The 100146-nt window shown below is 68.6% G+C and carries 106 protein-coding genes, 1 tRNA gene, 1 pseudogene and 1 riboswitch (1 of these 109 only partly in view); of the genes and pseudogenes, 43 read left to right on the forward strand and 65 right to left on the reverse strand.

Going from position 1 to position 100146, the window contains the following annotated elements; translation table 11 throughout:
- Positions 1–341 carry the beginning of a tRNA uridine-5-carboxymethylaminomethyl(34) synthesis GTPase MnmE gene (mnmE, locus tag J4O73_RS03750; protein ID WP_426214674.1) on the reverse strand. Its footprint begins 961 nt before the window's first position, so 341 of the gene's 1302 nt are visible here — the first part of the coding sequence; its start codon is at positions 339–341; its stop codon lies off the left edge, out of view.
- Positions 342–455: 114 nt separating this feature from the next.
- On the opposite strand from mnmE, the gene bla reads away from it, so the two are divergent.
- From bla to panC, 4 genes are all read left to right on the forward strand, one after another.
- The gene (gene bla / locus J4O73_RS03755; protein WP_426214676.1) at positions 456–1340 is read left to right on the forward strand and encodes a class A beta-lactamase; all 885 of its coding nucleotides are present in this window, start codon (positions 456–458) and stop codon (positions 1338–1340) included.
- 48 nt (positions 1341–1388) lie between these two features.
- On the forward strand, positions 1389–1868 hold the full coding sequence (locus J4O73_RS03760; RefSeq protein ID WP_426214678.1) for a YbaK/EbsC family protein: 480 nt from the start codon (positions 1389–1391) through the stop codon (positions 1866–1868).
- A gap of 96 nt (positions 1869–1964) precedes the next feature.
- Positions 1965–2285, forward strand: a complete 321-nt coding sequence (locus tag J4O73_RS03765; protein WP_426214680.1) for a hypothetical protein — start codon at positions 1965–1967, stop codon at positions 2283–2285.
- A gap of 66 nt (positions 2286–2351) precedes the next feature.
- On the forward strand, positions 2352–3200 hold the full coding sequence (panC, locus tag J4O73_RS03770; protein ID WP_426214682.1) for a pantoate--beta-alanine ligase: 849 nt from the start codon (positions 2352–2354) through the stop codon (positions 3198–3200).
- A gap of 115 nt (positions 3201–3315) precedes the next feature.
- On the opposite strand, the gene J4O73_RS03775 is transcribed toward panC, so the two are convergent.
- Entirely contained in the window at positions 3316–4758 is a 1443-nt protein-coding gene (locus J4O73_RS03775; RefSeq protein WP_426214684.1) for an EAL domain-containing protein, read from the reverse strand.
- Positions 4759–4943: 185 nt separating this feature from the next.
- A complete protein-coding gene (locus J4O73_RS03780; protein WP_426214686.1) occupies positions 4944–5093 on the reverse strand; it encodes a hypothetical protein in 150 nt (49 codons plus the stop codon).
- 361 nt (positions 5094–5454) lie between these two features.
- Between J4O73_RS03780 and mnmG the strand changes: the two genes are divergently transcribed.
- Genes mnmG through J4O73_RS03800 form a run of 4 tightly spaced genes read left to right on the forward strand, consistent with a single transcriptional unit; the run spans position 5455 to position 9746 of the window.
- On the forward strand, positions 5455–7341 hold the full coding sequence (mnmG, locus tag J4O73_RS03785) for a tRNA uridine-5-carboxymethylaminomethyl(34) synthesis enzyme MnmG (protein WP_426214688.1): 1887 nt from the start codon (positions 5455–5457) through the stop codon (positions 7339–7341).
- A complete protein-coding gene (rsmG, locus tag J4O73_RS03790; protein ID WP_426214690.1) occupies positions 7338–7973 on the forward strand; it encodes a 16S rRNA (guanine(527)-N(7))-methyltransferase RsmG in 636 nt (211 codons plus the stop codon). The genes mnmG and rsmG overlap by 4 nt, the downstream gene beginning before the upstream one ends.
- On the forward strand, positions 7970–8827 hold the full coding sequence (locus J4O73_RS03795) for a ParA family protein (RefSeq protein ID WP_426214692.1): 858 nt from the start codon (positions 7970–7972) through the stop codon (positions 8825–8827). Before rsmG ends, J4O73_RS03795 begins: the two co-directional genes overlap by 4 nt.
- Positions 8828–8849: 22 nt before the next feature.
- Positions 8850–9746 (forward strand): ParB/RepB/Spo0J family partition protein, encoded by an 897-nt coding sequence (locus J4O73_RS03800; RefSeq protein WP_426214694.1) that lies wholly within the window; start codon positions 8850–8852, stop codon positions 9744–9746.
- Positions 9747–9805: 59 nt separating this feature from the next.
- Here J4O73_RS03800 and holA read toward each other — a convergent pair whose 3' ends face one another.
- The 8 genes from holA to J4O73_RS03840 all read right to left on the reverse strand — a co-directional run bounded on the left by holA (position 9806) and on the right by J4O73_RS03840 (position 17818).
- The gene (gene holA, locus J4O73_RS03805) at positions 9806–10831 is read right to left on the reverse strand and encodes a DNA polymerase III subunit delta (RefSeq protein ID WP_426214696.1); all 1026 of its coding nucleotides are present in this window, start codon (positions 10829–10831) and stop codon (positions 9806–9808) included.
- 7 nt (positions 10832–10838) lie between these two features.
- Entirely contained in the window at positions 10839–11384 is a 546-nt protein-coding gene (gene lptE / locus J4O73_RS03810; RefSeq protein ID WP_426214698.1) for an LPS assembly lipoprotein LptE, read from the reverse strand.
- Positions 11385–11510: 126 nt separating this feature from the next.
- Entirely contained in the window at positions 11511–13712 is a 2202-nt protein-coding gene (locus J4O73_RS03815; protein WP_426214700.1) for a TonB-dependent siderophore receptor, read from the reverse strand.
- A 128-nt stretch (positions 13713–13840) separates the two neighbouring features.
- Positions 13841–14719 carry an acid phosphatase gene (locus tag J4O73_RS03820; protein WP_426214702.1) on the reverse strand — a complete coding sequence of 293 codons (879 nt, stop codon included), beginning with the start codon at positions 14717–14719 and terminating at the stop codon, positions 13841–13843.
- Positions 14720–14834: 115 nt separating this feature from the next.
- Positions 14835–15692, reverse strand: a complete 858-nt coding sequence (locus tag J4O73_RS03825) for an alpha/beta fold hydrolase (protein WP_426214704.1) — start codon at positions 15690–15692, stop codon at positions 14835–14837.
- 11 nt (positions 15693–15703) lie between these two features.
- On the reverse strand, positions 15704–16546 hold the full coding sequence (gene dapD / locus J4O73_RS03830; protein WP_378968105.1) for a 2,3,4,5-tetrahydropyridine-2,6-dicarboxylate N-succinyltransferase: 843 nt from the start codon (positions 16544–16546) through the stop codon (positions 15704–15706).
- A gap of 74 nt (positions 16547–16620) precedes the next feature.
- Positions 16621–17067 (reverse strand): cyclic nucleotide-binding domain-containing protein, encoded by a 447-nt coding sequence (locus tag J4O73_RS03835; RefSeq protein WP_426214706.1) that lies wholly within the window; start codon positions 17065–17067, stop codon positions 16621–16623.
- A 64-nt stretch (positions 17068–17131) separates the two neighbouring features.
- On the reverse strand, positions 17132–17818 hold the full coding sequence (locus J4O73_RS03840) for a response regulator transcription factor (protein ID WP_378968101.1): 687 nt from the start codon (positions 17816–17818) through the stop codon (positions 17132–17134).
- Between the two features lie 219 nt (positions 17819–18037).
- On the opposite strand from J4O73_RS03840, the gene J4O73_RS03845 reads away from it, so the two are divergent.
- Positions 18038–18559, forward strand: coding sequence for a L,D-transpeptidase family protein (locus J4O73_RS03845; RefSeq protein ID WP_426214709.1), 522 nt, complete (start codon positions 18038–18040; stop codon positions 18557–18559).
- Positions 18560–18574: 15 nt separating this feature from the next.
- On the opposite strand, the gene J4O73_RS03850 is transcribed toward J4O73_RS03845, so the two are convergent.
- Positions 18575–18799 (reverse strand): hypothetical protein, encoded by a 225-nt coding sequence (locus tag J4O73_RS03850; RefSeq protein ID WP_426214711.1) that lies wholly within the window; start codon positions 18797–18799, stop codon positions 18575–18577.
- A gap of 297 nt (positions 18800–19096) precedes the next feature.
- Here J4O73_RS03850 and J4O73_RS03855 point away from each other — a divergent pair, with 297 nt between their 5' ends.
- From J4O73_RS03855 to J4O73_RS03870, 4 genes are all read left to right on the forward strand, one after another.
- Positions 19097–20269 carry a zinc-dependent alcohol dehydrogenase gene (locus J4O73_RS03855; protein ID WP_426214713.1) on the forward strand — a complete coding sequence of 391 codons (1173 nt, stop codon included), beginning with the start codon at positions 19097–19099 and terminating at the stop codon, positions 20267–20269.
- 146 nt (positions 20270–20415) lie between these two features.
- Positions 20416–22302, forward strand: a complete 1887-nt coding sequence (locus J4O73_RS03860) for an MHYT domain-containing protein (protein WP_426214715.1) — start codon at positions 20416–20418, stop codon at positions 22300–22302.
- A gap of 14 nt (positions 22303–22316) precedes the next feature.
- Positions 22317–22751, forward strand: coding sequence for a response regulator (locus J4O73_RS03865; RefSeq protein ID WP_426214717.1), 435 nt, complete (start codon positions 22317–22319; stop codon positions 22749–22751).
- Positions 22748–23803, forward strand: a complete 1056-nt coding sequence (locus J4O73_RS03870) for a sensor histidine kinase (protein WP_426214719.1) — start codon at positions 22748–22750, stop codon at positions 23801–23803. Before J4O73_RS03865 ends, J4O73_RS03870 begins: the two co-directional genes overlap by 4 nt.
- 233 nt (positions 23804–24036) lie before the next feature.
- Here the strand turns inward: J4O73_RS03870 and J4O73_RS03875 are convergent, their stop codons facing one another.
- From J4O73_RS03875 to J4O73_RS03915, 9 genes are all read right to left on the reverse strand, one after another.
- The gene (locus J4O73_RS03875; protein ID WP_426214721.1) at positions 24037–24405 is read right to left on the reverse strand and encodes a hypothetical protein; all 369 of its coding nucleotides are present in this window, start codon (positions 24403–24405) and stop codon (positions 24037–24039) included.
- 12 nt (positions 24406–24417) lie between these two features.
- Complete coding sequence (locus J4O73_RS03880) at positions 24418–24756, reverse strand: hypothetical protein (protein WP_426214723.1); 339 nt, start codon at positions 24754–24756, stop codon at positions 24418–24420.
- A gap of 75 nt (positions 24757–24831) precedes the next feature.
- Positions 24832–25197: a response regulator gene (locus J4O73_RS03885; protein WP_243928550.1), complete on the reverse strand. Its 366-nt coding sequence runs from the start codon at positions 25195–25197 to the stop codon at positions 24832–24834.
- 139 nt (positions 25198–25336) lie between these two features.
- Positions 25337–25906, reverse strand: a complete 570-nt coding sequence (gene hpt, locus J4O73_RS03890) for a hypoxanthine phosphoribosyltransferase (RefSeq protein ID WP_426214725.1) — start codon at positions 25904–25906, stop codon at positions 25337–25339.
- 434 nt (positions 25907–26340) lie between these two features.
- Positions 26341–26417 (reverse strand) — tRNA-His (locus J4O73_RS03895).
- Positions 26418–26486: 69 nt separating this feature from the next.
- Positions 26487–27365, reverse strand: a complete 879-nt coding sequence (locus tag J4O73_RS03900) for an SDR family oxidoreductase (RefSeq protein WP_426214727.1) — start codon at positions 27363–27365, stop codon at positions 26487–26489.
- Between the two features lie 360 nt (positions 27366–27725).
- Positions 27726–28535: an exodeoxyribonuclease III gene (xth, locus tag J4O73_RS03905; protein ID WP_426214729.1), complete on the reverse strand. Its 810-nt coding sequence runs from the start codon at positions 28533–28535 to the stop codon at positions 27726–27728.
- Positions 28536–28547: 12 nt separating this feature from the next.
- On the reverse strand, positions 28548–29468 hold the full coding sequence (locus J4O73_RS03910; RefSeq protein WP_426214731.1) for an outer-membrane lipoprotein carrier protein LolA: 921 nt from the start codon (positions 29466–29468) through the stop codon (positions 28548–28550).
- A gap of 178 nt (positions 29469–29646) precedes the next feature.
- On the reverse strand, positions 29647–32832 hold the full coding sequence (locus J4O73_RS03915; RefSeq protein WP_426214916.1) for a DNA translocase FtsK: 3186 nt from the start codon (positions 32830–32832) through the stop codon (positions 29647–29649).
- Between the two features lie 243 nt (positions 32833–33075).
- On the opposite strand from J4O73_RS03915, the gene J4O73_RS03920 reads away from it, so the two are divergent.
- From J4O73_RS03920 to J4O73_RS03930, 3 genes are all read left to right on the forward strand, one after another.
- Entirely contained in the window at positions 33076–35160 is a 2085-nt protein-coding gene (locus J4O73_RS03920) for an NAD(+) synthase (protein ID WP_426214733.1), read from the forward strand.
- Positions 35161–35265: 105 nt separating this feature from the next.
- Positions 35266–35496, forward strand: coding sequence for a hypothetical protein (locus tag J4O73_RS03925; RefSeq protein WP_426214735.1), 231 nt, complete (start codon positions 35266–35268; stop codon positions 35494–35496).
- A gap of 80 nt (positions 35497–35576) precedes the next feature.
- The gene (locus tag J4O73_RS03930) at positions 35577–35966 is read left to right on the forward strand and encodes a PilZ domain-containing protein (RefSeq protein ID WP_426214737.1); all 390 of its coding nucleotides are present in this window, start codon (positions 35577–35579) and stop codon (positions 35964–35966) included.
- Between the two features lie 29 nt (positions 35967–35995).
- Here J4O73_RS03930 and J4O73_RS03935 read toward each other — a convergent pair whose 3' ends face one another.
- On the reverse strand, positions 35996–36427 hold the full coding sequence (locus tag J4O73_RS03935) for an HIT family protein (protein WP_426214739.1): 432 nt from the start codon (positions 36425–36427) through the stop codon (positions 35996–35998).
- Between the two features lie 123 nt (positions 36428–36550).
- Here J4O73_RS03935 and J4O73_RS03940 point away from each other — a divergent pair, with 123 nt between their 5' ends.
- Entirely contained in the window at positions 36551–37510 is a 960-nt protein-coding gene (locus J4O73_RS03940) for a cation diffusion facilitator family transporter (RefSeq protein WP_426214741.1), read from the forward strand.
- 65 nt (positions 37511–37575) lie between these two features.
- On the opposite strand, the gene J4O73_RS03945 is transcribed toward J4O73_RS03940, so the two are convergent.
- The 6 genes from J4O73_RS03945 to J4O73_RS03970 form a co-directional block, all read right to left on the reverse strand.
- The gene (locus tag J4O73_RS03945; RefSeq protein ID WP_426214743.1) at positions 37576–38430 is read right to left on the reverse strand and encodes an SDR family oxidoreductase; all 855 of its coding nucleotides are present in this window, start codon (positions 38428–38430) and stop codon (positions 37576–37578) included.
- Positions 38431–38435: 5 nt separating this feature from the next.
- On the reverse strand, positions 38436–38615 hold the full coding sequence (locus J4O73_RS03950) for a DUF1328 domain-containing protein (protein ID WP_378968067.1): 180 nt from the start codon (positions 38613–38615) through the stop codon (positions 38436–38438).
- Positions 38616–38725: 110 nt separating this feature from the next.
- Positions 38726–40006: a chloride channel protein gene (locus J4O73_RS03955; protein ID WP_426214918.1), complete on the reverse strand. Its 1281-nt coding sequence runs from the start codon at positions 40004–40006 to the stop codon at positions 38726–38728.
- A 154-nt stretch (positions 40007–40160) separates the two neighbouring features.
- Positions 40161–41549, reverse strand: a complete 1389-nt coding sequence (locus J4O73_RS03960; protein ID WP_426214746.1) for a deoxyribodipyrimidine photo-lyase — start codon at positions 41547–41549, stop codon at positions 40161–40163.
- 427 nt (positions 41550–41976) lie between these two features.
- Positions 41977–43392, reverse strand: a complete 1416-nt coding sequence (locus J4O73_RS03965) for a phosphatase PAP2 family protein (RefSeq protein WP_426214748.1) — start codon at positions 43390–43392, stop codon at positions 41977–41979.
- Between the two features lie 58 nt (positions 43393–43450).
- Positions 43451–44581, reverse strand: coding sequence for a TRAP transporter substrate-binding protein (locus tag J4O73_RS03970; protein ID WP_426214750.1), 1131 nt, complete (start codon positions 44579–44581; stop codon positions 43451–43453).
- Positions 44582–44779: 198 nt separating this feature from the next.
- On the opposite strand from J4O73_RS03970, the gene J4O73_RS03975 reads away from it, so the two are divergent.
- A complete protein-coding gene (locus tag J4O73_RS03975; protein ID WP_426214752.1) occupies positions 44780–45364 on the forward strand; it encodes a tyrosine phosphatase family protein in 585 nt (194 codons plus the stop codon).
- Between the two features lie 49 nt (positions 45365–45413).
- On the opposite strand, the gene J4O73_RS03980 is transcribed toward J4O73_RS03975, so the two are convergent.
- The 4 genes from J4O73_RS03980 to J4O73_RS03995 all read right to left on the reverse strand — a co-directional run bounded on the left by J4O73_RS03980 (position 45414) and on the right by J4O73_RS03995 (position 48568).
- Positions 45414–46538: a branched-chain amino acid ABC transporter substrate-binding protein gene (locus J4O73_RS03980; RefSeq protein WP_426214754.1), complete on the reverse strand. Its 1125-nt coding sequence runs from the start codon at positions 46536–46538 to the stop codon at positions 45414–45416.
- A 143-nt stretch (positions 46539–46681) separates the two neighbouring features.
- Positions 46682–47851: a polysaccharide biosynthesis/export family protein gene (locus tag J4O73_RS03985; RefSeq protein WP_426214756.1), complete on the reverse strand. Its 1170-nt coding sequence runs from the start codon at positions 47849–47851 to the stop codon at positions 46682–46684.
- Positions 47852–48009: 158 nt separating this feature from the next.
- Positions 48010–48237 (reverse strand): Flp family type IVb pilin, encoded by a 228-nt coding sequence (locus J4O73_RS03990; protein WP_426214757.1) that lies wholly within the window; start codon positions 48235–48237, stop codon positions 48010–48012.
- 88 nt (positions 48238–48325) lie between these two features.
- Positions 48326–48568 (reverse strand): DUF3072 domain-containing protein, encoded by a 243-nt coding sequence (locus J4O73_RS03995; protein WP_426214759.1) that lies wholly within the window; start codon positions 48566–48568, stop codon positions 48326–48328.
- A gap of 244 nt (positions 48569–48812) precedes the next feature.
- Between J4O73_RS03995 and J4O73_RS04000 the strand changes: the two genes are divergently transcribed.
- From J4O73_RS04000 to J4O73_RS04020, 5 genes are all read left to right on the forward strand, one after another.
- Entirely contained in the window at positions 48813–49754 is a 942-nt protein-coding gene (locus J4O73_RS04000; protein ID WP_426214760.1) for a lytic transglycosylase domain-containing protein, read from the forward strand.
- Between the two features lie 198 nt (positions 49755–49952).
- Positions 49953–50909 (forward strand): helix-turn-helix transcriptional regulator, encoded by a 957-nt coding sequence (locus J4O73_RS04005; RefSeq protein WP_426214920.1) that lies wholly within the window; start codon positions 49953–49955, stop codon positions 50907–50909.
- Positions 50910–51086: 177 nt separating this feature from the next.
- Positions 51087–51935 (forward strand): serine O-acetyltransferase, encoded by an 849-nt coding sequence (cysE, locus tag J4O73_RS04010; RefSeq protein ID WP_426214762.1) that lies wholly within the window; start codon positions 51087–51089, stop codon positions 51933–51935.
- A gap of 89 nt (positions 51936–52024) precedes the next feature.
- Positions 52025–52237, forward strand: coding sequence for a DUF3126 family protein (locus J4O73_RS04015; RefSeq protein ID WP_243957216.1), 213 nt, complete (start codon positions 52025–52027; stop codon positions 52235–52237).
- Positions 52238–52339: 102 nt separating this feature from the next.
- Entirely contained in the window at positions 52340–52669 is a 330-nt protein-coding gene (locus J4O73_RS04020; protein ID WP_426214764.1) for a DUF6949 family protein, read from the forward strand.
- A gap of 6 nt (positions 52670–52675) precedes the next feature.
- On the opposite strand, the gene J4O73_RS04025 is transcribed toward J4O73_RS04020, so the two are convergent.
- Positions 52676–53314 carry a transglutaminase-like cysteine peptidase gene (locus tag J4O73_RS04025; RefSeq protein WP_426214922.1) on the reverse strand — a complete coding sequence of 213 codons (639 nt, stop codon included), beginning with the start codon at positions 53312–53314 and terminating at the stop codon, positions 52676–52678.
- Positions 53315–53718: 404 nt separating this feature from the next.
- Here J4O73_RS04025 and J4O73_RS04030 point away from each other — a divergent pair, with 404 nt between their 5' ends.
- Positions 53719–53976 (forward strand): hypothetical protein, encoded by a 258-nt coding sequence (locus J4O73_RS04030; RefSeq protein ID WP_378968047.1) that lies wholly within the window; start codon positions 53719–53721, stop codon positions 53974–53976.
- Between the two features lie 5 nt (positions 53977–53981).
- Here J4O73_RS04030 and J4O73_RS04035 read toward each other — a convergent pair whose 3' ends face one another.
- The 7 genes from J4O73_RS04035 to J4O73_RS04065 all read right to left on the reverse strand — a co-directional run bounded on the left by J4O73_RS04035 (position 53982) and on the right by J4O73_RS04065 (position 62429).
- On the reverse strand, positions 53982–54590 hold the full coding sequence (locus tag J4O73_RS04035; RefSeq protein WP_426214924.1) for a transglutaminase-like cysteine peptidase: 609 nt from the start codon (positions 54588–54590) through the stop codon (positions 53982–53984).
- A 272-nt stretch (positions 54591–54862) separates the two neighbouring features.
- Entirely contained in the window at positions 54863–56593 is a 1731-nt protein-coding gene (locus J4O73_RS04040; protein WP_426214766.1) for an AMP-binding protein, read from the reverse strand.
- Positions 56594–56699: 106 nt separating this feature from the next.
- Complete coding sequence (locus tag J4O73_RS04045) at positions 56700–57473, reverse strand: enoyl-CoA hydratase (RefSeq protein WP_426214768.1); 774 nt, start codon at positions 57471–57473, stop codon at positions 56700–56702.
- A complete protein-coding gene (gene mmsB, locus J4O73_RS04050; protein ID WP_426214770.1) occupies positions 57473–58366 on the reverse strand; it encodes a 3-hydroxyisobutyrate dehydrogenase in 894 nt (297 codons plus the stop codon). The genes J4O73_RS04045 and mmsB overlap by 1 nt, the downstream gene beginning before the upstream one ends.
- Positions 58367–58541: 175 nt before the next feature.
- Positions 58542–59582 (reverse strand): enoyl-CoA hydratase/isomerase family protein, encoded by a 1041-nt coding sequence (locus J4O73_RS04055; RefSeq protein WP_426214772.1) that lies wholly within the window; start codon positions 59580–59582, stop codon positions 58542–58544.
- A complete protein-coding gene (locus J4O73_RS04060; RefSeq protein WP_426214774.1) occupies positions 59582–60724 on the reverse strand; it encodes an acyl-CoA dehydrogenase family protein in 1143 nt (380 codons plus the stop codon). Before J4O73_RS04060 ends, J4O73_RS04055 begins: the two co-directional genes overlap by 1 nt.
- A 208-nt stretch (positions 60725–60932) precedes the next feature.
- Positions 60933–62429, reverse strand: a complete 1497-nt coding sequence (locus tag J4O73_RS04065; protein WP_378968033.1) for a CoA-acylating methylmalonate-semialdehyde dehydrogenase — start codon at positions 62427–62429, stop codon at positions 60933–60935.
- Between the two features lie 133 nt (positions 62430–62562).
- Here J4O73_RS04065 and J4O73_RS04070 point away from each other — a divergent pair, with 133 nt between their 5' ends.
- From J4O73_RS04070 to J4O73_RS04095, 6 genes are all read left to right on the forward strand, one after another.
- Positions 62563–63471: a LysR family transcriptional regulator gene (locus J4O73_RS04070; protein WP_426214776.1), complete on the forward strand. Its 909-nt coding sequence runs from the start codon at positions 62563–62565 to the stop codon at positions 63469–63471.
- A gap of 257 nt (positions 63472–63728) precedes the next feature.
- Positions 63729–65048 carry a flavodoxin-dependent (E)-4-hydroxy-3-methylbut-2-enyl-diphosphate synthase gene (gene ispG, locus J4O73_RS04075; protein ID WP_378968029.1) on the forward strand — a complete coding sequence of 440 codons (1320 nt, stop codon included), beginning with the start codon at positions 63729–63731 and terminating at the stop codon, positions 65046–65048.
- 329 nt (positions 65049–65377) lie between these two features.
- Positions 65378–67345 (forward strand): potassium transporter Kup, encoded by a 1968-nt coding sequence (locus tag J4O73_RS04080; RefSeq protein ID WP_426214778.1) that lies wholly within the window; start codon positions 65378–65380, stop codon positions 67343–67345.
- Positions 67346–67876: 531 nt separating this feature from the next.
- Positions 67877–68353: a (2Fe-2S)-binding protein gene (locus J4O73_RS04085; RefSeq protein ID WP_426214780.1), complete on the forward strand. Its 477-nt coding sequence runs from the start codon at positions 67877–67879 to the stop codon at positions 68351–68353.
- A complete protein-coding gene (locus tag J4O73_RS04090) occupies positions 68350–70695 on the forward strand; it encodes a molybdopterin cofactor-binding domain-containing protein (protein WP_426214782.1) in 2346 nt (781 codons plus the stop codon). The genes J4O73_RS04085 and J4O73_RS04090 overlap by 4 nt, the downstream gene beginning before the upstream one ends.
- 73 nt (positions 70696–70768) lie before the next feature.
- Positions 70769–71167 carry a hypothetical protein gene (locus tag J4O73_RS04095; RefSeq protein WP_426214784.1) on the forward strand — a complete coding sequence of 133 codons (399 nt, stop codon included), beginning with the start codon at positions 70769–70771 and terminating at the stop codon, positions 71165–71167.
- A 118-nt stretch (positions 71168–71285) separates the two neighbouring features.
- Here the strand turns inward: J4O73_RS04095 and J4O73_RS04100 are convergent, their stop codons facing one another.
- The 8 genes from J4O73_RS04100 to J4O73_RS04135 all read right to left on the reverse strand — a co-directional run bounded on the left by J4O73_RS04100 (position 71286) and on the right by J4O73_RS04135 (position 76608).
- Complete coding sequence (locus J4O73_RS04100; RefSeq protein ID WP_426214926.1) at positions 71286–71846, reverse strand: hydrolase; 561 nt, start codon at positions 71844–71846, stop codon at positions 71286–71288.
- Between the two features lie 62 nt (positions 71847–71908).
- Positions 71909–72529 carry a DNA-3-methyladenine glycosylase I gene (locus tag J4O73_RS04105; protein ID WP_426214786.1) on the reverse strand — a complete coding sequence of 207 codons (621 nt, stop codon included), beginning with the start codon at positions 72527–72529 and terminating at the stop codon, positions 71909–71911.
- A gap of 2 nt (positions 72530–72531) precedes the next feature.
- Positions 72532–73386, reverse strand: a complete 855-nt coding sequence (locus J4O73_RS04110; RefSeq protein WP_426214788.1) for a YgfZ/GcvT domain-containing protein — start codon at positions 73384–73386, stop codon at positions 72532–72534.
- Positions 73387–73466: 80 nt separating this feature from the next.
- Positions 73467–73721 carry a hypothetical protein gene (locus J4O73_RS04115; RefSeq protein WP_378968011.1) on the reverse strand — a complete coding sequence of 85 codons (255 nt, stop codon included), beginning with the start codon at positions 73719–73721 and terminating at the stop codon, positions 73467–73469.
- Positions 73722–73888: 167 nt separating this feature from the next.
- The gene (locus J4O73_RS04120) at positions 73889–74344 is read right to left on the reverse strand and encodes a TIGR02301 family protein (protein ID WP_426214928.1); all 456 of its coding nucleotides are present in this window, start codon (positions 74342–74344) and stop codon (positions 73889–73891) included.
- A 2-nt stretch (positions 74345–74346) separates the two neighbouring features.
- Positions 74347–74802 (reverse strand): NUDIX hydrolase, encoded by a 456-nt coding sequence (locus J4O73_RS04125; protein WP_426214790.1) that lies wholly within the window; start codon positions 74800–74802, stop codon positions 74347–74349.
- A complete protein-coding gene (locus tag J4O73_RS04130) occupies positions 74799–75893 on the reverse strand; it encodes a hypothetical protein (RefSeq protein ID WP_426214792.1) in 1095 nt (364 codons plus the stop codon). The genes J4O73_RS04125 and J4O73_RS04130 overlap by 4 nt, the downstream gene beginning before the upstream one ends.
- Positions 75886–76608, reverse strand: a complete 723-nt coding sequence (locus tag J4O73_RS04135) for an SDR family NAD(P)-dependent oxidoreductase (RefSeq protein WP_426214930.1) — start codon at positions 76606–76608, stop codon at positions 75886–75888. The genes J4O73_RS04130 and J4O73_RS04135 overlap by 8 nt, the downstream gene beginning before the upstream one ends.
- A 272-nt stretch (positions 76609–76880) precedes the next feature.
- Here J4O73_RS04135 and J4O73_RS04140 point away from each other — a divergent pair, with 272 nt between their 5' ends.
- The 4 genes from J4O73_RS04140 to J4O73_RS04155 all read left to right on the forward strand — a co-directional run bounded on the left by J4O73_RS04140 (position 76881) and on the right by J4O73_RS04155 (position 79693).
- Positions 76881–78020, forward strand: a complete 1140-nt coding sequence (locus J4O73_RS04140) for an ATP phosphoribosyltransferase regulatory subunit (RefSeq protein ID WP_426214794.1) — start codon at positions 76881–76883, stop codon at positions 78018–78020.
- Positions 78017–78991 carry an ATP phosphoribosyltransferase gene (gene hisG / locus J4O73_RS04145; protein WP_426214796.1) on the forward strand — a complete coding sequence of 325 codons (975 nt, stop codon included), beginning with the start codon at positions 78017–78019 and terminating at the stop codon, positions 78989–78991. Before J4O73_RS04140 ends, hisG begins: the two co-directional genes overlap by 4 nt.
- A 61-nt stretch (positions 78992–79052) precedes the next feature.
- Positions 79053–79292, forward strand: coding sequence for a type II toxin-antitoxin system VapB family antitoxin (locus tag J4O73_RS04150; protein ID WP_426214798.1), 240 nt, complete (start codon positions 79053–79055; stop codon positions 79290–79292).
- Positions 79292–79693 carry a type II toxin-antitoxin system VapC family toxin gene (locus tag J4O73_RS04155; RefSeq protein WP_426214932.1) on the forward strand — a complete coding sequence of 134 codons (402 nt, stop codon included), beginning with the start codon at positions 79292–79294 and terminating at the stop codon, positions 79691–79693. Before J4O73_RS04150 ends, J4O73_RS04155 begins: the two co-directional genes overlap by 1 nt.
- Positions 79694–79785: 92 nt before the next feature.
- Here the strand turns inward: J4O73_RS04155 and J4O73_RS04160 are convergent, their stop codons facing one another.
- From J4O73_RS04160 to hemE, 3 genes are read right to left on the reverse strand one after another with little or no spacing between them, the layout of a single operon-like run.
- Entirely contained in the window at positions 79786–80130 is a 345-nt protein-coding gene (locus tag J4O73_RS04160) for a lysozyme inhibitor LprI family protein (protein WP_426214800.1), read from the reverse strand.
- A 36-nt stretch (positions 80131–80166) separates the two neighbouring features.
- Positions 80167–80598: a protoporphyrinogen oxidase HemJ gene (hemJ, locus tag J4O73_RS04165; protein WP_426214802.1), complete on the reverse strand. Its 432-nt coding sequence runs from the start codon at positions 80596–80598 to the stop codon at positions 80167–80169.
- Positions 80599–80602: 4 nt separating this feature from the next.
- Positions 80603–81664, reverse strand: coding sequence for a uroporphyrinogen decarboxylase (gene hemE / locus J4O73_RS04170; protein WP_426214804.1), 1062 nt, complete (start codon positions 81662–81664; stop codon positions 80603–80605).
- A gap of 429 nt (positions 81665–82093) precedes the next feature.
- Here hemE and J4O73_RS04175 point away from each other — a divergent pair, with 429 nt between their 5' ends.
- Positions 82094–82924 (forward strand): pyruvate, water dikinase regulatory protein, encoded by an 831-nt coding sequence (locus J4O73_RS04175; protein WP_426214934.1) that lies wholly within the window; start codon positions 82094–82096, stop codon positions 82922–82924.
- A 74-nt stretch (positions 82925–82998) separates the two neighbouring features.
- Here the strand turns inward: J4O73_RS04175 and crcB are convergent, their stop codons facing one another.
- From crcB to J4O73_RS04220, 9 genes are all read right to left on the reverse strand, one after another.
- The gene (crcB, locus tag J4O73_RS04180; protein WP_426214805.1) at positions 82999–83382 is read right to left on the reverse strand and encodes a fluoride efflux transporter CrcB; all 384 of its coding nucleotides are present in this window, start codon (positions 83380–83382) and stop codon (positions 82999–83001) included.
- 73 nt (positions 83383–83455) lie between these two features.
- A riboswitch (Fluoride riboswitch) is annotated at positions 83456–83531 on the reverse strand.
- A 69-nt stretch (positions 83532–83600) separates the two neighbouring features.
- Complete coding sequence (locus tag J4O73_RS04185) at positions 83601–84113, reverse strand: hypothetical protein (RefSeq protein ID WP_426214807.1); 513 nt, start codon at positions 84111–84113, stop codon at positions 83601–83603.
- A 162-nt stretch (positions 84114–84275) separates the two neighbouring features.
- Positions 84276–85571, reverse strand: coding sequence for a hypothetical protein (locus J4O73_RS04190; RefSeq protein ID WP_426214809.1), 1296 nt, complete (start codon positions 85569–85571; stop codon positions 84276–84278).
- A complete protein-coding gene (locus J4O73_RS04195) occupies positions 85565–86470 on the reverse strand; it encodes a tetratricopeptide repeat protein (protein WP_426214811.1) in 906 nt (301 codons plus the stop codon). The genes J4O73_RS04190 and J4O73_RS04195 overlap by 7 nt, the downstream gene beginning before the upstream one ends.
- Complete coding sequence (locus tag J4O73_RS04200) at positions 86470–87396, reverse strand: VWA domain-containing protein (protein ID WP_426214813.1); 927 nt, start codon at positions 87394–87396, stop codon at positions 86470–86472. The genes J4O73_RS04195 and J4O73_RS04200 overlap by 1 nt, the downstream gene beginning before the upstream one ends.
- Positions 87393–88412 carry a VWA domain-containing protein gene (locus tag J4O73_RS04205; RefSeq protein ID WP_426214815.1) on the reverse strand — a complete coding sequence of 340 codons (1020 nt, stop codon included), beginning with the start codon at positions 88410–88412 and terminating at the stop codon, positions 87393–87395. Before J4O73_RS04205 ends, J4O73_RS04200 begins: the two co-directional genes overlap by 4 nt.
- Entirely contained in the window at positions 88409–88873 is a 465-nt protein-coding gene (locus J4O73_RS04210; RefSeq protein WP_426214816.1) for a DUF4381 domain-containing protein, read from the reverse strand. The genes J4O73_RS04205 and J4O73_RS04210 overlap by 4 nt, the downstream gene beginning before the upstream one ends.
- Before the next feature lie 18 nt (positions 88874–88891).
- Positions 88892–89743 carry a DUF58 domain-containing protein gene (locus J4O73_RS04215; protein ID WP_426214936.1) on the reverse strand — a complete coding sequence of 284 codons (852 nt, stop codon included), beginning with the start codon at positions 89741–89743 and terminating at the stop codon, positions 88892–88894.
- A 40-nt stretch (positions 89744–89783) separates the two neighbouring features.
- On the reverse strand, positions 89784–90788 hold the full coding sequence (locus J4O73_RS04220; RefSeq protein WP_426214818.1) for an AAA family ATPase: 1005 nt from the start codon (positions 90786–90788) through the stop codon (positions 89784–89786).
- 199 nt (positions 90789–90987) lie between these two features.
- Here J4O73_RS04220 and J4O73_RS04225 point away from each other — a divergent pair, with 199 nt between their 5' ends.
- Positions 90988–91713 (forward strand): MgtC/SapB family protein, encoded by a 726-nt coding sequence (locus tag J4O73_RS04225; RefSeq protein ID WP_426214820.1) that lies wholly within the window; start codon positions 90988–90990, stop codon positions 91711–91713.
- 6 nt (positions 91714–91719) lie between these two features.
- Here J4O73_RS04225 and J4O73_RS04230 read toward each other — a convergent pair whose 3' ends face one another.
- The gene (locus J4O73_RS04230) at positions 91720–92052 is read right to left on the reverse strand and encodes a hypothetical protein (protein ID WP_426214822.1); all 333 of its coding nucleotides are present in this window, start codon (positions 92050–92052) and stop codon (positions 91720–91722) included.
- Between the two features lie 282 nt (positions 92053–92334).
- Here J4O73_RS04230 and J4O73_RS04235 point away from each other — a divergent pair, with 282 nt between their 5' ends.
- Both J4O73_RS04235 and J4O73_RS04240 read left to right on the forward strand, forming a co-directional pair.
- Positions 92335–93174 carry an NlpC/P60 family protein gene (locus J4O73_RS04235; RefSeq protein ID WP_426214824.1) on the forward strand — a complete coding sequence of 280 codons (840 nt, stop codon included), beginning with the start codon at positions 92335–92337 and terminating at the stop codon, positions 93172–93174.
- A gap of 110 nt (positions 93175–93284) precedes the next feature.
- On the forward strand, positions 93285–93548 hold the full coding sequence (locus J4O73_RS04240; protein ID WP_378975303.1) for a hypothetical protein: 264 nt from the start codon (positions 93285–93287) through the stop codon (positions 93546–93548).
- A 97-nt stretch (positions 93549–93645) separates the two neighbouring features.
- Here J4O73_RS04240 and J4O73_RS04245 read toward each other — a convergent pair.
- A pseudogene (locus J4O73_RS04245) lies at positions 93646–94119 on the reverse strand (RT0821/Lpp0805 family surface protein); the annotation flags it as partial.
- A 92-nt stretch (positions 94120–94211) separates the two neighbouring features.
- Here J4O73_RS04245 and pdxH point away from each other — a divergent pair.
- On the forward strand, positions 94212–94844 hold the full coding sequence (pdxH, locus tag J4O73_RS04250) for a pyridoxamine 5'-phosphate oxidase (RefSeq protein ID WP_426214826.1): 633 nt from the start codon (positions 94212–94214) through the stop codon (positions 94842–94844).
- 73 nt (positions 94845–94917) lie between these two features.
- Here the strand turns inward: pdxH and J4O73_RS04255 are convergent, their stop codons facing one another.
- The 3 genes from J4O73_RS04255 to J4O73_RS04265 form a co-directional block, all read right to left on the reverse strand.
- A complete protein-coding gene (locus J4O73_RS04255; RefSeq protein ID WP_426214828.1) occupies positions 94918–95616 on the reverse strand; it encodes a 50S ribosomal protein L25/general stress protein Ctc in 699 nt (232 codons plus the stop codon).
- Between the two features lie 235 nt (positions 95617–95851).
- A complete protein-coding gene (locus J4O73_RS04260) occupies positions 95852–97549 on the reverse strand; it encodes a methyl-accepting chemotaxis protein (RefSeq protein ID WP_426214830.1) in 1698 nt (565 codons plus the stop codon).
- A gap of 304 nt (positions 97550–97853) precedes the next feature.
- On the reverse strand, positions 97854–98411 hold the full coding sequence (locus J4O73_RS04265) for a metallophosphoesterase (RefSeq protein ID WP_426214832.1): 558 nt from the start codon (positions 98409–98411) through the stop codon (positions 97854–97856).
- 271 nt (positions 98412–98682) lie between these two features.
- On the opposite strand from J4O73_RS04265, the gene J4O73_RS04270 reads away from it, so the two are divergent.
- The 4 genes from J4O73_RS04270 to J4O73_RS04285 form a co-directional block, all read left to right on the forward strand.
- Positions 98683–98904 (forward strand): hypothetical protein, encoded by a 222-nt coding sequence (locus tag J4O73_RS04270; RefSeq protein ID WP_378967969.1) that lies wholly within the window; start codon positions 98683–98685, stop codon positions 98902–98904.
- Positions 98905–98980: 76 nt separating this feature from the next.
- Positions 98981–99493 (forward strand): tyrosine phosphatase family protein, encoded by a 513-nt coding sequence (locus tag J4O73_RS04275; protein ID WP_426214939.1) that lies wholly within the window; start codon positions 98981–98983, stop codon positions 99491–99493.
- A 135-nt stretch (positions 99494–99628) separates the two neighbouring features.
- On the forward strand, positions 99629–99889 hold the full coding sequence (locus tag J4O73_RS04280; protein WP_378967967.1) for an exodeoxyribonuclease VII small subunit: 261 nt from the start codon (positions 99629–99631) through the stop codon (positions 99887–99889).
- Between the two features lie 40 nt (positions 99890–99929).
- Positions 99930–100146, forward strand: a 217-nt coding sequence (locus J4O73_RS04285) for a 1-deoxy-D-xylulose-5-phosphate synthase N-terminal domain-containing protein (protein ID WP_426214941.1), incomplete at its 3' end; no start/stop codon positions are given.

The raw sequence follows: 100146 nt of genomic DNA on the forward strand, positions 1-100146 counted from the left end.
GCCCGGCGGGTGAACTCGCCCGGCCCCGCCGGACGACAACCGGGCTGGCGGGACAAAGCCGCCAGCACACGTGCCCGCACGGCCAGCCCGCCATGCAGGTGCAGCTCGGCCATGTCCTCGCCGCTATAGGTCTCGGGGCCGGGAAAGAAGGCGACCAGGGCACGGTCGAGCACCGTGCCGTCCGCCGGATCGCGCAGGGTGCGTAGCGACAGGCGCCGGGCGGGGGGCGGCGATCCGGCCAGGGCCGCCAGCACCGCGCCCGCCTCCGGTCCGCTGACGCGGAGCACCGCCACCGCCGCCCGGCCGAAACCGCTCGCCGGGGCGAATAGCGTTTCTGCCATTGGGGTCGAACCTCCGCCGCAACCGTCGCGGCCTCCTATCACGGGGAGTGCCACGGAACAGCCGCAAGGCCGCGCGAGGTCTGATGCGACACACCTCGGGGAGAGTATCGCTCCATGTCGCTAGTCACGCGTCGCGCGCTCTGCGGAAGCCTTCTCGCGACGGCCCTGCCGCTTTCCCTACCCCTGCCCGCCCACGCCGCCGATGAGACGGAGGCGCGCCTTCGCGCCCTTGAGACCGGGACGGGCGGGCGCCTGGGGATCAGCGTCGCGGGGGAGGGGATCGTACCGCTGGCGTACCGGGGGGACGAGGGTTTTCCGATGTGCAGCACCTTCAAGGCGTTGGCGACGGCTGCCGTTCTCGCCCGCGTCGATGCTGGCGCCGAGCGGCTTGAGCGATCGCTCACGGTGCAGGAAGCAGACCTCTTGAGCTACGCGCCTGTCTCCCGCAAAGCGCTGGTCGAGCGGGGCGGCCGGATGAGTGTCGCGGATCTCTGCGCCGCCTCCATGGAGTGGAGCGACAACACCGCCGCGAACCTGCAATTATCCCTCCTGGGCGGCCCGGCAGGACTGACGCAATGGGTGCGCGGCCTCGGCGATGCCGTCACGCGCCTCGACAGGACTGAGCCGACCCTCAACACCGCGATCCCCGACGATCCGCGCGACACCACCACTCCACTGGCGATGCGCGGCACGCTGGCGCGAATCCTCCTCGGCGCCGCCCTCACCCCGGTTTCGCGCCAGCGCCTGGAAGGCTGGATGGTCGGCGCGCAGACGGGCTTCAAGCGCCTGCGCGCGGGTCTGCCCCCTGACTGGATCGTCGGCGACAAGACCGGCAGCGGCGACAACGGCACATACAATACGGTGGCGATCCTGCGCCCACCGGGCCGCGCTCCCCTGGTGGCTGCGATCTATCTCACCGGCGCGCGCGCGCCGCAGGCCGCCTGCGAAGCCGCCCATGCGGAGGTTGGCCGCCTGATCGCCCGGCATGTCGGACTGTGAGCCGATCCGCATTGCCGTCAAAAACGGCCATGCTTTAGAACTCGCAGCATGGCCCCGAAGACGACCCGCGCGACACTTGCCCTCGACAAGGCAGGCCTCCGCTACAGCCTCCACACCTACGATTACGACGCGGATGCGCCGCGCATCGGCCTTCAGGCGGCCGAAGCGTTGGGCGTGCCGCCCTCACGTGTGCTGAAGACATTGATGGCGGCCGTCGATGGACGCACCGTGTGCCTGCTCGTCGCGTCGGACAAGGAAGTGTCAATGAAGCGTGTGGCCGCCGCCTTCGGAGGCAAGGCCGCCGCGATGCTGAAGCCCGCCGATGCCGAGCGACTCACCGGCTACCATGTCGGCGGCATCAGCCCCCTTGGCCAGAAACGCCCCTTCCCCACCGCTATTGATGCCGGGTCGCTCACCGCATCTACGGACGAGATCCATGTCAACGGGGGTGGCCGGGGGCTGCAGATCTGCCTGACCGAGGCCGACCTCGTGGCGGCACTTTCGGCGAAGGTCGTTGCGCTGGTCTGACGGGCAAGGCACGGCTAACCGATCGTTTACCATCCACCGCCAAGGTCGAAGGCTCTGCGGGGATGAGGGAGCGAGGCTGTGCGGCTGGGCGGAGGAATGGCGCTGGCGCTCGTGATGCTCGCTGGGCCTGCCGTCGCCGCCGACCTGTCCGAAACCTACGGCGATCCGGGCCCTGGCTCGGCCCCCCGCTACTTTCCCCGGGGTGACGGGACGGACGGCAGCACCGTCGCCGTCGTGAAGCGCCGGGTGAAGGTCGTGTGCACCCCGCGCCGCGTGCCGACGCCGACCAACGCGCCGGACGATCCGAGCTATGTCGGCTCGCCCTACGGCCTCGGCAAACCGAGCTACTACGGCTTCACTCCGCCGCTCGGCGTCGATGATCCGTATGGGCGCTCGCTGCTGCCCTATTGCCCATGAGGTAGCCCCGCCTCCCCTGAGCGGAAAAATCGGTTAGACCGGCGCCGAACCAACGAAGGTCCGGCCGTGACAGCCTCCACCCCGCTCCCCCTTTCCGACCTCCCGACCCTGCGCGAGACCGTGGCCGCGTGGCGGGCCGCGAGCGAAACCGTCGCTCTCGTCCCCACGATGGGCGCCCTGCACGAGGGCCATCTCACCCTCGTGGCCGAGGCGAAGCGCGCCGCGCGCCGCGTGGTGGTGAGCATCTTCGTGAACCCGACCCAGTTCGGCCCCACAGAGGATTTCTCGCGATACCCGCGCGACGTCGCGACCGACCTTTCGGCCCTTTCGGCTGCGGGGGCCGACGCCGCCTGGATGCCGGATGTCGCGACCATGTATCCGGCGGGCTTCGCCACGCGGATCGACGTCGCGGGTTTAACGGATGGGCTCTGCGGACCCCTGCGGCCGGGCCACTTCTCCGGCGTCGCGACCGTTGTGACCAAGCTCCTGAACCAGGTTCGGCCGGATCTCGCCTTGTTCGGCGAAAAGGATTTTCAGCAATTGCAGGTGATCCGCCGTGTCGTGGCGGACCTCGATATGGCTCCGGAGATCCGCGGCGTACCGACCATCAGGGAGGCGGACGGACTCGCCCTCTCCTCTCGCAACCGCTACCTGTCCGCCGAGGAGCGTAGCCGCGCGCCCCAACTTCACGCGGTCATCGCCGGCATTGCCGAGCAGGCCCGCCGGGGCGGCCCCGTCGCCGGGCCGGTGGCAGAGGGTATCGGTGCTTTGGAAGCAGCGGGCTTCAGCGTGCAGTACCTGTCGGTCTGCGATGCGGCGAGCCTCGCTCCGGTCGAGCGCGTGACCGGCCCGGCTCGCGTGCTCGTGGCAGCCTATCTCGGGCGGACCCGGCTGATCGACAACGTGCCGGTCTGACGCCAAGGGCAGTGGGACGCGTCAGAACGGTGCGCCTCCCTGGATTGCTTTGCTGCGCCAGCAAAGACGGCCGGGAATCATCGAGCAGGGCGGCCCAACTCAGTCGGATACGACTTTAGCCCGCTCGGCGCAGGAGCGAGCGGAAGGAGCGGCGCTCCGGCCCCGGATCGTCCTGAGGTGGCGGAGGTGTCGGCTCGGGTGGGAGAGACGCGAGGATATCGCCGCGCACCGGCCGGGCGGGGGCAAAGACCGCGCCCTGCGCATAGGGCACGTTGAGATCGATGAGATCCGGCACATCGGCTTCGGTGTTGACGTCCGTGACGACGAGACGGACGCGGGCGCGGGCTAAGGCCGGGGCCAGATCCTCTACGGCGATGTCGGTGAGCGCACCCCGTGCCACGGTCGGCCGCAGAAGCAGCTCGGCAGGCACCTTCACCTGGGCGATGCCGTGGTCGGCGAGATCCCGCGCATCGAATCGCAGATCCGTGGGACGGTCGAGGCTGAAGCCGACACGGCCACGTAGCGCCGAGAGCAGGCCGGTTTGGCCACTATCGAGGCCCCGCCAGCTTGCCTGCGACAGGGCGATATCCAGCCCGGCCAGCCCCTGCTCATCGCCCGCCATCCGGCCGATCTCCTTCAGGAAACCGAGCTCGAACAGGGAGAGCGGCGACAAGCCATAGGTGACCCGGGCATCGCTTCCGCGCCGGGCCAAGTGGCGGACGATGGTGCCCGTCCGCGCGAGCATGCGCCGGTCGAGTTCGGTGGTGCGGCCATGCCGCTCCAGCGCGGATAGGATCTGCCCGGCTTCGAGCGATTGATCGTCGACCCGCAACCGCGCCTGGGCCTCGTAGGCCACCACCTTGCGCTGGGGCAGGGTGACGACCGGTTGAAGATAAACCTCGATCTGATCCCTGTCGAACGCAGCAAGGATCGCCGTGTCGTCCGGTCCGCGTGGCGGATCCAGGGGACGGGGCGGGATCGGCCGGAGCACGGGCGAGACCGGAAGCTCGATGGCGGCAGGCTCAGACGACTCGACCGGGCGGGTAAGGGCCGGAGGTGTCCACGCCGTCTCGACCGGTGGAACCGAGATCGGGGGAGGAGTCACGACAGCAGGTGAGGGCGGAGGCGCGCTAGGTTTGGGCAAAGCGGCGGGGGTGACTGGCTTTGCCTTGAGGGCCGCGATCTCATCGTCCTGGCTGCGGATGACCGCGCTCAGATCGCGGACGATGCCGCTGAGGAGGCCGATCTCGACAGTGAGTTCATGCACCTCGCTGCGTAGATCTCCCGGCCCGGCCTCGACAGGAACAGGGCGTGGCGCTGGCGCGGCTTCGATCTTCAGCAGCCGCTGCGACAGAATGTCGACCTCCTTCGACAGCTTCTCGCAACGCGCGTTCAGCGTCGAGATCCGTGCCAGCGAAGTTCCGGCGGCGAGGCTTCCCACGACCGCCAGTGAGAGGGCGGCGGCGCTGGGCGAGAAGACGGCCACGGGGCCGATCGTGACGAGGCCGACCAATCCGGCAGTCCACAGCCCTATATTCCGGCCGAAGACCCGGGCCATCGTCACCATCATCCGTCGTGATCGAGAGCATCCGTGGCTCGATGAGCGCGCGGATGCTAAGCAAGATCAGTTGTTGCCGAGGCGTTCACCGGCGGCAAGCCCGTCATTGGCTCGGGCGTACGATTTTTTATCGGCTGTGGCTTGGCCAGGGCTGACGGTGTTTCACGTGAAACACCCATGCCGCGTCAGGCGCGGGTCAGGTACATCCCGATCATCAGGAATGTGAAACCTGCAAGCCCGAAGGCCCCCTCCTGCCGATGCGTCTTATCGAGGAAATGAGCAGCGGCCCCCGCCGCACAACAAGCCGTGCCCAGACCAATGACAACCGACGACATGACCGCCTCCCTCCCAAGGGATTGTTGCCCGGCATGAGGCTCGCAACGTCACATGGCCTGAGCCGGAAGTGCTGCGGATCTCACTCTCACCGCAGGCGATGCATTGATTCTTCACCTCACCTATACCGTGACAATGTTGTAACCGACGTGGGGCAATTCCCGCAAGATCTCGCCACATTCCCCTTTACGCCAATAGAACGCGCCGCTTTTCGCAGCATTATTCAGTACACCTGCACAATCCTCGCATCCTTTGCCGAGCTGGTGTGCAGCGGCGCTCCACCCCGGGGCTGCCCTCCATGGATCGAACAGCGAATCACTCGCCCGCGTTGACCCACACCCGCCCGCGCGCGTAAGCACGGGCATGCCCATTTCCCGCCCCACCCGCTTCGACGTGATCGTCGTCGGCGGTGGCCATGCCGGCGTCGAAGCCGCTGCGGCCGCTGCTCGCTGTGGCGCCGTCACGGCGCTCGTCACGCACGATCCGGCGACCATCGGCGCCATGTCCTGCAATCCCGCCATCGGGGGCTTGGGCAAGGGCCATCTGGTCCGCGAGGTCGATGCTCTGGACGGCTTGATGGGCCGTGTGGCCGATGCGGCAGGCATCCAGTTCCGTCTCCTGAACCGGCGAAAGGGACCGGCCGTGCGGGGGCCCCGAACGCAGGCCGACCGCAAGCTCTACGCAGCAGCGATGCAAGCCGCCGTCGCCGAAACCCGCAACCTTCACGTCGTGGCGGGTGCCTGTGAAGACCTCATGCGGGATCAAAGCGGACGTATCGCTGGCATCATGCTCGGCGACGGCACGGCCCTGTCGGCCGGGGCCGTGGTGATCACCACCGGTACCTTCCTGCGAGGCCTCATCCATATCGGAGAGGTCCAAATCCCGGCTGGCCGGGTGGGGGAGGCGCCCTCGATTGGGCTCGCGCGCGGCCTCGACGGGCTCGGCCTCCGCATGGGTCGGCTGAAGACGGGTACGCCCCCTCGCCTCGCCCGAGACAGCATCGCCTGGAATCAATTGGAGATGCAGGAAGCGGACGAGGATCCTGTCCCGTTCTCCACCCTCACCGAGCGGATCACCACACCGCAGATTGCCTGCGGCATCACACGAACGACGCAGGCGGTCCACGACATCATCCGCGCGAACCTGCACCGGTCGCCGATGTATTCCGGCGGCATCGCCAGCCGGGGGCCGCGCTATTGCCCGTCCATCGAGGATAAAGTGGTCCGGTTCGGGGATCGCGAGGGGCACCAGATCTTCCTCGAACCCGAAGGGCTCGACGATCCTGTGGTCTACCCCAACGGGATCTCGACCGCGCTGCCGGAAGAGGTGCAGCACGCCATCGTCCGCGCCATTCCCGGCTTGGAACGGGTCGAGATCGTGCGGCCCGGCTATGCCATCGAGTACGATTACGTCGACCCGCGGGAGCTCGATGCAGGACTTCAGGTGAAGCGGCAGCCGGGTTTGTTCCTGGCCGGACAGATCAACGGCACGACCGGCTACGAGGAGGCGGCGGGGCAGGGGCTCGTAGCCGGTCTCAACGCGGCGCGCGTGGCGGCCGGCCTGGAGATCGCGACCTTCGACCGGGCAGAATCCTATCTCGGCGTGATGATCGATGACCTCATGACCCACGGGGTCAGCGAGCCGTACCGGATGTTCACCTCACGCTCCGAGTACCGGCTGAGCCTACGCATCGACAATGCCGATGAACGGCTGACCCAGCGTGGCGTCGCGCTCGGTCTTGTCGGCTCCTACCGTGCGGGGCATTTCGCCCAGTCTCGCACCGCTCTCGATGCGGTTCGCGCCAAGCTCGATGCCTTGAGCCTCACCCCGAGCCAAGCGGCCATACACGGCATCGCCCTCAATCGGGACGGCATCCGTCGCAGCGGCTTCCAGCTTCTTTCCTATCCCGAGATCGATTGGTCGCGCCTCGCCGCCGTCTGGCCGGAACTGGCCGAGGTACCACCGCGCATCGCGGATCGACTGCGGACGGATGCCACCTACGCGGTCTATCTCGATCGGCAAAGCGCCGACATTGCCGCCTTTCGCCGGGATGAGGCCGTCCGCCTGCCGGAAGGGCTCGACTATGCCGGGATCAGCGGTCTGTCGAACGAGATGCGTTTGAAGCTTGAAAGCGTCCGGCCCGGCACTCTCGGTCAGGCCGCCCGGATCGAAGGCGTTACACCGGCAGCACTCACATTGCTGGCGGCCCATGCCAAGCGCAGTGAGCGATCCGCACGGCGGTCGGCATGAGCGGGGAGGGGCGTGCGCAGGTCCTATCGGCCTATGATGTTTCACGTGAAACAACGCAGGCGCTCGACACTTATGTCGCGCAACTCACGCGATGGCAGACGGTGAAGAATCTCGTCGGCCCCTCGACCCTCTCCGAGGTTTGGAGCCGCCATATCGCCGATGCGCTCCAGCTTCTCGCCCTCGCTCCTGACGCGAAACGATGGATCGACCTCGGCTCCGGGGCGGGCATTCCCGGCCTGATCCTCGCCATCGCGGGGAAGGAGAGGGGGATCCATGTCACGTTGGTTGAGAGCAACATGCGCAAATGCGCCTTCCTCTCCGAAGCCGTCCGTCTCACGGCTGCCCCGGCAACCGTGCGGAATGCCCGGATCGAGGCGGTGATTGCTGCCGAGGCGGGGGTGGACATCGTCTGCGCGCGGGCGCTCGCCGCGCTCGATCAACTCCTCGATTGGGCGGCTCCGCTGTTGAAATCAGGCACCACCGGCCTTTTTCCGAAGGGCCGAGATGTGCAGGCGGAATTGACCCAAGCCGCCGCGCGGTGGACATTCACCTACGATCTCGTGCCGAGTCGGACAGAGTCCGACGCCCGGATCGTGCGGGTCACAGCCCTAACCGAACCGAGCCCCCGATGAGCGACGCGACGACGGTCGACGCCTCCGAGCGCCCCGAGACCGGCCTTCCGGCGAGGCCCCTGCGGGTGCTGGCCCTGGCCAATCAAAAGGGTGGCGTCGGCAAAACGACCACGGCCATCAACCTCGGTACGGCGCTGGCCGCCATCGGCGAGGACGTGCTGGTGATCGATCTCGATCCGCAGGGCAACGCCTCGACCGGACTCGGTATCGAGAAGGCTCGCCGCCGGGTCTCGACCTACGAGTTGATGGCGGGGGAGGCGAGTCTTGCGCAGACCGTTATCCCGACCGCCGTGCCGCGCCTGTCCATCGCGCCCTCGACCATGGACCTGCTCGGCCTCGAAATGGAGATGGCGACCTCGCAGGACCGGGCACACCGCCTGCGCAACGCTCTGCGCAGCATGGCGCAATCGGAGAGCCTGAAGCGCATCAGCTACGTGCTGATCGATTGCCCGCCCTCGCTGAACCTCCTGACCATCAATGCCCTTGCAGCGGCGGATGCGGTGCTGGTGCCGCTTCAATGCGAATTCTTCGCGTTGGAGGGCCTGAGCCAGCTGCTGCGCACCGTCGAGCAGGTGCGCACGGCGCTGAACCCGCGCTTGACCATCCAGGGCATCGTGCTGACGATGTTCGACCCGCGGAACAACCTTTCGGCCCAGGTCGTGGCGGATGTACGCGGCTTCATGGGCGACAAGGTCTACGAGACCATGATCCCGCGGAACGTGCGTGTGTCGGAGGCGCCCTCGCACGGCAAGCCCGCCTTGCTGTACGATTTGAAATGCGCCGGCAGCCAGGCTTATCTGCGCCTCGCCTCCGAGGTCATTCAGCGGGAAGGTCGCGTACCAGCGGCCGCGTGAGTTTTTGAGGACAGGTGAGACGATGGCGGAAGAGGTCGCAAGGCCCCGGCTGGGGCGCGGACTCGCGGCCCTGATCGGCGATTTCGGGGATCCGGCAGCGCCGCCGCCCAAGCTCGAAGGTCAGCGCAAGGTCGCCGTCGAATTCCTGCGTCCGAACCCGCGCAATCCTCGCCGCCATTTCGGCGAAGAGGAATTGTCCGAACTCGCGGGCTCCATCAAGGCGCGCGGCCTGATTCAGCCCATCGTCGTGCGGCCCCTGGCGGATGTGCCCGGCGCCTTCGAGATCGTGGCGGGCGAGCGCCGGTGGCGGGCCGCGCAGCGCGCCGGGCTCGATGAGGTGCCGGTGGTGGTCGTCGAGATCGATGATCGCGCCTCGCTCGAATTCGCGATCCTCGAAAACGTCCAGCGGGCGGATCTCAATCCGATCGAGGAGGCATCGGGCTACGAGCGGCTAATGCGCGATTTCTCGTACACGCAGCGCGAACTGGCCGAGATCCTGGGCAAGAGCCGCAGCCACCTCGCGAACACGCTCCGCCTCCTCAACCTGCCGCAGCCGGTTCAGGACCGCCTGAGCGCGGGTGAGATTACGGCCGGACATGCCCGCGCGCTCCTGGCGCTGCGCGATCCCGAAGGCGTCGCCCGGCGCATCGTGGCGGAAGGCCTGTCGGTGCGTGAGGTCGAGGCTCTGGCCGCGGCCGAGGCCGAACCGTCGGAGACGCCGCGTCCCGGCCGTCCCCGGCTCGCCGCGGAGCGCCCCGCCCCGGTGCGCGCCCTCGAACTCCGCCTGCACCAAGCCCTCGGCGTAACGGTCAGCTACCGCCCGAAGGACGAGGACACGGGCGAGATCCGGCTGCGCTACGGCAGCCGCGCCGAACTCCAAAGCCTTCTTGATCGCCTCAAGGTTCAAGCGGACGACTGAAACCGGGTGTCCAGAGGGCAAGCCCTCTGGTGGGGCCCAGGGGCGAAGCCCTCGGGCTCCTAACGTCGACGCCCCGCCTCGGCGATTCGCAGCAGCGCCGCCGAGGCGAGCGCCTCGCTGAGAGCCGCATCGGCCCGGCGGCAGGCGAGGACGGCCTGCGAGAGGATGTCGATGGCCTGCCGCAGGCGGGCCGGTCCCCACAATCCGAGCTGACGCTCGATACTGCCCTTGCGCTTGAAGTGCAGGCCGCGCCATGCAGCAGCCATGGCGCCCGGTGTCTTGTCCGGGTTGTCGAGCCGCAGGGCGAGCATCGTCGTCGCGTGGCGTAGGGCCGAGCCAAGCACCTGCGCGGGGTCCAATCCTTCCTGCCGGAAGCGGCGCGAATCGCGCTCCACCACCTCGATGCGGCCGTCGAAGGCGGCATCGATCAGGGTGTTGAGAACGCTGGCGGCGACATCGCTCACCACCGCCTCGATATCGTCCAGAGTCACGGTCCCCTTACCCGCCGCATAGAGAGCGAGCTTCTCCAGTTCCATCAGGCTCGCCCGGCGGTCACCGCCAAGGCTGCGGACCAGCACCTCTCGGGCGTCCCGGTCGAGGCGCAGGTCATGCGCTCTCAAGGTCCGGTCCACGAGATCACCGAGTGCCCGCTCATCATCCGGGTAGCAGGGGATGGCGAGTGCCCGCTGCGACTTCTCGCAGAGGCCGCGCAGGGGATTACCCTTGGCGAGGTCGCCCGCCTCGACCACGATGCGCGTGTCGGTCACGGAGATGCCGAGCAACGCCTCGACGGCGGGGGCGATGTTGCGGGTGCTGGGCCGGACCCAGATCGCCCTCTTACCGCCGAACAGGCCGACCGTACCCGCCTCGTCGCAGAGGCGGCCGGGATCGGACGCGATCACGTCGCCATCGATCCGAACGAGGGCGAAGGGGTCGGACGTGTCGGGCACGAAGCCCTCGGCCAGCGCCTTGGCGCGTTCGGTGACGAGGCCGGTATCGGGCCCGTAGACGAGGATCACCGGGATGCGCGGATCGGGCCCGCGCCGGATCAGATCCTCGATATCCCCCGGACGGACAGCCGTCACCGGTGGCTCACGGCTTGGCCGCCAGCACCGAGGCAATCCGGGTCTTGATCTGGTCCGCCAGGGTGTCGGCGAGGCGGATTTCCGCGTCGCGGGCGGCCCGCTGGCTGGCGAAACGCTGGATCGACCGGTCGTAGGTCGCCGTCGAGGTGGCGACACCCTCTGCGATCACCTTGATGCCGCTGAGGTCTTCCAGGCTGTAGCGAATGTTGCCGACGATCGTGCCTGCCTCCGCGCGGCCGGTCGTGGACGAGACGATGGGCGTCTGTACCGTCTCCGAGCCCGAGAGCTTCAGGCGGTACTGCTTCTGGACGCGCTGGCCCGAACCGTCGAGATCGAAGACCAGTTCGCTGCGCAGGTAATGGCCGAGCCGTTCCTGGCCCTGCGCCATCACGATCTCGTCCACCTGCACGGAAGCGAGGAGCGCCTGGACCGATGCACCAGAGGCGGTCGGTCCATAGAGGGGACGGAAACAGGCCGACAGGCTCACGCTCAAGGCCGCCACGAGGCCGAGCCGTCCAACCCGCGCCGTCACCGATGCCACGTCACGCCTCATCACGCCGTTCCGCCCCGTTTCTCTCCGGTCTTAGCGCGGACAGGGGGGCCCGCGCCACGACTCTGACGCGCGGGCCTTACGATTCCTCTACGGCGAGAGGATGGTGCTGGTGTTTCCGGGGAAAACTCACCAGCGGTAGATCAAGCTTCCGATCACCGTCGCGGGCGCGCCACGATAGCAGAACCCGGCTTGGCAGGTCGCGTAGTCCCGGTTGAACACGTTGTAGGCGTTCACCTGGGCACGGAAGCCCTTGTACTTGGGATCGAGCGCCGCGAAGTCGTAGGCGACCAGGGCGTCGAACAGGGTCACGGTCGGGTTGCGAACAGTGTTCTCGTCATCCGCGAAGCTCGTGCCCGCATAACGGACACCGCCGCCGATCTGCAGCCCGGACAGCCAGGAACCCGGCGGGAACTGGTACGTCCCGAAGGCCGAGACCGTGTTGCCTGGAATGCCGGAGAGGGCGTTCCCATCGATCGGCGCCTGGGTCACGAAGGACGTCTGCCGCAGGAAGCGCACATTCAGGTGGGTGAAGGCCAGGGTCAGATTCGTGCCGGGCGCGAAGTTCGCCGTCATCTCGGCCTCGAAGCCCTTGGACTCGATGGAGCCGGTCGCGACTTGGTTGGCGAAGTTGTTGGGATCCTGCCGCAGGATGCTCGACTGAACGATGTCGAAGCCGGAGAACGAGCCGGTGATGTTGGTGTTCGGGATCGCCAGCTTCACACCGGCCTCGATCTGGTCACCCGTCGCCGACTTGAAGGGCCTGCCATTCGCATCGGTGCCGAGTTGGGGCGAGAAGGTCGTCGCATAGCTCGCATACGGTACGAAGTCGGGGGTCAGCAGGTAGTTCAGGCCGAGCCGGTAGGAGAAGGCGCTGTCATTCTGCGTCGCGCCGGTGACGGGGCCGAGATTGGCGAAACTCGTCGTGCTCTGTGAGACCCAATCGTGCCGCCCGGTCAGGGTCAGCACGAAGCGATCCCACTTCGCCTGCTCCTGAAGGTAGACGCCGATCTGGTCCTGGGACTGCGTCGCGCCGGAGGTCAGGGCTGGGCGCGGAATGAAGGTGCGGTAGCGGAAGTTCCGGAAGTTCGTCACGCCCGTCAGGTCGAGATCGGGCACGTCCGGGAAGCCGAAGCGGCGCGTCCAGTCGTAGTGGATGTAGTCGACGCCCCCGACCACGGTGTGGGCGACCGGGCCGGTGACGAAGTGCCCTTCCAGCTGATTGTCGAGGGCGATGGATTGCAGATTCTCGCGGAAGAGCCCGCCGGAGCGCTGCGCGGTGAGGCCGGTGATACTGTTGATCTGGGTATAGGGAAAGTCGCCTTCGACGCCGTAATAGCGGAAGTTCTGGCGGAAGATCAGATCGTTCGTGAACTTGTGCTCGAAGGCGTAGCCGATCCGGTATTGCTGCTGCGTGAAGGCGTTGAAGCCCGGGTCTCCCTGATAGAGGCGCGTCACCTGGAAGCCGGGCGCGTTGTAGAAGGCCGCGGTCCCCGGCAGGCGCGAGCTCTGGAATTCGGTCAGGATCGTCAGGGTCGTGTCGGCGGAGGGCTTCCACGTGAAGGCCGGTGCGATATTCACCCGATCGTCGGTGGCGCCGGGGAGGAAGGTGTCCGATTGGCGGACGATGCCGGTCAGCCGGTAGGCCATCGTGCCGTCCGATCCCTCGACCGGGCCGCCGAAATCGAAATTGCCCTGGAAGCGGTCGTAATTGCCCGCCTGGAACCAGACCTCGCCGAACGGCACGAAGACCGGACGCTTCGTCGTGATGTCGACGATGCCGCCGGGCGAGCCGAGGCCGTAGAGGCCCGAGGAGGGACCGCGCAGAATCGTCAGGGCTTCCGTGCCGTAGGGTTCGATGCGGGGCACGGCGAGGCCGACGGCCGATTGCCGAAGGCCATCGCGGAAGATGCCGTTATAGGTCGCGTCGAAGCCACGGATGTAGAAACCGTCGAAGCGCGGATCGAAGCCGAACACGTTGGTGGACGTGCCGGGCACATAGGCCAGGGCTTGGTTCACGTCTTGGACGTTGCGGTCGTTCAATTGCTCACGGGTGATCACCGACACCGATTGCGGCGTCTCGATCAGCGGCGTGTTCGTCTTCGTCGCCGTGGGCGAGACCCGAGCCGTGTAGCCGGTCACGCCGGACGGGCCACCGCCCCCGCCGCTCGTGGCCGCACTGTTCCCCGACACCGCGACGTTCCCAATCAGCGCCCGCGCCGCCTCGACCGAGATCTCGTTGAGTTGCACCTGGGCCTCCTGCGCCAAGGCCGGCGCTGTGAGGGCGGTCGCAGTCAGGAGCAGGACGGGGAGGGGAACGCGAACGAGCATGACGGTATCCGGCCGGGCGCACCCTTCGGCGCCCGACCCCGACTTTCCCGATCACACGATCGCGATCAACTCGAAAACGTGTTGTAAATCACACAGTTAAAACGCTTCAAAACTGAAGCTGTTCTAACTCAAAACTCGAGCGGCGGCTCCCGCAGGGCGTCCGCCTCGCGGGTGCAGAAGGCGACATCCGGAGCCGGTGATCCTTCCGTCAGGGCGCCCCGCAACTCCGTGCGCGCCTTGTCGAGATCGCTGCGGAAGCCCGCATCGCCCATCAGGGCCGCGAACGTCGAGGATCCGTTGGTCCGCCCCGCCGCGACGTCGCTCAACCAATGGACGCCACAGATCACGCGGCTCTCGCCATAGGCCCGGCCGCGGGCGAGGATGGCCGTGGACTTTTCCGGCACCAGGGCCGCCATGATCAGGGCATAGGCCCAGCCCTGCGTGGCATGGCCGGAGGGATAGCTGAAGCTGTCGGCCAGCGCCTGGGTCCGCTGCACGCAGATCGGCGATTCGTTGCCGACAAAGGGCCGCAAGCGGCGGTAATGCACCTTGGGGATGCGCGTCATCCGCGCGAGATCGAGCCGAGCGCGTTCGAGCAGGTTGATCGTCGCCGGCACCTTGCCCGCATCGATGCGCACGCCGAGCACGCAGGCGAAATTCTCCAGCACCGCCGCCGCGCCCTCGGCCACGTCGTTGGCGGCGAGGTTCCAGCGGGCGGTGCCCTTCAGCGCACGGGTGCTGGTGAAGGCAGCATGGTCGGCATTGTCGAGGGGCGAATGATGCGCCGGAGGCGGGGGCAGGATCTTCAACGGATCCGGCAGCGCCGTCTCGGACAGATAGGGCTTCACGGCGGGCTTGCCGGGCTTCAGCGGCTCGGCTCCCACGGATGGGGCGGAGGGTGGTGTTCCGCCCTGTGGCATCGCCCCTTGGTCCGGAGCGGCTCGGAGTGATGACACCGAGAGGACGGCAGCGAGCGACAGGGCCGTCGTGAGCAGAAGGCGGCGCATCTCGTATCCTTGCAGAGCGGTCACCGTCTGGCGAGCCTCGCACCAGAGGCAGACGGATCACGGGTGCGGGGAAATCCCTGCCTGTCACGCTGGCGTGTGTCCAGGCCGCCGGGGGTCACGCCCCTCTGATGACCGCGGCGATGGCGCCCGGATGTTCCTCGTGCGGGCTGAGCGCCCCGGGCACCGGCCGCGCGGCGACGAGCCCGCTCGCCGCCAGGGCGTCCATCTCGGCCCCGGAGCGGCGGGGGGCCCCGTCCGGCCGCAGCATCAGCACGGGCGGCAGGTCCGGGCCGAACAGAGCCAGGAAGGCCTCGCGGCTCGCGACGGGATCGAGGCCGCCGGTCACGAAGGCGGCGGTGCCGAAGCGGCCATTGCGCTGGCGGGTGATGGCATGCTTCGCCCGCACGAGATCCGGCGTCACCGTCTGCGGATCGCCATAGACGTGGGCCCGCATCATCCGGCCGATGATCGGAGGGCTGATGTTGATCCGGTAGAGCGCCTCACCGATGAGCGGCGCCTCGACGGCGGCGCGGATGCGGGGAAACCATGCGGCTTTCTGCGGCATCGCGGTCGGCAGGGGCCCGCGCCAAGTCGGCGCCACGAGCACGAGGCGGCCGAACGCGTGGGGATGCCGCCGCGCCGCCGCTACGAGGTAGCCGGCCGCATGGCCCGCCGCGACGCCCAAGGCATAGGGGCCGGGCGCGGCCTGGAGCAGCGCATCGAGGAAGGCGTGGAAGGTCGCGGGCTCCAGCGGCACGCGCTGGCGTGGCTGGGCGCCGAAGCCCGGCCAATCGGGAACGAGACAGCGATGGTCGCTGGCGAGTTCACCCGCCAGCCCCGCGACCTCCCGCCGGGACGAGATGGTCGAGAGGGCCGGCAGGAGCAGCGCCCCCGGCCCATGACCGTAGAGATCATAGGGAACGCAGACGCGTCGGCCGCCGAGGGTGAGGTCGAAGGTGCCGCCCGTCTCCATGCCCTCTGCTCTCAGGTGCGGAGCAGGTCGTTGATCGCCGTCTTGGCGCGGGTGCCGGCATCGACGCGCTTGACGATGACCGCGCAGTAGAGGCTCGGGCCGGGGGAGCCGTCCGGCAGGGCCTTGCCGGGCAGGGAGCCCGAGACCACCACCGAGTAGGGCGGCACGTAGCCGTAGGTGACCTCGCCCGTGGCCCGATCCACGATCTTGGTCGAGGCGCCGAGATAGACGCCCATGGAGAGCACCGAGCCCTGACCGACGATCACGCCCTCGACCACCTCGGAGCGGGCGCCGATGAAGCAGTCGTCCTCGATGATGACCGGGTTGGCCTGCAACGGCTCGAGGACGCCGCCGATCCCGACGCCGCCCGACAGGTGGACGTTCTTGCCGATCTGCGCGCAGGAGCCGACCGTCACCCAGGTATCGACCATGGTGCCCTCGCCGACATAGGCGCCGAGGTTCACGAAGCTCGGCATCAGGATGGCGTTCGGGGCCACAAAGGAACCGCGGCGCACGAAGCAGCCCGGCACGGCGCGGAAGCCCGCCTCCTGGAAGCGGCCCGCATCCCAGCCGTCGAACTTGGACGGAACCTTGTCCCACCAGGTCGCGCCGCCGGGTCCGCCCGAGATCGGCGTCATGTCGTTCAGGCGGAAGGAGAGAAGCACCGCCTTCTTCAGCCACTGATTGACCTGCCACTGGTCGCCGGACTTCTCCGCGACGCGGGCCTTGCCCGAATCGAGCAGGTTCAGAGCCTCGTCCACTGCCTCCCGCACGGTGCCCGTGGTGGCGGACGAGATGCCGGCGCGCTCCTCCCAGGCGGTCTCGATGGTCCGGGCAAGATCGGCGTAGGACATGGGTGCAGCGGTCTTCCGAGAAAGGGAAGAGCGTGCTTACAGGCGCCCGCCGGGGCTGTCGACGGGGGCGCCGCTCACGCCTCGCCCAGAAGGGCGCGCACGCGCTCGAGATCGCCCGTGAAGGTCACGAGATCCATCGCCAGGGAATCGTGGATCGCCTGGGCGGCGCTGGGGAACTCCTCCAACACCCGCCGCATCAGGGTCGGTGTGATGCGCAGGACCTCGCAGGCCCCCTCGGCATGGGCGTCGCAGGGGCGCTCGCCGCGCACGAACAGGGCGAGGTGGCCGATCAGGGCGGAGCGGCCCGCCTTCACCGGCTCGCCGACGGCCGGATCCAGGCGCAGGAGGCCCGACATCACCACGAAGCCGCCATCGGCCGGGTCGCCGCGGGCGAACAGACGGTCGCCATCGCTCAGCTCCCGGCGCTCGGCGGCGAAGCTGAGCAGGCGCAGGGCATCACGGTCCAGGAACCCGAAAACGGGCGCGGACGCGAGGATCGCGATGTCGTCGTCGAGCCCCACTCTGTCCCGCCGCTCCGTCTCCGGCACCCCCGGCAGGACGATCTAAAGGAAAAAGCCTAATAAATCAGGGAAGCAACTTGTAACCACCGCCCTCGGTCACGAGGATCGCGGCGGTGGCAGGGTTCGGCTCGATCTTCTGACGCAGGCGGTAGATGTGCGTCTCGAGCGTGTGGGTGGTGACGTGGGCATTGTAACCCCACACCTCCGCCAGCAACGTGTCGCGATTCACCACGGAGCGGCCCGCCCGATACAGGAAGCGCAGGATCGCGGTCTCCTTCTCGGTGAGCTTCAGCTTGGAGCCCCGCTCGCCGATCAGGAGCTTGGCGCTCGGCCGGAACGTGTAGGGGCCGATCTGGAACACGGCGTCCTCGGACGCCTCGTGGCTGCGCAGGTGGACCCGGATGCGCGCCAGCAGGATGCCGAACTTGAACGGCTTGGTGACGTAGTCGTTCGCCCCCGCCTCCAGCCCCTCGACCTGATCGGCCTCGGAATCCTGCGCGGTGAGCATGATCACCGGGCTGCGGAAGCCCGCCTGCCGCATCTGGCGTACGGCCTCGCGGCCATCCATGTCGGGCAGGCCGACATCCATCACGGCGAGGTCGATGCGATCTTCCGCGACCCGGCGCATGGCATCGGCCGCGCAGGCTTCGCCTACGACTTGAAATTCTTCGGAAAGCGCGAGCTGCTCGATCAAGGTATCCCGCAGGATATCATCGTCGTCACAGATCAGCAGGCGATAGGCATTCGACATCGTTACGAAGCCTTAGCGTAAAACCGTTCACCCACGAAATCCCCCCGTGACGAGGGACGGTGCGCGCGCCGGATGGTCTCCGACGTTCTACACCGGGACATCGCCGGTTCGGATGGTGCGAGCTTGCAAAGGATGAGCTTTGTGACCGGAAAGTGGCTTGCACGCAATTCACCTCCCAAATTCCCGTTACCGGCCAAGTGTCGCCGGATCCGGACGACGGTGCCGGAGTTGCGGGTCCGCGCCCTCGTCGGCGACCGGCGCAAGGGGCACCTTCTCGTGGGGACGAGCGTCATTCCCTGTGCGCTGGGCGCCTGCGGCATCGTCATGGCCAAGCGCGAGGGCGACGGCGGCTCTCCGAGAGGACGGTTCCGCCTGCGCGGCGGCTTCTACCGGCCCGATCACTGGACGGCCCGTCCGCGCACCGCCCTGCCGCTCCGCCCGTTGCGCCGGGACGACGGCTGGTGCGACGATCGCCAGGACCGCCGCTACAACCGGCCGATCCGCTTGCCCGCACCCGGCATCAGCGCCGAGAGGATGTGGCGCGACGACGGCCTCTACGACCTCGTGCTGGATATCGACTACAACCGCGCCCCGATCCGCCGGGGGCGAGGCTCGGCGATCTTCATGCACATCGCCCGCGAGGGCTACCGCCCCACGGAGGGGTGCGTGGCCCTGACCCGTGCCGACCTGCTGAAGCTCCTGCGCCGCATCGGCTCCCGAACCGTTCTGCGCATCGGCTGAGACTGTCCGGGCCGTTCAGACCCGCCGCATCTCGCCGGGCTTGAGCTCCATCGCCTTGGCGGTGCGCGTCGAGAGGCTGCCGACGATGACAGGGCTTTCGCCCTTCTTCGCTTTCTCCGCGACGGCGGCCAAAGCCTCGGCGGGGGTGGCCGTCCGCACGGCATAGACCGGCGCGTCGCTCCGGGCCGTGCCGAGGGCGACGAGGAAGGTCGTGAAACGTTCGCGCGGGCGGCTTGGCATCCGCGATCCTTGGCCATGTCGGCTAAATATTACCAGGGCCGTCCCGCCCAAGCCCACCGCGCGCAACCGGGCGGACTCAACCGTTACAACCTCAGATGAGGCCGCAGGATTGCGCCCGGCGTCAAGCGCTTCCAGGACACTGAGAAGGGATGTCGAAAGCCAGGCCCTTAGCCGACACAATAAAAAGTGGTGTGGATCACGCGGCCCATTTTCCCCGGGACGTCCCTGGAACTTGGCCGTGGCCGCGCCGCCTTGCCCAAGCGGAAGCCATGCCCGGCATGCGAGGGATCTACGATCATGAAGGCACTCTGCTGGCACGGAAAGGGCGACATCCGTTGCGACACCGTTCCCGATCCACAGATCGAGGATCCGCGCGACGTCATCATCAAGGTTTCGTCGTGCGCCATCTGCGGCTCTGACCTCCACCTCATGGACGGGCTGATGCCGACCATGGAATCCGGCGACGTGCTCGGCCACGAGTTCATGGGTGAGGTTGTCGAGACCGGCAGCGGGCACGCGAAGTTCCGCAAGGGCGACCGCATCGTCGTGCCGTTCAACATCAATTGCGGCGAGTGCCGCCAGTGCAAGCTCGGCAACTGGTCGGTCTGCGAGCGGTCGAACCGCAACGCACAGATGGCGGCGGCGCAGTTCGGCTACACCACCGCAGGGCTCTTCGGGTACTCGCACCTCACCGGTGGCTATGCCGGGGGCCAAGCCGAATACGTCCGCGTGCCCTTCGCCGACGTGGCGCCGATGAAGGTGCCGGACGGCATGGACGACGAGGCCGCCCTGTTCCTGACCGACATCCTGCCCACCGGCTGGCAGGGCGCGGAGCATTGCGAGATCCAGGGCGGCGAGACCATCGCCATCTGGGGCGCGGGACCGGTCGGCTTCTTCACCATCCAGGCGGCCAGGATCATGGGCGCCGAGCGCATCATCGTGATCGAGACCGTGCCGGAGCGGATCGCGCTCGCCAAGCGCGCGGGCGCCACCGACGTCATCGACTTCGCGAGCGAGGACGTCTTCGAGCGCATCAAGGAGATCACGAAGGGCCAAGGCCCGGATGCGGTGATCGATTGCGTCGGCATGGAGGCCAGCGGCGGCCATGGCCTTTCGGGCCTGCTCACCACCGTGCAGGAGAAGCTCACCAGCACCGAGCGGCCGATGGCGCTGGCGGACGCGATCAAGGCGGTGCGTCCCTGCGGGATCGTCTCCGTGCCCGGCGTCTATGGCGGACCCATCCCGATCAACATGGGCTCGATCGTCCAGAAGGGGCTGACCATGAAGAGCGGCCAGACCCATGTGAAGCGGTACCTCGAGCCGCTGCTCAAGCTGATCGAGGCGGGCAAGATCGACACCTCGTCCCTGATCACTCACCGCTCGAAGAGCCTCGAGGACGGGCCGGATCTCTACAAGACGTTCCGGGACAAGCAGGATGGCTGCGTGAAAGTGGTCTTCCACCCGACCTGAGGCGACGGCGGAGTCCGGACGGACTTTCCCACGACTGACGCGGCATCGCGCCGTGAATTCGCTCGAAAGTCCCTTATAAAGCGGCATCATGCCGCGATAAGGGGACTGCACGCGCAGATCTCAGTCGTCCGCCGTCCGAGACTCCGATGTCCACCCCCGGTTTCAGTCCCGCCCTCGTGGTCCTGTCGGTGGCGATCGCGATGTTCGCCTCCTACACGGCCCTCGATCTGGCCGCACGGGCGCGCGGCATCGCGGACGGCACCATCCACTCTGGCACGCGCGCCCTCTGGATCACCGGCGCAGCCGTCACGATGGGCGGCGGCATCTGGTCGATGCACTTCATCGGCATGCTCGCCTTCGAGATGGGCATGCCGACGGCCTACGACCTCGGGCTGACCCTGCAATCCTTCCTGATCGCCGTGGGCGTGACCGGCGCTGCCTTCGCCTGGGTCGGCCGCAAGGGCGCGAGGCGCCATGCCGAGTGGCTGGCCGGGCCCCTGATGGGGCTGGGCATCGCGCTGATGCACTACACGGGCATGGCCGCGATGCGGATGCCCGGCCACATCAGCTACGATCCCACGCTCGTCGCGGCCTCCATCGCCATCGCGGTCGTAGCCTCCACCACCGCGCTCTGGCTGGCCTTCCGTCATAACAGCCTGGCCGAGAAGCTGGCCGCCGCCCTCCTGATGGGGCTGGCCGTCGCGGGGATGCACTATACCGGCATGGCGGCGGCGACCTTCTCCGGGGACGAACACGTCCATGCGGGGGCGGATACCGTCTCCGCCGCGCCCCAGACCCTCGCCTTCGCGGTCACGGGCGCGACCTTCCTGATCCTGTTCATCGGCATGCTGGCCATTGCCATCGACCAGCACCGCATTCAGGGCGAGTTGCTGGCCAGCGAAGCCCGGTTCCGGGCGGCTATCGAGGCCGTGAGCGGCGTGCTGTGGACCAACGATGCCCAGGGGCGGATGGTCGGGCCGCAGCCGGGCTGGTCCGCCATCACTGGACAGACGCCGGACGAGTACCGGGATTTCGGCTGGGCCGATGCCGTCCATCCGGACGATTCAGCCCCCAGCATCGCCGCCTGGAACGACACCGTCGCCGCGCGCAAGACCTTCGTGTTCGAGCACCGGGTACGAGTGAAGGAGGGCGGCTACCGCCATTACGCGATCCGCGCCGTGCCGGTGCTGAACCGCGACGGCTCGATCCGCGAATGGGTCGGTGTCCACACCGACATCACCGCCCAGCGCGAGGCCGAGGCGGAGTTGCGCGAATCGAACGAGGAGATCCAGCGTTACGCCTACATCGTCAGCCACGATCTCCGGGCGCCGCTCGTCAACATCATGGGCTTCACGAGTGAACTCGCGGAGACCCGCGTCGAGCTTCAACACGCACTGGCCGGCCACCCCCAGGCGGAGCGGATCGATGCCGAATTCGGCGAGGCTCTGGGCTTCATCGGCGCGGCCGTCACGCGGATGGAGCGGCTGATCGCGGCGATCCTCAAGCTCAGCCGCGAGGGGCGGCGGCGGTTCGAGCCTGAACCCCTCGACATGTCCGCCGTGATCCGGCGCCTCGCGGATGCGAACCAGCATCAGGCGGACTCGCAGCAGGCCGTTGTCACCGTCACCCCCGGAATGCCGGAGATCGTCGCGGACCGGCTCGCCGTGGAGCAGATCTTCGGCAACCTCCTCGACAACGCCCTGAAATACCTCGACCCAGCCCGGCCCGGCCGCATCACCGTCTCGGCGCAGGCCATCGGTACCGAGCGGGTGCGCTTCTCCGTGGCGGATAACGGACGGGGCATCCTCCGGAACGACCATGTCCGGGTGTTCGAGCTGTTCCGCCGTTCCGGCACGCAGGACCGGCCGGGCGAGGGCATCGGGCTCGCCCACGTCAAGGCGCTGGTACGGGCGCTCGGTGGGCGGATCGACCTCGAATCCGAGCCGGGCCGGGGCTCGACCTTCACCGTGACGCTGCCGCGCGGGGCCTCTATGGAGCACGCGGCGGCTCCCCTTTCGATCGCCGCCGAGTGAAGCGAGAATCCGCCATGCATCCCGTCTGCATCGTGATGATCGAGGACGACGAGGGCCATGCGCGCCTCATCGAACGGAACATCCGCCGGGCGGGCGTGAACAACGAAATCGTGCCGTTCCGCGACGGCACCTCGGCGCTCACCTATCTGTTCGGGCCGGACGGCTCGGGCGAGGTGAGCCGCCGCCGCCACCTGCTGATCCTCCTCGATCTCAACCTGCCGGACATGACCGGCATCGACATCCTGGAGAAGGTGAAGGCCAACGCGCATACGCGGCGCTCGCCCGTCATCGTGCTGACCACCACCGACGATGCCCGCGAGATCCAGCGCTGCTACGATCTGGGCGCCAATGTCTACGTGACGAAGCCCGTGAACTACGAAGGTTTCGCCAACGCCATCCGGCAGCTCGGCCTGTTCTTCTCCGTCATGCAGATCCCAGAGACCCCATGAGCACAGGCCCAGGCGGCTCGGGGCAGACCGGCATCCGCATCCTCTACATCGACGACGATGCAGGCCTCGCACGCCTCGTGCAGCGAAGCCTCGGGGCGCGGGGCTACGTGGTGGAGCACGCCGCCGACGGAGGGGCCGGCCTCGCACGCCTGCGCGAAGGGGGCATCGACCTCGTCGCCCTCGACCATCACATGCCGGGCCAGACCGGGCTCGATCTGCTGCCCGAAATCCGCGCCCTGCCGGACGCGCCCCCGGTGGTCTACGTCACCGGGTCGGAGGATAGCCGCGTCGCCGTCGCCGCCTTGAAGGCGGGCGCCGCTGACTACGTGTGGAAGGACCTTCAGGGCCAGTTCCGCGAATTGCTCGGGGAGGCCATCGCGACGGCGCTGGGCGCTGAGGCGATGCGTCGGGATAAGGAGCGGGCCGAGGCCGAGGTGCGCGCCGCCCGCGACCGGGCGGAGCTACTCCTGCGTGAGGTGAACCACCGCGTCGCCAATTCCCTCGCCCTCGTCGCGGCCCTGGCACGGATGCAGACCACCGCGGTCGCCGATCCGGCCGCGAAGGCGGCGCTGGAGGAGATGCAGGCCCGCATCTCGGCCATCGCGGGCATCCATCGCCGCCTCTACACCTCGGAGGACGTGGAGGCGGTGGAGCTCGACGCCTATCTCGGCAGCCTCGTCGAGGAGTTGCAGGCGGCGATGAAGGCGGCGGGGCGCGACCACGCCATCCGCCTGCACGCCGAACCGGTGAGGCTCGCCACCGACAAGGCGGTCTCGGTGGGCGTCGTCGTCACCGAGCTCGTCACCAATGCCTACAAATATGCCTATCCGGCGGAGGAGCCGGGCGAGATCCGCGTCGCCCTGCGCCGCTCGGCCGACCGGCTCGAACTCGCCGTGGAGGATGACGGCGTCGGCTGGACCGGTGAGGGCAAGCCACGCGGCACGGGCCTCGGCTCGCGCATCGTCAAGGCGATGGCCACGAACCTGCGCAGCGCCCTGGTCTACTCCCCGGCGGAACGGGGTACGCGGGCGCTGCTCTCCTTCGAAGGGTGAGGACAGGGCATCGTCCGCCCAAGCAAGCTCTCGCACCGGGCGACATCCGCCCGCGCGGACGATGCCCTGGAGCATTTCCCGTCGAAATGGGATCACATCGCTTTGTCGTCTTTGCGAGCGAAGCGACGCAATCCCGAGATCCGCCACGTTCTGGAGAGTCTCGCTTTCTGGATTGCTTCGCTTGGCTCGCAAAGACGGAGCCGCGGGGCGATCCAGAGCTCGCCCAAACTGTTCTAATGCCCCGAGCCGCGCAGCAGCATCTTGAGGTTCTGATCGGCGCTGGTCAGGCGCTCGCCGATGCCGCGGCTCACGCATTTCTCGACTGAATCGCCTGCCAGGAAGCCGATGGTCTTGTTCTGCGTCCGGCAGGCGTCGAGGGGTGGCCAGGTCAGCACGACGAGGATGGTCCCGGCCACGACGAGCGCGTCGATCAGGAGCCAGCCGAACCAACCGAGGCGGAAGCGGCTCCCGTTCTCGTCCTCGTCAGGCTCGCGGCGCCGCCCGCTGAGGGAGGCGCCCTTGCTCACCCGGTTCATGCGCGCGCGAAACTGGGCTTCTTCGAGCGCGTCCGCTTCGGCCCTGCTGTGAGGGTGAACCTGCATCGTCCGATCCGATCAATCCATGAACCGGCGCAGGATGGCGAGGTTGTCCCCCGCCATGGTCGCGTTGCCCGTCATCCCCTGACGGGCGCAGGCGCCGGCCCCGATCATCGATGTCCAATCGGTGAAGGACGGCCGCGCCCGGCAATCGAAGAGGGAACTGCCGAACAGGAACAGGCCCAGCGGCGTAAGGAACAGGGCGAGCTTCACCAGGGTGAAGATCCGCCTCAGGGGGCCTTTGCGGCGACGCGGTCGGCGGCGGGGGCGATCATCATCCCACTCCCCATCCTCGACGCGCTCGCCCATCCCCAGACCCCGTCCGGTCGAGAACGCCCGGCTCCCGATCGGTAGCACGGCCCGCCTCGATACACGTGCAGGATGTCACGCCGTCGTGAAGGCGAGGCTAAGGGAGATGGTTAAGGGCCGAGATCAGGCAGCCAGGGCGCGGCGGACGGTCGAGCGCAGGTCCGCCAGGGAGAAGGGCTTCGTCAGCACATCGGTGACGATGGCGTCGAGGCCCCGGGCCCGCTCGCGCTGATCGGCGAAGCCGGTCATCAGCAGGATGGTGAGGTCCGGGAAATCGCGCTTGGCGGCGAGCGCGAGGGCGATCCCGTCCATCAACGGCATGCGGATGTCGGTGAGCATCAGGTCGAAGGCGCCGCCCGCCTCGTTGAGCCGGTCGAGCCCGTCGCTGCCATCGGTGGCCGTCACGACGGCATGGCCATCGATCTCCAGCCCCCGCTTTAGGAAGCCACGCACCGTCTCTTCGTCATCCACCAGAAGGATGCGCGCCATGATAACCTGGAATCATCTCGCTTCGACAAGGGAATAGGTAACCCTGCGGCTAGAACGCAGACGGATGCCTCGTCCTGTCAAGACGCTCTACACGGAAAAGCTGCTTCGCAATGCAGCAAACCGTAAAAATGTCGCGGTCTCAGGTCCCGCCGAACAGATCCGGGTCCGCACTTCCGTAGTCCACCACACCGACGAAGGGCAGTTGCCGGTAGGCGTGGGCAGCGTCCATGCCGTAGCCGACCACGAACACGTCGGGGCAGGTGAAGCCGACGAACTCGGCATCGATCGACACGGCACGCTTGCCCGGCTTCTCCAGAAGCACCGCGGTCAGCACGCGCTTGGCGCCGCGGGCCATCAGCAGATCCTTGGCGAAGACCACGGTCCGGCCGGATTCGAGGATGTCGTCCACGAGCAGCACGTCGCGCCCGCGAACCTCGCTCTGCACGTCGCGCAGGATCTCGACCTGACCGGTGGAGACGGTGCCGGTGCGGTAGCTCGACAGGTGGACGAACTCGACCTGCGGCGCGAGCCCGATCCGGTGCATTGCCCGCAGCAGGTCGGCGGCGAACATGAAGCTGCCCTTCAGCACCGCCACCACGAGCAGGTCCTGCGGGTTGGCGGCGGCGATGTCCTGCGCCAGCTCGGCATTGCGCCGGGCGATGGCGTCCTCATCGTAGAGGGTGCGGACGGGTTTGACGGGGCTGTTCATGGTCGGGCTGTCCCGTCCTCTCGCCGGGCGGCGCGCACGAGGGCCGCGTCGTGTCACCAATGGCCAATACTGGTCATGAATCCGCAGGCCGATACAGCCTGACCCCAGTTAAGGGCATGGATGGCGACCTGCTTAAGGCGAAGCCTTGAAGGGTTTCGGCGGCAAGGTCAACGCTTTCCCGACCCATGGCGAACGGGCAGGCGAGGGGAGGCGGGTCCGTCAGAAGGGGTCCTGGGGGGGACTAGTGAGGGCCCGAACATCCCGACCTCAGCGACCGGGTCGCAGATCCTCCCCAACCCATCGGAACGGGCGATCGCCTTCGTGGGGAATTGACGGATTCGGGGCTGCTCCTGCAGCGCCCTCTGCGGAACAGGAGCTGAAAACGAAAAAGGGTCGGCAGCAAGCCAACCCTTTCGTCCATCCCGGAAATTCGATGGTACCACCGCCCCGGCTCGAACGGGGGACCCCCAGATCCACAATCTGGTGCTCTAACCAACTGAGCTACGGCGGCACTGGCGGGGGGTGTATCGCGGGTCCGAACGTATTTCAAGGCGAGTATCGCCGTTTCACGCCACCCTTCTCACAGCATCGGCACACCGCCGGTCACGGGGACCAGAGCGCCGGACATGTAGCTGCCTTCGCGGGAGGCGAGGAGGACATAGGCCGGGGCAAGCTCGGCAGGCTGCCCGGCACGGCCGAGTGGCGTATCGGTGCCGAGTTTTTCCAACTGTTCCGGGCTCTTCACGATGGGTTGGATCGGCGTCCAAACCGGGCCGGGGGCGACGCAGTTCACCCGGATGCCCTTCGGCGCGAGGAGGTTCGACAGGCCGATGGTCAGGCTCGCGATGGCGCCCTTGGTCGCGGCGTAGATCAGCATTGTCGGATCGGCGATCTTGGCCTGCTCACTGGTGGAGTTCACGATCGCCCCGCCCGGCTTCATGTGCGGCACCGCCGCCTGGGCGAGGTAGTACATGGCGAAGACGTTGGCCCGGAACGAACCCTCGATGTCGTCGGCCTTGAGGTCGTCGAGCCCGTCATTCACCACCTGCGCGGCGGCGTTGTTGACGAGCACGTCCAGGCGCCCGAAAGCCTCTACCGTACGCGCCACAAGCGCCTTGCAATGGGCTTCGTCCCGGATATCGCCCGGCAGGAGCAGGCAGCGCCGCCCCGCCTTCTCGACCCAGGATTTCGTCTCCTCGGCGTCGGATTGCTCCACCTCGAGGTAGGAGATCGCGACGTCGGCGCCCTCGCGGGCATAGGCGATGGCCACGGCCCGGCCGATGCCGGAATCACCGCCGGTGATCAGGGCGGCGTGGCCCGCCAGCAATCCTTTGCCGACGTAACTCTCTTCGCCATGGTCGGGCCGGGGCGTCATCTTGGAGGAGAGCCCCGGCCGGGGCTGTTGCTGCTCGCCCGGATAAGGCGGCCGGGGACCGGCCTCGCGTGGATCGTCGGTCATGGCGTCGCCGGTCCCCTTCGCACTCAGAACGAGCGGGTGCGGGCGGAGTGCGACCGGCTATAGCGGCGGCGGATGACCTCGACGATCTTCGGTAGCAGGAACGCCATCAGGATCTTGCGCATGGTAAACCTCGCCTCACGGATGTGTGAGCGGGTAGCGCGCGAGACTCGCCGAGGTTCCGTTCTCCCCGTGCCCTGCGGCACGGTGAACAGACCATCCTTCCGGTCGTCGCCCTCACCGTCATTGCGAGCGCAACGAAGCAGCCCAGGGATGCTCCAAGGTCGGAAAGAGGCCCTCCGCCCCTGGATCGCTTCGCTGCGCTCGCAATGACGGACGTGGGATGAGACGCGACGAGCGACCCTACAGATCCAGCGCCAGGGTCACCGGCACATGGTCGGAGGGGCGCTCCCAGCCGCGGGCCTCGCGAGTCACCGTGACGCTACGCACAGTGCCCGCAAGGTCGGGGGAGACCCAGGCATGATCGAGCCGCCGACCCTTGTTGGCGGCGTTCCAGTCGGGCGAACGATAACTCCACCACGTGTAGATCTTCTCGGGCTCCGGCGTGAGGTGGCGCGCCGCGTCGATCCAGCCCGCCTCGCCCCTCAGGGTCTCCAGCGCCTCGGTCTCGCCGGGGGTGTGGCTCACCACGTCGAGCAATTGCTTGTGCGACCAGACATCGTGCTCGAGGGGCGCGACGTTGAGATCACCCACGAGGATCGCCGGGCCGGAGGGCCGCTTCCCGCCCCAGGCGCGAAGCTCCTGCAGGAAGTCCATCTTGTGCGCGAATTTCGGGTTGAGATCGCGGTCGGGCACGTCGCCCCCGGCCGGGATGTAGAAGTTGTGCAGCACAAGGCCTGCCGCCTGCCCCGCCTCCGGCCCCAGCACCGCCGAGATGTGGCGAGCATCGGCCTTGCCACAGAAGCCCATCACGTCGCGGGTGTGAAGCGGCAGGCGCGAGAGGATGGCGACGCCGTTGTAGCCCTTCTGCCCCGCGAACACGACGTGCTCGTAGCCGGAGCCCCGCAGCGCCTTCAGGGGGAAGGCGTCGTCCGGGCACTTGGTCTCCTGAAGGCAGAGCACATCCGGCCTGTGCTCCGCGAGAAAGCGCAGCACCAGGTCGATGCGCAGGCGCACCGAGTTGATGTTCCAGGTGGTGACGGTGAGGCGCACGGGCTTTTCGCGTTACTGGCGCTGCGAGGATTGCAGCGCCTGCTGCGCCGCCTTGTCCTCGGCCCGGCCGTAATTGATGAAGAACAACCCCGCCTCGACCGGCTTACCCTTCTGCAGGTTCGAGAGCTGCACGGTAGTGACATAGCCCTGCGGGTCGGTGATCCGCCATTGCGACAGGGTCTTCACCTCGGGGTCGAACAGAAGCTGGATCCGCGAGGTGCCGCCGAAGGTCGCGCGGTCCTCCAGGCTGATGCGCACGCCCGCCGGGTCGTTCGATACGTCCGTCACCGAGAGGTCGCGGGCGAGATCGATCTTCTCGCGCAGCAGGAATTTCAGGGGCGTCTGGGCGATGAAGTAGAGGTCCTGGGTGGCGAGCTTCTTGTCGCGCACCGCCACCGACGTGCCGTCCGCCACCACTTCGAGGGGGGAGGGGGCGTCATAGTCGAAGCGCAGACGGCCGGGCTTGGCGAGCGTCAGCTTGCCGCCGATGCGCCGCCCGTCCGGCCCAATCTGCATGAATGAGCCGGTGAGCGTCGAGATGCCGTTGAAATAGGCGTTGGCCTGGGCGAGCACAGTCGCCGGGTCGGCGGGCTCGACGGCGGCGGAATTGGGCGTCGCCACCGTCGCGACCTTGGGCTCGGGCGCGCGGGTGGGCTTATCCGCCTGCTTCTCGGTCGCCTTGGGGGCGCCGGGCTTGACGCTGCCGGTCTTGTCCGTCGGCTTCACCTCGCGGGCGGCGGCCTTGGGCGCGGGCTTTTTGGGGGCCGCCTCCGGAGTGGCCTCGGGCGCCGTCTCCGGCTCGGGCGCCGCCTGTTCCTTGCGGCCGAACAGGCCATCCAGGAACGACGAGACTTGCGCCTCCGCCCGGAGAGGCGCGAGGCACAGGCTCAGAGCGAGCAGGGTGACGGCGTTGCGGGTGCGGCGGCCGATCATCCGGGGACTCCTTGCACCAGACGGGTGCGCGGCTCGGGCGGGATTGCGAGGGCGGAGCCCGCTTAGAGCCCCGCCCTGTGGCGAAGATACGACGCGGAACGGGCTTCGCCCTTCCCGCATCCTCCCGTCCTTGCTTCGCTGACGCTCGCAAAGACGGGGAGAGGGGTGGGGTGTGGCTTCAGTCGTCGTCGTAGGTGATGCCGGCCCCGTGGGTGCCGCCGTTCACGAGGATTTCGCGCTTGCCGGCGTGGTTGGCCGGGCCGACGATGCCCTCGATCTCCATGCGCTCCATGATCGAGGCAGCGCGGTTGTAGCCGATCTGAAGACGGCGCTGGATGTAGCTGGTCGAAGCCTTCTGGTCGCGCAGCACCACCTCGATCGCCTGCTTGTACAGCTCGTCCGAGTCACCGCCGGTCGCCGCCGCGAAGGCGCCGATGTCGAAGACGGGGGCGTCCTCCTCGGGCTCCTCGGTGCGCTCGGCCTTCTCGGCGGCCTTGCCCCGGCGGCCCGTCTCCTTGGGCGCGTCCTCCGGCGTGTCGTCGGCGGTCACCGCGTCGAGGTAGCTCGGGCGGCCCTGGCGCTTCAGGTGGGCGACCACGCTCTCGACCTCGTTGTCCGAGCAGAACGGGCCGTGCACGCGGGTCGTGCGACCGCCACCGGCCATGAACAGCATGTCGCCCTGGCCGAGCAGTTGCTCCGCGCCCATCTCCCCGAGGATCGTGCGCGAGTCGATCTTGCTCGTCACCTGGAAGGAGATCCGGGTCGGGAAGTTCGCCTTGATCGTGCCGGTGATCACGTCCACCGACGGACGCTGCGTCGCCATGATCAGGTGGATGCCCGCCGCACGCGCCATCTGCGCCAGACGCTGGATCGCCCCTTCGATGTCCTTGCCCGCCACCATCATCAGGTCGGCCATCTCGTCGACCACGATCACGATGTAGGGGAGGGCGGAGAGGTCCATCTCCTCCTGCTCGTAGATGACCTCGCCGGTCTCGCGGTTCACGCCGGTCTGCACCGTGCGGGTGATGGTCTCGCCCCTCTCACGGGCCTCCTTCATCCGCGCGTTGTAGCCGTCGATGTTGCGCACGGCGATCTTGGACATCTTCTTGTAGCGCTCCTCCATCTCGCGCACGGCCCACTTGAGGGCGATGACCGCCTTCTTGGGGTCGATGACGACCGGGGAGAGCAGGTGCGGGATGCCGTCATAGACGGACAGTTCCAGCATCTTGGGATCGACCATGATCAGGCGGCACTCCTCCGGCTTCAGCCGGTAGAGGAGCGACAGGATCATCGTGTTGATGGCGACCGACTTGCCCGAGCCGGTGGTGCCGGCGACCAGCAGGTGGGGCATGCGCGCGAGGTCGGCGATGATCGGCTCGCCGCCGATGTTCTTGCCGAGGCAGAGCGCCAGCTTGTGCTTCGAGTCCACGAAGTCCTCGGAGGCGAGGAGTTCGCGCAGGTACACGGTCTCGCGTACCTCGTTCGGCAGCTCGATGCCGATGACGTTGCGGCCGGGCACGACCGCGACGCGGGCCGAGACGGCCGACATGGACCGGGCGATGTCGTCCGACAGGGCGATGACGCGGCTCGACTTGGTACCGGGGGCGGGCTCCAGCTCGTAGAGCGTCACGACCGGGCCGGGGCGAACGGCGAGGATGTCGCCGCGCACGCCGAAATCCTGCACCGTCTGCTGCAAGTTCAGGGCGTTCTGCTCCAGCACGTCGGCATCGACTTCCTCCGCCGCGCCCGGCGCGGGCAGGGCCAGGAGGTCGAGGGCTGGCAGCTCGTAATCGGCGTTGTCGAAGGACGCGATCTCGAGGTGGCGCGGCGCCGCGATCATGCGCGGACGGGCCGCCACGAGGGGCACGTTGGTCGAGGTGGGCTCCGGGACGACGGCGGCCGGGGGTAGGATCTCCTGGACGGGGTGCGTGTGGATCGGGGCCGTGTGGATCTCGGCCTCGGCGACCGGCATCACCTCGGCGGCCTCGGGCTCCGCCACCGGCTCCGGCACCGGGGCGGCGCGACCGCGCAGCAGCACCGGTCGGGCGGCGAGCGGGATCACCACACGCTCCTCCTGCACCCGCGCCTCGACGGGGGCGGGCACGAAGGCTGGAGCCGAGGCGGGGACAGCAGCGACCGGAACGGGGGTCACTGCGACGGGAGCGACCGGGGTCGAGGCGGTGCGGATCGCCGCGCGGGCGGCCATGGCGCAGGGCATCGACGGCTTGCGGGGGGCGGGCGCCGCCTGGACCGGGCTGTGCGGCCCGAAGACGAGGGAGAGTCCGGGCAACGGAGCTGGCACAGGCGCAGGGGCGGCAAGCTGCGGCTCCGGCTCCCGGGCATTGTCCTGCGCGGCGGCGGGGCGCGGCGGCTGGTCGAAGCGGACGAGGCGGTCGAGCCCGTAGACGGGGGCCGCCGACGGGGCGCGCAGCAGCGAGACGTCCGCCGGCAGGGACAGGACAGGCTCAGGCTCCTGAACCGGCGGCACGAATGCCTCGATCTCGGGCTCCCGAGCGTCGAGGGAGGCCCATGCATCGACGGAGGACCAATCGTCTCCGCCGAACCATGGCTGGGACTGCGACCAGTCGGACAGGTCGGACCAATCGCGCGTCTCGGGGGCGGCGACCGGCGCGGACACCGGAGCCGGAGTGGGCTCAGCCTCAACGGGCGCGGGCGGACGGCGGTCCGGGGTGCGGAAATAGCGGACGCCGGGATTGGCGACGAAGGGCTGCTGCCAACGCGGCAGACCGCCCGCGACGCGGACCTCCTCCTCGCTCACGGCCTGATTCTGAACGGCCTCCTCGCGGAGTGCTTCCTCGCGGGCGGCGTCCTCACGGGCGCGGCGCTCGGCCTCGACAGCCTGCAACGCGGCCTGTGCTTCGGCGCGGGCGCGCTCCAGGGCGACGCGCTCGGCCTCGAGGGCTCGCTGGCGGCGCTCCTGCAACACGGCATCCGGCGTGCGGACATAACGCACGGACGACGCCTGCGGCGCGGCCGGAACGGGGGCGATGACGGGCTCTTCCGGAGCGATGGCATCCGGGCGGCGGGGCTGACGTACCAATACGCCGGGGGTCGAAGCCTGCCGGTCGATGCGGCTCTCGGCACGCGGCGCGGTGCCCTGGACCGCCCGGTCGTCGAACACCTCGGAGGGCCAGACTTGCGGAGTGGAGAATGCCTCGTCGGCCCAATCCTGGCCTGCACCGAAGGGGCGCGGGGCGCGCTCGTATCCTTCGCGGCCGACCATGACGGTCGGAGGCGTCAGCCAGCTGGGCTCGGCGCGGCGGCCGGCCGTGCCGTAACCGACCCGCGAGGGACCGGCAGCGCTGCCCGCAAGGCGGCGGGTGAGGGTTGCGCGCAACGCCATGAGGCGGTGAGCCAAGGCGCCGAGCGACAGCCCGGAACGGTCACCACCCCGCACCGGGCGGGCAGGATCACGGTGGGAATGCGGGGGTCGTCCCGATGCGCGCATGGTTATCCGATAAACGCTGGATAAGGGGGTCGCCGACCGTCGGCGGCTCGGTAGAGTTAGAAGCGTCAGCGTTAACGGGGGCTTTCGCGGCGGGCGTTCGCTGGAGCCTCGCGCCGCACCATATTAAGGATGCGGGGTATGCGAGCGCGGGCCGGTGACGTGTCGAACCCAGACGATGTGAAAGGCGGCTTCCGGTCGCTCTACCGCCACGGCTTCGCCCGTGTCGCCGCCTGCACCGGCCGGAGCCATCCGGGCGACCCGGCGCGCAATGGCGCGGCGATCCTCGCCCTGGCCGAGACCTGCCATAAGGCCGGTGCGGCGGTGGCGGTGTTTCCGGAACTCGCCCTCTCAGCCTACGCCATCGAGGATCTGCTGTTGCAGCAGACCCTGCTCGACGCAGTGGAGGCCGCCGCCGGAGATCTCGCCGCGCGCTCGGGCGCGTTGCGCCCGCTGCTGATCGTCGGGGCGCCCCTGCGCTGGCGCCACCGGGTCTATAATTGCGCCCTGGTCATCCAGGGCGGGCGGTTGCTGGGCGCGGTGCCCAAGACCTTCCTGCCGAATTACCGCGAGTTCTACGAGAAGCGCCATTTCGCCTCCGGCGCCGGGATCGTCGGCGAGACGATCAGGGTCGCGGGCCACGCGATTCCCTTCGGGACCGATCTTCTGTTCGAGGCGGAGGACGTGCCCGGCCTCGTCGTCGGCATCGAGATCTGCGAGGACCTGTGGGTGCCGCAGACGCCGGGCATGGAGGCCGCGCTGGCGGGGGCCACCGTGCTGGCCAACCCCTCCGGCAGCCCGATCACCATCGGCCGGGCGGAGTCGCGGGCGCTTCTCACCCGCTCGGCCTCCATGCGCGGCGCCTGCGCCTATCTCTACGCCGCCGCGGGCCATGGCGAATCGACCACCGACCTCGCCTGGGACGGACAGACCAGCATCGATGAATGCGGGTCACGCCTCGCGGAGGGCGAGCGCTTCGCTTGGGGCCCCGTGGCGACGCTCGCCGATATCGACCTCGACCGCATCGCCCAGGAGCGCCTTCAGGCGGGCAGCTTCGACGACGATGCGCGGGGCCGCGCTTCCGGGCCCTGGCGCCGGGTGCCGTTCCGGGTCGATCCCCCGGCCGGGGATCTCGGCCTGATGCGCATGGTGGAGCGCTTCCCCTTCGTGCCGAGCGACGCCGCCCGCCTCGCGCAGGATTGCTACGAGGCCTACAACATCCAGGTCGCGGGGCTTGCACAGCGTCTGGAGGCGACCGGCACCAGGAAGGTCGTCATCGGCATCTCGGGCGGCCTCGATTCGACCCACGCCCTCATCGTCGCCGCCAAGGCGTTCGACCGGCTGGGCTACCCGCGCTCGGATATACTCGCCTACACGATGCCGGGCTTCGCGACCTCGACGGGCACCAAGTCGAACGCCCACGCGCTGATGAAGGGGCTCGGCACGACCGCCGCCGAGATCGACATCCGCCCCGCCGCCGAGCGGATGCTCGCCGATATGGGCCATCCCTACGCAGCGGGAGAGAAGGTCTACGACATCACCTTCGAGAACGTGCAGGCGGGCCTGCGCACCGATTACCTGTTCCGCCTCGCCAACAAGGCGGGGGGCCTCGTGATCGGCACGGGCGACCTGTCGGAGCTGGCGCTCGGCTGGTGCACCTACGGCGTCGGCGACCAGATGAGCCACTACGCGGTCAATGCGGGCGTGCCCAAGACCCTGATCCAGCACCTGATCCGCTGGGTCATCTCGACGGATGCATTCAGCGTCGAAGAGGGGCGGGTGCTGCGTGCCGTCCTCGACACGGAGATCTCGCCCGAACTCGTCCCCGCCGAAGCGGACGAGGCGCCCCAGAGCACGGAGGCCGCCATCGGCCCCTACGCCCTGCAGGATTTCACTCTGTTCTACACCCTGCGCTACGGGTTCCGGCCCTCGAAGATCGCCTTCCTCGCCCTGCACGCCTGGGGCGATGCGGAGCGGGGGCAATGGCCCCCGGATTTCCCCGCCGAGAAGCGCGTCGCCTACGGCGTGCCGGAAATCCGGCTCTGGCTCGGCGTGTTCCTGAAACGGTTCTTCGCCTTCAGCCAGTTCAAGCGGTCGGCCATCCCGAACGGGCCGAAGGTAGCCGCGGGCGGAGCCCTGTCGCCCAGGGGCGACTGGCGCGCGCCCTCCGACGGGTCGGCCCGGATCTGGCTGGAGGAATGGGAGCGTAACATCCCTGAAACCTGAGCGTCACAAACCCGGCTCATTGTGCCATTATGACAACGGTCAAGCTGATTCTTCGCATCGCAGCGAGGAGCGGCGTCCGGAGGCGGCCAAGCGGAGGGTTTTCCGATGCGGAACTACAACCTCTTCCGTCTGAGCGAGGTCGAGGGCATGTGCTGCGCCGTGCCCGAATCGAGCACGGTCCCGGCCTTCATCGGCTCCGGACGATGGACCTTCACCGGCAAGCTCGAGGACGGCTGCCGTCCGCCGCTCGATTTCGATGGACGCGCCGCCGATACTGCCGTGCGCTTCAACGGCTTCTACCTGTTCCAGACGGTCGATCGCCGCTTTCTCGCGTAAGCGAGTCGCGCATCGCGGCGAATATTCCTTAACTCGCCTTGGGCATCTTAGAGTCCGGTACGCTTATCGGAATTCGCCGCATGTCCATGGAACAGCGTAGGCAACCTCGCCTCCGGGTTTTGTTGAAGGGACGCATTCACTTCAACAACGGCTCATCGAGCATCGACTGCCTGGTGCGGGACATGTCGACCACGGGCGCGCGGCTGTTGCTCAGCGAGACCGCGACGCTGCCGGAGAAGTTCGACCTCTATATTCCACAGAAGGAACGCACCTACCGGGCGCAGCTGCGCTGGCGCCGGGAGGACGGCATCGGCGTCACCTTCGACCACGGGGCGGAGCAGGCCGCCGAGACCGCCCCGGACCTGACCATGACCGCGCTGCTGCGCCGGGTCGGCGAGTTGGAGGCCGAGAACGCCGCACTGCGCACCACCCTGGCGCAGATGATGAAGGTGCAGGCGTCCGCCGTCTGACGGACCGCACCGCACTCCCGCGCGAACGTTCAGGCCGCCAGAGCCGCGCGGATGCGCTCGGCATGGGCGGCCAGCACGGCCGGATCGGCCATGCCGCCCTCATGGCGCTTGAGCGGCACGCCGTCCTTCCGGGGAATGACGTGAACGTGCAGGTGGAACACCGTCTGCCCGCCCGCCGCCTCGTTGAACTGGAAGATCGTGAGCCCGTCGGCCGCGAAGGCCGCCTTCACGGCACGGGCGACGGTCTGGACGCCGCGCATCAGCGTGGCCAGCGTCTCCGGCTCGGCATCGAGCAGCCCGCGTGACGGAGCCTTCGGGATGACGAGGGTGTGGCCCTCGCCCTGAGGCATCACATCCATGAAGGCGAGGACGTGCTCGTCCTCATAGACCTTGTGCGCGGGCATCTCCCCCCGCAGGATCTTCCCGAAGACGTTGTTCGGATCGTAGGCCGTGTCCGCCATGCTGCCTCCCCACAGGAGCGGGCACGATGCACGGCGCGGGGGCTCGCGTCCACCGGGTGGGAACCGGGAGCAGGCTACGCTTCTTCTTCTGCCGCGCCGGTCGAGCGCGGGAGGACGGGCGCGGTGGCACACGAGAGTACGGGGGCGATCTATGCTGCGGCCGGGGCGAACCTCGCCATCGCGGCGGCGAAGTTCGTAGGCGGCTTCTTCACCGGTTCGACGGCGATGATCGCCGAGGGCGTCCACTCGGTGGTGGACACGCTCAACCAGATCCTCCTTCTCGTCGGCATCAAGCGGTCCGGGAAACCGGCGGATGCGCGCCATCCCTTCGGCTATGGGCGCGAGATCTACTTCTACGCCTTCGTCGTCGCGCTGATGATCTTCCTCGGCGGCGGTCTCTTCGCCATCTACGAGGGCTACGAACGCGTCTGGCACCCGGAGCCGGACAAGGATGCGCATCTGTTCGGCTACACGATCCCCGGCCTGTGGGTGAATCTCGGCATCCTCGGCTTCGCCATCTGCGCGGAGGGTTATTCCTTCTCCGTCGCGATGCGTGAATTCTGGGCCGAGAAGGGCCAACACACAGCCCTCCACGCCATCCGGCGCAGCAAGGATCCGAGCCTGTTCACGGTTCTGGCAGAGGATACGGCGGCCCTGATCGGGCTCGTCATCGCCTTTGCGGGCGTCTTGCTGTCCCATGCGCTCGAGATGCCGGCCCTCGACGGCGCAGCCTCCATCGGCATCGGCCTCGTCCTCGTCGGCATGGCGATCTTCCTGATGGTGGAGACCCACGGCCTCCTCATCGGCGAGGCCGCCGACCCGGATCTGGTCAAGGCGATCGAGGAGATCGTGCGCGACGAGCCGGGGGTGATGCATGTGAACGAGGTGCTGACGCAGCATCTCGGTCCCCGCGACATCCTGGTGAACCTCAGCCTCGACATGGCCGACGACCTCAGCGCGGGCGCCGTGGAAGAGACGGTCTCGCGTCTCGACAAGGCGCTCAAGGCCCGTGCTCAGGACGTGAAGCGGGTGTTCATCGAGATCCAGTCCAAGGGAGACGGGGCGCGAAAGGTCGCGGCCTGAGGCGCCTTCCCGTTGCGCCCGCTCGGCGGACCTTGCCGTCGTCGCGAAGCGGACGCCGAATCGCTTCAGGCGTCCCGGCCGACCTGATCGAGGCTCACGCGCCAGAGGCGTTCTTGCACCGCCTCGTCGCGGCTCTCCGAGGACGAGGTCTTCGGCTTGCCGTGGGAGAAGTAGCGGCCGGTCACCCCGTCGAGTTCGGGTGCGGTCGCGACATGGAGCGAGGTGCGCGCGCCCTTCTCCGGGCTGATGAGGAAGGGGCGGATGAGGCTCCATGCCGTGCCGAACAGGCCGCCGGTGTTCGTGGCGAAGCCCGTCTGCACCACGCCGGGATGCAGGCAGTTCACGGTGATGCCCCGCCCGGCCACCCGCCGCGCCAGGGCATAGGTGAAGAGCACGTTGCCGAGCTTGGCCTGGGAATAGGCCCGCATCGGGCCGAAGGATTTCACACCGCCAAGGTCCGCGAAATCGATGTGGCCCCGGTAATGGGCCGCCGAGGCGACGTTGACGATCCGGGGCTTGCCGCCGGATCCGGCCGTTACCGCCATCGTATCGAGGAGTTCGAGGGTCAGGAGGACATAGCCGAGATGATCCAGCGCCCAGGTGCGCTCGATCCCGTCGACGGTGGTCTCGCGCCGGTCGAAGATGGCGCCCGCATTGTTCACGAGGACATGCAGATGCGGGCAGGCCGCGCGGACCTCCGCCGCCAGACGGCGGATCTCGGCCTGGGACGACAGGTCGGCGCGGTAGGTGTCGATCCGCGCCTCGGGCGCCGCCGCGCGGATCTGCTCCGCGCTGCGGGCCAGCTTGTCCGCATCGCGCCCGACGAGCCCGACCCGGGCGCCAAGGCGCGCAAGGCCGAGGGCGGTCTCGTAGCCGATCCCGCCCGTCGCCCCGGTGACGAGGCAGACCCGCCCGCGCATGAGCGTCAGAACACCACCTGCCCGACGGCGAGGGCGATCACGACGATGACGATCGCGACGATCAGGAACAGGCCGAACAGGATGCGTGCCAGCGAACCCGCGCCCGCCGCGATACCGGTGAAACCGAGGCCGCCCGCGATCAGCGAGATCACGAAGCAGATCAGGGCCCATTTCAGAAGCGTCATCAGCCATCCTCCGCTGGCCCGGCGCGGTGGCCAGGCGACGTACGATCGCCGTCACAACCGGCGGCAAGCGCGACCGTTCCGTCCCGAAGCCTCCAGTGGAGCTTTTCTTCTCAGGCGGTGCGCGCGACGGGCGTGGCCGCCACGTCGGCGCGTTCCAACATGATCTCCGCGAGGGTGTGGTAGAGGCCCGAGCGGCAGACCGCCTTGGAGGCCGCGTCCGCGATCAGCGCCGCCACCATCAGCGGGATCATCAGGGCGTGGTTCTGGGTCATCTCGGTGACGATGACGAAGCTGGTGATCGGCGCCTGAAGTACGCCCGTCAGGTAGGCCACCATGCCGACGAGGACGATGGCGCCCACCGGCACGTCCGGCACCAGCGCATGCATCATGCCGCCAAGCCCCGCGCCGACGGCGAGGGAGGGGGCGAACAGCCCGCCGGGAATGCCGCTCACCGAACTCAGCACCGTGGCGAGAAACTTCAGCGGCGCGTAGGCGAAACTCGCAGGAGCGTCGCCGTGGAGAATGGCGCGGGCCTCCTCGTAGCCGGTGCCATGGGCCGCCCCGTGGGTGGCGAGGCCGCACAGAGCCACCGCGAGCCCGCAGGCCGCCGCGAACGAAATCGGCCGGGCGGCGATCAGCCGTCCCACCCGCCCCGGCAGGCCACGGGCGAACAGGATCACGAGGCGGCTGAACACGCCGCCCGCCAGACCACCGACCACGGCGATGACCGGCACGATCCACCCCGCCGACAGGGGCATCGCGGCGGGCGTCGTCCCGAAATAGGTGTAATTGCCCATGAGCCAGACGGAGGTCAGGCCCGCCGCCACGATCCCGGCCACGATCAGCCCGGAGGAGCGGGCTTCGTAGGCCCGCCCGAGCTCCTCGATGCCGAACACGATGCCGGCGAGCGGTGTGTTGAAGGCCGCCGCCACGCCCGCGGCTCCGCCCGCGAGGAGCAGGCCGGGCAGCCGGTCCGGCGTCAGGCGGCCGAAGGCGGCCATGATCACCGCACCGACCTGCACGGTCGGCCCCTCCCGCCCCGCCGAGGCGCCGCAGAGCAGGCCGAGGAACAGCACCACCACCTTGCCGAACCCAACCCGGAGGGAAATGAGCCCCTGCCGGAAGCGATCGTCGCGGGCGTGCCGCGCGGCGATGACCTGCGGGATGCCCGAGCCTTGCGAGTTCGGAAACACCGTCCGAGCGAGGAGCGCCGCGAGCGCGAAGCCCGCGGGCGTCAGGACGAGGGCGATGAACGGGGAAGGGGCGGTGAGCGCCTTGAAACCCTCCTGCGCGAGGTCGGCCCCCTTGGCCATGACCACCGCCGCGAGGCCGACGCAGATACCCCCCACGAGGAACAGCATCCGCGAACGCCAGAGGGGATAGGCGTCCATGGAGGCCGAGCGCAGCCGGGCGATGGACCGACCGGTGCGGGAGCGTACCCTGCGCGGCTCGTCCGTCTGCAACCCGTTCTGCCCCGACATCGCCGTCCTTCGGTCCCGTTCCGACATCAGGCTTAGCCGGGTGCGGGCGTGAGGGCGAGAGTTTCTAGCCTTCCGCCGCGCAGAGCTTCTCGACGGCCTTCACATAGGCCTTGGCATCGAACTTCTTCAGCGAGTTCTCGCTCTGGTAGCGCACGGTGCCGAACACCTTGCGCTTCTGCCAGGGGCGGTCGTGCAGGCCGTAGACCCAGGCGACGTTGGTGAAGGAATTCGCGTCACGCCCGTCGAGGAAGTAGCGGTTGTTGAGCCGCAGGGTGCGCGCGAAGCCCTCCTTCGGGGAGGGAGACCATTCGAGGATCTTCTTGCCCCAGTACATCCGCAACTGATTGTGCATGTAGCCGGTCTCGCGCATCTCGCGCATGGCCGCGTTCCAGTACAGGTCGTGGGTCTTGCCCGCCGCCAGGTCCGCCTCCGAATAGGCGTGCGGGCGTTCGTCATCGGCATGGTCGGCCAGCGTCTTGCGTGCCCAATCGGGCACGGCCTTGTCGTAGTCGTCGTAGCCCTTCGTGTAGAACACGTGGTTCATGGCGAGTTCGCGCCGGACGATCACTTCCTCCAGGTAGGCGCCCCGGTCGTCGGCATCGCCCGCCTCGTTCTCCCGGATCGCCAGCGCGATCTCCACGGGGGAGATCTGCCCGAAATGCAGGTAGGGGCTCATATGCGAGGCCGCCGACGCCTCGGGCTTGTTGCGCCCGGCGCCGTAGCCCTCGAACCCGTTCTTGAGGAAGAACCGCAGGCGCTTGCGCGCCTCGCCCTCGCCGCCCACGAAGCGTTTGACCGGCCCGACCTCCCGGTCGAGGCTCATATCCGCCAGCACCGCCTCGGGATCCGAGACGTCGATCTCGCTCTTCAGCTTCAGGCCCCCGGCCTTGTGCTGCACGGTGCGGGCCTTCACCTCCTCGATGAACGGATCCCACAGCCGGTGGAGCTTTGGGCGGAGCGTGCGCGCGGCGAATTCGTGCTTGTTCGACGCGGTCTCGACCGGCACCACGACGTCGCCCTCGACCTGCACGATGCGGCGGCGAACGTGACGGGTGATCTCGGCGTACCACCCCTTCTGGATCGCGAGGTAACCCCGGTCGAGCACCACGAGCGCTGCCTCGTCCGACAGGTCGATGGCGACCTTGGCCGGGGAGGCCTTGCGCATCACGAAGCCAATGCCGCGCTTCTCCAATCCTGACTTGGCCTCCGCGAGGCCCTGAAGCAGGAAGGCGTAGTGACGGGCATTGGCTTCGGGGAAGCCGCTCTTGCCGTCGAGCAGCCCGAAACAGGCCACGACGGGCAGTTTCAGGTGATTCGCCTCCTCGATGGCGAGTTCCAGCGCGGGGTTGAACCGGGCGCGGTTGGCCTGCTGCATCAGGTACAGGACGTATCGCCCACCTTCATGCGGCTCCACGTCGTTGAGCACCCGGACCCGCTCGCCCTGTATCGCCACGCCGCCCCCGCTGCCTTCCACACCCGGCCGAGCTAGGGCGGAAGCGAACGAAAGGGAGCCGGGTGGGCAAACAGTTCCCTCATCATAACGGAGCAAATCGCCGCGGTAGGGGCGCTGCCGGACTATCCCCGCCTGTACCGGGTAGACTTGGCACTGCGCCACGCCTGTTCGACAGATCTTGTCGGAAGGGCATCCAGCATTCGCAATCCGCGATTGCAGTGCGACATTTTCGGCACGGCGATCCTGGAATTCCCGTCACATTCCCCCACGAGCTCGAAACTTGCCTCTCGAGGACTTGTCTTCCGCCGCTCCTGCACTCAGTTTTGCATTGCGGGAGCGCGATGGCGTCGCTCTCCCGCTGCCCTCCTTGGGCGTTTCCTCCCTAGACTTCGGGCCGCTCCCTTGGGGGTGGCCTTTTTTCTGGGCGTCAACGTGTAGGCGATGAGTCCTTCCGGCGGCTCTCGGCCAGAGCCGACGCCTTGCCCGCCGCCTCGTAGAGATTGATGCGCGAATAGGCGCCGAATTCCGAGCCATCGTCGAGGAAGCCGCCGCCGGGACCCTGGGTGTCCGTGAGGATGCGGTTCGCCTCGGCGAGGGTCACTTCGGGGAAGGCGGCGGTCAGCAGATGCCCAGCCTCGGGGGCCACGGCCGCGATGTCGAGGGGCTTGGCGGCCTGCGCCGGATGCACCACCGGCAGGCCGTAGGTCAGGGTCGAGGCGTAGAAGGCGGCGTTGGTCGCCTCATCCTTGAAACGGCTCTGGTCCTGCGCGGCGCAGGAGGCGATGTCGGCACCACAGGTCTCGGTGACGAAGGCATCGATCTCGGCGCGGGCGGCCTTCACCACGGCCGGATAGTCGGTGAGCGTCACCGTCTTGGCCGTGTCGGCGCTCGCCGGGTCGATCACCGCCGGGTTGGTGCGGATCTGCCCGACATAGGTCGGATCGTTGGCGAGCAGATGCGCGAGGGCGTGCAGCGAGGTCGCCCGGCCGCCGATCACGTCCATGGCGTAGTGCGCGCCGACGACGATGCGGCTGTTGCCGTACTCGGCGGCGCGAACCACCATCTGCCGGTAGCGGCTGGGGACGAGGATCGCGAGGATCATCGACTCCGTGTAGCCGTAGGTGGTGTGGCCGCTCGGATAGGACGGGCTGTCGGTGAGGTCCTGGCTCGGGCCGCGCAGCCAGTCGAGGCTGTGCGAGGGTTTCCCGAAGTAATCCTCGCCCCGATAGGCGGTGAGGACCGACAGGGTCTGGAACGGGCGGGGATTGCCATAGGCGTCCGAGCCCGGTGTGCCCGCGAGGCGGCCATAGGCCCGGCCGAACGCATCCGTCACCGCGCCGTTTCCGAGGATCGCGGCAGCCTCCTCCGAGACGGGCTTCTTCCCATGCGATGTGGCGTTGGCGAAGAAGTACTTGCCCGCGCCGGAATCGGACTTCGTCACGTTGTTCGTGTAGCCGATCAGCTTGGCCACGGCCGGAGAGACGCTGGTGAAGGTCTTGTAGTCGGCATAGCGCGCCTTGGCCTGATAGGCGTCGCCGATGCGCGTGCCGAGGCCGTCGGCGAGCTGCGTCGCATTGCCGTCGGTGATGAAGCAATCCTTCAGGGCGAGCTGGCGCCGCTCGGTGAGCGGCAGCAGCGCCGGCTGGCCGGAGGCGCCGCTCTGGATGTCACCCGTCACCGTCAGGTTGGCGTCGAGCGCGGCCTTGCCCTCGGGGCTCGCCAGCAGCCGCGCCACCGGCACGAGCCCGCGCAACGCGCTGAGGTTGGCGGCGCTCTGCGCCGACGCCGGAACCGGTATGGCAAGGCACAGGGCGGTGAGCGAGAGGGCAGTGACGTGTCTCATTCGGCCTTTCCCGTTTGGTCCGGGGCCTACCCGGCCCGCGTGACCGGTCGATGACGGGTCAGCCGCGGGCGCGGGCGCGGATCATGAAGTTGTCGTAGGTGTATTCCGCCACCTGGAACCAGAGATACTCCTCATTGCGAAACATCCGCAGCGCTTCGTAAACCCGGCGGAAATCCGGGTTCTTGGACGCCATCTCGGCATAGACCTCGTTGGCGTTCTTGAGCGCGGCCTCCATCACCTCCTGCGGGAAGGGGCGCAGCTGCGCGCCGCCCGCCACGAGACGGCGCAGGGCGCGCGGGTTGCGGGCATCGTACTTGGCCTGAACCTCGGTGCTCACCTGGGCGCAGGCCGCCCGCAGGATCGCCTGATAGGTCTTGGGCAGGCTCTTCCACTTCTCGGCGTTGATCCAGACATGGAGCATCGCGCCGCCCTCCCAGAAGCCGGGATAGTGGTAGATCGGGGCGACCTTCTGGAGGCCCAAGCGCTCGTCGTCGTAGGGGCCGATCCATTCGGCCGCATCGAGCTTCTTCGATTCCAGGGCAGCGTAGAGATCCGGCCCGGGCACCGCCTGCGGCTGCACGCCGAACTTCGTCAGCACCTGCCCGCCCAGCCCGCCGATCCGAAGCTTCAGGCCCTGGAGGTCGGCGAGGGTCTTGATCTCCTTGCGGAACCAGCCGCCCATCTGAGCGCCGGTATTGCCGCCCGGCAGGCAGACGAGGCCCGCCTTGGCGAAGACCTCGGTGAAGAGTTCGGCCGCGCCGCCCGCATGCCACCACGCCGCCTGCCCACGGGCGTTGAGCCCGAAGGGGATGGCGGTGGCGAGGCTGAAGGTCGGGTCCTTCGTCGCGGCCAAGGAGGCCGGGCCATGCCCCATCTCCACCGTGCCCGCCGCGACCGCATCGAGCAGCCCCTCGGCGGGCACCGGCTCGCCCGGCCCCTGCACCTGGATCTGGAAGCGTCCGTCAGTCGCCTCCGCGACGATCCGGCCGAGGGATTCGGGCGCGCCGAACAGGATGTCGAGATTCTTGGCGTAGGCCGAGGACAGGCGCCAGCGCAGCTCGGGCGCCGCCTGGGCCAGGGCGGGCGCCGCGAGCGGGGCGGCCAGAGCCGCGCCGAGCCCGGCCGAGAGGAGGTTCCGCCGGGCCGGGGAGGCGGGGCGGAGTGGGGCGTGTGTATCGTCCGAAGGCATCTCGTCCGGGCTGGTCGTCCGTGCCGCAGGGAATCGGCCGGGGTCGGTAGCATGGCCGACACCCGTGCCGAAACGGATCACCGGCCCGGACGGTTCAGCGCCGGGGCGATCTTTGCAGTCGGATCCGCCGGTTTCATTTGCGATGGCGTTTTGGATGAAGCGAGCCGATACCGCCCACGCGACCCATCAAGGATATCCATGCCTTCACCCGACCCCGCCCTCACCCTCCACACCGTCTGCGGCCTGGAGGAACTGTCCGGCCATGGCGAAGCCGGGGTGAGCCATGTGCTCTCGCTCCTCGATCCGGGAACACCGGAGCCAATGGCCTTCGAGGGCTATGGCGTACATCGGCGTACGACCCTGTTCTTCCACGATTGCCTCGGCCCCGGCACGGACAAGCACGGCACGGTCCTGATCCCGCCGGAGCGGAGTGACGTGGACGCGATCCTCGCCTTCGGTCGGGACCTCGAAGACGCCTCCCATGTGCTGGTGCATTGCCATTACGGGCTGTCGCGCTCGACGGCCGCGCTGCTCATGCTGTTCGCCCAAGGGGAGACGGGGACGGACGCGACGGCCCTGGTCGAGCGCCTACATGCCCTGCGCGAGCCCGCTTGGCCGAACGCGCGGATGATCGCCTTCGCCGACGCAGCTTTGGGCCGGGGCGGAGACCTCAGCGAGGCGGTCCGACGGTTGCACGCCCTGCAATTGCGGGTGCGACCGCACTTGGCCGACCTGTTGCGGGGGCTGGGACGGGGCGAGGAAGTCGAGGCGGCGCTCGCGTGAGGGCAGGGCGCTGCCCTGTACCCGCCAAAGGGCTCGCCCTTTGGGGTTCCTATTTTCCGGCAGGGGTGAAGTTGCCGTCCTTCCAGACGTAGAGAACGTAGCCCTGGGCGGTGACGTCGCCCTTAGAGTCGAAGCCCACCGTGCCGAGGACGAGGTCGAACCGCTCGTTGTGCAGCGCCTGGGTGATCGGGCGCGGCTCGGTGGAATGGGCGAAATTGCCCGCCGCCACCAGGGCTTGCATCGCGGCATAGCCGTAGATGGTCGAACCCGTCGGGTCGATGCCCTGCGCCTTGAACGTCTTCACCACGCCCGCCGCAGCAGGCTGGCGGCTCGGATCGAGATAGAAGGTCATCAGAACGCCGTTGCTGGCCGGACCGGCGGTCTTGGCGAAGTCGGGCGTGGCGATGGAAGACGTGCCGAACCATTGGGGGCGATAGCCCCGGTCGGAGGCGATCTTCACGAGTCGCCCCATCTCGGTGGCGTCGCCGCCATAATAGACCACCTCGATTCCGGCGGCCTTGAGCCGATCGGCCAAGGCCTCGTCGTCCTTCTCGGCGGGCTGGAAGGACAGGAACAGGGCCTCGTTCACGCCGATCCGGTTGAGGTTGTCCTTCGTCGCGGCGGCGAGCATCCGCGAGGGGGCGGACTGATCCTGCAGCAAGGCGATCTTGCGATCGCGGAAACGCTCGGCCAGCACGGCCGCCGAGAGCCGGGCCTGATCGTCGTCGCGCCCGCACACGCGGAAGATCGTGGGCAAGCCCCGGTCGGTCAGCTTGGCCGCCACGGAGGCCGCCGTGATCATGACGATGCCGTTGGCGGCGTAGAGATCGGATGCGGCGATCGATGCGTTCGAGCAGACATGCCCGACCACGAGGCGCACGTTCGAGCGGATGAAGTGGTTGGCGACCGCCGTGGCCGAATTCGAATCGCAGACGTCGTCCTGCACGTCGAGCACGACCGGCTGGCCGTCGAGCCCGCCCATGGCGTTGGCCTCGCGGGCCGCCGCCTCCACGCCGCGCAAAACCTGCTCACCCACGGCGACGTAGGGGCCGGATCGCGGCACGGCCACGCCGACCGTCACATCGGCCAGGGCGGGCTGGGCGAGGCACAGGCCCGAGACGATCAACGCGGTGGCGAGGAGCCCGCGGGCGGGGACGACACGTCCGGCTTTCATCGGGCTCTGCTCAGCACCCTCTTCGCAGGCTGCGGGCGGGGCCTTGAGACCCACGAGCCGCAGCCCATACGCGAGGTCATGCCAGAACGCGATTTTTTTTCCGTATCCGGCAGCGGCGTATCCCTGTGTTCCGTCTCTCGAGGCTACCGTGCGGTGCTGTACACGGCTGCCGCCGAGGCGACAGGGCCCGTGAGGGTGGAGAACACGCCCAGCACCTTCTGGACCTCGGTGAACGGCGCGTTCGACACGTAGAGCAGATCGCGGTTGCGCATCCGGAACGCCTGCGCCGTGAACAGGCTGTTCGGGTCGCGCATGTCGATCCGGTACACCACCGGCACCAGCGGCGTGCCCGTCAGCTTCGAGCCCGGGGCGAGGCGGCGCACGATGGGCGCCGGCTCGAACCGGAAGATGAAGGTGCCCGCCGGATCGGCCTGGAAGTCCGACAGGCCGCGCGCCTTGGCCAGCGCCTGCGCCAGGGTGATGCCGTCCGCCTGGAACGGCAGTTCCGTCGCATTGCCGAGCGCGCCCACCGCCAGGAAGGTCTGCGGGTCGCGCACCAGCGTCAGCACGTCGCTTGGCCGGAGGAAGATGTTCTCCTTCGGGTTCGACACCACCGTCGTCAGCGGCACCGTGGCCGTCACCTGCCCGCGCGATAGCCGCACGAAGGTCTCGGACACCGGCGAGCGCACGCCGCCCGCGCTCGCGATCACATCGAGCAGGCGGTCGCCATGGCCCGACAGCGGCAGGCGGGCGCCCGCCACGGCTTCGCCGGTCACCGTGACGGTTTGCGAGATCGGCTTGGTGACCGAGACGAGCACCTGCGGCTGGATGGCCTTGCCCGCCAGTTCGTTCTCGATCAGCGCCTGCACGTCCTGAGGCCTGCGCCCGGCGACCTGGATGCGACCGGCATAGGGAACGGAGATCGCGCCGTCGCGGCCCACCGGCTGCTCGGGGATGAGCGCGGATTTGGAGCCCGCCGAGAAACGGTCGGCCACGAGCGGGCCGGAGAACAGGCCGCCGGACCCGGCCTCCCAGACCGAGACGGCGACCATGTCGCCGACGCCGATCAGCGGCTCGGCGGAGGGGCGGTGATCGCCGAAGGAGGCGAGCAGGCTGTCGAGGGGGCGCCCGCGCAGGGCCTCGATGACGGCGGGGGTGACGTCGATGATCTCGTAGCGGGCGAGCAGGCCGCCGCCGGTTCCCGCCACCTCGGCTCCCGACTGGATCGCCTGGGCCGTCGGTCCCGCCGCAGGCAGGAGCGTGCAGCCCGACATCGCCACCGTGGCGAGCAGGATGATCGGAAAGATGCGCATCCAGCGGGTATCCATGGGTCCGCAGCATTCGGGTCCGCGGATATCGTGCCTAACCCATGGGCTGGCGCGAGTCCGTAGCAGGCCCGCCACACTGGCTACCGCACGCCGGAGAAAGCGCGATAATCCTCGCTACCCCCACTGTTCCAGTGAAGTCGGCCTCAGTTGACCTGCGCGATCGTCGTGCCGATCCGGTCGTAGACGCCATCGAGTTTGGCGCCGTAGAGCTTGAGGGTCCCAGCGATCACCGCGAAGATCAGGCCGCCGATCATGGCGTATTCGATGGCGGTGGCGCCACGCGTATCACCGAGGAAGCGCGCGAGGCCGAGCAGCCCGGGATGGCGGCCGGTGAGGAAACCTCTGGTTGGGTTTTCTGTCGGCTCGCACATCGTCCCGAAACCGGTGGGCCGCCCCGTCTCACGGACGGTGGTGGTCCCATGGCATAACCCACCGGGATTGCTGCGGACTTAACGTGATTTAGGCGTGGCCCGCCTTATGTCGCAACGCATCGATCCGTTTCGAGGCTTCGGCCTTGTCGAGGTCATCGTCAAACGCGTCGGGTTCCTTGGCCTCCTCGGACAAGGTCTTGAGATAGGAGGCCTGCGCGCCGGTCATCGGCTCGCCGCCGGTCGTCCACTGGTCCGGATCCTTGATCTGGTTCGAACTGTCCTTCGGATCGATCTTGGGGTTCTCCGCCTCGGTCGCGTTCTGCTTGGCCATCGGGCCCTCCGTTCCTGAATTGTTCTATCCAACGGCGAGGATGAGGCGTGGTTCCCCGTCTTCCACAGGAGGTTGAAGCACTCTGTGGCCATGCGAACACAGGCTGCAGCGAGAGCGCGATGTGGCGGTGAAGGCGCCCTGGGACCCCCATTCCGCCGTCACTCCGCCGGCTCAAGGCCGTTTTCCGGCCTCATTTTCCGGTGACCCAGCTTAACCATAGAATAAGCAGCACCCGGGTCTCGGAATGCACCGCCTCTTCCTTGCTGCCGCCATCGCGGTCGCGCCAGCATCCGCCTTCGCACAGACGGCGCGCGACAACATCGATGTGCTGATCGAGCAGCAGGCAAAGGCCAATGGAGTGCCGGCGAGCTTCGTGCACGCCGTCGTCAAGCGCGAGAGCAATTACAACCCGAAGGCGAAGGGCGGCAGCGCCCTCGGCCTCATGCAGATCAAGCACGCCACGGCCCGGTCCCTTGGCTATACGGGCGACGCGGCGGGCCTCTACGATCCCGAGACCAACCTGCGCTACGGCGTCGCTTATCTGGCGGGGGCCTATCGCACCGCGCAGGGCAACCTTCACCAAGCCTACCAATACTACAACCGCGGCTATTATTACGCGGCCAAGCGCCAGGGCATTCCGACGGTTGTCGCCTCGACCGTCGCACCCGTGGCGGCCTCCGCCAGCGCTCTGGCGAGCCTGTTCACCGGCCGCACGCCCCCGGCTCCCGTGCCCGTCGCCATGGCCTATGCCGCTGCCGAGCCGGTGCAGGTCGAGGCGGTCGAGGTACCGCTGCCGCCCCGGCGGCCCGCCGCCCTCGCCGGTGGCGCGCAGGTGCAGTTCGCGAGCCTGACCACCGATGCTCCGTCCTCCGGCGCTCCCGCCGCACAGGTCGCCGTCGCGGCGGTCGAGGTACCCTTGCCGCCCCGGCGGCCGACCGGCTTCGGCGACGCGGTGCAGGTGGCCTCGGCCCCCTCGGCCGGAACGACGCCCGCCGCCCTGACCGAGCTTCGCCTGTCGCCGCCCCCTGCCACGGCCGAGATTGCCGCTGCCGCGCAGGTCGACGCGGTCGCCGTGCCGCTGCCGCCCCGACGCCCGGCGCCGAAGCTCCTGGCCTTCTCATCACCGGCGCGTCCAGCCCCCGTGACGGCGACGGTGCAGGAGGCCGTGGCACTTCCGCCGCAATAGAATTGTGCAATGCGCAAAAGGTATTGCCCTTCGGCCTTCTCGAGGCTTGACCACCGGGTCGTTCCGCAACACATAAGCACGACACCGTAGTCGAGGCCCCCATGAGGTGCCTGTGCGCCCGTGAGAGGCGGATGCGGTAACATCGAATTCATCCGGGGTCGGGTAAGCTGGCACGAACGCGTCGCGTCGCGCCTTCCGATCCCTGTCGGAACGCTTGGCTGCCGTACGCGTCCGGGCGGACCGGCGTCCCCCAATGGCAGGAAAGCGAACGGCGCCATGGCCGGCGTGATCGACCAGGAGAACCACTTCCTCGCGGATCTCGGCCGCCGGGTGCGCCATGCGCGTACCGTGCGTGGCCTGTCCCGCAAGGTGCTCTCGCAGCTCTCGGGACTATCCGAGCGCTACATCGCGCAATTGGAAGGCGGGCAGGGCAACGTCTCGATCATCCTGCTGCGGCGGGTGGCCAACGCCATGGGCGTGCGGCTCGACGACCTCATCACCGGAGACGACAGCGTCCCCGATTGGCCCGTGATCCGGGATCTTCTCACCAAGGCGGATCCCGGCCAGATCGCGGCGGCCAAGGACATCCTGTCCGGCGGCAACCGCAACGAAGCCTCGAACGGGGCGCGGGTGGCGCTCATCGGCCTGCGTGGCGCGGGCAAGTCGACCCTCGGCAAGCTCGCGGCCGAGCGTCTGGGCTGGACCTTCGTGGAGCTCAACGCCGAGATCGAGCGTGAGAACGCCCTCTCGGTGCAGGAGATCTTCGCGATCTACGGCCAGGAGGGCTACCGCCGCCTGGAGCAGGCAGCCCTGCGGCGGCTCACCGAGCAGCCTGGCCCGCTCATCCTCGCGACGAGCGGCGGTATCGTTGCCGAGCCGCTGACCTACGATCTGCTGCTTCAGGCCTTCTACACGGTCTGGCTGCGTGCCCGGCCGGAAGAGCACATGAACCGCGTGCGCGAACAGGGGCACCTGCCGACCACCGGGGATCACGCTTCGGCGATGCAGGAATTGCGGGCCGTGCTGGCGAGCCGCGAGCCGCTCTATGCCCGAGCCGCCGCGCAGGTTGACACCTCGGACATTCCCGTGCCGATGATGCTCGACCGGCTGACCGCAACAATCGAGACCCGGTTCGGCCTCGCCCGGGCCGGGTGACAGCAGCCCGGCGCACACCAGCCCCGCGCACCGGCCACCCTTGAACGCACCGGTGCGGCACACCACGCTGTCTCACGAGTGTCCGAAGGGATGATTCCTTCGGTGGGGTCCAGGGATGAACCCCTGAGTTGAGCAAGACCCCGGAATTCAGTGACAGGTCACCACGGGCGTGGGAGCATGAGCGCAAGTCCAGCCTTCAACACCAAGACGGATCTCGCCGTCTGCGATCCCGTTTGGTCGCGGGTGCGGGACGAGGCCGAGGAGGTGTTGCGCACCGAGCCGCAACTCGCCTCGCTGATGGTCGCCACGGTGCTGAACCATCCGACGTTGGAGGCGGCGGTCGCGCACCGGGTCGCAGCGCGGCTCGGGCATCCGTCGTTACCGGCAGAGCTGATCGCCCATTCCTTCCATGAGGCGATCCAGGCCGATCCCTCCATCGGTGCCGCCTTCCGGGCGGATATCGGGGCGGTGATCGACCGCGACCCCGCGACTTTGCGCGCCCTTGAGCCGGTCCTGTATTTCAAGGGCTTCCACGCCCTCGAAGCCCACCGCCTCGCCCACCACGTATGGAACCGCGGACGGCGCGATCTGGCCCTCTACCTCCAGAGCCGTGTCTCGGAGGTGTTCCAGTGCGACATCCACCCCGCCGCGCGGATCGGCCGGGGCGTGTTCCTCGACCATGCCACCGGCCTCGTCGTGGGCTCGACGGCGGTGATCGAGGACGACGTGTCGATCCTGCACGCGGTGACGCTGGGCGGCACCGGCAAACAGCGCGGCGACCGTCACCCGAAGATCCGCCGCGGCGTGATGATCGGCGCCGGGGCCAAGATCCTCGGCAATATCGAGGTCGGTGCCTGCGCCCGCGTCGCCGCGGGCTCGGTGGTGCTCCGGCCCGTCCCGCCCAACACGACGGTGGTGGGCGTGCCCGCCCGCGTCGTCGGGACGGCGGGCTGCGACGATCCGGCCCGCGCGATGGACCAGCTCGTCGCCCTGGATGCGTTCATCCATGTGGGAGAGGGGATCTAGCCGCCCGCCCTGCGGCACCGCTTGCGGTGGGGATGTCCCCGTGGCAATCGCTGCCCCTCGCTCCACGCCGCCAGCGGAGAACAGACAGCGTGACCAAATCCGAGATCGCGAAGCTGCAAGCCTACATGCGCCGCACCTTCGCGAACACCAACATCCGCATCCAGGCCATGAAGACCGGCGACACGGCCGAGGTGTTCATCGGCGAGGAGTCGATCGGCGTGGTCGCGGACGACAAGGAGGACGGCGACGATTCCTTCGTGTTCCGCATGGCCATCCTCGATATCGACCTCGAGGACGTCTGAGGCGCGAACCGCCTGTGCACCGGTTAACGCTAAGTAAACTCTCTGCTTAACGTTCGGTAAACGATGGATCAGAGTACGCGGGCCATTCCGGGACCGCGTGCCATGACGATCAGCGCCGCCGCATTCGACGCCCTGCGCACCCTGTGCATCGGCTTCGCCCTGTCGGGGCTGCTCGCCAGCGCGTTCGAATTGTTCGCCGCGCGGCGGGCGAGCTTCAACCTGCTGGAGCGGGGCGGCGTGCTGACCGTGGTGGCGTTGCCGCTCCTCGCCTTCTCGGCGCCCTTCATCATCCTGCGCAACACCGTGCGGGGCCGCCGCATCGAGGGGCGCCCCGTCCCCTTCGTGATGCTGGCGACGATGATCGCCTGCGGCTGGAGCCTCCTCTCGGGCCGCCTCGCCCTGAACCTCGCGGCGATGATCGCCGGAGTGTGACGGCCCTTACGGCTCGGCGGTCGCGACCTTCGCACCTTCTCCCCGGCCATCCTCCTCCAGGGACACCCAGGCCGTGCCCTCCTGTCCCGCGCGCTTCACGAAGCTGTAGGGCACGCGCTTCCAGGGACGGATCTCGTCGGTCTTGTTGTCGAGGATGAAATCGCCCCGGTCAGTGCGCACGGTCAGCACCGCATGGCCTTCGTTGATGTCGTCGATCACCACCGTCATCAGCAGCGCCCGCCGGGACAGGCCGCGCTCGGCGAGCATGCGCCGCTTGAGCAGCTGGTAATCCTCGCAATCGCCGAAGCCGTCATCGGGAAAGTCCCAGCGATCGACCACGCCCCAATGGGCCTTGTCGGTCATCGGCTTGATCCGGCCGTTCACCCGGGCATTCACGCTGCGCAGGGTTCGCCATGTGGCGAGCGTCAGAGGAATCACCTTGGGCTGCGCGGGATCGATGGTGCATTCCTCGGGCATGCGTCGGCAAAAATCGGCCCAGCCGGCGATGCTGCGCGTCGGCGGCCCACCTGGTTCGAAAACGCTGTCGGGAAGGTCAGTGCCGCGATGAGCGTGGGTCGTCGCACTGCCCAGGGTGAGAATGAGCCCGACGATGGCGAGGCTGAAACCCTGGCGTGCCCGACCCATGAGAGGACCGGCGCGCCATCGCCCGGCGGTCCAATCGCCGAAGGGAAAGCCCGGAATGCCCGCTCCCTTGACCATGCCCCCATCCCAGCGCCGCATGACGATGGGAGGCTTGCACGCTCTGGTTGAACAGACAACTGAAAAATGAACGGGAGTTAACTGACTGGCCGAAGCAGAGGTTCCATCAACGGCATCATTTTTTGACGCAGAGCTTCGCCCTTACCTATGCGTCAAGGGAATATCGGCCCTGCGATCGGCCCGGTAACCCATTCGCGCCCTTGCTTTTCTGTCCCTTTGCCGGCTTGAAATGCGCCGCCCGACGCGGCCGAGCGCGGTGCCCTATCGAACTTCGTCGCAAGAATGCGGCCACGGCACGGCACCGTGACCCAGAGTTGAGGACGTCATTCATGCAGCCCGCTATCCAGCAGGTGATTCGAGCCCTCGCCGAGGATGGCCGGGTCGGGGCCCTCGGTCTCGCGGAGCACGCGGTGAACGCCTATCTCGAGGGTTCCCCCTCGGCCGGTGACCGCGCCCTGTCCCTCGACATCCTCTCGCGCGATCTCGCTTCGCTGCGGGGGATCGCACCGCATCTCGCCGCCTTCATCGGCCGGGTCGAGACCTACGTGTCCGGGCTCGCCCGCACGGACCTGCCGCGCGCGGCCTGATCGTTTCAGCGATTCGCGGTGGTCACCGGAGAGGTGGCCCCGCCCAGCGAAACCCAGGCCACTGCATCCTGGCTCTCGCGCTTGATGAAGACATAGCCGGTGCGATGCCACGGCAGGACCAAATCGGTCTTGTTGTCGAGGATCAGATCGCCCCGGTCGGTCAGCAGGGTCAGCACGGCGTGACCCTCGCCCTTCTCGTCGATGACTACGGTCATCCGCATGGCCCGGCGCGGCAGCCCGGACAGGGCGAGCAGATGCCGCTTCAGCAGCTGGTAATCCTCGCAATCGCCGGAACCGTCCTCCGCGAGATCCCAGCGGTCGGCGACGTTCAGGTGCTCCATGTCGGTCAGCGGCTCGACTGCCTTGTTGATGCGCTTGTTGATCACGACGATCGTGGTCCAGATCGCGGGCGTCAGGGCAATGCGCGTGGGCTCGCTGCGGTCCACCGCACATTCCGCCGCGTAGGTCTCGCAGAACGTCACCCAGGCCGCGATCGGCCGCGCTTCGGCTTTCGGGACGATGCCGGGTTCACTCGGCAAGCTCGCCAGCGATTGGGCCTGCACGCCAGCCGCGGTGCCCATCAGGGCGACCACCGCGATCACCGCACCCCGCATCGCCTTGAGAAATCTCGCGCCCATCGCGTGTAATCCCGTGTCTCTATAGACCTAGGATTGCGCTCACCCCCCTCCTTCGCGCTGAAGCGAATGCGGACAATTTTATGCATCGGCCGTTCGGAGGGCGAAGGCCCGATGCAGAGTCGATGCGCCCCTCGCCGGATCCGCTAAATTCTTCCGATTACTGCAGGGCGCCGTTAACCGTGGGGGTCCCCACTTCGCCAACGTCATTGCGAGCGCAGCGAGGCAATGACGAGGCGCGGGGAAGGCCGTCAGCCCGCCGTCTGGTCCGGTTTGCGCTCGGCTTCGCCCTTCAGTTCCGGGAAATCGGCCTGCGTGAAGGCGATGCCGCGATACGGATCGTCGGTCACGCCGTCATGCTCCAGGCGGCGAAGCTGCACCCGGCGGATCTTGCCGGAGATGGTCTTGGGCAGCTCGTCCACGAATTCCAGGGCGCGCAGGCGCTTGAAGCCCGCGAGCTTGACGTTGGTGAAGCGGAAGATATCGAGCGCGGCCTCCGGCCCGGCCTTGGCCGAGGCGGTGAGCAACACATAGGCCTTGGGGATCAGGTAGCGGAGCGGGTCGGGCACCGGCACCACCGCCGCCTCGGCGACGAGGGGGTGCTCGATCAGCACGCTTTCCAGCTCGAACGGGCTGATCCGGTAGCCGGAGGATTTGAACACGTCGTCGGCCCGGCCAACGAAAGTGTAGCAGCCCTGCGCATCCACGAAGGCGACGTCGCCAGTGCGATAGAGGTCGCCTTCGGCGCCGGTCAGGCGTCCGCGCCCGTCATCGTAGCCCTGCATCAGCCCGGCGGGGCGGTGGGCGCCCAGTTCGAGGCAGACCTCGCCCTCGCTGGCGGGCTGGTCGTCGGCATCGAGCACACGCACCCGGTAGCCGGGCAGGGGCCGCCCGAGGGCGCCAGGCACCACGGGCTGGCCGGGCGTATTCGCCATCAGCGCGGTGGTCTCGGTCTGGCCGTAACCGTCGCGAATGGTAAGGCCCCAGGCCGACTTCACCCGCTCGATCACCTCGGGATTCAGGGGCTCACCCGCCGCGCAGACCTCGCGCAGCTTGAGGGTCCGTCCGTTCAGCTCCTCCTGGATCACCATGCGCCAGACGGTCGGCGGGGCGCAGAGCGTCGTGGCGCCGGTCTTCTCCAGTTGGTCCAGCAGGATGCGGGCGTTGAACGGCGCCTGATTGATCACGAGGATCGTCGCCCCCGCATTCCAGGGCGCGAACAGCGACGACCACGCGTGCTTGGCCCAGCCGGGGGAGGAGACGTTGCAATGCTGGTCGCCGGGCTGGAGCCCGAGCCAGTACATCGTGGACAGGGCGCCGACCGGATACGAGCGGTGGCTGTGGCGTACCAGCTTCGGCTTCGCGGTGGTGCCGGAGGTGAAATAGAGGATCAGCGGATCCTCGGCCCCGGTCGGTTGGCTGGGGGAGAAGGTGTCCGGCGCCGCGAACGCCTCGTCGAAGGCGCGCCAGCCGTCCGTGGCCGGGCCGGTGACGATGCGGATCACGCCCGTCGTATCGAGCGTAGCGAAGCGCGAGACCTGCTCCGGCCCGGCCACGATGGCCTTGGCCCGGCCGCGCTCCAGCCGGTCGGCCAGTTCCTCGGCGGTGAGCAGGGTGGTGGCGGGGATCACCACCACGCCGAGCTTCATGGCGGCGAGGAAGGTCTCCCACAGGGCGGGTACGTTGCCGAGCAGCAGGAGCAGGTGGTCGCCTCGCTCCAGGCCGAGGCCTGCGAGGTGGTTCGCCACCTGGTTCGAGCGGCGGCTCAATTCACCGAAGGTGAGCGATTGCTCGGCTCCGGTCGCGGCCTCCACGATGCGCAGGGCCGGGCGGTCGGGATAGTCGGCGGCGAGGCCGGCATCGAACCAGTCGAGCGCCCAGTTGAACGGCACCGGATCGGGCCACGCGAAGGCCTCGACGGCAGCGGCGTAATCCGTGCGATGGGCCAGCAGCAGATCGCGGGCTTCCCGGAAGCTCGGCATGATGTCCTCCCCTCTTCTTATTCGTCTCGCGTTGCCCCTCCCTCATCCTGAGATGCCGCTCACGCGACGGCGCCTCAGGATGAGGCTGGAGAGGGGAAACCCGGTGTCACTTATGAGAAAACATCGCCGGGCGCTTCTCCACGAAGGCGGCCATGCCCTCCTTCTGGTCCTCGGTGGCGAACATGGCGTGGAACACCCGCCGCTCGAAGCGCAGACCCTCGGTGAGGGTGGTCTCGTAGGCGCGGTTCACCGCTTCCTTGGTCATCATCGCGCTGGGCTTGGACATGCCGGCGATGGCGGTCGCGGTCTTCACCGCCTCCTCGACGAGGTCGGCGGCGGGGACGATGCGCGAGGCGAGGCCGCAGCGCTCGGCTTCCGCCGCATCCATCATCCGGCCGGTGAGGCACATCTCCATGGCCTTGGCCTTGCCGACGTAGCGGGCCAGCCGCTGGCTGCCGCCCATGCCAGGCATGACGCCGAGCTTGATCTCCGGCTGGCCGAACTGCGCCGTGTCGGCGGCGAGGATGAAATCGCACATCATCGCCAGTTCACAGCCGCCGCCCAGCGCGTAGCCCGCCACCGCCGCGATGATCGGCGTGCGCACGGCGTTGAACCGGTCCCAGTCGGCGAAGCGATCCTTGCCGTAGACCTCGGCATAGGTGAGGTGCTGCATCTCCTTGATATCGGCACCCGCCGCGAAGGCCCGCTCCGAGCCGGTGATGACGATGCAGCCGATCTCCGGATCCGCATCGGCCTTGGTCACCGCCTCGATCACCTCGGCGGTGAGCTGCGCGTTGATCGCGTTGAGGGCCTTCGGCCGGTTGAGCGTGAGGAGGAGAACCCGCCCCCGCGTCTCGGTGAGAATGGTCTCGAAGCTCATCACGCCTTTCCTTCCGTGCCGCGGAGCATACGGATGATGGCGGAAAAGTCCTCACCCCCGTGGCCGAGGCCCTCGAACAAACCGTAGATCTGTGCCGCTTCGGCGCCGAGCGGCGTCGAGGCACCGGCCGCCAGCGCGGCGGCCTGGGCGAGGCGCAGGTCCTTCAGCATCAGCGCGGCAGCGAAGCCCGGCTTGTAGCCGTTGTTGGCGGGCGAGGCGGGCACGGGACCCGGCACCGGACAATAGCTCGTCAGAGACCAGCACTGGCCGGAGGAGACCGAGGCGACATCGTAGAGCGCCTCGTGCGACAGGCCGAGCTTCTCGCCCAGCGCGAAGGCCTCGCAGACGCCGATCATCGAGATGCCGAGGATCATGTTGTTGCAGATCTTGGCCGCCTGACCGGCCCCGGCCTGCCCACAATGGAACACGTTCTTGCCCATGGCCTTGAGCAGCGGCTCGGCCCCGGCGAAGGCGGTCTCCTCGCCGCCCGCCATGAAGGTGAGCGTCCCGGCCTTGGCGCCGCCCGTCCCGCCGGAGACCGGCGCATCGACGGAGAGGCAACCCCGCGCCTTCGCCAGGGCGTGCGCCTTGCGGGCGCTCTCGACATCGACGGTAGAGGAATCGATGAGCAGCGTACCCTCGGGGACGGCCTCGGCGATCTGCGTCCAGACTTCAATGACGTGGCGTCCGGCGGGGAGCATGGTGATCACCACCTCGGCGCCTTGAGCGGCTTCGAGGGCCGAGCCGACCACCGTCACGCCCGCCTCGCGGGCGAGGTCGAGGGAGGCGGGCACGAGGTCGAAGCCGCGGACACTATGCCCGGCCTTCACGAGGTTGGCGGCCATGGGTCCGCCCATGTTGCCGAGCCCAATGAAGCCGATCGTGCGTGCCATTGTGGTCCTCCCTGTCCCTGTTGGTCTCCCACCCACACCCTCATCCTGAGGTGCCCGCGTCGGCGGGCCTCGCAGGAGGGCTCCAGATCGCTCCGAGAATCCTGGAGCCCTCCTTCGAGGCTGCTTCGCAGCACCTCAGGATGAGGCCGAGAGTGGGCGGCAATTGGTGTTCACCTCACACCGGCCCGGTGCGATCCTTCGAAAACACCGGCTCCGCCCGCGTCTCCAGCCATCGCGCGATCCGGGCGGGATCGACCTGATCGAGGCGCGGCGGGTTCCAACGGGGCGACTTGTCCTTGTCGATCACCACCGCGCGGATTCCCTCGCGGAAATCGCCTTCTTCCAGCACCGCGAGGGAGGCGTGGAACTCGCGCTCCAGGCACGCCTCCAGGGTCGGCGCCGCGCGGCCGAGGCGCAGCAGGCAGAGCGTCAGCACGAGGCTCGTTGGCGCCTTGGTGAGGAGCACCTCTTTCGTCTCGGCCGCGAAGCCGGAACCGTCCGCGTCGAGGGCCGAGACGATCTCGTCCATCATGTCGAAGGCGAAGCAGCGGTCGATCACCGCGCGGTGGGCCTCGAGCGGCGCCTCGCCAGGGTTTTGCGCGAAGCGGGTCAAGGCCGCGTCCACCTCCTCGCCGGAAGCGAGGACCGCGATCAGGTCCGGCAGCGAGGCCGAGGGCACGAAAACGTCGGCCATGCCGCAGAGGATGGCATCGGCCGCGCCGATCTGCGCGCCGGTCAGGCCGAGATAGGTGCCAAGTTCGCCCGGCGCGCGGGGCAGGAGCCACGTCCCGCCGACATCGGGCAGGTAGCCGATGCCGGTCTCCGGCATGGCAACGCGGGAGCGCTCGGTGACGACCCTGTGCGCGGCATGGCCCGACAGCCCGACGCCACCGCCCATGGTGATGCCGTCCATCACCGCCACGAACGGCTTTTCGAACCGGCTGATGCGCGAATCGAGGCGGTATTCATCCCGCCAGAAATCTTCTGCGACGGCGGTCCCGTCCTCGTAGAGCGAGCGCAGGTCGCCGCCCGCACAAAAGGCGCGCTCGCCCTCGCCGGTCAGGAGCACGGCGGCGATGGCGGGGTCGGACGAGAAACGATCGAGCGCCGTATCGATCAGTCCGACCATCGTATGGTTCAGGGCGTTCAACGCCTTCGGACGATTGAGGCGGATACGGCCGAGCGCGCCTTCGACCTCGACGATCACCTCGTCCATCAGCGGCCTCCGATCAGCGCACGAGCGATGATCACGCGCATGATCTCGTTGGTGCCTTCGAGGATCTGGTGAACGCGCAGATCGCGAACGATCTTCTCGATGCCGTACTCGGCGAGATAGCCGTAGCCGCCGTGCAGTTGCAGGGCTTGGTTCGCCACCTCAAAGGCGGCGTCCGTCACATGGCGCTTGGCCATGGCGCAGAGCTGCGTCGCCTCCGGTGCCTTGGCGTCGAGGGCCCTGGCGGCATGGTGCAGGAAGGTCCGCGAGACGGTGAGCGCCGTCTGCATGTCGGCGAGGCGAAACTGCAGCGCCTGGAAATCGGTGAGCTTCCCGCCGAAGGCCCGGCGGTCGCCCATATAGGCCAGCGCCTTGTCGAGTGCCGCCTGAGCGCCACCCAGCGAGCAGGCGGCGATGTTGATCCGCCCGCCATCGAGGCCGCTCATGGCGATCCGGAATCCCTCGCCCTCGGCGCCGAGGCGGTTGGCCACAGGCACACGGCATCCGTCGAAGCGCACGGCGCGAGTGGGCTGCGCGTTCCAGCCCATCTTGCGCTCGTTGGCACCGAAGGAGAGGCCGGGCGTGTCCTTCTCCACCACGATGGCCGAGATGCCCTTCGGCCCCGGCTCGCCGGTGCGGACCATGCAGACATAGAGGTCGCTGGCGCCCGCGCCGGAGATGAACTGCTTTTCGCCGGTCAGGACGTAATGGTCGCCGTCGCGCTCGGCGCGTGTGCGCAACGCCGCCGCGTCGGAGCCGGAGCCCGGCTCGGTCAGGCAGTAGCTCGCGATGGTGTCCATCGCCGTGAGGCCGGGAAGAAACCGCGCCCGCTGCTCGTCCGAGCCGTAGGCGTCGATCATCCAGGCGCACATGTTGTGGATCGACAGGAAGGCCGAGACGGTCGGGCAACCCTGCGCCAACGCCTCGAAGATCAAGGCCGCCTCGATCCGCCCGAGGCCGGTGCCGCCGGATTCCTCGCGAACGTAGATCCCCGCCATGCCCAGCGCGGCGGCTTCACGGAGCGTGCCGACCGGGAAGGTCTTGGTCTCGTCCCACGCGATCGCGTGGGGGGCGATATGGTCGGCCGCGAAGGCAGCGGCCATGTCGCGGATCGCGGTCAGGTCCTCGTCGAGGCCGAATGACATGGGTGGTTCCTCCCGGTCCCGGAACGAAGCGCGAGTCGATCCCTTCGGCAAGCGGACGCCGCGAAACGGGGCGTCGTATGAAACCCACCCCGTTTTTGCGAGCGTCAGCGAAGGAATCCAGGGATGCGGGACATCCCGGAAACGTGGCGCCGCCCTGAATTGCTTCGCTTCGCTCGCAAAGACGAAGGGATCTGGCGGCGCCTCTCTTCTACCGCATGGTCGGGATCGAGAACTCCGCGCCGCTCTTGATGCCGCTCGGCCAGCGCTGCGTGATGGTCTTGGTCTTGGTGTAGAAGCGGATCGAATCCGGCCCGTGCTGGTTCAGGTCGCCGAAGCCCGAGCGCTTCCAGCCGCCGAAGGTGTGGTAGGCGATCGGAACCGGGATCGGCACGTTCACGCCGACCATGCCGGTGTTCACGCGGGTGGTGAAGTCGCGGGCGGCATCGCCGTCCTGGGTGAAGATCGCGACGCCATTGCCGTACTGGTGCGTCGAGGGAAGGGCGAGCGCCTCCTCGTAATCCTTCGCCCGTACCACCGAGAGCACCGGCCCGAAGATCTCTTCCTTGTAGATCGTCATGTCCGGGGTCACGTGGTCGAACAGCGAGCCGCCGAGGTAGAAGCCGTTCTCATAGCCCTGGAGCTTGAAGCCGCGCCCGTCGACGGCGAGCTTCGCGCCTTCCTTCACGCCGGTCTCGATATAGCCGCGCACCTTCTCCACCGCCTCGCGAGTGACGAGCGGGCCGTAATCGGCAGCCTCGTCATGGGACGGGCCGATCTTCAGAGCCTCGACGCGGGGGATCAGCCGCTCCATCAGGCGGTCGCCGGTCTTCTCGCCCACCGGCACCGCGACCGAGATCGCCATGCAGCGCTCGCCCGCCGAGCCGTAGCCCGCGCCGATCAGCGCATCGACCGCTTGGTCCATGTTCGCATCGGGCATGATGATCATGTGGTTCTTGGCGCCACCGAAGCACTGGGCGCGCTTCCCCGTCTGCGCGGCGCGGACGTAGATGTACTCGGCGATCGAGGACGAGCCGACGAAGCCGACAGCCGAGATATCCTCGTCATCGAGGATCGCGTCGACCGCCTCCTTGTCGCCGTTCACGACGTTGAGGATGCCCGGCGGCAGGCCTGCCTCCAGGAAGATCTCGGCGATGCGCATCGGCACGCCCGGATCGCGCTCGGAGGGCTTCAGGATGAAGGCGTTGCCGCAGGCGATGGCCGGGGCGCACTTCCACAGCGGGATCATGGCCGGGAAGTTGAAGGGCGTGATGCCCGCAACCACGCCGAGCGGCTGGCGCAGGGAATACACGTCGATGCCGGTGCCGGCCGATTCGGTGTACTCGCCCTTCAGCAGGTGCGGGATGCCGCAGGCGAACTCGACCACCTCGACGCCGCGCTGGATGTCGCCCTTGGCGTCGGGCACCGTCTTGCCGTGCTCGGAGGCGAGGAGTTCGGCCAGTTCCTGGTTGTAGCCGCGGATCAGCTCCAGGAAGCGCATCATGACGCGGGCGCGCTTCTGCGGGTTGGTCGCCGCCCAGGCCGGCTGGGCCGCCTTGGCGTTCTCGACCGCCGCGCGCATCTCGGCGCGGCTCGCCAGCGCGACCTTGGCCTGGACCTCGCCGGTCGAGGGGTGGAACACATCGGCCGTCCGGCCGCTCTCGCCGCCGACGATACGGCCGCCGATGAAATGTCCGACGTTGCGCATGGCGCACCTCCCTATGAAATCTGCCGAATCCGGCTTTTGGCTGACGTTAGCAGAGACCGCTGAACGATAAAGCTGGACCGGCTCGCAGCGGTCGTGCATCGATGCACGACGTTTGTTACCGGCTTGGTGGGCGATGGTCGCGAAGAGGGTCACCGGAAGCTGGGACGATCTGCGCTTCTTCCTCGCGGTCGCCCGCACCGGGACGCTGAGCGCCGCCGCCGGGCAGACAGGCACGGAGCACACCACGGTCGGGCGCCGCATCCGCGCGCTGGAAGAGACCCTCAGCGCGCAGCTCTTCCACCGCAGCAACCTCGGCTACGCGCTGACGGAAGCGGGCGAGAATCTGCTCGCCGCCGCGGAGAGCATGGAGAGCGCCTTCGTCTCGGCCAGCGCGGCAACGGAGGCCGCCCACACGGTGTCCGGCACGGTGCGGATCGGCGCGCCGGACGGGTTCGGCAGCGTCTTCCTCGCGGCCCGGATGCACCGGCTGACACGGCGGCATCCGGGGTTGGAGGTGGAGATCATGGCCACGGCCCGGATCTTCAGCCTGTCGAAGCGCGAGGCCGACATCGTGGTCAGCCTGTCACCGCCGCAGCAGGCGCGGGTAGTGGCGCGCCGCCTCACCGATTACCGGCTCTTCGTCTATGGCGCCGAGAGCTACCTCGCAAAGCACCCGCCGATCCAGTCCGTCGCAGACCTCGAAGGGCATCCCTTCGTCGGCTACATCGAAGACATGCTGTTTACGCGCGAATTGAACTATCTCGGCGTGCTCGGACCGGCGGTTTCGGCGCGGCTGCGCTCCACCAATCTGCTGGCGCAGGTCCACGCGACGCTCGCTGGAGCGGGCCTGTGCATCCTGCCCGCCTTCATCGCCGCCGCCCATCCGGGCCTGAGGGCGGTGCTGCCGGAAGCGGTATCGCTGACGCGCGCCTTCCACATGCACATCCACGAGGATCACCGGCAGGCCGCCCCGATCCGCGCGGTGGCGGCCTTCATCGCGAGCGAAGTCGAGGGCGCGCGGGAGCTGTTCGCGGGCGCGTGATGGCGTCGCGCGCAGGTCACAGGCCGGTCAAATCGCCCCACCAAGCTCGACATCGCCCCGGGGATGGGACAAGAGGCAGGCTGAATGGGCTCGCGCCGGGTTGACTTGATTCCGCGCCGCGCCGTTCGCAGCTAAGATGCTGGATAGATCAGTCTTCGCGCCACGCGGCCCCGGATCGCCCGAAGCGGTCCCCCTGGCCGCCCTCCTGCCATGCGGCGGGCTCGGGGCGCAGGTGGAAGTCTAAGGAAGCGAACGTCATGGAAGCCGGCAGCGACAGCGAGAACCTCTTCACCGGTGGCTCCCTCGCCGGCCTCGGCCCGGAGATCGCCGGTCCCACCCCGCGCCACCGCACGGTCGGCGTCACGGTCGGTGAGGGCGAAGGTGCGGTGACGGTGGGCGGCGGTGCGCCGATCGTCGTCCAATCCATGACCAACACCGACACGGCCGATATCGACGCCACCGTCGCGCAGGTCGCCCAACTCGCCCGCGCGGGCTCGGAGCTGGTGCGCATCACGGTCGACCGCGATGAAGCCGCAGCCGCCGTGCCGAAGATCCGCGAGCGCCTGGACCGCATCGGCGTCCACGTGCCGCTCGTGGGCGACTTCCACTATATCGGCCACAAGCTCCTGTCCGAGCATCCGGCCTGCGCCGAGGCGCTGGCCAAGTACCGGATCAACCCGGGCAATGTCGGCTTCAAGGAGAAGAAGGACACCCAGTTCTCGACCATCATCGAGCAGGCGATCAAGTACGGGAAGACCGTGCGCATCGGTGCCAACTGGGGCTCCCTCGACGAGGCCCTGCTCACGCACCTGATGGACGAGAACGCCAAGTCCCCGCGTCCGATCGATGCCCGCGCCGTCATGCGCGAGGCGATGGTCCGTTCGGCCCTGGGCTCGGCCAAGCGCGCGGAAGAGCTCGGCCTCGGCAAGGACAGGATCATCCTCTCGGCCAAGGTCTCGGCGGTGCAGGATCTCATCGCCGTCTACCGCGAGGTCGCCCGCCGCTCGGATTACGCGATCCATCTCGGCCTCACCGAGGCGGGCATGGGCACCAAGGGCATCGTCGCCGCCTCGGCCGCCATCGGCGTCCTGCTGCAGGAAGGCATCGGCGACACGATCCGCTACTCGCTCACCCCCGAGCCGGGCGGCGACCGCACGGTGGAGGTGAAGGTCGCGCAGGAGCTCCTGCAGACCATGGGCTTCCGCACCTTCGTACCGCTGGTCGCGGCCTGCCCCGGCTGCGGGCGCACCACCTCGACGACGTTCCAGGAACTGGCCCGCGACATCCAGAACTGGATCACCACCTCCATGCCGGAGTGGAAGAAGACCTATCCGGGCGTCGAGAGTCTGAATGTGGCCGTGATGGGTTGCATCGTGAACGGCCCCGGCGAATCGAAGCATGCCGATATCGGCATCTCTCTGCCGGGCACAGGCGAGAGCCCCACCGCCCCCGTCTTCATCGACGGCAAGAAGGCGATGACGCTGCGCGGCGCGACGCTGGCCAAGGACTTCGAGACCATCGTCATCGACTATATCGAGCGCCGCTTCGGCCAAGGCAGCCGTACCGCCGCCGAGTAAGGGATCGTTCCCCTCGATCCCCCTCATCCTGTGGTGCGGCGACAGCCGCCTCGAAGGAGGCCTCCTTCGCGGCACCTCAGGACGAGGTCTAAGCTGGAATGGATGCCGGCGTCCTGGCCGGCCTTCCGGAATGAGGGGATATCGGGGGCGAACTGCGTCGTCACCGCAACCCCACATGGTTCCCGCCCGCACGGGAGCATGATAGGCAAGCGACAAGACCCCGAGTGCCGGCCAGCCCGGCGGATCCTTCGCGCCCCGATGGCCCACGAACCGGACCGCGAAGAGCCGCACCGCCCGCCGCTGGCCGAGCGGACAATTTCGACACCCCCATGAACCAGACTGCCGTACCGGGCTCCACCGCCCAGCCTGATGCAGCGCCCGGAGAGACGGACGGGCCCACGCCCTCCGGCGCCCTGGACGCCCCTGAGCGGGCGGAGACCCGGCAGGGCCATGCCAAGTTCGGCACCCTGCTCGTCGGCTCGATCGGCGTCGTCTACGGCGACATCGGCACGAGCCCCCTCTACGCCTTCCGCGAGGCGCTGAGCCCGGCCAAGAGCGACAACATCCTCCTGCCGGAGGAAGTGCTCGGTACGGTCTCGCTCATCCTGTGGGCGCTGTTTCTGATCGTGACCGTGAAATACGTCGCGATCCTGCTGCGCATGGACAACAACGGCGAGGGCGGCATCCTCTCGCTCATGGCGCTCGCCCGTAAGGCGCTCGGCGGCTCGCGTGTGGTGTTCATGCTCGGGCTGATGGGCGCTGCGCTGTTCTACGGCGACGCGGTGATCACCCCGGCCATCTCCGTGCTCTCGGCGGTGGAGGGGTTGAAGCTCGTCACCCCCGCCTTCGAGGAATACGTGCTGCCGATCACGGTGGCGATCATCGTCGCCCTGTTCCTCGTGCAGAACCGAGGCACGGCCAAGGTCGCGGCCTTCTTCGGCCCGCTCACCATCATCTGGTTCCTGGCCATGGCGGCGGCGGCCCTGCCGCACATCGCCCTTCACCCGGAGGTGTTCCGTGCCGCCAACCCCTGGCACGCGGTGAACTACCTCCTCGGGCACGGCACAGGCGCTCTGGTGGCGCTCGGCGCCGTGTTCCTGGCGGTGACAGGGGCCGAGGCGCTGTTCGCCGATCTCGGCCATTTCGGGCGTAAGCCGATCCAGGTGGCGTGGCTCTGCCTCGTCTTCCCCGCGCTCGCCCTGAACTATCTGGGCCAGGCCGCCCTGGTGATCGAGAAGCCCGAGACCTCGGACCCCTTCTTCCAGATGGTGCCCGCCTGGGGCCTGCTGCCGATGGTCGTTCTGGCCACGATCGCCACCGTGGTGGCGAGCCAGGCGGTGATCACCGGCGCGTTCTCACTGTCGCGGCAGGCGATCCAGCTCGGCCTGCTGCCGCGTCTGGAAATCCGCCACACCTCCGAATCCCATGCGGGGCAGATCTACCTGCCGCAGATCAACTCGCTCCTGCTGATCGGCGTCGTGCTGCTGGCGATCCTGTTCAAGACCTCGTCGTCGCTGGCCTCGGCCTACGGCATCGCGGTCACGGGCACGATGCTGCTCACCGCCTCCATGACCTATCTGGTGATGTGGCGGATGTGGAAATGGTCGCCCATCGCGGCGGCGGCGGCGATGCTGCCATTCATCGTGGTGGAGTTCCTCTTCCTGCTCTCGAACCTCATCAAGGTGGTCGAGGGCGGCTACGTGCCCCTGTTGCTGGCTGCCGCCCTGGTAATCCTGATGTGGACCTGGGTGCGGGGCGTGACGATCCTGTTCAACAAGACCCGCAAGACCGACGTGCCGCTGACCGAGCTCGTCGCCATGCTGGAGAAGAGCCCGCCCCACCACGTGCGCGGCACCGCCGTGTTCCTGACGAGCGATCCCGAGATCGCACCGGCGGCGCTCCTGCACAACCTGAAGCACAATAAGGTGCTGCACGAGAAGAACGTCGTGCTCACGGTGGAGACGGTCGACACCCCCCGCTCGAACGAGGCGGACAAAGTGCGCATCGACCCCGTCGGCCCGCATTTCTACCGGGTGGTGATGAAGTTCGGCTACATGGAGACACCGAACATCCCGAAGACGCTGACGCTGTTGCGCCGCCAGGGCTTCAAGTTCGACATCATGGCGACGTCGTTCTTCCTGTCCCGCCGCTCGATCCGCCCGGCCGCCCATTCGGGCATGCCGCTGTGGCAGGACCGGATCTTCATCACGCTGGCCAAGAACGCCAACGATGCCACGGACTTCTTCCAGATCCCCACGGGACGCGTGGTCGAGGTCGGGACGCAGGTGACGGTGTAGATCGCCAGGGGGAATGATCGACATTCTCGTCGAGGACGACCCCCATGCCGATCAACGTCAACGATCCCGAGGCTGAGGCGCCGCTTCGCCTCCCTGGTGGGGGTCGGCATCACCGAAGCGATCGCCGCCCGTCTCACCGATGAACCGGAAGCCGGACGGATCTCGGCGGCGCTCGCCTCCGCAAGCCGATCCATGACCTCGCCCATCGCGGTCCTTGAGGCGGCCGTCATGGGCTCCCTCTTGGCGATGGCTTGCACGACGCAGCCGCACGCTTCCTCGGCGTGCCGATCCTCGCCACAGACGACGGGTTCTGCAGGACGGATCCGGAAACGGCGCCTTGGCGGGGATTAGCCGCCCTCCACCGACGTGCGCCACCGCACATGCACGATGATCGCGCATTGCGACCGAACCGGCGCCTCCTTACACCCGTTCCAATTGAGCGCATTCGCTGCATTCACCTTTCCGGACGGCGTGCCTCCGGCCGCTGCCCTTCGGACCGCCTCGCGAGCGGTCCCGACGCGAGGGACACCAATGATCAAGCTCACCGTGAACGGGGCTGCCCGCAGCTTCGACGGCGATCCCGACATGCCGTTGCTCTGGTACCTGCGCGACGAGGTCGGGCTCACCGGATCGAAGTTCGGTTGCGGCGCGGCTTTGTGCGGCGCCTGCACCATCCATCTCGGCGGCACCGCCGTACGCTCCTGCGTCACCCCGGTCTCGGAGGCCGAGGGCAAGGAGGTCGTCACGATCGAGGGGCTGTCGCCGGATGGCAACCATCCGGTCCAGGTCGCGTGGCGCGATCAGAACGTCGCGCAGTGCGGCTACTGCCAGGGCGGCCAGATCATGCAGGCGGCCTCGCTCCTCAAGGAGACGCCCAAGCCCACCGATGCGCAGATCGACGATGCCATGAGCGGCAACATCTGCCGTTGCGGCACCTATCCGCGCATCCGCGCCGCCATCCACCAGGCCGCAGGTCAGACTGCCGCCCCGAAGGGAGAGCGCCTGTGATTCACGATCTCAAGTTGATGGCTGAACAGGCCGCTCAAGAATCGGCGACCCGTCCGGCGCTCGCCAATGTCAGCCGCCGCGGCATCCTCGGCGGCGCGGGCGCCCTCGTGCTCGCCCTGTCCCTGCGCACCCCGGCCAAGGCCGACGAGACGCAGACCCAGGAGCAGAAGGAGCACAAATACGGCGCCGACGGCATGCCGCATGGCTGGCGCGACGACCCGAAGGTCTTCATCGCCATCGCCCCGGACGGCACCGTCACGGTGACGAACCATCGCTCCGAGATGGGCCAGGGTGTGCGCACCTCCATCGCGCTCACCGTCGCCGACGAGCTCGAGGCCGATTGGCCGAAGGTGAAGGTCGTCCAGGCCTATGGTGACGAGAACCGCTTCGGGAACCAGGACACGGACGGCTCTCGGTCGCTCCGCCATTTCTTCCAGCACTTCCGCCACGCCGGCGCGGCGATGCGCGCGATGCTGATCGAGGCGGCCGCCAAGCAGTGGGGCGTGCCGGCTTCCGAGGTGACGGCCAAGAACCACACGCTGACCCACGCCAAGTCCGGCAAGACGCTGGGCTACGGCGCGGTGGCCGAGGCGGCGGGCAAGCTCGCCGTCCCGACACAGGTCAAGCTGAAGGACCCGAAGGAGTTTCGCTACATCGGTACCGGCAAGATCGGGCTGATTGATAACTTCGACATCACGACCGGCAAGGCGATCTACGGCGCCGACACCAAGCTCGACGGGATGCTGTACGCGGCCATCGCCCGCCCGGCGGTCTATGGCGGCAAGGTGAAGTCCTTCGACGACACCGAGGCCAAGAAGGTCGCCGGCGTCGTGAAGATCTTCAAGATCGACGGTGGCGAGATCCCGTCCGAGTTCATGCCGCTGGGCGGCGTGGCGGTGGTCGCCAAGAACACCTGGGCGGCCCTGAAGGCTCGGGACGCCCTCAAGATCACCTGGGACGACGGCCCGAACGCCTCCTACGACACCGACGTGTTTCGCAAGGAGCTGGAGGAGACGGCGCGCAAGCCCGGTAAGGTCGTGCGGACGCAGGGCGATGTCGATGCCGCGATGGCCAAGGCCAAGAAGAAGCTGGTAGCCGAGTATTTCGTGCCCCACCTCGTCCAGGCGCCGATGGAGCCCCCGGCTGCCGTCGCGCGGGTGAAGGACGGCGTCTGCGAGGCCTGGGCCTGCACCCAGGGTCCGCAGGCGGCCAACGACCGGCTGATGAAGGCCCTCAACCTGCCCGACGACAAGGTGACGGTGAACGTCACGCTGCTCGGCGGCGGTTTCGGGCGTAAGTCCAAGCCCGATTACGTGGTCGAGGCGGCCCTGTGCAGCCGTGAGGTCGGCGGCGCGCCGGTGAAGCTGTCCTGGACCCGTGAGGACGACATCCACCACGGCTACTACCACACCATCTCGGCCGAGCGGATCGAGGCGGGGCTGGACGAGAAGGGTATGCCGGTGGCGTGGCTCCACCGGTCCTGCGCACCGACGATCGGCTCGATCTTCGCGCCGGATCCGAAGCACGAACTGCCGTTCGAGCTCGGCATGGGCCTCGTGAACACGCCCTTCGCGATCCCGAACATGCGGATGGAGAACCCGGAAGCCGCCGCCCATGTGCGGATCGGCTGGTTCCGCTCGGTCTCGAACATCCCGCACGCCTTCGCGATCCAGTCCTTCGTCTCGGAGCTGGCCCACGAGGCGGGACGCGACCCGAAGGAGTACCTGCTCGATCTCATCGGCCCCGCCCGCAAGATCGACCCGACCTCTATCGGCGACGTCTGGAACTACGGCGAGGATCCGTCCCGCTATCCGATCGACACGGGCCGCCTGCGCGGCGTGATCGAGGCCGCCGCCAAGGGCGCCGGCTGGGGTCGCAAGATGGAGAAGGGCCGGGGTCTCGGCATTGCCGGGCACTACAGCTTCGTCACCTACACGGCGGTCGCCGCCGAGGTGGAGGTCGATGCCAAGGGTCAGGTGAAGGTGCAGGCCATCGACATCGCCGTCGATTGCGGGCCGCAGGTGAACCCGGAGCGTATCCGGTCGCAGATGGAGGGCGCGGTGGTCATGGGGATGGGGCTCGCCCTCACCTCCGAGATCACGTTCAAGCAGGGCCGTGCCCAGCAGAACAACTTCGACGGCTACGAGATCATCCGGATCGACGCCGCCCCGAAGGTCGTTCGCGTCCACCTCGTGCCGACGGGCAACTACGACGGCCCGCTCGGGGGTGTCGGCGAACCGGGCGTCCCGCCCGTGGCGCCCGCCATCGCCAACGCGATCTTCGCCGCCACCGGCCGCCGCATCCGGCAGTTGCCGATCCGCGATCAGGCCACCAGCGCCTGAACCCGGCCGCGATCCGGTGCGTTGGGCGCGTAAGCGTTCTCCGCACCGGATTCGCGACCGAGGAAAGTTTCACATGATGCGTCCTACCCGTGCCGTCGCCGTGGTCATCACGGCCGGTGCCCTCGTCACATCCGGACTTCCTGCGTTCGCCTCTCCCTGCTCGGAGCAGATCGAAGCCCTGTCGGGCAAGGTGAAGGCCGAGACCAAGGACGCAATTGCCGCCAACACGAGCGGGCAAGCGGCGGCCGCCAAGCGGGGTGGAGAGGGTGTCACCGGCACCGAGGGCCAGCGCAAGGACGATGCGCCCGAGGCCCCGCCGGAGAAGTCGGCCGAAGCGGGCAAGGGTGCCGATGCCGCGCAGCAGGCCCGGGTCGCTTTGGAAGAGGCCAAGGTCGCCGACAAGAAGGGCGACGCCAAGGGCTGCGAAGCGGCCATCGAGCGGGCGAAGTCGCAGCTCGGCAAGGCGCCCTAAGCCTCACCCCGTCATCGCGAGCGAAGCGACCCAGGGATGCGGGACGTTTCCGGGCTTTGTGTATCCCTGGCTTGCTTCGCTCCGCTCGCAAAGACGATGAGGGTGACAAGGCTCGGGCCTACCTGACCCCCACCTCCCCACACCGCGCGAGAAACCGCGCCTGCGCCTCGGCGGTGGGCCAGGGCTCGGCAAGCGCCAGCACGGCCTCTGGCAAGGCCACCGCCGGGCCGAAATAGCGGGCGGCCTCCTCCTCCGAGAAGCCCGCGAGCTGGACGGCCTCGATATGGGCCGCGATCCGGTCGGCCCGCTTCACGAGCCGGGTGAGGGCGGGGGACGGTGCCGACACGCCGAACCGCTGGCGCACGGCGGCGAGCAGCCGCTTCTCGACGCCCCTGTAGGCATCACCGATCGCCGCCTTGAGGGGCGAGATGATGTCGCCCACCACGTATTCGGGCGCATCGTGCAGCAGAAGTTCGAGCCCCTCGGCATCGGTGCAGGCCGGGGCGAGGTGGCGTCCGACGCCCTCCACCAGCAGGCTATGCTGCGCCACCGAGAAGACATGCGGCCCGGCCGTCTGCCCGTTCCAACGCGCGACGCGGGCGAGGCCATGGGCGATATCGGCGATCTCGATATCGAGCGGCGACGGATCGAGCAGATCGAGGCGGCGCCCGGAGAGCATCCGCTGCCAAGCCCGCGGCACGGTCTTCGAAGCCCGAGGAGGCTCCTTCGTCCGGGGGACGCTCATGCCGAAGCGAGGGCGGCGCAGGCCGCATGGCGATGGCAGCCGGTGAGATGGTCGTTCACCATCCCGACCGCCTGCATGAAGGCGTGGATGATGGTCGGGCCGCAAAACGAGAAACCCTCGGCCTTCAAGGCTTTGCCCATCCGCTTCGAGACATCGGTCTCCGTGAGCACATCGGCACGGCTGTGCGGATTTCCCTGGATCGGCCGGCCATCGCAGAAGTCCCAGAGGAAGCGCGAAAATCCGGGGCCGCTCTCCTCAAGGCGCAGCCACGCCTTCGCACCCGCGATGGTGCCGACGATCTTGGCGCGGTTGCGGATGATGCGGGTATCCCCCATCAGCCGCGCGACGTCGTCGTCCGTGTAGCGGGCGATGATCTCGGGCCGGAAGCCGTCGAAGGCCTCGCGGAATCCCTCGCGCCGCCTCAGGATCGTGATCCACGACAGCCCCGCCTGGAACCCATCGAGGATCAGCTTCTCGTACAGGGCACGGGAGTCGAATTCCGGCACACCCCATTCGGTGTCGTGATAGGCGACGTAGAGCGGGTCCTGCCCGGCCCACCAGCAGCGGGGGCACCCGTCAGGATGGGGGATCAGCCCCTCGGGCAATGGCTCGGCCATGGTCAGCCCGCGGCCTCGCCGCCGGATTCGGGCATGGCGAAAGTGGCATAGGCGGGCCGCCCTACGGCGAGGGGCTTGCCCTCGGCCACCAGAACCTCACCCGCCGCCAGCGCGTCGCCGAGCCGGTCGAGGCGCACCATGGCGAGCCCGCGCGAACCGGCGGCGCCGCTCGTCCGGCCCACCACCTTCTGCCCGGCCTGGATCTCGGAGCCCGGCGCGGGCGCGCCCTGCGGATACTCGGCGGCGAGAAGGCGGGTGCGGGCGGTGCCCCGGTGCTGCATCCGCGAGACGACCTCCTGGCCGACATAGCAGCCCTTGCGGAAGTCGACCCCGCCGAGCTGGTCCATCAGCGCCTCGTGCGGGAAGGCGTCACCGTAGGTGAAGTCGCGCCCGCCCTCCGGCACCGCCAGGGCGAGGCGGTGGGCATGGTAATCGGCCTCGGAGGCATCGGCCGAGAAGGCGCCCTCGGCCGCGTAGAGCCGTGCCCCGAGATCCGGGTGACGGCCGTCGGCGACGCGGGCGGTCTCGGCGGTGGTGGTCGCTCCGTCCCAGGCGGCGGCGACGGCCATCGTCGGATCGGCAGCGATCTCGACCTGGGCACGCAGCTTGTAGAGGGTCAGTCGCTTGGCGAGGTCGGCGGCCTTGTCGATGGCGACATCGAGCCGGAATCCGTCGGCGATGCGCGAGATCAGGAAATCGAACAGGATCTTGCCCTGCGGCGTCAGCAGCGCCCCGAGCCGCGCTTCGCCCTCACCGATCGTCTCGACATTGCAGGTCATCACGCCCTGCAGGAGGCTCGTGGCATCCGGCCCGGTCACGGTGACGAGGGCGCGGTCCGGCAACAGAGCGATGGGCATTCGCGAAAATCCTCACGCGGCTTGTGTCACCGGGAGGTAAGGGGGAAAGCGGCCCGCCTCAACCGGCGGGCCGCCATCAATCAATGCTGCAGCGTGGTGGTGAAGGCGCCGCCGCGGATCCGATCCGGGAAACCCTCGGCGTAGCGGGCGGTCGCCTCCTCACCATAAGTGGTGACGAGTTCCTGGAAGGCAGCGAACAGGGCCGCCTGCGCCATGCAATCTCCGTCGAGGCCGTCCAGGCAGCCCTCGGCGAACGCCTCAGAGACATAGCTCAGGGCGGCACGCTTCTCCTCGACATCGGCCTCGAGGGGGGCGCTTTGCGAGATGGTCTGCATGGTCCGACATTTCCATTGCGCCGGTCTGAAACAGGCCGGCGGACAGCATGGATGATAGGCGGCTCATTGCGGGACGCCTAGCCGGTAATTGCGAATCGGTTAACGCGACCGTTCGAATACGGTCCTTCCTCCGGTTCACCCACCCCTGTGGCGGAGATGCATCAACGTCATCCGCCAAACCGCCCGGCGAGGGCGTGAGACAGCTTTTCACCTTCCGCCAGGAAGCGGGCCGTCGCCTCGTGCGCCGCCGCCGTGCAGACGCGGTAGGTGAGGGCGTAGGCCTTGTATCCACGGTTGTAGGCGCCCGCGAGCCTGTCCCGCCGGGCGGGGGTGATGCCTTCGGCCTCGATCAGCGCCTTCATCCGCGCGGGCCATTCCGCCGCGTCGGGCATGGCGCAGAGGTTACGCAGGAAGGCGAGCGAGCCGATCACCTCGGCCATGCGCATCAGATCGCGATCGTAGGGCGCGGGCACGTCGGCGGGGGCGGGAGCCTCCTTGGGCTGTTCCTTCGGCGCCTCCTTGGGCGCCTCCTTGGGCGCGGGCTTCGTCCGCTGCTGGGCGAGGGCGGGCTGTGCGGCGAGGATCGTCGCCAGCAGCGCCGTGGCGAGGGGGAGACGGGACAGGGTCACTTTGCCTCCCGCTCGGCGACCCGCTCGAACGCCTCTTGCAGGGTCCCGATCAGGCCCGGCGTCGTCTGGAGATCCGCGATCTCATCGAGGCTTGCCCAGCGCACGCCGAGCGCCTCGGGCCCCGCCACGGGCTCGCCGCCCCGCCACAGGGCGGCATGGGGATGCACGACGTAGTGGTGCCGAGCCCGGCCTTCCTCGTCGCGCACGATGATCTCGGTGGGCGACAGCACGCCAACCACTTCGGCGGTCAGGCCGACCTCCTCCTCCAATTCGCGCAAGGCCGCTTCGGCCAGGGCCTCGCCCGCTTCCACGAGGCCACCCGGCAGGGTCCAGACCCCGCGCATCGGCTCGTTGGCGCGGGCAGCGAGCAGGACACGGGACTCGCGGATCACCGCGATGGAGGCCCCCACGAAGGGGCGTGCGGGAAAGGTGCGGGAGTCGCCCTCGCTCACGGCTTTCCTCCGTCGAGGGTGATGGCCGCCACGCGCCCGTCGCTCAGGCCGACGATCAAGCGCTCGCCCAGGGCGGCGACGCCCGTGCCGGCTGGCGCGGGCAGAGTCACGCGGGCGTGTTCGCGCAAACCGTCCCGGGTCGAGACAATGGCGAGCGCCGGGGTCCCGGCCACGGGGAGCGCGAGGTCGGCTCCACCCTCACGCGGCAGCGTCTCGGCGAGATCGGCCTCGCCTTCGCCGATCGTGTAGCCTGCGGCCTGGGCGCCGGGCTCGATCCGGTCGGGGGCGAGAGTCCAGAGGGTCAGCCGCCCGGTGGAATCCACCGTTGCGGCGCCCGTGCCTTTGCCGGTGAAATCGCCCACGGCCGCGATGGCCGGGCGCGGACCGGATGTCGTGCGGGCACTCACGGTCCAGGCGGCGGGATCGGACGAGGTCCGGGTCGCCAGGACGAGACCGCCCGCGTCGGAACCGGTGAGGGTCGCGGCGAGCACGGCCGGTCGCCCGGCGAGGGAGACGATCCGCGGCGGGTTCGCGGCGAACAAAGCTCCCTCTCCAGCGGAGAGGGTGGCGGTGGCGATCGGAACCGGCTTCGGATCGGTGCTCACGGCCATGGGCTGGCGTTCGCGAAAGGTCAGGGTCGTCGCGGCGGGAACGCCGTCCGCGCTGCGGGTGCGGCCTGAGAGGAAGGCGCTGAGCGGCCCATCGAGGGCGCGGCGAAGGCCGGGCAGCGCACCACGCGGCGTCTCGGACGCGACGAGATCCTCCACCGCCTCGCGGCCCACGGGCTTCACCGCGACGGTGCCGTTCTCAAGGATCAGAACTGCGCCGCCCTCCTCGCCCCAGACGAGGACGACGGGGACGGGATCCTTGCCCGCGCGCAGGATCGGCAGCAGCCCGGACGTCGCCACGGCGGTCGCGACCTCGGTCCTGGGCCCGCGCATCTCACGGACCTTGAACGGCAGTTCGAGGAGACGCACCGTCGGCTCGGCAGCCACGGGAGTGGCCACAAGCAAGAGGGCGAGGCCGAGAAGGCCCGCACGAGCGGTGCGGGGACGGACGTGGTCGAGGGCGCGCATCGGCGCGTCAGACATGCTGTCCGCCGTTGATGTGCAGTTCGGCCCCGTTCACGTAGGACGAGGCTTCGGTGCACAGGAAGTAGATCGCCTTGGCGACCTCGTCCGGGGTGCCGAGACGCCGCTGGGGAATCTGCTCCACCAGCTTCTCCGTCCCCGGCGAGAGGATGGACGTATCGATCTCGCCCGGCGAGATGGCGTTCACCCGCACACCGATCGGGCCGAAATCGGCCGCCATCTCGCGAGTCAGTCCGGCGAGCGCCGCCTTGGACGTACCGTAAGCCGCCCCGGCGAAGGGATGGACCCGCGAGCCCGCGATCGAGGTGACGTTCACGACGGAGCCCTTGGCCTGGGCCAGTTCCGCCCGCAGACCCCGCGCCAGCAGGATCGGTGCGAAGAAGTTCACCTGAAACACCCGCTGCCAATCGGGAAACTCGGTTGCCAGGGTGCCGAGGCGCTCGCCCTGCGGTCCCTTGGGCGAGATACCCGCATTGTTGACGAGGGCGTGGAGCACGCCCCCCTCGGCGGCGAGCCGCCCGCGCACGTCCTCCACCGCGCGCACGGTGTCGGCGGCATCGGACAGATCGACCTGGAGGTGATCCTCCGGCCCCATCTCCCACGGGCAATTCTCGGGGAAGGGATGGCGGGAGCAGGTGATCACGCGCCAGCCTGCGGCGGAGAACCGCTTCACGGTAGCGTGGCCGATGCCACGGCTCGCACCCGTGAGCAGCATGATGCGCCGACGGTCGTTAGGGGAGAGGGCCACTGTCGGAGCCTCACTGTCGCGCGGGGGTTCCGATGGGCGGATGTCCCGTCGGTGCACTGCAACGTCTAGGCGGACGGGCGCGGGAAATCCAGGCCACAGGATTCATGCACCACCTGCAGAGGGATGCGCGCGAGCATCCCTCTGCGCACTCCCGCCCGCCACCGCGCGCGTCTCCCCTGCGCGAGGCGTGTCGCCAAGCCGGGCGGTGATTGCTACAGAGCGCCCGCAAGAGGATGACCATGACGCGACCGGAGCCCGACACGGAAACGGCTGAGCCAAAGCAGGCGCGGCTCATCGCCCATCTGGCCTCCGCCGGCTATGCGCCGGTGACGCCGCCCGTGCTTCAGCCGATCGAGCCCTTTCTGGAACTGTCCGGCGAGGACATCCGGCGGCGGATCTTCGTCACGCAGGATGCGGGCGGTGCCGAACTGTGCCTGCGGCCGGAATTCACCATTCCCGTCTGCCGCCTGCACCAGCAGCGGGCCGATGGGCACAAGGCCGATTACAGCTATTGCGGGCCGGTCTTCCGGCTGACCGCCGGGGAGCCCGCCGAGTTCTTCCAGGCCGGGATCGAATCGATCGGCCGCACCGATACGCCCGCCGCCGATGCCGAGGTGCTGGGGCTCGCCCTCGAAGGCCTGACCTTGCTCGGGAGGACCAACCCCTCCGTGCGTCTGGGCGACATGGGCATGACGGTCGCCCTGCTCGACGGGCTCGCCGTCCCGCCTGCCGCCAAGCGACGAACCCTGAGGGCGCTCGCGGCCGGGCGCTCCCTGGATGCCGTGACCAACGGAGCCGAGGGCACTCCGGGCGAGGACCGCCATGCCGGTCTGCTCGCCGCCATCCAGGGACAGGATCCGAAGGGCGTGCGCGCCTTCGTGGAAGACGTGCTCGCCATTGCCGGGATCTCGGCTGTGGGCGGCCGGAGCGCGGGCGAGATCGCCGAGCGCTTCCTCGGCAAGGCGGCCGCCCAGGCCAACGGGGGCGCCGGGCTCAACGCCGAGAATCGGGCGATCCTCGACCGCTACCGCTTGGTCTCGGGCGATCCCGATGCCGCGGCCAAGGATCTGCGGGCGCTGGTGGCCGATGCGGGCCTACGCCACGACGCGGTGGAGGCGGCCCTGGACCTGTTCGAGGAGCGCAGCGGCTTCATCGCCGCCCGAGGCCTGCCCCTCGACAGCTTCCGCTTCCAGGGCGGGTTCGCCCGCAACCTCGATTACTATACCGGCTTCATCTTCGAGGTCTCCGAGGGAGACGGGCCGGTTCTGGTCGGCGGCGGGCGCTATGACGGCCTGCTCGCCCATCTCGGCAGCGCCGCGCCACTCCCGGCCGTGGGCTGCACCTTCTGGATCGAGCGCGCGATGGGAGCCGGCCGATGAGCGACGCCCTCGTGCTGGCGGTGCCCTCCAAGGGGCGCCTGCAGGAAAACGCCAACGCCTTCTTCGCCCGCGCCGGCCTCAGGCTCGCGCAGGGCACGGGCGCGCGGGACTATCGCGGCAAGCTCATCGGCGTGCCGGGCGTCGAGGTCCGCTACCTCTCGGCCTCCGAAATCGCGAGCCAGCTCGCCTCCGGCGCCGCCCATCTCGGCGTGACCGGTGAGGATCTGATCCGTGAGACCCTGCCCGACGTGCGCGGACAGGTCGAGTTGCTGACGCCGCTCGGCTTCGGCAACGCCACGGTGGTGGTCGCCGTGCCCCAGGCCTGGATCGACGTGCGGGTGATGGCCGATCTCGACGAGGTCGCGGCCACCATGCGCACCCGCCACGGCCGCCGCCTGCGGGTGGCGACGAAATACGTGAATCTCACCCGCCGCTTCTTCGCGGAGACCGGCGTCGCGGATTACCGCATCGTGGAAAGCCTCGGCGCCACCGAAGGGGCCCCGGCGGCGGGCTCGGCCGAGATCATCGTGGACATCACCACCACGGGCGCGACGCTCGCGGCCAACGCCCTCAAGATCCTCGACGACGGGATCATCCTGCGCTCGGAGGCCAACCTCGTCGCCTCGCTGAAGGCGAAGTGGGGCGAAGCGCAGCGCGGAGCCCTCCGCGCGGTGCTCGGGCGGATCAGCGCCGAGGAACGCGCCCGTACCACCCGCGAGGTCCGCGCCGGAATGCCGGATTCGGGCACGATCGACCTCGCGACGCTCGCAGGCCTGCACGAAGCCGAATTGCCCTACGGCGCCCCGGCGGGACCGGAGGGAGAAATCGTCCTCCGCTGCCCAGAGGCGGCGGTGTTCGACCTCGCCGAAGCCTTGGTGCGGGCCGGCGCGCGGGCAGTCAGCGTCCGCAAGATCGACTACGCCTTCTCGGCGGAGAACCCACTGGCGGAGCGGCTTCTGTCGCGTCTCTGACGATGGACCAAGGTTGGAATATCCCTTACTGTCATGAGGGATATTCCAGCGAGGCGTTTCGATGCCGCTCTACGTGAAGGATCCGCAGGTCGACGCATTGGCGGATGAGCTGATGGCGCTCAAGGGCTCGACCAAGACCGAAGCCGTCCGTCAGGCGCTTCGGAACGAGATTGCGCGGACGAAGGGTCAGGCCGATCTCGTGGAGCAGTCTCTGGCCTTCACCCGCCGTCTCCGGGCCAAGGCGGGCATTGGTCAACCGGTCGACAAGGCGTTCATCGACAGCCTGTACGAGCACGAATGATGTTCGTGGATGCCTCCGCGTTGACCGCGATCCTGACGGACGAGAACGACGCCCGGGATCTTGTCGGCCGGTTGAAGTGGGCGAAGCGACGCATCACCTCACCACTGGCGGTTTGGGAGGCGACGATCGCCGTGGCCCGGCGCCTCGGGCTCCCGCTGAGGGAGGCTCGTGATGCGATCCGGGATTACCTGTCCCTCGCAGGCATCGAGGTTGTGCCGGTCCCGCCCGAGGTCGGCGATGGCGCGATCGACGCCTTCGAGCGCTACGGCAAGGGGCGCCACCCCGCCTCGTTGAACTTCGGCGATTGCTTCGCCTATGCCTGCGCCCGGCACTATGGGGCGACCCTGTTGTTCAAGGGCGATGATTTCACGCGGACAGACATCGCCTCGAAGTCGACCTGAGGGATCTCCGGCGGGCGGCGCCCTGCGGGAGAACGCCCAGGAGCCTTGCCCCTGGACCCCACCAAAGGACTCGGTCCTTTGGGATCCCGGATTTATTGCGGTCCCTGCTTGGCGAATTCCGAGAGGACGGCGCGCAGCACCTTGAGGCGGGCGTCGTAGGTGGTGCGCAGGCACTCGACGTCGGCGCCGCAGGTGCGGCGCTCGGTGAGCCAGGTTTCCTGGTCCTCGCGGAGCTTGGACTGACCGCCCATCGGCAGCACGGCCTTCAGGATTTCGAACCGGGTCGCCATCTCGACGTCCCGGTCGTTGATCGGGAGGTGGGTACAGATCGCCTTTTCGTCGGGAGCTTCGGCCTTGTCGCAGGGGAAGCTCGCCGCCTCGGCGGAACCGCCGAGGACGACGAAGAGGAGGGCAAGGGCGGAGGTCGTGCGCAGCATGGGCTCATAACGGCCGAGCCTGCCGGAAGCTCCCTCTCAGAACCCCGGCTTCACCGTCACGAGGATGACGACGACGATCATGATGAGCGTCGGCACCTCGTTGAGCACGCGGTAGAATTTGTGTCCGCGCGTGTTCCGGTCGGCCGCGAAGTCCTTCACCATCCTGGCGAGCCAGCCGTGGATGCCGGACATCGCCACCACCAGGGCGAACTTCGCCTGCATCCAGTGGGCGGCGTAGTAGCCGCTCATCCAGACGAGGATCAGCCCGAACAGCCAGGTCGCGATCATGGCAGGTGTCATAATCGCCTTGAGCAGGCGCCGCTCCATGACCTTGAAGGTCTCGGACTGCGCGCCCGAGCCCGGCGGCAGGCTGGCGTGATAGACGAACAGCCGGGGCAGGTAGAGCATCGCCGCCATCCAGGCGATGAGGCTCACGATGTGCCCGGCCTTGATCCAGTCGTAGAGCACGCCCCTAGCCCCGCAACCGGGCGAGCATGCGCTCGACATGGGCGATCGGCGTCTGCGGTGTGATGCCGTGGCCGAGGTTGAACACGTGGGGTCTGCCCTCTGCCGCCGCGCGGATCGCGTCCACGGCCGCGTCCAGGGCCGCGCCGCCCTCGATCAGGGTCTCGGGGTGCAGGTTGCCCTGCGTGACGGTGGCGGGCGGAATCCGGCCCCGCAAAGCGGCAAGGTCTATCGCCCAATCCACGCCCACCGCGTCGGCACCGGTTTCGGGCACGACGCGGGCATGGCCGTCGAGGCCGGAACCGCGGGCGAAGACGATGATCTTCGCGCCCGGCACCTTCGCGCGGATGCCCTCGATCATGCGAGCGATCGGCCGCAGCGACCAGCGCGCCAGCGGATCGCCGCCCTCGGGATCCTCCGGCAGCACGCCCGCATGGGATTCGAAGATCTGCACCGCATCGGCACCCGCTTCGAACTGACGGATGAGATAGGCGGTCTGCACGGTGACGAGCCGGTCGATCAGCGCCTCGACGAGGGCCGGATCGGCGGCGGCGAGGGCGCGGGAGGGCGCGAGGTCGGGCGTACCGCGCCCGCCGATCATGTAGCTCGCCACCGTCCACGGTGCCCCGCAGAAGCCGAGCAGGGTGGTCTCGTTCGGAAGTTCGGCGCGCAGGCGCGTCACCGTCTCGAAGACGGGGGCGAGATGCGACAGGATCGCAGGATCGCCCGCCTCGCGCAGGCGCTCGAAGGCAGCGCGGTCGCCCATCGCGTCGAGGCGCGGACCTTCGCCTTCCACGAAGCGCACGTCCTGGCCGAGCGCATGGGGCACGACGAGGATGTCCGAGAACAGGATGGCCGCATCGAAGCCGAAGCGGCGGATCGGCTGAAGCGTCACCTCCACCGCGAAGTCGGGCGTGTAGCAGAGGTCGAGGAAGGAGCCGGCCGTGGCACGGGTGGCGCGGTATTCCGGCAGATAGCGTCCGGCCTGACGCATCATCCAGGCGGGAGGTGGCCAGACCGCTTCGCCCGAGAGCACCCGCAGCATCGCCCTGTCAGATTGAACCGTCATGCGCTCCGCACCCGCTTTCCGCCAACCGGCCCGGTCGCAACGGATCCCCAGGGGATCTCTCATAAAGAAAAGAGAGAATCTTAGACTCTGTTTTTTCTCTTGGAGGCTGGATCACGGGAGCGCAACCGTATCCACACCCGATCCCCGGATCCGCGCCGTTAACGGACGTTTAAAGGATTTGCGCGAAGATGATGGAAGAGGGTTCCTGCTCAAGGCTTTGCGCTGGGTGGGAGGTCGAGTCGGCCCCCATGTGTCCGGCTTTTCCCGAATGGGGCGCCGAATCCGTCCCGAATTGACGGCCTGTGTATGCAGGAGTCGATAGCTGGACGCGTTTCCGCTCTGGACCCGCCGGACAGGCCTGCCTATCCACACTCATCGACTCCCCCGGCAGTCGCCGTGGATAACCGGAACCGGCCGGAGACGCCGCGCATGGGCCGCAGCTACTTCCACCTCCATCTCGTGTCCGATTCTACCGGCGAGACGCTGATCAATGTCGGCCGGGCGGCGGCGGCGCAGTACGAAGGCGTCTCGGCGATCGAGCACGTCTATCCGCTGGTGCGCTCCGCCTCGCAGCTGGAGCGGGTGATCTCGGAAATCCGCGCGGCGCCGGGTCTCGTGCTCTACACGCTGGTGGGCGGCGATCTTGGCCAACGGCTCGAGATGGCGGCTCGGGAATCCGGCTCACCCTGCCTCTCCGTGCTGCAGCCGGTGCACGACCTGCTGCAATCCTATCTCGGCACGCAGAAGGCGGCCCGGCCCGGCGCCCAGCACATGCTGAACGCCGAGTACTTCAAGCGCATCGACGCGATGAACTTCACCCTCGCCCATGACGACGGCAACCTGCCGGAGGATCTGGAGGAGGCGGACGTCATCCTGCTCGGGGTCAGCCGCACGTCGAAGACGCCGACCTCGATCTACCTCGCCAACCGGGGCCTGAAGACCACGAACCTGCCGCTCGTGCCGGGCATGCCGGTGCCGCCGGGGATCGAGGCCGCGCGCAAGCCCCTGGTCGTCGGGCTGTTCGCCTCGCCGGAGCGGATCATCCAGATCCGGCAGAACCGCCTGTCGAGCCTCAACGCCGACGAGAGCTCGATGTATGTCGATCGGGACGCGGTGTCGGACGAGATCACCTCGTCCCGCCGCCTGTTCCTGCGCAACCGCTGGCCGACGATCGACGTCACGCGCCGCTCGATCGAGGAGACGGCCGCCGCCATCCTCGACCTGCACCGCGACCACCGCATGAAGTTCATCGCGGAATAGGCGGGGGTGTCCCAAGGGCTTGGCCCCTGCACCCCACCGGAGGATCAGGTCCTTCGGGATCCTGTTCCTGACGCTCAGCTCAGGACCGTGCGGACGAGCGTCATGCCGGCGATCAGGCCCAGGAGGCCGGTGGCCACCGAGGCGGCGACGTAGCCGGCGGCGGCCATGGTCTCACCGCGCTCGTAGAGGCTGATCGCGTCCAGCGAGAAGGTCGAGAAGGTGGTGAAGCCGCCGAGCACGCCGGTCGTCAGGAACAGCCGGGCCGGGTGGCCCGCCGCGCCGCGCAGGGCGAAACCTTCGGCCAAGACGCCCATCAGGAACGAGCCGAGCACGTTGATGATGAGGGTCGACAGCGGAAAGCCGAGTCCCGGCAGCAGCCGCGACACGGCGACGTTGATTCCATGGCGGAAGCCGCCGCCGATCCCAGCGCCGAGGAAAACGATAAGGGTGTTGATCATGCCTGTCCCGTCTCGGTTGGACGGGCGGCCCGGCCGCGATGCGGGCATGCCCCCACCGCGGGCGGAAACCGCCCTTGCGGTAGGAGCCATCAGCCTTGGCCGTTCGCCGGGCAAGGCGGTTGTCGGGGAGCTCCATCCCCATCGACGGCAAGGGTAGGACAGAAATGCCAAAAGGGGAAGGCGCGTGGCCTTCCCCTTTTGCAGGATTGAAGGGTCGATCAGGCCGCGATGGCGAACTGGCTGCGCTGCTCGATCTGCGCCACGTAGAAATCCTCGATCACGTCGCGGACGACAGTGGCGAGGTCGTTGCCGCGATGCTCATCGAGATGGATGTCGCTGCCGATCACCCGGCCGATATGCGCGCTGGCGCTGGAGCCCGGCACGAGGCGCTCGTTGTAACGGGCATGAAGACCAGAAACTGAAATATAGTTCGTGCCACCGAGCTCGGGGCCGTACTTGATCTTGATCTTCTGCTCGGTCTCCAGCCCACGCAGCTTGGCGCAGAGCGTGACGAAGTTGTCGGTGTCGATCACCGGATCGATCCCGGAAATGGCGCCGTGAACGTTGTCTTCCTCGTTCAGGACCTCGGACATGAGGCGAAGGACCTCGATCACCGGCTGAAGGGCGCGTGTGCCATCCTCGAGCAGCTTCTGGCGGAAGCCGTTGCTGCGGGCATCGGCGGCGGCGAGGCGCGTGCGGAAGCGGTCCTTGACCTCGTTGAGGTGTGCCATGGTCTTTCTCTCCGGGAAACGTCGAAAACCCGGACTGTTTCGTCCGTTGATTCGAGGTGTACGGAGCGAATGCAGTTGACGCAAGATAGTGCAAAACATTGATGCTTGCACAGGACTTGTGCTCCTGCTTAAAACCTTAGCCTGCCTGAAAATCAGGCAACATCATGCAGGTCCGTCCAGCGGCTTCAGCACGAGGGCGGTGGACGAGGCGGCACGGCCTTCGCTCCGGGTGAGGGCGCGGGCCAGGGCGATGAGGTCCGGTGACTCCCCGGAAGCCGGTCCGTAGACCGTCCGGTCGAGGGCGTTCAGGGCGTTGCGGGTCTCGGGCCGTTCTCGCCAGCGCCGGGCGAGTTCGGGCACGGCCCGCTCTCCCGCCGCGACCGCGGCGCGGAAGGTGGCGGCATCGCGGGCACGGGCGGCGCGGGTGAGATCGCGGGCGATGGCCCGGGGCAGCCTCAAGGTGCCGCGCTCGCGGCGGAAGCCCAGGAGGACGAGCCCGAGGCCGAAGGCCAGCACACCGGACGCGACGGCGAGCAGAGGACCGGACGCCGCTCCGGCGGCGTTGGTCTCGCGATCGGGCAGGCCGCCGCCGATCTGACGCGCCGGGATTTCCGCCTCGCGCATCGTGCGCGAGACCGTGTCGAACCAGGGGATCACGATGGCGTCGAGGGGGATCACCTCCGGTACGCCGGGCTTCACATCCCAGACGTAGGTGGCGCGGGCGACGGGTCCGCTCGGCGTGATGATGGTCTCGCGGGTGACAGGCCCCGCGAAGGTGATGATGCCGCGGGTGCGCATGACGGGCCGGGGCGGCAGGCCCTCCGCCAGCATGCCCTGCGCTTCGAGGACCACCGTCCGGCGCACGGTCTCGTGGATCTTCACGGTTTCCGGATCGCGGCTCCACGAATCCGTGACGCTCACGTCCTTCGCCGGAAGCCACCAGGGATCCTTGGCGTCGGGGCCGCCGGTCTCGGCCGTCCAGGGCGCGACCTTGAACGGGATGGGCGCCGAGCGGACATCGACCACCTTGCGCTCGCCGACATCGTTGATCGTGAGGCGGTGGATGAAGGGTTCGAGGGTGAAGTCGCCGGAATGGTGCGGGAACACCGCCACCGTCCGGTCGAAGGCGATGGCGGTCTGCCCATCCGCCAAGCGCGTCTTGCTCCAATGGTCGCGGCCGAGCTGCGTCCAGGTGAAGTTCGCGAGGGAGGGCTGGATGACCTCCTCGAGCAGGATCGGCTGCTTGTAGACCCCGTGGATCTTCAACAGCACCATCTCGCGGGTATAGGGCTCCGCGCCGCCGTTCAATTCGGGCGTGACCGTGAGGGTCAGGTCGCCGGGCTCGATCTCCGCGCGGGCGGCGGAGGGCAGGAACGCGGCTGCCAGGACCGAGAGGGCCAGAAGGCACGCCTTCCACTTGTGCCACCCGCCTCCGTCCCAGTTCCGAAACATCACCATGGATTGCTCCCGGCGGGCATGGCGGTGCCGGCCTCGACGCGGCGGGTCTGTTCGGCCTTGAGGCGCAGTTTGAGGTAGCGGCCGGGATCGTCGGGCAGGGTCTGGAGCCACAGCCGGTCGGGGCGGATCTCGTGGGCCTCGAAGCTCTTCGTCACCCGGCGGGCCTCACGCTCGGGCGCCTCGGCCCTCATGGCCGGGCCGGTCCCGGAACGGCCCTTGCCAGCGGCGTCGCCCACCGAACCGCGGGCCTTGCCACCCTTGGAATCGATGGCGGCCTGTTCGGAGTTGCCGCGCCGGGCCACGGCGCTGTTGCCCGGCAACGAGGCGCTGCTGTTCGCCTCGCGGTTACCTGCCAGACCCTCGCCGCTCGAGGAGGCGTTGATGTCGTTATTCGGATCGTTGTTGGCGGTCTTGTTGTAACGGGCGCCGTACTGGGCGGTGCCGTTGGCGATGCCGCCGCCAGGGCCGCGATCGATCGCCTCTTCCATCATGCGCGCGATGAGGGAACGGTTGGCCTGGGCATCCGCATCGCGGGGGTTGTAGCGCAAGGCCTCGTCGTAGGCTTCGAGGGCGCCCGGAAGATCGCCCGCGCGGGCGAGCGCGTTGCCGAGGTTGTAGCTCGCCCGGCGTCCGCCGTTGCGGAACAGGGCGGCGGCGTCCTGCGGGCGGCCCGCCTCATAGAGCGCGGCCCCACGCCATGCCGGATCATCGAAGACGGGCACGGCGAGGCTCGGGAGGCGCAGGCTCATCAGGAGCCGCCCCAGACCGGTGCGGGGCTGCGACAGGGCCGCGAGCGCCAGGATGCCGAGGGCGACGAGGACGAGCCCGGCGATCCGCGCCGTCCGACGCCACGCAGGCGGCAGGCTGAGGGTTCGGGGTGGGGCGAGGGTGGACGCCATCAGGCGCTCCGGCGGAACAGGAGAAGGGCGGGCAGGGCGGCGAGCGCCAGGAGCCAACGCCCGAGATCGGCGAAGGCGATCACGCCGTAACCGCCCGCCGCGAGATGCTGGGCCGTCGGCGCCGCAACCGCGTCGAGGACGGGTGTCGCGACGGCGATGTCCGCGCTGGTACCGCCCCCGGCCTCCGCGAGGCGCCGCAGTGGGTCCGGTCCGGCCTGGGGAACGCTCGGCGGCAGGGGCTTGGTGGCGGGCACGTAGAGGGTGTCGAGCCGCCAACCCCGGGCACGGATCGCCCCGGCCTCGCGCATGGCCGCCTCGCCGATGCCGTCACCGTCGCTGATCAACACGATGTGTCCGGCGATGACCTGCGCCTCGGCCAGGGCGCGGCTTGCCAGGGCGAGGCCGCGCTCGGGATGGCTGCCCCGGTCGGGCACCGTGTCGGCGTCGAGGGCGAAGAGGGTCGTGCCAAGGCTGTCCCGGTCCGTGGTGGGCGAGACGGCGAGATAGGCGTCGCCCGCATAGATCACGAGGGCGACCGGGCGCGTCCCGGCGGCCTCCGCGACGGCGGCAGCGGCCTCGCGCACGCCCTGCAGGTTGCCGCCCTCGGCCACCGAGCGGGAGAGATCGACCACGAGGATCGTCTCGTCGAGGTTGCGGAAGGTACCAGTATCCCGACGCTCGATGGCCGGGCCCGCGAGACCCAGCACGAGTCCCGCCGCACAGAGCCCCGCCGCGAGGTTGGCGCCGCGCTTGCCGCCGAGCACCGACCCGGTGCGCGAGAGATAGGCCATCAGCGCGGGATCGATCTCCCGGCCCCAATCCCCGAGCGGCGCCGCCCGGCGCACGGCATAGAGCGCCAGGGCCACCACGACGGGGAGCGCGGCGAGCCACCAGGGCCGCAGGAGCGTGAGGCCGGCGAGCGTCATGGGGACTTCCTCGCGGCCAGGAGACCGATGGCGAAGGCGAGCGCCAGGGTGCCCGGCCAGACCCACAAGTCCTTGCGCAGGGGAAGAGGCGGCGGCGGCGTGCGCCCGCCCTCCAGCGAATCGATGGCCTGCGCGACGGCGACGAGATCGTCCGTGGTCTTCACCCGGAAGAAACGTCCACCGCTCGTCTCGGCCATGGTCTTCAAGGTTTCGCTGTCGACCACGTCCTGCTCGCCGTTGGCATCGGCGAGGTCGCGGGGCCCCAGCGCGATCGTGTAGACGCGCACACCGATCTCGCGGGCGAGGTCGGCCACGTCCTTCGGAGCGGTCTGGCCCGCATTGTTGGCGCCGTCCGAGAGCAGCACCACGGCCTTGGTCGCGGCGGGGCGCCCCTCCGGAATGTGCGCATCGCGCGGGTCAAGACGGCGGAGCGCGAGGCCGAGCCCGTCGCCGATGCCGGTCGAGCGGCCCGAAATGCCGATCGTCGCCTCGTCCAGGGCGCGGGCGACGGAGGCCGTGTCGAAGGTGAGCCCGGCGGCGACGTAGGCTTGGTCGGCGAAGAGCACGAGGCCGATCCGGTCCCCCGCCCGGCGGCGGATGAAGTCGGCGCCCACGCGCTTGACCGCCGCGAGGCGGCTGACGGTCTCGCCATCGAGCGAAAAGTCCCGCCGCTCCATGGAGCCGGACAGGTCCATGGCCATCATGATCTCCCGGCCCGAAGCGGGCAGGGCGGCGGACGGCAGCACCACCCGCGGGCCGGCCAGAGCGGCGATCAGGCAGAGCCACAGCCCCCAGACCAGGGCAGCCCGGCGGCGGCCCCGTCCCGCCGTGTCGGTGCCGGTCCCCGTGCTGGTGGCGACGGTGCCGGGCACGCGCAGGGCGCCGCCCTCCACCTGCTCGCGGGGCAAGAGGCGCGCGGCCAGGAGCGGAAGGAGCAGGGCGACCAGCCACCATGGGGCGGCGAGGTCGAAGCCCGAGACGAAGGCGGCGAGCCAGCCGGGCAGGGCGCCGGTCATGCCTTTAGCCTTCCGATCAGCTGGGTCAGCTCGGCATCGAGCCGGGCGGGGTCGGGCACGTCGCGGCGATAGAGCCCGTCCACCAGCACGCGCCCGGCGCCTGCGGTGAAGAAATCGGTGCGCATCAGCCCGTCGAGCCGGGCGGCCCAGTCCCGGCCCTGCACGCTCGCGGCCTCGTCACCGCTCACCGTGCGCACGAGGCGGCGCAGCAGCCGCGCCTGGGCGAGGATCCGCTCCGGCGGGTCGAGGCTGCGGCTTGCGGCGAGGTCGGCCAGCGCCGCCCGGCGGACGCTGGCCCGCGCCCGGCCGATCAGGAAGCGCAGCAGCCCGAGGAGGAGGGCGGCGGAGAAGCCGAGGATCAGCGCCAGCAGCACCTCCCCCGGCACGAGCCCGGTGGCGCCGCCCGGCAGATGCAGGGCGCGAAGCTGGTCGAGGGTGGCGGGCGCCTCCGCGGGAGTCATCGCGGAGCCCCCGCGCGATCACAGCACCGCATCGAGCCGCTCCATCAGCGGGGCGTAGCTTTCCGGTCCGGCCTCGACGTCGAGGCGCAGGCCCGCGATGCCTCGCGCGGCATAATCGGCGAGCCGTGCATCGAGCACCCGCTCGCCCGTGCCGTCGGCGCGCAGGGAGCCGCGCCGCCCGTCGGACAGGGCGAAGGGGAAGAAACCCGGGCGCCGCGCCCGCTCGAAGGCGTCGCTCACCAAGAGCAGCCGCACCGAGACCCGTTCGGCCACGAGCCCCAGCAGGCGGTCGAAGTCCGGGCCCGGCGCGTCGAGGGCGCTGGCGATCACGAGGTGTCCGCCGGAGGGAAGCAGGCTCGCGGCGATGCCGAGCAGGGGTTCGAGGGGGGCGTCCTCACCGCTTGCCCTCTCCAGCGCCTCCGCGTGGGCAACGGCGAGGGCGCCGGTGACGGACGCCATGGCGCGCTCCCCGCCCGCCGGGCGCAGCACCGTGGGCTCCCCCGCCGAGGCGACGGCGAGTCCGACCCGCCCGCCATCGGCGACGATGCGCCAGCCGAGCAGAGCCAGGGCCTCGGCCGCCGCGATTGAGCGCAGGGTCCGCTTGGTGCCGAACAGCATGGAGGGCCGGAAATCCGCGAGCAGGATCACGGCCCGGTCACGCTCGTCGTGGTGGGTGCGCACGTGCAGCAGCCCGGTGCGGGCGGTGGCGTTGCGGTCGATATGGCGGCGGTCGTCGCCCTCCGCCCAGAGGCGCACGTCTTCCGGCTCGGAGCCGCGCCCCCGGCGCTTGGTGACGATGCCGCCCGGCAGGCCGGCGAGCGTGCGGGTGACGGGGGCCGCACCCCGCCGGGCGAGATGGCGCAAGCCCATCAGCGCCTCGCCGGAGAGGTGGATCACGGCGGCGATGTCCTCAAAGGGCCTTCACCCGCCGCACGAGGTCCTCGATCAGCCCGCGCGCGGTCTTGCCCTCGGCAGAGGCCCGCCAGGTCAGGCCGATGCGGTGGGAAAGGGCGTCGCGGGCGAGTTCGGTCACGTCCTCGGGGATCACGTGGTCGCGCCCGCGCAGCCACGCCCGCGCCTTGCCCGCCATCATCAGCGCGAGGGTGCCGCGCGGTGAGGCCGGATGCTCGATCGCAGCCCGCAGGTCGGGGGCGGCCTCGTCGGTGCGGGTCGCCGCCACGAGACGCACGAGATAGTCCTTCAGCGCCGGGGAGACGTAGGTGGCGAGCGCCGCCTCGCGGGCCGCGCGCACGTCGTCCATGGAGAGGCGGATCGGCATCGGCGCGATGCGGTGGGTGATCTCGCCTTCCACGAGGTCGAGGATCGCCCGCTCGGAGGCGGCATCGGGCATGTCGACCACGACATGCAGGAGGAAGCGGTCGAGCTGCGCCTCGGGCAGGGGGAAGGTGCCCGCGTGCTCGATCGGGTTCTGTGTGGCGACGACCATGAACGGGTCGGGCAGGCGGTGGGTCTCGCCGGAGACGGTCACCTGCCCCTCGGCCATGGATTCGAGCAGCGCCGACTGCACCTTGGGCGGCGCGCGGTTCACCTCGTCCACCAGCACGAGGCCGTGGAAGAGGGGGCCGGGCAGGAATTCGAAATGGCCACTGTCCTGCCGCCACACGGTGGTGCCGGTGAGGTCGGCGGGCATCAGGTCCGGGGTGCACTGGATGCGGGCGAAGGACCCGTCGAGCCCCTCCGCGAGGCGCTTCACCGCGCGGGTCTTGGCGAGGCCCGGCGCGCCTTCGATCAGCAGATGCCCGCCCGTGAGGAGGCCGATGAGAAGCCGCTCCACGAGACCAGAGGCGCCGATGAGGCCGGTCTCGAGCCCGTCTCGGAGGGCCAGGACACGCCCATGCAGGTCGTTGGGGTCGGTGCCCGGTGCGGAACGGTCGGCCAGGGCTGCACCGCTCATTGCTGGTTCGTTCCCGACACGTCGGCCGAATCCGGCATCCTGCACGTCTCCTCGTGGCCGGGTCCCGCTTGATGCCGGGATCCTCGAGTGCCGCAGCCGGTGTGCCCGCCGGGCGGAAGGCCGTCAATCCTGCGTGTTCCGCGCCGCCGGGGTCATCGTGTCACGTTTTCTTCACAGGGCCGGAGGATGAGCGGCCGCCATGATCCTCGCCTCCTTCTCCTATGTCGATCTGCCCGAACCGGCGAAATCCGCCCTGGGCCTGCTGATCGCTTTCTGCCTCGGCACCCTGATCGGGGCCGAGCGGCAGTATCGCCAGCGCACGGCGGGCCTGCGCACGGCGGTGCTGGTGGCGGTGGGGGCCTCGGCCTTCGTCGATCTCGGCATGCGGCTGACGGGGCCCGAGGGCGGCACCCGCACGGTCGCCTACGTGATCTCCGGCATCGGCTTTCTCGGGGCCGGCGTGATCATGAAGGAGGGCATGAACGTGCGGGGCCTCAACACGGCCGCGACGCTCTGGTGCTCGGCGGCGGTCGGCGCCTTCGCGGGATCCGACATGCCGCTGGAGGCTCTGTTCGTCACCGCGACGGTGCTGGCCTGCAACACGGCTCTGCGACCGCTGGTGAAGCTGATCGACCGCCTGCCGATCCGTGAATCCGATACGGAGGCCACCTACGAGGTGCAGGTCACGACGGTGCCCGGTGAGACCGGCCCGGCCCAGGACCTGCTGATCGAGCGACTGGAGGCCGCGAAATACCCCGTCAGCGCCATCGAGATCGAGGAACGGGGCGAGGATGCGGTGGACGTCATCGCCACCCTGACGGCGAGCGCCGTCGAGCCGGACGAACTCGACGCCGTGACCGCCGAACTTCAAAAGGCGCCCGGCATCCGCCACGCCACCTGGACGAGCCAGACGACGGGGGATTGAGCCGTCTCAGCGGTGCGGCGTGAGCGGGCGGCTGCGGCGCTCGACCACCACGGTCGGGCGGGCGCGCCGTTCCACGATGACCGTGCGCGGGGCGCGGCTCGGGCTCGCATGGCTGAGGATCCGTTCCGGCATCCGCTCCGGCTTGGCGCGCTGGGCGGCCAATACGTGCGGGCGGACCTCCTCCGCCGGCAAGCCGATCAGCCCGGCGGCGATCTCCACCTGCTGCTCGACATCGTCGGCCAGATCCTGGGCGGCGGCCACCGCTTCCACGATCGTCGGCGGCTCGCGGCGCACGCGGATCGGAGGAAGGTCGGCGTAGCTCTTCTGTGTCTTCTTCACGGGGCGACTCGCGGTCTTCATAGCCCTCAGCATAGCGCGCTCAGAGCTGGTTGTGCAGTGCATCAAAAGAAGATGATCGACGGACGGGCGAAGGATCAGGACGCCTTCCGGTGCTGGACGGATGAGCCGGACCCCGGCATCCCCATGCGACACCGCGCCGCATCGGGACGGCGTCATATCCCGAGGGCCCTCGTTTCCGTCAATGCAGACGGAGACAGCCGCGTTTCGCGTTAACCCGCCCGCGCCTATCCTCCGCTCATGAGCCCTTTCGACAGTGCCGCGATGTCGCAAGATCCGCGCCTCACTCCCGCCCGGCCGCATCTTGCGGATTCCCGCCTGCGCGGGATCGTCGAGGCCGCGCGCTTCGTCGAGGGGCAGGAGCGACGGCTTCGCGTCCCCTCGGCCCCGCTACGGCGGACGCCCTCGCCCCAATCCGGCACCGAGACCGAGGCCCTGCTCGGTGACGCCGTCACCTTCTACGCGGAAGAAGGGGATCACGCCTTCGTGCAACTCCAGCGGGACGGCTATGTCGGCTATCTCCCGGTCGAGAGCCTCGGCCCGGCGGATCCTGCACCGACCCATGTGGTCACTGCCGTGCGGACCTTCCTCTACCCCGCCCCGGACCTAAAGCGCCCGCCGCTCGGGCACCTGAGCCTCGGGGCTCGTCTGCCCGCGACCGGGCGGGAGGGTGACTACCTCGCGACACCGCTGGGCTTCGTCTTCGCTCCGCATTGCCGTGAGGCGGGGTTCATCCTCCCCGACCATGCCGCCACCGCCGAGCGTCTCGTCGGCACGCCCTATCTGTGGGGAGGCCGTACGAGCCTCGGGCTCGATTGTTCCGGGCTGGTGCAACTCTGCCTGCACGTGGCCGGGCGGGAATGCCCACGCGACGCCGATATGCAGGAGCGCGCCCTCGGCACCGCCTTGCCCGACGACCCCGCTGCCCTGGAGCGGGGGGATCTGGTCTTCTGGCGCGGCCATGTCGGGCTGATGCTCGATCGTGATCGCCTCATCCACGCCAACGGCCACCATATGGCGGTGGCGGTGGAACCCCTGGTAGAAGCGCGGGCGCGGATCCTGGCCAACAGCTACGGCCCCGTGACCTCGTTCCGCAGGCCCTGAACAGGAACCGCCGCACCGGCGGTCCCGTTGAATGGTCAAGTTCGAAACCCCGGAGACCCGGAATGACTGGCACTCGGATCGGCCTCGCCCTTGGCGGCGTCCTGCTCGCAATGCTCCCCGGCGCGGCCCTGGCCTTCGGCGGCGGTGGTGGTGGCGGTGGGGGCTCCGGCAGCGGCCTCTCGCCGTACTCGGCCCTGAACGGCAATGATCGCTCGGCAGGCGTCAACAACGGCAATTACCGCGACCCGGCCCTCGACCCGTATCTGCGCACCTATGCGCCGGAAGCGGCGGCAGGCTACGCGGCGCCCCCCGGCCCGCAGCCCGAGCCTGCCCGGCGGCTGCGCCTGCGGCCCTATTACGGCCAGCCCTACTAAGGATTTCAGGCCCGGCCTACTCGGCCGGGTCCTCCCTGACGTCCTTGGCTTCCTTGCCCTTGCCGCCCGGCGGCTTGGGTGTGGCGGCTTTCGGCATGGACGACGCCGGTGCGGGCGCCCTGTGCATCGCCTGCAGGGACCATTCCCCGCCCGAGGGCTTGCAGCCCGTGCCGCGCACGAAGCGGCTCTTCTCCGAGCCGACCACCGAGGCCAGGAAGTTCCGGCAGATCCTGTCGTCGGACACGAAGGGCAGTCCGGTCGGGTTCACCGACCCGTAGAGGCCCGTGTCCGGGTTGTCCCATTTCACCGGACGGCCGTTCCCCTGCGGATCCAGGGCGACGGTCAGCGCGGCATGCGCGCGCCGCCAATCCTCGCCGTTGAGATCGGGCCCGAACGTCTTGGGTTGCTCGATGCTGCCCGTGGTCGTCGGCTCCTTCACGGCAGCCTCCGGCTCGGGCGCGCCGCGGAACAGGAGGAGGGGCTGGCTGCATCCGGCCAAGCCAAGACACAGGCACAAGGCCGCTCCTACCGGAACGAGGATCCGGAACTCTTTACAGTGACGCGAGACCATCAGACCATCACACCTGACCCACGGCGGTCGTCCGTTCGACGGATGCGCCGTTGCCCCCTCAGGCCCCGGACTTGGTGGTCAGGAGTGTTCGCTTGAACGAGTTAACGATCGGTGGCCCGGATGCCTCGATTCCGGAAGATTTCACGCGTGCCGAGAATCCGGTGACGCTGTTCAAGGCGTGGATGAAGGAGGCCGAGGCGGCCGAGCCGGACGATCCCAACGCCATGTCGCTGGCGACCGCCGATGCCGACGGCCTGCCCGACGTGCGGGTGGTGCTGTTGAAGGCCTTCGACGAGCGCGGCTTCGTCTTCTACACCAACACCCAGTCCACGAAGGGCGAGGAGCTGGCGGCCAACCCGCAGGCCGCGCTTGTGCTGTACTGGAAGAGTCTGCGGCGGCAGATCCGCGCGCGCGGCCCGGTGGAGCGCGTGACGGACGCGGAGGCCGATGCCTATTTCGCCAGCCGCCACCGGGAGAGCCGGATCGGTGCCATCGCCAGCCAGCAATCGCGGCCGGTCGCGGATCGCCAGACGCTGATGGACGAGGTCGCCGCCGTGACCGAGCGGGTCGGAGAGGGGCCGGTGCCACGTCCGCCGCACTGGACCGGCTTCCGCATCCTGCCGACGACGATCGAGTTCTGGCAGAACGGCGATTTCCGCCTGCACGACCGGGTGCGCTTCGTCCGCGACGGTGAAGGCTGGCGGGGGACGCGGCTCTACCCCTGAGGGGACCGCGCGGGCATGAAAAAAGCCCCGGCCGGGAGGCCGGGGCTTTCTCGTTTCAGGGAGACCCGGAGGATCAGTCCTCGGACTCGGCCTTCTTCTCGGCCTCTTCCTCGGCGGCTTCGGCCTCAGCCTCGGCCTTCTCCTCGGCGGCCTCAGCGGACTGCGCCTCGGCGATCGCGGCCTCCTCGGCCTCGACCTCGGCGCCCAGCACCGTCGGCGGGACGATGTTGGCGACCGGATCGGTCGGCTCGCCGGTGTAGGTGCCGGCCGGAATCTTCACGTCGGAGACGTGGATCACGTCGCCGATCTGGCGGCCCGTCAGGTCCACCTCGATCGCCTCGGGGATCCGATCCGGAGCCACGTCGAGCTCGAGGGTGTGAGAGGTGATGTTGAGGGTGCCGCCGCCCTGCTTGATGCCGGGGGCCTCGTCCTCGTTGATGAAGTGCACCGGCACGGCGACCGTCACGGTCTGGCCCGAGACGACCCGCAGGAAGTCGACATGCAGCGGGACGCCGGTGACCGGGTCGAGCTGGAAGTCGCGCGGGATGGCGCGCAGCTTGCGGCCGCCGACCGCGATCTCGAACACGGTGGTCTTGAAGCCACCGGCATAGATCAGGGTGCGGGCGCGGATGAGGTCGATGGCGATGGAAACCGGCGGCTGGCCCGCGCCGTAGACGACGGCGGGAATCTGGCCCTGGCGACGAACGGCCCGGGCGGCCCCCTTGCCGACCCGGTCGCGTGCCACGGCCTCAAGCGACTTGATGGCGCTCATAGGCGTGATCCTTCAGATAGCTGGAGCCGGAACGTAAAAAAGCCGCCCGAATCGGACGGCTTGAGCCTTCCCGGCGCGCCCCTGCCTCCAAGGGTGTCTCGGGGGCGCGCCGTGGCGATACACAAAGAGGGGCCGGAAGGCAAGTTTTCGGAGCGTGGCGGCTTCGTGGACAAAGGCGCCACGCCGGACTGTCGAGGCCTCGGCCAGTGGCCATATTCGGCCACCTTTTCCCGGATCAGGCGGCGCGGACGGTCGCAAGGAAGCGAGTGACTTCGGCCCCCAGATGCTCCGACTGACGCGACAACTCGGACGCGGCCGAGAGAACTTGGCCCGCAGCCGCCCCGGTCTCCTCCGAAGCCTGCGCCACGCCAGCGATATTGCTGGTCACCTCGCTGGTGCCGCTGGCGGCCTGAGTGACGTTCCTCACGATCTCCGCCGTCGCTGCCCCCTGTTGCTCGACCGCCGCCGCGATGCTCGACGCAACGCCGTTGATCTCGCGGATACGGTTGGTGATGCCCCCGATGGCCGAGACCGCCTGCTCCGTCACACCCTGGATCTCACCGATCTGGGTTGCGATCTCCTCGGTTGCCCTGGCCGTCTGCGAGGCCAGTTCCTTCACCTCGGTGGCCACCACCGCGAAGCCTCGACCCGCCTCACCGGCCCGGGCGGCCTCGATCGTCGCGTTGAGCGCCAGCAGGTTCGTCTGCCCGGCGATGTTCGAGATCATGCCGACCATGTCACCGATCTTGGATGACGTCTCCCGTAGGGCCTGAACCAGGATGGCGGTTTGATCCGCCTCGCCGACGGCCACTTGCGCGAGGCCCGCCGAGCCCTGCACCTGCCGCCCGATCTCCTGAACCGATGCGCCGAGTTCCTCGGCGGCCGCCGCCACGGTGTTGACGTTCGAGGCCGCCTCCTCTGCGGCCGCCGCCACGGAGGTCGATTGCGAGGCCGTCTCGTTGGCGGTCGAGGTCATCTGCTGTGCCGTTGCCTGCAACTCGGTCGCCGACGAGGAGACCGAACCGATGATACCACCCACCACGCGTTCGAAGCTGTCGGCCAGTTCCGTCATCGTGCGCTTGCGCTCGACGGCGGCCGCCTGATCGGCGATCCGCTTGATCTCGGCCTGCTCGGCCGCCTTCTGCGCGACCATCGCCTTGATGCCCTCGACCGCCTTGCCCACCGCGCCGATCTCGTCGCCGCGCTTGGCCTCGACGATCTCGGCCTCGATCTCGCCCTTCGCCATCCGTTGAAGGACGACCACGAGGCTGCCCAAAGGCCGGGTAATGCCGAAGATCGCGATCAACGCCGCCAGGATCATGGCCGTCAGCAATCCGATGACGGCGGAACCCATCAACAGCGTGCCGGTGTCGGCCGCAGCCTGATCGGCCCTGTCGCTGGCCTCCTTGAGTTCCTTCGTCAGCAAATCGATGCGCGGCTGCACGATATCGCGGACCTTGGCACGAAAGGGCGCCGCCTCGATCAGGAGGACCTTTCCGGCCGCCTCGTTCTTGTTGCTCAGCCCCAGAACGTTGGCGCGATCGCTGATCGCGAAGAAGTCCGTCAGAACATTCCGGAGATTCTGATTGGCGGCTCTGCGCTGTTCCGAATCCGATAGGGCAATCAGCGTGTCGGCGCTGCCGATGGCTGCCCTCTGCGCGGCATCGTACCGGGCCTTGTATCCCGCCATCTCTTCATCGCGCGTCTCCATGGCCATGTTGCGGCTCTGGACGGCTGCCTCATTCACGTTGAGCCGAACCGCCAGGATGTTCTCCAGCCGCTTCATCTGCACATCGACCAGCTGGCGGGTCTGAGTGGCCATCTCTCGCAGGTTCGAGCGTGCGTAGAAGACCAATCCGCCCGAGACAGCTGCGACGATCACCAGCGGAAGCGCTATTTTGGTGATGATATTAGCGTTGTTGAGAATCTTCATTTTAAAACTTCCGCGCCAAAGCTGGAAAGTAAGCTAATGAAGATTGTTTGATGCAAGTTAAATACAAGCCACGGTTTATGACCTGCACGCTCACAAATTTTGAGTGATTAGCGTTCTTTCAAAGCAAAAAGTGCATCGTTGATCGATTGTCGCCAAGCAGGAACGCCCGTTTTTTTTGAAAATGATTTGGCGAAACAGATTTCTGATGATTCACCTGATTGAGGGCAAAGCCATGGCGACCAGAGGCTTTCCGACTGCTTTCGCACGTGATGTCATCTGTTTGTCGAAGCGGGGCGATACCTCCTCACCGCACCCCGTGCCGCGCCAGTTCCTCCGGCACCAGCGCGGCCCTCTCCAACCGGGCGAGGATGTCGTCGAGCCTCACCGGACGCGCCTCGCAGGCGTCGATGCCGACATCGCAGGAGCGGCTGGTGTCGGGGAGCCAGCCGTGGCTATGGCCGAAGAGGTGAAGGGTTTCCCGCCAGAGGCCTGGCCAGGCCCGATGGGCATAGTGGGAGAGGAACAGGCGCCGGTCCCGGCCCGTCCCATCCGCCAGGGTCAGGCGGGCATTCTCCATGGGGGGCTCGGCCCAGGGCAGGTCGAGGACACGGTTCGAATCGTGGTTGCCGCGGACGAGGTGCTTCACCCCGTGCAACTTGGAAAAAATCTCCGCGCAGCGCTGACGGCTCGAATCGACGGCGAAGTCGCCCAGGTGCCAAATCGTGTCGTCGGGCTCCACCACCGCGTTCCAGTTGGCGATCAGCGCCTCGTCATGGGCCGCCACCGAGCCGAAATGCGCCCGGCCATGCCGCAGGACATGCGGGTCGCCGAAATGCGTGTCGGCGGTGAAGAAGGTGGCCATCGGCTCCGGTCAAATCGCCTCGTTCTGGATCGAGGTGGAACCGGCGGGCCGTCATGCAAGGCAAAAAAGCCAGCGGCTTAAAGTCTCGCGCAGTCTCGGCGACGCTGACGAAACCGGGCGGCCAAAAATCCTAATGAAAACGAATCACTTCCCCGCGACCTGTCAAGAACTGTCCAGCTTGTGACACGCGCGCTACAATGGCCAAGCTTGGTTCGCGGCGTCGCGGTCCGAACCGAGCGTTCGTTGAAGCCACAAGGGGAAGCGAAGACCCATGCAGAACTTCACCGTAACCGACCGAGAACGCGACACCGTCCTCGCCGCGCTGCGATACTACCAGTTCTACCGGATGCAGGGTCACCCCTTCGATCCGCGTCAGGATCACCTGATCGACACCATCGCCGGGCAGACCGGCGAGGCCCTGGACCTCACCGAGATCGACGATCTCTGCGCGGGCCTCGCGGGCAACCCGCACGCCCTCGCCCTCAGCGCCTGATCGGGCATGCGTCGGGGCACCGCCCCGACACCGCTCCCGCCCTCGATCGGACATGATCGCACGGCAGGGGCGGGCGATGCCGACCCTCCACGTCTGTCCCCTCTCGCGCGTGCCCGACACCGTCCTCGCGACGGGGGCGACCCATCTCCTCACTCTCGTCACGGTCGGAATGCCGGTGGAGCGTCCCGCCTCCATTCCGGCCGCGAACCACACCGTGATCGGCGTGAGCGATATCGCCGCACCGCAGGCGGGCCACGTCCTGCCGGGCGATGAGCACGTGGCCGCGCTCCTCGACGTCATCCGGGCCTGGCCGCGGGAGAAGCCCCTGGTCATCCATTGCTACGCAGGCATCAGCCGTTCGCCCGCCGCCGCCTACATCGCCGCCTGCGCCCTGACGCCCGAGCGCGACGAGGACGAGATCGCACAGGCCTTGCGCGCCGCCTCACCCTCGGCCACCCCGAACCGGCTGTTCGTGGAGATCGCGGATCGGCTGCTCGGGCGCGAGGGCCGGATGGTCGCTGCCATCGCGCGGATCGGGCGTGGGGCGGATGCCTTCGAAGGGACCCCTTTCGTGCTCGCCTTGGCCTAACCGTACTACCCAAGGGTGTGGCGCAAACGCGCCCGTGGCGGGCAAAAGCGGCGCATGACGACCCCGGCTTCGGGCGTGGCGGGTTGTCCCCGCTTCGCAAGCCGCCTTAGAACCGGACAAAGAACGAGTGAAGGGATGACTGCAGAGAAACCCGATACCGATCCGTCGATCGACGCCCTGCCGTTCGAGAAGGCCCTCGAGCACCTCGAGGACATCGTGCGCAAGCTCGAGCGCGGCGACGTGCCGCTCGACGAATCGGTGGCGATCTACGAACGGGGCGAGGCACTGAAGCGGCGCTGTGAGGCCCTGCTGAAGCAGGCCGAGGCGCGTATTCAGCGAATCACCCTGACCGCCGATGGGCGGCCGGATGGTGTCGCGCCCCTCGACGTATCGTAAGGTTTCTCGGGTTGGTCCCGTGGGAAATGAGGTTGTGACCGTGGCGATCACCCCTGAGCAATCAGCGTTGCTGGATCGTGTGAACGAGCCGTCGGATCTGCGGCGCGTGCCGGAAGGCGAGCTGCAGACTGTGGCCGATGCCGTGCGCGCGGAGATGATCGACGCGGTGTCGGTGACCGGCGGCCATCTCGGCTCGGGGCTGGGCGTGGTCGAGCTGACGGTGGCGCTGCACCACGTGTTCGACACCCCCGACGACC

The sequence above is a fragment of the Methylobacterium sp. NFXW15 genome (assembly GCF_049887755.1).
In the GTDB taxonomy this organism is placed as follows: Bacteria; Pseudomonadota; Alphaproteobacteria; order Rhizobiales; family Beijerinckiaceae; genus Methylobacterium.

What these genes read in the sequence shown, in the direction of transcription:
- bla (WP_426214676.1), top strand. Translation starts at nt 456, where the DNA reads ATGTCGCTAGTCACGCGTCGCGCGCTCTGCGGAAGCCTTCTCGCGACG.
- J4O73_RS03760 (WP_426214678.1), top strand. Translation starts at nt 1,389, where the DNA reads ATGGCCCCGAAGACGACCCGCGCGACACTTGCCCTCGACAAGGCAGGC.
- J4O73_RS03765 (WP_426214680.1), top strand. Translation starts at nt 1,965, where the DNA reads ATGGCGCTGGCGCTCGTGATGCTCGCTGGGCCTGCCGTCGCCGCCGAC.
- J4O73_RS03775 (WP_426214684.1), bottom strand. Translation starts at nt 4,758, where the DNA reads ATGGCCCGGGTCTTCGGCCGGAATATAGGGCTGTGGACTGCCGGATTG.
- J4O73_RS03780 (WP_426214686.1), bottom strand. Translation starts at nt 5,093, where the DNA reads ATGTCGTCGGTTGTCATTGGTCTGGGCACGGCTTGTTGTGCGGCGGGG.
- mnmG (WP_426214688.1), top strand. Translation starts at nt 5,455, where the DNA reads ATGCCCATTTCCCGCCCCACCCGCTTCGACGTGATCGTCGTCGGCGGT.
- rsmG (WP_426214690.1), top strand. Translation starts at nt 7,338, where the DNA reads ATGAGCGGGGAGGGGCGTGCGCAGGTCCTATCGGCCTATGATGTTTCA.
- J4O73_RS03795 (WP_426214692.1), top strand. Translation starts at nt 7,970, where the DNA reads ATGAGCGACGCGACGACGGTCGACGCCTCCGAGCGCCCCGAGACCGGC.
- J4O73_RS03800 (WP_426214694.1), top strand. Translation starts at nt 8,850, where the DNA reads ATGGCGGAAGAGGTCGCAAGGCCCCGGCTGGGGCGCGGACTCGCGGCC.
- lptE (WP_426214698.1), bottom strand. Translation starts at nt 11,384, where the DNA reads ATGAGGCGTGACGTGGCATCGGTGACGGCGCGGGTTGGACGGCTCGGC.
- J4O73_RS03815 (WP_426214700.1), bottom strand. Translation starts at nt 13,712, where the DNA reads ATGCTCGTTCGCGTTCCCCTCCCCGTCCTGCTCCTGACTGCGACCGCC.
- J4O73_RS03820 (WP_426214702.1), bottom strand. Translation starts at nt 14,719, where the DNA reads ATGCGCCGCCTTCTGCTCACGACGGCCCTGTCGCTCGCTGCCGTCCTC.
- J4O73_RS03825 (WP_426214704.1), bottom strand. Translation starts at nt 15,692, where the DNA reads ATGGAGACGGGCGGCACCTTCGACCTCACCCTCGGCGGCCGACGCGTC.
- dapD (WP_378968105.1), bottom strand. Translation starts at nt 16,546, where the DNA reads ATGTCCTACGCCGATCTTGCCCGGACCATCGAGACCGCCTGGGAGGAG.
- J4O73_RS03840 (WP_378968101.1), bottom strand. Translation starts at nt 17,818, where the DNA reads ATGTCGAATGCCTATCGCCTGCTGATCTGTGACGACGATGATATCCTG.
- J4O73_RS03850 (WP_426214711.1), bottom strand. Translation starts at nt 18,799, where the DNA reads ATGCCAAGCCGCCCGCGCGAACGTTTCACGACCTTCCTCGTCGCCCTC.
- J4O73_RS03855 (WP_426214713.1), top strand. Translation starts at nt 19,097, where the DNA reads ATGAAGGCACTCTGCTGGCACGGAAAGGGCGACATCCGTTGCGACACC.
- J4O73_RS03860 (WP_426214715.1), top strand. Translation starts at nt 20,416, where the DNA reads ATGTCCACCCCCGGTTTCAGTCCCGCCCTCGTGGTCCTGTCGGTGGCG.
- J4O73_RS03865 (WP_426214717.1), top strand. Translation starts at nt 22,317, where the DNA reads ATGCATCCCGTCTGCATCGTGATGATCGAGGACGACGAGGGCCATGCG.
- J4O73_RS03870 (WP_426214719.1), top strand. Translation starts at nt 22,748, where the DNA reads ATGAGCACAGGCCCAGGCGGCTCGGGGCAGACCGGCATCCGCATCCTC.
- J4O73_RS03875 (WP_426214721.1), bottom strand. Translation starts at nt 24,405, where the DNA reads ATGCAGGTTCACCCTCACAGCAGGGCCGAAGCGGACGCGCTCGAAGAA.
- J4O73_RS03885 (WP_243928550.1), bottom strand. Translation starts at nt 25,197, where the DNA reads ATGGCGCGCATCCTTCTGGTGGATGACGAAGAGACGGTGCGTGGCTTC.
- hpt (WP_426214725.1), bottom strand. Translation starts at nt 25,906, where the DNA reads ATGAACAGCCCCGTCAAACCCGTCCGCACCCTCTACGATGAGGACGCC.
- J4O73_RS03900 (WP_426214727.1), bottom strand. Translation starts at nt 27,365, where the DNA reads ATGACCGACGATCCACGCGAGGCCGGTCCCCGGCCGCCTTATCCGGGC.
- J4O73_RS03910 (WP_426214731.1), bottom strand. Translation starts at nt 29,468, where the DNA reads ATGATCGGCCGCCGCACCCGCAACGCCGTCACCCTGCTCGCTCTGAGC.
- J4O73_RS03915 (WP_426214916.1), bottom strand. Translation starts at nt 32,832, where the DNA reads ATGGCGTTGCGCGCAACCCTCACCCGCCGCCTTGCGGGCAGCGCTGCC.
- J4O73_RS03920 (WP_426214733.1), top strand. Translation starts at nt 33,076, where the DNA reads ATGCGAGCGCGGGCCGGTGACGTGTCGAACCCAGACGATGTGAAAGGC.
- J4O73_RS03925 (WP_426214735.1), top strand. Translation starts at nt 35,266, where the DNA reads ATGCGGAACTACAACCTCTTCCGTCTGAGCGAGGTCGAGGGCATGTGC.
- J4O73_RS03930 (WP_426214737.1), top strand. Translation starts at nt 35,577, where the DNA reads ATGTCCATGGAACAGCGTAGGCAACCTCGCCTCCGGGTTTTGTTGAAG.
- J4O73_RS03935 (WP_426214739.1), bottom strand. Translation starts at nt 36,427, where the DNA reads ATGGCGGACACGGCCTACGATCCGAACAACGTCTTCGGGAAGATCCTG.
- J4O73_RS03945 (WP_426214743.1), bottom strand. Translation starts at nt 38,430, where the DNA reads ATGCGCGGGCGGGTCTGCCTCGTCACCGGGGCGACGGGCGGGATCGGC.
- J4O73_RS03950 (WP_378968067.1), bottom strand. Translation starts at nt 38,615, where the DNA reads ATGACGCTTCTGAAATGGGCCCTGATCTGCTTCGTGATCTCGCTGATC.
- J4O73_RS03955 (WP_426214918.1), bottom strand. Translation starts at nt 40,006, where the DNA reads ATGGACGCCTATCCCCTCTGGCGTTCGCGGATGCTGTTCCTCGTGGGG.
- J4O73_RS03965 (WP_426214748.1), bottom strand. Translation starts at nt 43,392, where the DNA reads ATGAGACACGTCACTGCCCTCTCGCTCACCGCCCTGTGCCTTGCCATA.
- J4O73_RS03970 (WP_426214750.1), bottom strand. Translation starts at nt 44,581, where the DNA reads ATGCCTTCGGACGATACACACGCCCCACTCCGCCCCGCCTCCCCGGCC.
- J4O73_RS03975 (WP_426214752.1), top strand. Translation starts at nt 44,780, where the DNA reads ATGCCTTCACCCGACCCCGCCCTCACCCTCCACACCGTCTGCGGCCTG.
- J4O73_RS03980 (WP_426214754.1), bottom strand. Translation starts at nt 46,538, where the DNA reads ATGAAAGCCGGACGTGTCGTCCCCGCCCGCGGGCTCCTCGCCACCGCG.
- J4O73_RS03985 (WP_426214756.1), bottom strand. Translation starts at nt 47,851, where the DNA reads ATGCGCATCTTTCCGATCATCCTGCTCGCCACGGTGGCGATGTCGGGC.
- J4O73_RS03990 (WP_426214757.1), bottom strand. Translation starts at nt 48,237, where the DNA reads ATGTGCGAGCCGACAGAAAACCCAACCAGAGGTTTCCTCACCGGCCGC.
- J4O73_RS03995 (WP_426214759.1), bottom strand. Translation starts at nt 48,568, where the DNA reads ATGGCCAAGCAGAACGCGACCGAGGCGGAGAACCCCAAGATCGATCCG.
- J4O73_RS04000 (WP_426214760.1), top strand. Translation starts at nt 48,813, where the DNA reads ATGCACCGCCTCTTCCTTGCTGCCGCCATCGCGGTCGCGCCAGCATCC.
- cysE (WP_426214762.1), top strand. Translation starts at nt 51,087, where the DNA reads ATGAGCGCAAGTCCAGCCTTCAACACCAAGACGGATCTCGCCGTCTGC.
- J4O73_RS04020 (WP_426214764.1), top strand. Translation starts at nt 52,340, where the DNA reads ATGACGATCAGCGCCGCCGCATTCGACGCCCTGCGCACCCTGTGCATC.
- J4O73_RS04025 (WP_426214922.1), bottom strand. Translation starts at nt 53,314, where the DNA reads ATGGGTCGGGCACGCCAGGGTTTCAGCCTCGCCATCGTCGGGCTCATT.
- J4O73_RS04030 (WP_378968047.1), top strand. Translation starts at nt 53,719, where the DNA reads ATGCAGCCCGCTATCCAGCAGGTGATTCGAGCCCTCGCCGAGGATGGC.
- J4O73_RS04035 (WP_426214924.1), bottom strand. Translation starts at nt 54,590, where the DNA reads ATGCGGGGTGCGGTGATCGCGGTGGTCGCCCTGATGGGCACCGCGGCT.
- J4O73_RS04040 (WP_426214766.1), bottom strand. Translation starts at nt 56,593, where the DNA reads ATGCCGAGCTTCCGGGAAGCCCGCGATCTGCTGCTGGCCCATCGCACG.
- J4O73_RS04045 (WP_426214768.1), bottom strand. Translation starts at nt 57,473, where the DNA reads ATGAGCTTCGAGACCATTCTCACCGAGACGCGGGGGCGGGTTCTCCTC.
- mmsB (WP_426214770.1), bottom strand. Translation starts at nt 58,366, where the DNA reads ATGGCACGCACGATCGGCTTCATTGGGCTCGGCAACATGGGCGGACCC.
- J4O73_RS04055 (WP_426214772.1), bottom strand. Translation starts at nt 59,582, where the DNA reads ATGGACGAGGTGATCGTCGAGGTCGAAGGCGCGCTCGGCCGTATCCGC.
- J4O73_RS04060 (WP_426214774.1), bottom strand. Translation starts at nt 60,724, where the DNA reads ATGTCATTCGGCCTCGACGAGGACCTGACCGCGATCCGCGACATGGCC.
- J4O73_RS04065 (WP_378968033.1), bottom strand. Translation starts at nt 62,429, where the DNA reads ATGCGCAACGTCGGACATTTCATCGGCGGCCGTATCGTCGGCGGCGAG.
- J4O73_RS04070 (WP_426214776.1), top strand. Translation starts at nt 62,563, where the DNA reads ATGGTCGCGAAGAGGGTCACCGGAAGCTGGGACGATCTGCGCTTCTTC.
- ispG (WP_378968029.1), top strand. Translation starts at nt 63,729, where the DNA reads ATGGAAGCCGGCAGCGACAGCGAGAACCTCTTCACCGGTGGCTCCCTC.
- J4O73_RS04080 (WP_426214778.1), top strand. Translation starts at nt 65,378, where the DNA reads ATGAACCAGACTGCCGTACCGGGCTCCACCGCCCAGCCTGATGCAGCG.
- J4O73_RS04085 (WP_426214780.1), top strand. Translation starts at nt 67,877, where the DNA reads ATGATCAAGCTCACCGTGAACGGGGCTGCCCGCAGCTTCGACGGCGAT.
- J4O73_RS04095 (WP_426214784.1), top strand. Translation starts at nt 70,769, where the DNA reads ATGATGCGTCCTACCCGTGCCGTCGCCGTGGTCATCACGGCCGGTGCC.
- J4O73_RS04100 (WP_426214926.1), bottom strand. Translation starts at nt 71,846, where the DNA reads ATGCTCTCCGGGCGCCGCCTCGATCTGCTCGATCCGTCGCCGCTCGAT.
- J4O73_RS04105 (WP_426214786.1), bottom strand. Translation starts at nt 72,529, where the DNA reads ATGGCCGAGCCATTGCCCGAGGGGCTGATCCCCCATCCTGACGGGTGC.
- J4O73_RS04110 (WP_426214788.1), bottom strand. Translation starts at nt 73,386, where the DNA reads ATGCCCATCGCTCTGTTGCCGGACCGCGCCCTCGTCACCGTGACCGGG.
- J4O73_RS04115 (WP_378968011.1), bottom strand. Translation starts at nt 73,721, where the DNA reads ATGCAGACCATCTCGCAAAGCGCCCCCCTCGAGGCCGATGTCGAGGAG.
- J4O73_RS04130 (WP_426214792.1), bottom strand. Translation starts at nt 75,893, where the DNA reads ATGTCTGACGCGCCGATGCGCGCCCTCGACCACGTCCGTCCCCGCACC.
- J4O73_RS04135 (WP_426214930.1), bottom strand. Translation starts at nt 76,608, where the DNA reads ATGCTGCTCACGGGTGCGAGCCGTGGCATCGGCCACGCTACCGTGAAG.
- J4O73_RS04140 (WP_426214794.1), top strand. Translation starts at nt 76,881, where the DNA reads ATGACGCGACCGGAGCCCGACACGGAAACGGCTGAGCCAAAGCAGGCG.
- hisG (WP_426214796.1), top strand. Translation starts at nt 78,017, where the DNA reads ATGAGCGACGCCCTCGTGCTGGCGGTGCCCTCCAAGGGGCGCCTGCAG.
- J4O73_RS04150 (WP_426214798.1), top strand. Translation starts at nt 79,053, where the DNA reads ATGCCGCTCTACGTGAAGGATCCGCAGGTCGACGCATTGGCGGATGAG.
- J4O73_RS04155 (WP_426214932.1), top strand. Translation starts at nt 79,292, where the DNA reads ATGTTCGTGGATGCCTCCGCGTTGACCGCGATCCTGACGGACGAGAAC.
- J4O73_RS04160 (WP_426214800.1), bottom strand. Translation starts at nt 80,130, where the DNA reads ATGCTGCGCACGACCTCCGCCCTTGCCCTCCTCTTCGTCGTCCTCGGC.
- hemE (WP_426214804.1), bottom strand. Translation starts at nt 81,664, where the DNA reads ATGACGGTTCAATCTGACAGGGCGATGCTGCGGGTGCTCTCGGGCGAA.
- J4O73_RS04175 (WP_426214934.1), top strand. Translation starts at nt 82,094, where the DNA reads ATGGGCCGCAGCTACTTCCACCTCCATCTCGTGTCCGATTCTACCGGC.
- crcB (WP_426214805.1), bottom strand. Translation starts at nt 83,382, where the DNA reads ATGATCAACACCCTTATCGTTTTCCTCGGCGCTGGGATCGGCGGCGGC.
- J4O73_RS04185 (WP_426214807.1), bottom strand. Translation starts at nt 84,113, where the DNA reads ATGGCACACCTCAACGAGGTCAAGGACCGCTTCCGCACGCGCCTCGCC.
- J4O73_RS04190 (WP_426214809.1), bottom strand. Translation starts at nt 85,571, where the DNA reads ATGGTGATGTTTCGGAACTGGGACGGAGGCGGGTGGCACAAGTGGAAG.
- J4O73_RS04195 (WP_426214811.1), bottom strand. Translation starts at nt 86,470, where the DNA reads ATGGCGTCCACCCTCGCCCCACCCCGAACCCTCAGCCTGCCGCCTGCG.
- J4O73_RS04200 (WP_426214813.1), bottom strand. Translation starts at nt 87,396, where the DNA reads ATGACGCTCGCCGGCCTCACGCTCCTGCGGCCCTGGTGGCTCGCCGCG.
- J4O73_RS04205 (WP_426214815.1), bottom strand. Translation starts at nt 88,412, where the DNA reads ATGACCGGCGCCCTGCCCGGCTGGCTCGCCGCCTTCGTCTCGGGCTTC.
- J4O73_RS04210 (WP_426214816.1), bottom strand. Translation starts at nt 88,873, where the DNA reads ATGACTCCCGCGGAGGCGCCCGCCACCCTCGACCAGCTTCGCGCCCTG.
- J4O73_RS04215 (WP_426214936.1), bottom strand. Translation starts at nt 89,743, where the DNA reads ATGGGCTTGCGCCATCTCGCCCGGCGGGGTGCGGCCCCCGTCACCCGC.
- J4O73_RS04220 (WP_426214818.1), bottom strand. Translation starts at nt 90,788, where the DNA reads ATGAGCGGTGCAGCCCTGGCCGACCGTTCCGCACCGGGCACCGACCCC.
- J4O73_RS04225 (WP_426214820.1), top strand. Translation starts at nt 90,988, where the DNA reads ATGATCCTCGCCTCCTTCTCCTATGTCGATCTGCCCGAACCGGCGAAA.
- J4O73_RS04235 (WP_426214824.1), top strand. Translation starts at nt 92,335, where the DNA reads ATGTCGCAAGATCCGCGCCTCACTCCCGCCCGGCCGCATCTTGCGGAT.
- J4O73_RS04240 (WP_378975303.1), top strand. Translation starts at nt 93,285, where the DNA reads ATGCTCCCCGGCGCGGCCCTGGCCTTCGGCGGCGGTGGTGGTGGCGGT.
- J4O73_RS04255 (WP_426214828.1), bottom strand. Translation starts at nt 95,616, where the DNA reads ATGAGCGCCATCAAGTCGCTTGAGGCCGTGGCACGCGACCGGGTCGGC.
- J4O73_RS04260 (WP_426214830.1), bottom strand. Translation starts at nt 97,549, where the DNA reads ATGAAGATTCTCAACAACGCTAATATCATCACCAAAATAGCGCTTCCG.
- J4O73_RS04265 (WP_426214832.1), bottom strand. Translation starts at nt 98,411, where the DNA reads ATGGCCACCTTCTTCACCGCCGACACGCATTTCGGCGACCCGCATGTC.
- J4O73_RS04270 (WP_378967969.1), top strand. Translation starts at nt 98,683, where the DNA reads ATGCAGAACTTCACCGTAACCGACCGAGAACGCGACACCGTCCTCGCC.
- J4O73_RS04275 (WP_426214939.1), top strand. Translation starts at nt 98,981, where the DNA reads ATGCCGACCCTCCACGTCTGTCCCCTCTCGCGCGTGCCCGACACCGTC.
- J4O73_RS04280 (WP_378967967.1), top strand. Translation starts at nt 99,629, where the DNA reads ATGACTGCAGAGAAACCCGATACCGATCCGTCGATCGACGCCCTGCCG.